The sequence below is a fragment of the Ruegeria sp. AM1 genome (assembly GCF_056540745.1).
This window is the reverse complement of the sequence record NZ_JBQFXH010000009.1, coordinates 1-108,889: the sequence shown is the minus strand read 5'-3', so window position 1 is coordinate 108,889 and position 108,889 is coordinate 1. Positions and strand designations below refer to the sequence as shown.

The window sequence follows — 108,889 nt, the reverse complement described above, 5'->3', positions numbered from 1 at the left end:
CGCGCGTGTCGCGCCTGGTTGCGGCAGGCGATTTTCCACAGGAAAATCTGCCGAGAGCAACTCGGTAAGGAAACTAAAGAAGGCCGTCCCAAAGGGGCGGCCTTTTGTCTTTGAGTCAGGCGTCTCCGAGGCGAGCCTAAAGTGTTTGAACCGAGATAACTTATGGAAAGCTCGCCGCTGCTCAGGGGCTAAATCGGATTGAGATTTCTTAACCCAACGTCCACCTCACCCAAAGAGAGGAAATCCACATGTGACCTGAAACAAAAAAAGCGGGGCGTACACGGTGCGAAATGCTGACGTAAGCGGGAGAGTATCATGTTTGGTTTCGAATTCTTGAACTATGGAGCGCAAATCCTTCACAGCAAGGACCTGGATGATATGCGTGCCGCCATACTTAGTGATGACGATCAGGAAATCGACTGTGATATCAGTGATTTTTGCCGCGAGCGTAAGGGCTTCGACGTCAGGCTTTCTGAGCAGCCCAACAGAACCTGAGGTGTTAGCGCGCGCGCAAAACTACGGTCGTAAGCCAGCTTAGTCCTCGTCGCGAAGTTGGTTCTCCAGATCGGTTCTTAGCGCTGGAGCGAGTCGCTCCTTAAGCTCGTGCATTGCCAACAAACCCCTTGCCAAACCCCACCAACCCAACTAATACGCGCGAGTTCTCGACAAGAACATCAAGGCGGGGTGATTCCCGCCTTTTGGGTTCGAAGAGGGTTGGCGATGCGCGTCCGTCCTCCTCTCAACCTCAACGCCTGATAAAAGGCTGTTACTATGCAAAGCCAAAATATCCGTATTCGGCTGAAGGCATTTGACTATCGCGTTCTGGATGCCAGCACGCAAGAGATCGTCAACACTGCCAAGCGGACCGGCGCGAACGTGCGCGGCCCGATCCCGCTGCCGAACAAGATTGAGAAGTTCACGGTTCTCCGTGGCCCTCACGTTGACAAGAAATCCCGCGACCAGTTCGAGATCCGTACGCACAAGCGTCTGCTCGACATCGTTGATCCGACCCCCCAGACCGTTGACGCGCTGATGAAGCTCGACCTCGCTGCTGGTGTGGACGTCGAGATCAAGCTGCAGTCGTAATCGGAGGGTATGAGAATGCGCTCTGGTATTATCGCAAAAAAAGTTGGCATGACCCGCCTGTTCATGGAAGACGGCAAGCAGATTCCTGTGACCGTTCTTCACCTGGACAACCTGCAGGTCGTTGCACAGCGTACCGCTGACAAAGACGGCTATACCGCCGTTCAGCTGGGCGCCGGTGCTGCCAAGGCAAAACGCACCTCGAAAGCCATGCGCGGTCACTACGCCGCTGCAAAGGTTGAGCCCAAGCGTAAGCTGGCCGAGTTCCGCGTCTCCGAAGATGGCCTGATTGATGTGGGTGCCGAGATTTCGGCAGAACACTTCCTGGAAGGTCAGAAAGTTGACGTTTCAGGCACCTCGATTGGTAAAGGCTTTGCCGGTGCGATGAAGCGCTGGAACTTTGGTGGTCTGCGCGCCTCGCACGGTGTTTCGATCAGCCATCGTTCGCACGGTTCGACCGGTCAGTGTCAGGATCCGGGCAAGGTGTTCAAAGGCAAGAAGATGGCCGGTCACATGGGTGCTGCCCGTGTAACCACCCAGAATCTGGAAGTTGTCAAAACCGACGCCGACCGGAACCTGGTCTTCATCAAAGGCGCCGTTCCCGGACCGAAATCGGGCTGGGTCACCGTCAAGGATGCCGTGAAGAAGAAAGCACCGGAAGGCCTGCCTTTCCCGGCTGCTGTGAAATCGGTTGCAACTGAAGCACCTGCGGAAGAAGCTCCCGCGGAAGGTGGTGAAGCATGAAACTTGATGTAATCAAACTGGACGGCGGCAAAGCCGGCAACATCGAGCTGAACGCCGATCTGTTCGGTCTCGAGCCGCGCGCGGACATCCTGCACCGTGTGGTTCGTTGGCAGCGCAACAACGCGCAGGCCGGTACCCACAAGGTCAAGACCCGCTCGGAAACCAGCTACTCGACCAAGAAGATCTATCGCCAGAAGGGCACCGGTGGCGCACGCCATGGTGACCGTAACGCGCCGATCTTCCGCAAGGGTGGTATCTACAAGGGCCCGACCCCGCGTTCGCACGGCCACGACCTGCCGAAAAAGTTCCGCAAGCTTGGCCTGCGCCACGCTCTGTCGGCCAAAGCCAAAGCAGGTGAACTGGTTGTGATCGAGAACGCCGAAGCCGAAGGCAAGACCGCTGCTCTGGCCAAACAGGTTGCAAACCTGGGCTGGAAACGCGCTCTGGTCATCGACGGCGCGACCGTGAACGAAGGGTTCCTGAAAGCGTCGAAGAACATCGAAGGTCTGGATATCCTGCCGTCGATGGGCGCAAACGTCTATGACATCCTCAAGCGTGACACCCTGGTGCTCACCAAAGCGGCTGTCGAAGCACTGGAGGCTCGTCTGAAATGAGCGCGAAGGCAGAACATTACGACGTGATCCGCAAGCCGATCATCACTGAAAAGTCGACCATGGCGTCCGAGAACGGCGCGGTTGTCTTCGAAGTGGCGATCGACAGCAACAAGCCGCAGATCAAAGAGGCCGTTGAGGCGCTGTTTGGTGTGAAGGTCAAAGCGGTGAACACCACCGTGACCAAAGGCAAGGTCAAGCGGTTCCGCGGCCAGCTGGGCCGTCGGAAAGACGTCAAAAAAGCATATGTGACCCTGGAAGAGGGCAACACCATCGACGTGTCCACCGGTCTCTGATCGAACCCGTCTTTGGAGAGAGATAAAGGCCCCCGCGAGAGCGGGGGTTTTTTTGTGGGCTGAGATCAATTGCAGTGGTAGCAATCTAAGGCGGAATTTATGAGGAATTAGATGAGAAGAATTTATTGGATCAATGCTTTTACTTCGGCGGTTGTGGCGGCGATAGTATCGTTTCTCGCCTTTCTCACGTACGATCAAGTGACGAAATACGACATGCCTATTCAAGAGGTGCCAAAAGTGGCCGCTCAAGAGGAAGCGAGCGGGGACAAAGGCGTCTCCGAGGCTACGGGCGCCCAATCGGCCAGTGGAAACGAGATCGAAGGTGCTCAGGGTTTGACTGCGATCGCGGAATCAGATCGTCTTTTTGTGTTTTTGAAAGCGCTGATCTGGCCGTGCACATTATTGATAGGGCTATTCTTTGTTGCCTATAACCATCGCTTGGGTAAGGCGCTCGGGCTTACTACCAGGCTAATTCGAAAAATTAGTGCTGGTGGGGTTCAGATCGAAATAAACTCCGAAACGGTTCAATTGGTTCAAAGGCAGTTGAATGGAACCTTCCAAGAATTGGTCAATGGTTCTGCCGAGGAATATGAACGACTAGCCTTGGTGCAGGATGTCTATGGACATATGAAAAGTGCGGTAATCAATAACCAGCTCAAAGATATCGACAACGTACGTGCAACGGTGCATGTCGACGACGTCATTTTCTCAGAATACCTTTACCAGCTAGTAGACTATTATCCCAGTGGTGAGGGGGCGCACAGAAGAAATTCCCACCGATACGGAATAATAGGACGGACATGGCGTTCGGGGGTTTCACATGGCACGGGCAATTCGTTGGCTGGAGAAGGTTCGAGAGACGCTCTGGTTGAGAACTGGGGGATGACAGAGGAAGAAGCGCAAGGCCAAGTAGGTGAACGCCCGTCGAGTTTGAGCATAGTTATTCGTGACGGCAACGTTCCGGTTGGTATTCTGTTCGTCGATTCGACCAAGAAAAATGCTTTTGGTGATGATCACGAGGCGACTGTGACGGCGGAGGAAATCTCTAATTCTGATTCCGTAAAGAAGCTTGGAGAGGTGCTTGGAGCGGTTCTTGCGCCGATGCGCGCCTCCGCGCCAACTATAAGAATTAATGGATGAAGTAATGTCAGAACATGCATGTTTGTCGCATGACACCTACGAAAGCGTTGCGAAAGAGTACTACGATTCGACACTGCACCCAACTTGTGCTGCCTTGCGCGAATTGAGCCTTTCTTTGATTGGACGAAACCTTACTGGGTTGCCTTCAGGTGGCTTGTATCTTGAGGTCGGAGTTGGGGATTCCATTCTGGCGCCAATAGCAGATCAACAAGGTCTATTGCGTAGCACGATTTTACTCGATAGCTCCAAGACCATGCTCGAGTACTCCATCGGTTGGCGCGATAGAGGGGCCAAGCTTGTCAATGAAGATGTCGCTCAGACATCGCTGCCAGATAGCTCGGTATCGTTGGCGTTGTCTTCTTTGGGTGACCCGTACAATACACATGTTTTTTGGCAGGAAATGGCAAGAATACTCAAGCCCGATGGATGTGTAGTGTTCACTACACCGGCTTACCAATGGAGCTCAAAGTTTCGAAAGGGTACAGATCCATCTTTGGCGGAGTTCATCGTGAAGGGCGGTAGGTCGCTAGCCTTGCCTTCATTCGTTTGCCCCTTCGATGACCAACTCTCGCTTCTAGAAAGGGTGGGCCTTCGCTGTTCGGGATATGATGAAATTGGGATCGGCGCCTTGGGCCTGAACGTTCCACCAAAGCTGTCGTTCATGGGGCTAGATAAAGCAGCGGTTTCCTTATATCGGGTCGAAAAAGCAGATACTTGATCGGTGTGCTGACCCAGTAGCCGCCATGGAAATTGTTGTTTCCTAGCTATAGACACCCACCCCCAACCCTGTTACACGCTCCCAATCTTGCGGCCTCGGATTCGTTCCGGGGCCTCTGATATTTGTAACCGGGGACCTTCGGGGCCCTATACCCTTGGCACCTACGGGGGCCTATCACATAGCGGGGCAACGCCTCGCACTTGCTAAACGGAAGACAGAAAGCATGGCACTCAAGTCGTACAAGCCGACGACGCCGGGCCAGCGCGGGCTGGTGCTGATCGACCGTTCGGAGCTTTGGAAAGGACGTCCGGTCAAGTCTCTCACAGAGGGTTTGACCAAATCGGGCGGCCGGAACAACACCGGACGGATCACTTCACGCCGCCGCGGCGGTGGCGCAAAGCGTCTCTACCGGATCGTTGACTTCAAACGTAATAAATTTGATGTCGCGGCAACCGTCGAGCGGATCGAATATGACCCGAACCGGACCGCATTCATCGCACTGGTAAAATACGAAGACGGCGAGCAGGCATATATCCTGGCTCCGCAGCGTCTGGCTGTTGGTGACAAAGTCGTGGCATCCGCCAAGGCCGACATCAAGCCGGGCAACGCAATGCCGTTCTCGGGCATGCCCATTGGTACCATCGTCCACAACATCGAGATGAAGCCTGGCAAAGGCGGTCAAATCGCACGTGCCGCCGGTACTTACGCTCAGTTCGTTGGTCGTGATGGCGGCTACGCTCAGATCCGTCTGAGCTCGGGCGAGCTGCGCATGGTCCGTCAGGAATGCATGGCCACCGTTGGTGCCGTGTCCAACCCCGACAACTCGAACCAGAACCTCGGTAAAGCCGGTCGTATGCGCCACAAAGGCGTTCGTCCGTCGGTTCGTGGTGTTGCAATGAACCCGATCGATCACCCGCACGGTGGTGGTGAAGGTCGTACCTCGGGTGGCCGTACGCCGGTTACACCGTGGGGTAAGGACACCAAGGGTAAGCGTACCCGCAACAAGAACAAAGCGTCCCAGAAGCTGATCATCCGCTCGCGGCACGCCAAGAAGAAGGGACGTTAATCTATGTCTCGCTCTGTTTGGAAGGGTCCTTTCGTCGATGCTTACGTGCTGAAAAAAGCCGAAGCAGCGCGCGAGTCGGGCCGCAACGAAGTCATCAAAATCTGGTCGCGTCGTTCCACCATTCTGCCCCAGTTCGTGGGTCTGACTTTTGGTGTGTATAATGGCCAGAAACACATCCCCGTAAACGTCTCGGAAGACATGATCGGTCAGAAGTTCGGTGAATACTCGCCGACCCGCACCTATTATGGCCACGCCGCAGACAAAAAAGCGAAGCGGAAGTAAGTCATGGGCAAGGAAAAGAACCCCCGCCGCGTGGCTGAAAACGAAGCAATGGCGAAAACCCGCATGCTTCGCACCAGCCCGCAGAAACTGAACCTGGTTGCGCAGATGATCCGCGGCAAGAAAGTTGAGAAGGCTCTGACCGACCTGACTTTCTCGAACAAGCGTATCGCTCAGGACGTGAAGAAGTGCCTGCAGTCTGCAATCGCCAACGCCGAGAACAACCACAACCTGGACGTTGACGAGCTGATCGTTGCAGAAGCCTGGGTTGGCAAGAACCTGGTCATGAAGCGCGGTCGTCCGCGGGCTCGTGGCCGTTTTGGTGCGCTGAAGAAGCCGTTCTCGGAGATCACCATCAAGGTGCGTCAAGTTGAGGAGCAAGCCTAATGGGTCATAAAGTCAATCCGATCGGCATGCGCCTGCAGGTCAACCGCACCTGGGACAGTCGCTGGTACGCCGATACCAAGGACTACGGTGATCTTCTGCTGGAAGACCTCAAGATCCGTGAGTTCATTAACAAAGAGTGCAAGCAGGCCGGTGTTGCCCGTGTGATCATCGAACGTCCGCACAAGAAGTGCCGCGTGACGATCCACACAGCACGTCCTGGTGTCATCATCGGCAAGAAAGGTGCAGACATCGAAGTTCTGCGCAAAAAGCTTGCTCACATGACCGACAGCGAACTGCACCTGAACATCGTCGAAGTGCGCAAGCCCGAGCTTGATGCGCAGCTGGTTGCCGAGTCCATCGCTCAGCAGCTGGAGCGCCGCGTCTCGTTCCGCCGCGCGATGAAGCGGTCGGTTCAGAACGCCATGCGCATGGGCGCCCTGGGTATCCGGGTGAACGTCGCTGGCCGTCTGGGCGGCGCCGAAATCGCACGGACTGAGTGGTACCGCGAAGGCCGCGTGCCTCTGCACACTCTGCGTGCCGACATCGATTACGCACATGCCGAAGCGATGACCCCCTACGGGATCATCGGGATCAAGGTCTGGATCTTCAAAGGTGAGATCATGGAGCACGATCCGCAGGCACGTGACCGTAAAGCACAGGAACTCCAGGACGGCCCTGCACCTCGTGGTGCTGGTGGCGGTCGTCGCTAAGGAGGGAAAGATATGCTTCAACCAAAGCGTACTAAATTCCGCAAGATGCACAAAGGCCGGATCAAGGGTCTCGCCAAGGGCGGCTCTGATCTGAACTTTGGCACCTACGGCCTGAAAGCTCTTGAGCCTGAGCGTGTGACCGCACGCCAGATCGAAGCTGCACGTCGTGCCATGACGCGTCACATGAAGCGTCAGGGTCGTGTCTGGATCCGCATCTTCCCCGACACTCCGGTCACGGCTAAGCCGATCGAAGTTCGTATGGGTAAAGGTAAAGGTTCGGTCGATCGTTGGGCCTGCAAGGTCAAGCCTGGCCGCGTGATGTTCGAGATCGACGGCGTCAATGACGACATCGCCCGCGAGGCCCTGCGCCTGGCCGCGATGAAGCTGCCAATCAAGACCCGCGTCGTGGTTCGCGAAGACTGGTAAGCGTTTGGGGCTTAGGCCCTATCCGTGACAAGCTTGAACCCCGTCGGGACACCGGCGGGGTTTTTGAATAGTTGCTTGCTTTTTCGGCAGGTAGGGAATTCTGGTATTGGCGAGATCGAGGTCGCAGATCACAGTGCCAATCATGGGTCTAGTTCTCTATTTTGCAAAATACACTCTCCTATTTGTAACCTTGCCCGCGTTGGTCATTGCCTATCTCGGAGGCGGTAAGTGGGTGTTTCGCGCCAACCTGCTGTTGTGCGCTGGAACCGCAGCTTGGCTCATATGGTTCTTCAATTTCAGTGTCCAATGTTGCCCTACAGGAATGGAGGGTCTTGTTATTCCTATCGCGATTGGCTTTTTGTTTTGTGCGGCTGTGTGGAGTTATTGCTGCTACGCAAGCGTCGCCCTGCTAGCGCTTTTACCTCACCAAAGAAAACGCTAAGACGGCCTCATGCCACAGATTGAATCACTCTTCGTTACCCGCCTTTACCGCGCAGCCTTGTCCGAGTTTGATCCCAAGATCGACGCGGAGGAACTGGAAAGCTCCTGCTTCGTCATCGCCGAGGATGATGAGGCTGGGCAGGAATGGTGCGAAGAGAACGGCTATCCCGGCTATACCAGCTATGCCTCGCTTACCGATTTGCCCTGGCGGTTTCCGATCTTTGCTGATCTGGTCGCGGCGCTGGACCAGCACGTGGCGGCTTTTGCCAAAGATCTGGAGTTCGATCTGGGAGAGGGTGCGCTAAAGCTCGAAGACCTGTGGATCAACATCCTGCCCGAGGGTGGCATGCATTCCAGCCACCTGCACCCGCACAGCGTGATCTCGGGCACGACCTATGTGGCGATGCCGGAAGGGGCGAGTGCCTTGAAACTGGAAGACCCTCGCTCTGGTCGCATGATGGCCGCACCGACGCGGCTGAAAGGCGGGCGGCGGGATTTGCAGCCGTTCATCTATATGAAGCCGCAGGTGGGGGACGTTCTGCTGTGGGAAAGCTGGCTCCGCCACGAAGTGCCGATGAACATGGCCGAAGAAGAGCGGATCAGTGTCAGCTTTAACTACAAGTGGGATTAATCCCTGCATCAGAGACGCTGTTGACGCATTTGCCCCAGTATTTTGGGGAGGGATGCTGCTTGTCTTCCTTCTAATTCTTCGACGAAATGGCTGGAACTTCCGTGAGATCGTCTTAGTGGTTATCGGCCTACGAAGCTTGCGAGACCTTACGTCCACTGAAAAAGCTGTTTCGTTCACAACTGTCGGTGCAACCTTTTATGTAATGTTGAGAACGATTTACGCGTGCTTGGACTAGCTGGCTGTGCCAGCTTCATCAGTCAATTGATTGTCGACTGTCTCACTCGGATTGTATCTCGCTTTGCTGCGCCTTTGCATTCCGCCGCTTCTCGTCTTGCCAATCTTCGTACAGATCGGCACCCTCGCCAATCACATTAAAGAATGCGATGACTGCGATCGTCAGGCCCAGAGCGCCCAAATCACCCTTGTTTGCTATGAATAAGTGCCAAAAATACCAGACTAAGTAGACAATACTTATCACGTTTATGGCGACAAGAATTTCAAGCGTTGTCGGGAGTCCCATGATTTCAAGTATCGATGACAAACTCATAATCAAGCCTTCAAATCAAAATGCAGTTGCCGACGCTTATGGAATAATTGAGTGAAGGTGCCAGAGAGCAACCACAAGCTGAAGAATTCTTTTTTAGTCCTGCGTCAGGTTTGCAATAAAGTGGCGCAAAGCGCTGTGCCAAACTTTCCCTTGCCACCCACCCCCCAAACCCTTATACGGCGGCATCCTGCGGTCTCCCGGCGTTGTCGGGCGATTCGTATGTCTATCATTCATCCACCAGGTCAAAGGTGACCCGAGTACGGGGCCTTCTGGTGTTTTGAGCAAAGGAAAAAGGCGATGAACGCCCAAGAACTGCGTGACAAGACCCCGGACCAGCTCCGCGAGGAACTGGCCAACCTGAAGAAAGAAAGCTTTAACCTGCGCTTTCAACAGGCAACCGGTCAGCTGGAAAACACTGCCGGCATCAAAGCGGCCCGCCGCAATGCTGCCCGTGTCAAAACCATTCTGAACGAAAAGGCCGCTGCTGCGGCATCCGAGGAGTAATCAGATGCCCAAGCGTATCCTTTCCGGCACCGTAACCAGCGATGCAAATGAACAGACTGTAACCGTATCCGTCGAGCGCCGCTTTACGCATCCGGTTCTGAAGAAAACCATCCGTAAGTCCAAGAAGTACCGGGCTCACGATGAAAAGAACGCCTTCAAGGTCGGTGACACAGTCCGCATCATCGAATGCGCGCCGAAATCGAAGACGAAACGTTGGGAGGTTCTGGAGGCGTAAGCCCCCAGGACGTTTCATTTGTCGAAACCCTGGGGGATTTAACGAGACCAGCCCCCACAGGTCGGGAGAAACCACATGATCCAGATGCAGACCAATCTGGATGTCGCTGACAACTCCGGCGCACGCCGAGTTCAGTGCATCAAGGTCCTGGGTGGTTCCAAGCGTAAATACGCCTCCGTCGGCGACATCATTGTCGTCTCGGTGAAGGAAGCCATCCCGCGCGGCCGCGTAAAGAAAGGTGACGTCCGTAAGGCCGTCGTCGTACGCACCGCCAAAGAAGTCCGTCGCGAAGACGGCACCGCGATCCGTTTTGATCGCAACGCCGCCGTCATCCTGAACAACAACAACGAGCCTGTAGGTACACGTATCTTTGGCCCCGTTGTTCGTGAACTGCGCGGCAAGAACTTCATGAAAATCATCTCGCTGGCTCCGGAGGTGCTGTAATCATGGCTGCTAAACTCCGCAAAGGCGACAAGGTCGTCGTGCTGGCCGGCAAGGACAAGGGCAAAGAGGGGACTATCACCTCGGTTGACCCCAAAGCCGGTAAAGCTGTTGTCGATGGCATCAACATCGCCATCCGCCACACCCGTCAGTCGCAAACCTCGCAAGGGGGTCGCCTGCCTCAGGCAAACCCGATCGAGCTGTCGAACCTGGCGCTGCTGGACAAAAACGGCAAAGCAACCCGCGTTGGCTTCCGCATGGAAGGCGACAAGAAGGTGCGTTTCGCCAAGACCACGGGGGACGTGATCGATGCTTGATACCGCAACCTACACCCCGCGTCTGAAAGCTCAGTACGCTGAAACCATCCGCGCCGCTCTTAAAGAAGAGTTTGGCTATAAGAACGACATGCAGCTGCCCAAGCTGGAAAAAATCGTTCTGAACATCGGGTGTGGTGCTGAGGCCGTCAAAGACTCGAAGAAAGCAAAAGCTGCCGTCGAGGATCTGACCGCGATTGCCGGTCAACAGGCCGTTGCAACCAAGGCGAAGAAGTCGATCGCGGGTTTCCGCGTCCGTGAAGACATGCCGCTGGGTGCGAAAGTGACCCTGCGCGGTGACCGGATGTACGAATTCCTGGATCGCCTGATCACCATCGCGATGCCGCGTATTCGTGACTTCCGCGGTGTGAAACCGTCTTTTGATGGTCGTGGTAACTTTGCCATGGGCATGAAAGAGCACATCGTGTTCCCGGAGATCGACTTCGACAAGGTCGACGAGGTCTGGGGCCTGGATATCGTAATCACCACCACAGCGAAAACCGACGCTGAAGGTAAGGCACTGTTGAAAGCGTTCAACATGCCCTTCAACGCCTAAGCGCCGGGAGGATTGAGACATGGCTAAAAAAGCAATGATCGAACGCGAGAAGAAGCGCGAACGCCTGGTGGCCAAATATGCCGCAAAGCGTGCCGAGCTGAAAGAAATCGCGAATGACGAGAGCAAGCCGATGGAAGAGCGTTTCAAAGCGCGTCTGAAACTGGCGAAACTGCCGCGCAACAGCTCGGCTACCCGTCTGCACAACCGTTGTCAGCTGACCGGTCGTCCCCACGCTTACTACCGTAAGCTGAAGGTCAGCCGTATCGCGCTGCGCGAGCTGGGTTCTGCTGGTCAGATCCCCGGCATGGTGAAATCGAGCTGGTAAGGGAGACATAGATATGAATGATCCTATCGGCGATATGCTCACCCGTATCCGCAACGCGCAAATGCGCGGCAAGTCCACGGTTTCCACCCCAGCTTCCAAGCTGCGCGGTTGGGTGCTGGACGTGCTGGCGGACGAAGGTTACATCCGTGGCTACGAAGCGACGACCGGTGAAAACGGTCATCCGGCCATCGAAATCAGCCTGAAATACTACGAAGGCACCCCTGTTATTCGCGAACTGAAGCGGGTCTCGAAGCCCGGTCGTCGCGTGTACATGGGCGTCAATGACATCCCGCAGGTCCGTCAGGGGCTGGGCGTGTCGATTGTCAGCACTCCGAAAGGTGTGATGTCGGACGCAAACGCTCGCTCCAACAATGTTGGCGGCGAAGTGCTCTGCACCGTCTTCTAAGGAGGTCTGCAATGTCTCGTATTGGTAAAAAACCGGTCGAGCTGCCCAGCGGCGTTTCCGCCTCTGTGTCGGGTCAGACCATCGAAGTGAAAGGTCCGAAAGGCACCCGCAGCTTCACCGCAACTGATGACGTAACGCTGTCGGTTGAAGACAACGTGGTCAAGATCGATCCCCGTGGCATGTCCAAGCGTGCGCGCCAGCAGTGGGGCATGAGCCGCACCATGGTCGCCAATCTTGTTGAAGGCGTAACAAACGGCTTCAAAAAAGAGCTGGAGATCCAGGGTGTTGGTTACCGGGCTCAGATGCAGGGCAACACCCTGAAGTTGAACCTGGGCTACAGCCACGATGTTGATTTCACTGCTCCGGAAGGTGTTACTATCACCGCGCCGAAGCAAACCGAGATCGTTGTGGAAGGTATCGACCAGCAGCAGGTGGGCGAAGTCGCGGCCAAAATCCGCGAATGGCGCCGTCCCGAGCCGTACAAAGGCAAGGGCATCCGCTATAAGGGCGAGTTCATCTTCCGCAAGGAAGGCAAGAAGAAGTAAGGACGCAAACAATGGCAAACAGCAAAAGAACCCTGTTTCTGAAGCGCCGCCTGCGCGTTCGGAACAAACTTCGCAAAGTCAACGCGGGCCGTGTACGCCTGTCGGTTCATCGTTCGAACAAGAACATCAGCGTTCAGCTGATCGACGACGTTCGTGGCGTGACCCTGGCTGCAGCCTCGACCCTGGAAAAAGATCTGGGTGTTGTTGGCAAGAACAACGTCGAAGCGGCCACAAAAGTGGGCGCGGCCATCGCCGAGCGTGCCAAGAAGGCAGGCGTCGAAGAGGCCTATTTCGATCGTGGTGGCTTCCTGTTCCACGGCAAGGTGAAGGCAGTTGCCGACGCCGCGCGTGAAGGTGGTCTGAAGATCTAAGACTTGCGGGCGGGTTTCGATCCGCCCCGATGATCCGGGGGCCTCGGCAGCAGTCGGGGCTCACTTGGATTGAACAAACGGCGCTGTTGGCGCCACATGAGAAAAGGGATGCCAAATGGCAGAACGTGAAAATCGCCGGGGCCGTGGTCGCGACCGCGACGAAGCTCCGGAATTCGCAGATCGTCTGGTTGCGATCAACCGTGTGTCGAAAACCGTAAAAGGTGGTAAGCGCTTTGGCTTCGCCGCTCTGGTGGTTGTCGGCGATCAGAAAGGCCGCGTCGGCTTTGGCAAAGGTAAAGCGAAAGAAGTACCTGAAGCCATCCGTAAGGCGACTGAACAAGCCAAGCGTCAGATGATCCGCGTGCAATTGCGCGAAGGTCGTACCCTGCACCACGACATCGAGGGCCGTCACGGCGCCGGTAAAGTGGTTATGCGCACCGCACCTGAAGGTACTGGTATCATCGCCGGTGGTCCGATGCGTGCTGTGTTCGAAATGCTGGGCGTTAAGGACGTTGTGTCCAAGTCGTTGGGCTCGCAGAACCCGTACAACATGATCCGTGCCACCATCGACGGCCTGCAGAAAGAGCAGAGCCCGCGTTCGGTTGCACAGCGTCGTGGCAAGAAGGTTGCCGACATCCTGCCCAAGCGGGACGAAGCGCCAGCTGCTGCTGAAGCATAAGGAGAGCGACCCATGGCAAAAACCATCGTCGTCAAGCAGATCGGTTCGCCGATCCGCCGCCCCGCCGAACAACGCGCAACCCTGATCGGTCTGGGCCTGAACAAGATGCATAAAACCCGTGAGCTGGAAGATACGCCTTCGGTTCGCGGCATGGTCAACAAGATCCCGCATCTTGTTGAGATCATCGAAGAGCGCGGCTAAGCATAGCTTTGCTAAAGAATTTAGAAACGCCCCCGACAGTCTCGGGGGCGTTTTTCTTATTGCGGGTTAGATGTTGCTCTGCGATGAGCTCAAAGCGCCAGATGCTGCACTTTGGGCGAATGGTTAAGATCCCCCTCAAAGCCGACATCGACCATGCTAAGACTGGCTACAAAGCGGCGAGAAACCCCTGACCCTTCTCAATGGGTGCCTGGGTCCTTCATACCAATCTTTATGTTCAGCGACGACCGTGCCCAAGGGGACTGAAGGCCTTCCGTTTCGCTGATCACATCCGTGCGTACCTGATCGAACATCTGGTCCAGAGACAAACCAGAAGTCCCGATTGCACGCGCAATCGCTGCCGTGTAGGGGCTGTTCGTTCCGGTCCCATCCAGGGCAACTTCGCCCGGACCTGTGGCATAAGCGATCAGGTTGTTCGTGCGTGCTGTCATACGCGCAAGCCCGTCACCTACATCCACGACCACGTCTGATTGGCTGCCGAATGGATTGTCGCGACAAGCATCCAAAATCATGACGCTAACAGCCTGTGGCGTGTGAATGCGATCCAGAATCCATTCCGCCGGGACGGCTTCTCCTGCAATGTCAGCTTCGGACTGAATGTTCACACTCAGCGGAAGAAGATAGTTAAAATCGTCACTGCGCACACCATGCCCAGCGAAATAAAAAACTGCCAGCGCCTCAGACCCCGCCGCACGTACCTTGCTGGCAAAGGTCTCAACTTCCTGCATCATCTCTACACGGTTCGCATCTGTAAGAGTCGTTACTGAAAAGCCGGCGACACGGAGTTCATCGCTCATCAAACGTGCGTCGTTCACAGGGTTGTCGAGCGATGGGACATTTGTGTATCCGGCATTCCCGATCACTAAGGCAAACCGTTCATGCGCCACTGCTGGTCCGACTAACAGTGCGGTGACGATGTAAAGTGTTGCAAAAATACGCGTCAATTGTATCTCCAAATATTCTTTAGCCAGCGATGCCGCCCGACCGCTCCGTTTAACCCCTTAACCGCTATCTGCCTTGGGTCTCTTGATTACAACGAGCAGAAAATCAAGGCTGGATGTTCAATGTCAATATGCAAGCGGCAGTTAAATCCTGCAAAGCTGTTGTCCCAGCTTGCGATCACGTCTGAGGCTCTCTGTGTTATTCATCAAACGCATACCCGCTAGACCAAAACGCGCGTTGTTAGCGATATCAAATGCGCCTATCTCACCCTTGTCCAAGACATGAACAAAGTAAGTGACATCGGGGAATACGCCCCGACATTCGAAAGGAATAGAGATATGGCACATACAGCAACACTGACACATGGCGGCTTTTCCCTGAGCGTGCGTATTGCAAAGCTGATCGAGCGCGTCAAAGAGAACCGGGCCCGGTCTGCCGAATACAATCGCACCTATCGCGAACTGCAAAGCCTGACTAATCGCGAGTTGGACGATATCGGCGTCCGTCGCTGCGACATCGCGGATATCGCGCGCGCGCACGCTTACTGCGCATAATCAGATCTGCAGACGACTGAACTGACCGAGAGGCGCCATCACGGCGCCTCTTTTGTGTTTTGGATGTCCTGCACGCCACAGCTGCCCTGAAATCACCGCAACGCCGTTGCGATGATGCCCAATTTGGGTGAAGTGCTTGGGTTAGATACGAGTGCAGTGCGGGAAGGATAAAAATGGCGCGGGAATATCAGATCGGCATGTTGTGGGTCGATGGACCGCTGAGCTTTCTGGAACAGCTTTGCATCAAGTCCTATTTGGACGCAGGTCAGCATGTCCGGCTTTATACCTATGGCACCGTGACGGGCATTCCAGATGGCGTGGAACAGCGCGACGCCCGAGAGGTCCTGCCGGATTCTGAGTTCGTTGTACATGAGCGCACCGGTAGCCCGGCGCCGCAATCGGATAAATTCCGCTATCGTATGCTGGCGCAGGAATCTGATCTGATCTGGGCAGATACCGATGCCTATTGTATCCGACCGTTCACCACTCCGACGGGCCACTATTATGCGTATCTGGAAGGCGAGGTGGCCATTGGTGTTTTGGGGCTGCCTCAGGACAGCGAGACCCTGGGAAAGCTGATTGAGTTCACCAACGATCCTTATAGGATCCCGCCATGGTTGCCACCCCGTCATCGTGAGCCACTTGAGGCTGCGATAGAGGCTGGCAATCCGATCAACGTTCCCGAGAAGCTGTGGGGGGTTTGGGGCCCAAAGGCGTTTGCCTGGGCGTTGAAACAAACTGGAGAGATCAAGCATACGCTGCCTGAGCACGTGTTTTATCCGCTGAACTACAGCCAGCGCCGCGCGTTAGCCCGCCCCCGCGCTGATCTTGATCGGTTTGTCAAAGAGGATACGGTTTCGATCCATCTGTATGGCCGCCGTATGCGCTCACTGATGCGCTATAAGTATGGAGGCGCCCCGGCGCCAGACAGCCTGATCGGGCTGTTGGTCGCCAAGCACGGTATCGTTCCAGAGGACGCGCCAATCGTTGATCCTTCGGCTGAGGGCTAGGGTGGGTGGTCCCGATCACATCAGTCTCTGACCGTCTCCTCAAGCAGGCTGATCAGTAAATCTGCCCCCGCCTGTTCACTCCTAGGGCCGTGATAAGCGGCCAGGGCCACGGGCGACAGCGATGGAAGATTCAGAGCGTCAGGGGCCACACAAAGCGGCGGCACAACGGTGACGCGCGGCATGACGGTCAGCGCCAGCCCAGCCTGAACAAAAGACCGGACACCGATTGGATGCGGGCTCAGATGCGTGACGTGACCGCGTCGGCCGGCCTCGTCCAGCGCGCTGAGCGCATAACGCCGCAGATCGCGCCCGTCGGTGAGAAATGCAAGCGGCACTGTAGCGTCATCCGCAATTCGGAACTGTTTTGAACAGACCCACACAAGCTGCTGCGAATGCACAAACCCGCGTGTGGCATGGCGCCCCTGATCCAGCATGAACGCGACATCAATCTCGCCAACGTCGAGACGCGTCAACAGGCGGTCGCTGCGGTCACATTGAATCTGTATTTGTACATCAGACCGTTGTGCCGAAAATGCGTGCAACACCTCGCTGACGACGGACACGGCCAGCGTCACCGTGGTTCCCAGCCGCAGTATCTGACGTGAATGGGCGGTGCGCACCGTCTCGAAGGCTTCTTCCGACAGGGCAAGAATGCGCCGTGCGTAGACCAGGAACGCTTCCCCCTCGGGTGTCAGGCGCATGACCTGACCGCGTCCGCGCGACAGAAGCGGCTGACCCAGTGCGTCCTCCAGTTTGTTCATTTGGGCACTGATCGCGGACTGAACGGTATTGCGCTTGTGCGCGACGGTTGTGAAGTTCAGTTCTTCGGCAACCAGCACAAAGGTGTTGAGCGTGTTGAAATCCATATGAAGCATAATTTCAGATTTATAAGGCCAAATAAAAGCATTTCAAAGATTTATGGTCAGCGCCTAGGAAGTTCCAAAACTATCATGGGCGCAGTTATGGACCTTACACTTTCCTTCTATCTTGTTGCTGCACTGTCGATTGTGATCACCGGGCTGTCCAAAAGCGCCTTTGGTGGCGGGTTGGGCGTGATGTCTGTTCCGTTGATGTCCCTGTTTGCGGCACCTCAATTTGCGGCGGCGGTGATGATGCCGATCCTGCTGGCGATGGATGTCCTGATCGTCTGGCGCTATCGCAAAAGCTGGAGCCTGCGAATTGTGCTGTGTCTGCTGCCTGCCGCTCTGGTTGGATTGAGTATCGGGATGGCGACGTTCCATCGGATGAATGCCGATGTTGTCCGTCTGATTGTCGGGTGCCTCGCCTTGTTCTTTGTCGCGCAGTTCCTCTGTCAGAGAAGACGACAGTCAGACACGCATACGACACCCAGACCGGTTGTCTGGGTGCTGGGTCTTGTCTCGGGTTTCGCCAGCTTTGTTGCTCATGCGGGCGGGCCACCGGTCAAGGGATACCTGTTGCAGCAGCGGCTTGAGAAAAGCTGGTTTGTGGGCACCAATACCATCTTCTTTTTCTTGCTGAACGCGGTGAAAACCGTTGCCTACGGTGCCGGTGGGACCCTTTCGGGCAAAAGTTTGATGACCAGCCTGTACCTGTCTCCGCTGCTGTTCGTCGGCGTGCTGGTTGGGGGCTGGCTGCACGGCTACGTGCGTCAGGAGGTGTTTTCGGGGGTCGTATATGGCTTCCTGTCGCTAACTGCGATCAAGCTGCTTATGGACAGCCTTCCAAAGGTGCTTTGACGTGTTGGGCAGTAGCGTATCCCGTGATAGAAGGATGGCCCGGCCCGAAAGCACTGGGAAACAAACCTTGCAACCGGTCACGCGACGCTGTATCGGGCTCCGGTGGCATTGCGCCCACGAGAATCAAAACCAAGAAATGCCGTGGTTGGCCCATCACGCTTCGGGGGTCACATCCGGCTAAGGAGAAGCGATATGAAACTGCACGAATTGCGCGACAATCCTGGCGCCGCACCGAAACGCACCCGCGTTGGCCGTGGCCCGGGTTCCGGCAAAGGTAAGACCGGTGGCCGTGGTATCAAAGGTCAGAAATCCCGTTCGGGTGTGGCCATCAATGGCTATGAAGGCGGTCAGATGCCGCTGTACCAGCGCCTGCCCAAGCGTGGCTTTAACAAGCCGAACCGCAAGGAATTCGCCGTTATCAACCTGGGCCTGATCCAGAAATTCGTCGACGCCGGCAAGCTGGACGCCAAGGCCGCGATCACTGAAGACACACTGGTTGCGTCCGGTCTGGTCCGCCGCAAGCTGGATGGTATCCGCGTTCTGGCCAAGGGCGAAATCAGCGCAAAAGTGAACTTGGAAGTAACCGGTGCTTCGAAAGCTGCTGTTGAGGCAGTCGAAAAAGCGGGCGGTTCACTGAAAGTCACAAAAGCTGCTGCGGCAGAGTAAGCGCTTGTGAGCGGGCCAAGACCCGCTTACATAGACTTCAGAGTTTTCCTAGACGCCGCCCGAGCCGGAAAACGGTTCTGGGCGGTGTTTTCATAAGAGAGACCGATTTATGGTATCAGCAGCAGAACAAATGGCAGCCAACACAAGCTGGGCTGCTTTGGGCAAAGCCACCGATCTGCGCAACCGCATCCTGTTCACGCTGGCTTTGCTGATCGTCTATCGTCTGGGCACCTTTATTCCGGTTCCGGGCATCGACGGGCAGGCCCTGCGTGAGTTCATGGAACAGGCGGGGCAGGGCATCGGCGGCATGGTTTCGATGTTCACCGGCGGGGCGCTGGGGCGGATGGGTATCTTTGCCCTCGGCATCATGCCTTACATCTCGGCCTCGATCATCGTGCAGCTGCTGACATCTATGGTTCCCGCACTTGAGCAACTCAAGAAAGAGGGTGAGCAAGGGCGCAAGAAGATCAACCAATACACCCGTTTCGGTACCGTGGCCTTGGCCACCGTTCAGGCGTATGGTCTGGCGGTTTCACTGGAATCGGGGGATTTGGCCACCGATCCCGGTCTCTATTTCCGCATGTCCACCATGATCACACTGGTTGGCGGCACCATGTTCCTGATGTGGCTGGGTGAGCAGATCACTGCGCGCGGCATCGGCAACGGTATCTCTTTGATCATTTTTGTGGGCATCATCGCTGAAGTTCCGGCCGCTCTGGCGCAGTTCTTCGCCTCAGGTCGTTCGGGTGCAATCAGCCCTGCGGTGATTATCGGTGTCATTCTTATGGTCATCGCCGTGATCACATTTGTGGTCTTCATGGAACGTGCGCTGCGCAAGATCCACATCCAGTACCCGCGCCGTAATGTGGGTATGAAGGTTTACGAAGGCGGCTCCAGCCACCTGCCGGTGAAGGTCAACCCCGCGGGGGTTATTCCGGCGATCTTTGCTAGCTCGCTTCTGCTGCTGCCGGTTACGATCTCGACCTTCTCGTCAGGGGCCACCAACGGTCCGGTGATGTCGTGGCTGCTGGCCAACTTTGGCCCCGGTCAGCCGCTGTACCTGCTTTTCTTTGCCTCGATGATCGTGTTCTTCGCGTATTTCTACACGTTTAATGTGTCGTTCAAGCCGGACGACGTGGCGGACAACCTGAAAAAACAGAACGGTTTTGTGCCCGGCATCCGTCCCGGCAAGAAAACCGCCGAATATCTGGAATACGTGGTCAACCGCGTGCTGGTTCTGGGCTCGGCTTATCTGGCGGCTGTCTGTCTGTTGCCTGAAATCCTGCGTGGTCAGTTTGCCATTCCGTTCTATTTCGGCGGCACCTCGGTCCTGATTATCGTCTCGGTCACCATGGATACGATCCAGCAGGTCCAGAGCCATCTGCTGGCGCATCAGTACGAAGGGTTGATTGAAAAGTCCCAACTGCGCGGCAAAGGTAAGAAACGCGGCAGAAAGGGAGCTGCTCGTCGATGAATATTATTCTGCTTGGCCCCCCGGGGGCTGGTAAGGGGACGCAGGCGCGCCACCTAGTAGAGACGCGCGGCATGGTTCAGCTGAGCACCGGCGATATGTTGCGTGAGGCCAAGGACAGCGGCACCGAAATGGGCAACCGCGTGGCCGAAGTGATGGCGAAGGGTGAGTTGGTGACCGATGAGATCGTCATCGGCCTAATCCGCGAAAAGCTGGAACAGGGCGCCAAGGGCGGCTTTATATTTGACGGTTTCCCGCGCACGCTGGCACAGGCGGATGCTTTGGGCGAATTGCTGAACAGCACCGGCGAAAAGCTGGATGCGGTCATCGCGATGGAAGTCAATGACGAGGCTCTGGTCGCGCGGATCACGGCGCGGTCGACCTGTGGTGGCTGCGGCGAGGTGTATAACGACATCACCAAGCCGATCCCTGCAGACGGTAAATGCACCAACTGTGGCAAAGAGAATGACTTCAAACGCCGCGCGGACGATAATGAGGAAAGCCTCAAAACCCGTCTGATGGAGTATTACAAAAAGACCTCGATGCTGATCGGGTATTACCACGCCAAGGGCAACCTGTCCTGGGTCGATGGTCTGGGCGAAATCGCTCAGGTTCAGGGTGAGATTGCGGCCGTGCTGGACGGAGGCGACATCATCGGAAACGGCTGATCGCGTTAAAGGGTTGACCCGGGCGAAAAAAGCCCATATCGACCCCCATCCCTATGGGAATCGCAAATGCGCGCAGGATTCGTTTTGGGCGCATTAACCACCTCAGACAAATGCTGGACCCTCTGGCCTCACTGCCACGGTCAAGCGTTGTGAAAAAAGGTTCTGGAGCTACGGAACCGCAACGAAAAGGAAAGTGACACGTGGCACGTATTGCCGGCGTAAACATCCCCACTGCAAAGCGGGTACCTATCGCCCTTACATATATCACCGGAATCGGAAACACCTCGGCCAAAGCGATCTGCGAAGCCGTAGGCATCGAAGCGACCCGTCGCGTCAACGAACTGTCCGACGCCGAAGTTCTGAAAATCCGCGAATATATCGACGAAAACTTCACCGTTGAAGGTGACCTGCGTCGTGAAGTTCAGATGAACGTCAAGCGCCTGATGGACCTGGGCTGCTACCGCGGTCTGCGTCACCGCCGCAACCTGCCGGTTCGCGGTCAGCGTACCCACACCAATGCTCGTACCCGCAAAGGCCCCGCAAAGGCCATTGCCGGTAAGAAGAAATAAGGGAGGGTCTGACTGATGGCACGTGACAAGACTCGCGTTAAGCGCAAAGAGCGTAAGAACATCGCATCGGGCGTTGCCCATGTGAACTCGACCTTCAACAACACGAAGATCCTGATCTCGGACGTACAAGGCAACGCCATCTCGTGGTCGTCTGCCGGTACTATGGGCTTTAAAGGGTCGCGGAAATCTACACCCTACGCCGCTCAGATGGCTGCAGAAGATGCAGGCAAGAAGGCGCAGGAACATGGCGTCAAGACGCTGGAAGTCGAAGTTCAGGGCCCCGGTTCGGGTCGTGAATCGGCTCTGCGCGCGTTGGCTGCCGTGGGCTTCAACATCACGTCGATCCGCGACGTGACTCCGATCGCTCACAACGGCTGTCGCCCGCCGAAGCGTCGCCGCGTCTAAGCGATTTTGAATTTGGCTGGGGCTGTGTTTTTTGCACGGCCCCAGCACGTCATTTTGAACCTCGGGCGTCTGCACCTTGTTGGTCATGGGGCGCGGACAGGAATGGAGGGATTACATGATCCATAAGAATTGGGCAGAATTGATCAAGCCGACCCAACTGGAAGGTAAGCCGGGCAACGATCCCGCGCGTCAGGCGACCTTGGTTGCCGAGCCGCTGGAGCGTGGTTTTGGTCTGACCCTGGGCAACGCGCTGCGCCGCGTTCTGATGAGCAGCCTGCAAGGCGCGGCCATCACCAGCGTTCAGATCGACAACGTGCTGCACGAGTTCTCGAGCGTCGCAGGCGTTCGCGAGGACGTCACCGACATCATCCTGAACCTCAAGGGCGTGTCGCTGCGCATGGAAGTCGAAGGCCCCAAGCGCCTGTCGATCAATGCCAAAGGCCCTGCCGTTGTCACCGCGGGTGACATCAGCGAAAGCGCGGGCATCGAGGTTCTGAACCGCGATCACGTCATCTGCCACCTGGATGATGGCGCGGACCTGTTCATGGAACTGACCGTCAACACCGGCAAGGGTTATGTCTCGGCTGAGAAGAACAAGCCTGAAGATGCACCCATCGGCCTGATCCCGATCGACGCGATCTATTCGCCGGTCAAAAAGGTCGCCTATGACGTTCAGCCAACCCGTGAAGGTCAGGTTCTGGATTATGACAAATTGACTCTGAAGATCGAAACCGACGGTTCGATCACGCCGGAAGACGCGCTGGCCTTTGCCGCACGCATCTTGCAGGATCAGCTGTCGATCTTCGTCAACTTCGACGAGCCCGAAGCGGCTGGCCGTCAGGACGAAGACGATGGTCTGGAGTTCAACCCGCTGCTGCTGAAGAAAGTGGACGAACTGGAACTGTCGGTCCGTTCGGCCAACTGCCTGAAGAACGACAACATCGTTTACATTGGCGATCTGATCCAGAAGACCGAAGCCGAGATGCTGCGCACCCCGAACTTTGGCCGCAAGTCGCTGAACGAGATCAAGGAAGTGCTGTCCGGCATGGGGCTGCACCTTGGCATGGATGTCGAGGACTGGCCGCCCGACAACATCGAAGATCTGGCGAAGAAATTCGAAGACGCGTTCTAAGCGTTTAATATGATCAAAGATCACAAGAGAAGAGCCGGGCATGTCCCGGCTCTTTTTCGTTTCGGTTGAGATTTCTTTATTTCACGAAATCATGAAATAATCTTGCGCCTCCCCTGAACTCTGGGGTAACCGCTGCATTGAAAATCCAAAACAGACGAGCGATCTGATGACAGATTCCGAGACCCTGCCAAACCTGAACGAAGCGCGGTTCCGTTTGCCGGATCGTGAGGCGCTGTCCGCGCCGCTGCGTTCAACCCGTGCGCCGCGCATTCTGCTGTTGCACGGGTCGCTCAGAAAACGGTCGTTCTCGCGCCTTGCCAACGAAGAAGCGGCCCGTATCCTGCGCCGTCTGGGCTGTGAAACGCGGGTGTTTGATCCGTCGGGCCTGCCGCTGCCGGATGGCGCCGAGCCCGATCATCCCAAAGTGCAGGAACTGCGCGAGCTGGTGACCTGGTCCGAGGGGATGGTTTGGTGTTCGCCCGAACGGCACGGTTCGATGACCGGGATCATGAAGGCACAGATTGACTGGATCCCCTTGTCCATTGGGGCAATCCGGCCCACGCAAGGCAAGACGCTTGCTGTGATGCAGGTCAGCGGCGGATCGCAAAGCTTTAATGCGGTCAACCAGATGCGCATTCTTGGCCGATGGATGCGATGTCTGACGATCCCGAACCAAAGCTCTATCGCACGGGCCTTTACAGAGTTTGACGAAGATGACCGGATGAAGCCGTCGGCTTTTTACAACCGGATGGTGGATGTCATGGAGGAACTGGTCAAATTCACCCTGTTAACGCGGGATCTGAAAGACTATATGACTGATCGCTATAGCGAACGGGTGGAAAGCCCTGAACAGCAGTCTGCACGAGTCAACCAGCGCGCGATCTGAGCGCGTATAAGACCTGAATTTCAGGCTTGCCGAACTGAAAAGATTCGCGTAATGGACGGCATCCGGTCGCGGGCTTCCGTGATCGACCCAGACGGGGCCTTCGGGCCCTTTCGCATTTCGGGCAAACCCGCCCCAAGGAGAGCTTCTGACGCGCATCGGAGGCCGGACAAAGCAAAACGTGAAAGAAGGAATTGAAATATGCGTCACGCACGTGGTTATCGCCGCCTGAACCGTACTCATGAGCACCGCAAGGCTCTGTTTGCAAACATGGCTGGCTCGCTCATTGAACATGAGCAAATCAAGACAACTCTGCCCAAGGCAAAAGAACTGCGCCCGATCGTTGAAAAACTGATTACTCTGGGCAAGCGCGGCGACCTGCACGCCCGCCGTCAGGCCGCATCGCAGCTGAAAGAAGACAAAGACGTTGCCAAGCTGTTCGAAGTTCTGGGTCCCCGCTATGCCGAGCGTCAGGGCGGTTACGTCCGCATCCTGAAAGCTGGTTTCCGCTATGGCGACATGGCCCCGATGGCGATCATCGAATTCGTTGATCGTGACGTCGACGCCAAAGGCGCGTCCGACAAGGCGCGCGTTGCTGCCGAAGAAGTTGCGGCAGACGAAGAATAACATCGCTTTCGATCTGATTGCGGACCTCCGTACGGGAAACCGTGCGGAGGTTTTCTTTTTTCCGCCCGCTGCACAGTGCCGATCTCGCATCTGCAGGTCGCAAGGCGCGGGCTGCTGGGGCGGTGTGGCATCCATGATCCCCTCTTGCATTCGCAGTTCTGGCTTCGCATACCTTCGGCTAGGTCAGAAAAGGGTGCCACATGATCCGTCCCATACTTGCCGCATGTCTCTTGATGTCGATGTCGGCCACATCGGCCTTGGCTGAAACAAGAACACCGCGAACCCAATCCGAGATCAGCCTCGGCTTCGCACCGGTGGTCAAGCAAGCTTCTCCGGCGGTAGTCAATATCTATGCCAAGATTGTCCGGCAGGGACGGGTCAATCCGTTGTTCTCTGATCCCTTCTTTCGGGATTTCTTTGGCAACAGCTTTGATGCACCCCAGCCGCGTGTGCAGAATTCATTGGGCTCGGGCGTCATTCTCACCCATGACGGGTATGTCGTGTCCAATTACCACGTGGTGGGCATGGCAACCGAGATACGCGTTGTCACAACCGATCGCCGCGAGTTTTCGGCTGAAGTGGTGCTGGGCGACGAGGAAAGCGACATCGCAATCCTGCGATTGGACGAGGCAGAAGGCCTGCCGTCGCTGCAACTGCGGAACTCGGATCATGTCGAGGTCGGGGAACTGGCGCTGGCCATCGGCAACCCGTTTGGGGTGGGGCAGACGGTCTCGTCGGGCATCATTTCGGGGCTTGCGCGTACCGGCACGGCGACTGGCAATGCGCGCGGCTATTTCATTCAGACAGATGCGCCGATCAACCCCGGCAACTCGGGCGGGGCATTGATCGATGTGAATGGCGACCTGATCGGGATCAACACCTCGATCCTGACGCGGTCTGGCGGATCGAACGGCATTGGTTTTGCGATCCCGGCCAATCTGGTGGCCGAGTTCCTGCGTCAGGCGCAGGCCGGGAACGACAGTTTCGTCAGCCCGTGGGCAGGGATGGCCGGGCAGCATATGAGCGCCGATATTGCCGAGTCTCTGGGGCTGGTGTTGCCCCTGGGGGTGGTGGTGTCGGATCTGCATCCGCTTAGCCCCCTTGCCGCTGCGGGGCTCAGGGTTGGGGACGTCGTTACCCATGTTGATGGGCAAGAGGTGAACTCGCCGGCTGAGATGAAATTCCGGATGTCAATTGCAGGTGTCGGCGGGCAGTCTCGCCTTTCGCTTTTACGCGGAGAGGACCGGCCGGAAATCGAAGTCGCGTTGATCGCAGCGCCGGAAACCCCGGCGGCTGAGGAAACGACCTTGGACGACACCACCGTCATGCCCGGGTTGACAGTTGCCCGGGTCAATCCGGCTCTGATCGCGCGGATGGGGTTGGTGCTGTCACAGACCGGCGTTGTGGTGCTTGATCCTGGCCCCTATAGCGGCCGTGCCGGGTTGCGGGCCGGAGATGTTCTGCGGACGATTAATGACACCGTGCTGGAACACCCGAACGACGTCGTAGACGCGTTGACCGATCCGGGACGTCGCTTGCAAATTGAAGTGTTGCGGGGCGGCAGATCCGTCTCGCTGCGTTTCAGGCTGTGATGGTATGAGCGATCTGTTCGATACAGGCGCCGCCGAGCCTGCGAGTGAGGCCCGCCGCCCTTTGGCGGATCGGTTGCGCCCGCAAACACTGGCGGATGTCATCGGGCAAGAACAGGTTCTCGGGGCCGAGGCTCCACTGGGTGTTATGCTGGCGTCGGGCAGCCTGTCGAGCCTGATATTCTGGGGGCCGCCGGGCGTTGGCAAGACAACGATTGCACGCCTTCTAGCTAGTGAAACCGATCTGCATTTTGTTCAGATCAGCGCCATTTTTACGGGCGTGCCCGATTTGAAGAAAGTGTTCGAGGCGGCAAAACTGCGTCGACAGAACGGTAAGGGCACGTTGCTTTTTGTAGACGAAATTCATCGTTTCAACAAAGCACAGCAGGATGGGTTCCTGCCTCATATGGAAGACGGTACCATCCTGTTGGTCGGTGCGACCACCGAGAACCCGTCGTTTGAACTAAACGCAGCGGTTCTGAGCCGTTCGCAGGTTCTGGTTCTGGAACGCTTGAGCCTCGGTGATCTTGAGCGGCTGACCCAGCGCGCGGAAAAAGAGTTGGCGCGCGCCCTGCCGTTGGCGCCGGCCGCACGTGATGCGTTGCATGAGATGGCTGACGGGGACGGGCGCGCATTGCTGAACCTGATCGAACAGGTTGCTGCCTGGAAGACGGACGCGCCCCTTGATCCCGATGCGCTGTCGACCCGTTTGATGCGGCGTGCCGCGAAATACGATAAATCCGGCGAAGAGCATTATAATTTGATTTCCGCGCTGCATAAATCTGTGCGGGGATCAGACCCGGACGCGGCGCTCTACTGGTTCGCGCGCATGCTGACCGGCGGAGAAGATCCGCGTTTTCTTGCGCGCCGTATCACCCGCATGGCAGTTGAAGACATCGGGCTTGCGGATCCACAAGCGCAGGCCGTTTGTCTGCAGTCCTGGGAGACATATGAGCGGCTGGGATCACCCGAGGGAGAGCTGGCCCTCGCGCAGGCCCTTGTCTATCTTGCGCTGGCCCCAAAATCGAACGGTGCTTATGTCGGTTACAAGGCTGCAATGAAACTGGCAAAGCAATCCGGCAGCGAACCGCCACCCAAGCATATTCTGAATGCGCCAACCTCCTTGATGAAAGATCAGGGTTATGGCGCGGGTTATGCCTATGATCATGATGCCGAGGATGGGTTTTCCGGGCAGAACTATTTTCCGGAAACCATGAAGCGCCCAGTTTTGTATCAGCCTGTCGAGCGCGGGTTTGAGCGTGAGCTGAAGAAACGGCTGGACTATTTTGCCAAGTTGAGAACACAGCGAAACGCTTAGCCCGGGTTGCTGCACCCGGCATGTCTTGACTCTTGTGATCTGGCACGCGACAGACGCGCATGTTTTCAAACGTGCAATCGGATATGAAAGCCCGGCGGGATCGCCGTGCGGGGCGAGGGATAGTGGCATGAGCGGTGTCCAGATGATCACTGTTGCTGATGGGGACGGCGACCAGCGGCTGGACCGTTGGCTGCGCCGCCTGTTTCCGCATGTCGCACAGGGCCGCATCGAAAAGATGTGCCGCAAAGGTGAGCTGAGAGTGGACGGCGGCCGTGTCAAAGCATCCACCCGGCTGGAGGTCGGACAAACGGTGCGCGTTCCGCCTTTGCCGGATGTCGATCACAAACCGGCTGAAGTCACGCATCGGATTTCGGACAACGACGCGAAGATGATCCAGTCTTGTGTGATCTATCGCGACGATCACATTCTGGCGCTGAACAAGCCCAGCGGTCTTCCGGTTCAGGGCGGCAGCGGCCAGACCCGCCATGTTGACAGCTTGTCGGCGGCCCTGCGTTTTGGAAATGAGGAAAATCCGCGCCTGGTCCATCGGTTGGACAAAGATACATCGGGCGTTCTGCTCATGGCCCGCACCCGCGAGGCTGCCAAAGGGCTGACCGCAGCGTTCCGCCATCGCAACACGCGCAAAATCTACTGGGCGCTCGTCGCCGGTGTTCCGACGCCATATCTCGGGGAGATCAAGACCGGTCTGGTCAAGGCGCCGGGCCACGGCAGGCAGGGTGAGGGCGAAAAGATGATCGCCGTTCATCTGGATGAGGTTGACGCCACCGCAGGTGCAAAGCGCGCGCATACCCTTTATGCCACGCTCTATCGGGTTGCCGGTCGCGCGTCCTGGGTGGCGATGGAGCCGATTACCGGGCGGACGCATCAGTTGCGCGCGCATATGGCGGCGATTGGTCATCCCATCATCGGTGATGGCAAATATGGCGGTTCAGGTCAGGAGAACCTGGGCGACGGCTGGGGTGCGCAGCTGGGCGGTATCATTAGTAAGAAACTGCATCTGCACGCACGGCAGATTTCGTTTGAGCACCCGGTGACGCGAAAGCCCGTGACCATTGCTGCGCCTCTGCCGGATCATATGAAACAAAGCTGGGACACCTTCGGCTGGACTGAGGACCTTGCCGCCGATGATCCGTTCGAGGAATTGCGATGAACGGACCGCTTCGTCTGGTTCTGTTTGATGTGGATGGCACGCTTGTCGACAGTCAGGGCAGTATTGTTCAGGCGATGACCTGCAGCTTCGAGGCCCAGTCGCTGCCTGTGCCCGACCGGGATGCAATCCTTTCGATCATCGGACTGTCGCTGCCCGTCGCTTTTGCCCGTTTGGCACCAACGCAATCCGCAGTAAAACAGGCCCAACTGGTCGAGGACTACAAGCAAGCCTACCATGCCCATCGTTTGCAGCAGGGCGCGGCAAGCTCTCCGTTGTTTCCAGGCGCAAGGGAGGTCATTGAGACTCTGCACGCTATACCTGAGGTTTTGTTGGGTGTCGCGACGGGTAAATCGCAACGCGGGCTGGAGGCATTGCTCGACGCGCATGAGTTGGAACGCTACTTCGTCACGCGGCAGGTGGCGGATCATCATCCATCCAAGCCGCACCCTTCGATGATCAATACGGCGCTGTCAGAGACCGGTGTCTCGGCCGAAAATGCGGCGATGATCGGCGATACGAGCTTTGATATTGAGATGGCGATGGCAGCCAATGTGGACGGCGTCGGGGTCACCTGGGGGTATCATCCGCCGTCTGCGCTTGGCGACGCGGTCTGCACTATTCAAACCTTTGAACAGCTGCCGTCGGCATTGGCGAAAATCTGGGACTGAAGATATGAGCGAGTGGAAACCGAAACGATTTTGGAAAACCAGCGCAGTGGTCGATGTTGAGGACGGATATTCCGTGGAACTGGACGGGCGCAGCGTCAAAACCCCGGCAAAAGCGGCGTTGATCCTGCCAACTGCGGCTATGGCTAAGGCTGTGGCGCAAGAGTGGGACGCGCAAGAGACAGAGGTTGATCCCACCACCATGCCGTTCACGCGTTCGGCGAATGCGGCCATCGACAAGGTCCGGCACCAAGGGGCCGAAGTTGCGGATATGCTTGCGGATTATGGTGATACGGACTTGCTGTGCTATCGCGCAGCGCATCCCGAAGAGCTTAACAAAAGGCAGGCAATGGAATGGGATCCGGCCCTGGAATGGGCGGCGGAAACCTTGAACGCCCGTCTCATTCCTGTCGCCGGGGTTGTTCATCAGCCGCAATCGGTGGCGGCGCTTGATATCCTGCGCCAACAGGTCCACGCGCTGGATGAATATCGGCTTGCCGCCTTTCACGATCTGGTGAGCTTGTCGGGGTCTCTGATTCTGGGTTTTGCGGCAGCTCAAAGTTGGCGTGACCCGCAAGAGATATGGCGCATGTCGCGGTTGGATGAGAATTGGCAGATCGAGCAATGGGGCGAGGACGAAGAAGCCCAAGCTGCTGCTGAGATCAAGAGACAGGCCTTTTTGCATGCCAAAAGGTTCTACGATCTCTCGATTTGAGCCTTATTTTTAAGAGATATACATCTTAGCAGCCTTCCGTTGCGGTCAACCCATCGAATTCCCTGAACGGCCTCTTGACGTTTGTTTATGAATGAGCCCAAACTCAAGCCCACTAAAGGGGAGACACCTTTGGGGTAAATTTTCCGGCGAAACAAAGCCGGATAGATCGTTCCACTGGGGATGAAATCAGGAAGAGGTAAAAATGAAAAAATCCGTATTCTTGGGCGCGGCGACGATCGCCGGTCTGGCTGCAGGCGTTGCTGCTGCAGGTACTGTAGATGACGTTAAGGCGCGCGGTAAGCTGAACTGCGGTGTTACTACCGGCCTGGTCGGCTTTGCGGCACCTGACGCAAATGGCGAATGGAAAGGCTTTGACGTCTCGCTGTGCCGTGCTGTTGCAGCGGCCGTTCTGGGCGACGCGAACGCTGTAGAATTTGTCCCGACCACTGGTAAAACGCGCTTTACTGCGCTGGCTTCGGGCGAAATCGACATGTTGGCCCGCAACACCACATGGACGTTCAGCCGCGACGTCGACCTCAAATTCGAATTCGTTGGCGTCAACTACTATGACGGCCAGGGCTTTATGGTTCCCAAGGCGCTGGGCGTGAGCTCTGCCAAAGAACTGGACGGCGCAACTGTCTGCATCCAGACCGGTACGACGACCGAGCTGAACCTGGCGGATTTCTTCCGCTCGAACAACATTAGCTACGAGCCGGTTCCGATCGAGACCAACGCCGAAGCGCAGCAGCAGTATCTGGCTGGCGCATGTGACGTTTACACCACCGACGCATCGGGCTTGGCCGCTACCCGCGCCACGTTCGAAAACCCAGGTGATCACGTCCTGCTGCCCGAAATCATCTCGAAAGAGCCGCTGGGCCCGCTGGTCCGTCATGGTGATCACGAGTGGGGCGACGTTGTTCGCTGGACCCTGAACGCTCTGGTTTCGGCTGAAGAGCTGGGTGTGACCTCGGCCAATATCGATGAGCTAAGCGCTGGCGCAGGCGACAACCCCGAAGTGAATCGTCTGCTGGGCACCGAAGGTACTCTGGGCGAAATGCTGGGTCTGGACGCCGACTGGGCTGCAAAAGCAATCAAAGCCGGTGGTAACTACGGTGAAGTGTTCGCCAAGAATATCGGTGAAGAAACTCCAATCGGTTTGGCACGTGGCCTAAACGCACAGTGGACTGAAGGCGGCCTGCTGTACTCGCCGCCATTCCGCTAAAATCCACGAAAAAGGGCGCAGGGCAACCTGCGCCCTTTTTTCAAAACAAATGCTAAGAGCTGCTCGAGAGCGAAGAAAACTTCGCCGTACATGAAGCACTCATCAGCACGGGGATTCCAAAATATGTCGACTATGACCGACCCACCGAAAGCTGACTTTCGGTTGTCTATGCTCATAAACGATACCCGCTATCGCTCTCTTACATTTCAGGTGATCGCGGCCATCGTTATTGCGCTTAGCATCTGGTATCTTGGTAACAACCTGATCCAGAACCTTCGAGCCGCGGGGCTCAACATTTCATATACGTTCCTCGGCGACTCTGCCGGATACGACATTAACCAGCGTTTGGTTGAGTATGACAGTCAATCTTCGCATGGGCGTGCGGCGATTGTCGGCATTCTCAATACTCTGCTTGTCGCGTTTCTTGCCTGTATTACAGCGACGATCTTTGGCGTAATTGCCGGGGTGCTGCGCTTGTCGAACAACTGGCTCGTCTCAAAACTGATGGCGGTGTATGTTGAAATCTTCCGGAATATTCCGGTTCTGATCTGGATCATCATCATATTCACCATCATGACAGCGGTCCTTCCGGGGCCACGTGCTTTTAGAGGGGATAACCCCACCTCGAGCATGCTGTTTGACTTGTTCGCCTTCACGAACCGTGGGGTTTATGTTCCTCGCCCCGAATTTGCGAACGGTCTCTTCGGAGTAACCATCCTGAATTGGCTGTTGGTCATAGCTGTCCTCGCTACGTCCTGGTTTGCATCGCGTGAGATCGAAAAACGCGCATCTCTTAAGCAAGAACAGACAGGTGAACGTCCAAAGACACTGTTGGTAAAGCTCGCGGTTTGGTTAGTACCGTTTGCATTATTAATGGCTCTGATGGGGCTGACCTGGGATGTTCCTGCTCTGAAAGGGTTCAATTTCAGCGGTGGTATCAAAGTCGGTGGCCCGCTGATTGCCCTGTGGTTCGCCCTGTCGATCTACACCGGCGCTTTCATCGCTGAAAACGTACGTGCGGGTATTCAGGCGATATCAAAGGGTCAAACCGAGGCTGCCGCTGCGCTGGGGCTGCGGCAGGGTCGGATCATGAACCTTGTGATTCTGCCGCAAGCGTTGCGGGTGATCATTCCGCCGCTGATTTCGCAATATCTGAACATCACCAAGAACTCGTCATTGGCAATTGCGGTGGGTTATGCCGATATCACCGCGACCTTGGGTGGCATCACTCTGAACCAGACCGGTCGCGCTATTGAATGCGTGTTGCTGCTGATGCTGTTCTATCTGACAGCTTCGCTGCTGATTTCGATGGTGATGAACATCTACAACGCATCCGTCAAGTTGAAGGAGCGCTGAGCCATGGCTGATCAAACAACAAACCCGATCGCCTTTGTGGCCGAAGGCACCATTCCGCCATCTCCTCCGCCGGCAAATCAGACGGGCATTGTCAAATGGCTGCGCGAGAATCTGTTCTCGGGCGTGGCGAACACCGTGCTTACGGTTCTGTCACTGCTGCTGATCTATGTGCTGCTCAAGAACACGTTGCCATGGATTCTGAACGGTGTGTGGAATGCAGATTCTCTGGCACAATGTCGCGAGATTCTGGACGGAAAGACGGGGGCCTGTTTCGCGGTTCTGACCGAACGTTGGCACCAGTTGATCTATGGCTTCAAATATCCTGACGAAGCTTATTGGCGTCCGAATCTGGCCTTCGTGCTGATGCTGGTAGCAATAGCGCCGGTCCTGTTCTTCGATCTGCCGCGCAAATTGTTGCTCTTCACTGCCCTCTATCCGTTTGTCGCCTTCTGGTTGATTTGGGGCGGTACCATCTTAGTGCCCATCGTTGCCTTGCTGGGTTGCGTAGCGGCTGCCGCCGTATTTCAGAAGTTTGGACGCAATAGCTTTGCGACCGGGTTCTTCGGGGCCATCGTTGTCGCGTTGGTTGTCTGGAATGTCGGCGGGGCCTTGATCCCGGAAGATGCCAATGAGGGCGCGTTGCTCTCGGCTGTTCCCAGCCGTGATCTGGGTGGCTTCATGCTGAACTTGATGCTGGGTGTGACTTGCGTATCCCTGTCAGTGCCTCTGGGTATTGCCTTGGCGCTTGGACGTCAGTCGGACATGCCGCTGATCAAGTGGGTCTGTGTCATTTTCATCGAATTCATTCGTGGCGTGCCTCTGATCACGCTGCTGTTTGTGGCTTCGGTGATGCTGTCCTATTTCTTCCCGCCTGACAGCACGGTCGACCTGTTCTTGCGCGTTGTGATAATGATCACCATGTTCTCGGCCGCCTATATCGCCGAGGTTATCCGCGGCGGTCTAGCGGCGCTTCCACGTGGACAGTATGAAGCCGCAGACAGTCTCGGTCTCGACTATCCGCAAGCGATGCGTCTGATCATCCTACCGCAGGCTCTGAAGATCTCGATCCCTGGTATCGTGAACGTGGCCGTTGGACTGTTCAAGGATACCACACTGGTTTCGGTCATCTCGATGTTCGATCTGGTGGGCATGATCCGGGGCCCCATCCTGGCGTCGACCGAATGGAACGGCGTCTACTGGGAGCTTCTAGGCTTTGCCGCGCTTCTGTTCTTCGTCGTCTGCTACGGCATCTCTCAATATTCCCAGTGGCTCGAGCGTCGCCTTGCCACGGATCATCGTTAAGGAGTTCAACACATGTCTGAACTTGCAATTGAACGCGAAATCGACCGCTCCAAGATGCAGGTGAGCGACGAGGTCGCCATCGAAATCAACGGCATGAACAAGTGGTACGGATCTTTCCACGTGCTGCGCGATATCAATCTGACCGTCAATCAGGGCGAGCGGATCGTGATCGCGGGGCCGTCAGGGTCGGGCAAGTCCACTCTGATCCGCTGCCTGAACGCGCTTGAGGAACATCAGCAGGGCACGATTGTCGTGGACGGAACCGAGCTGTCGAATGACCTGAAAAACATCGACAAAATCCGGTCTGAGGTTGGCATGGTTTTCCAGCACTTCAACCTGTTCCCGCATCTGACCATTCTGGAAAACTGCACGCTGGCTCCGATCTGGGTGCGCAAGACGCCCAAGAAAGAGGCCGAAGAGCGTGCGATGCATTTCCTGGAAAAGGTGAAAATCCCGGATCAGGCGCTGAAGTATCCTGGCCAGCTTTCGGGTGGTCAGCAGCAGCGTGTGGCGATTGCGCGGAGCTTGTGCATGATGCCGCGGATCATGTTGTTCGATGAACCGACATCGGCGCTGGACCCCGAGATGATCAAAGAGGTGCTCGACACCATGATCGAGCTGGCCGAGGAAGGCATGACCATGCTGTGCGTGACCCACGAGATGGGCTTTGCCCGTCAGGTCGCGAACCGCGTGATCTTTATGGATGCGGGCCAGATCGTGGAACAGAACGAACCCGAAGAGTTCTTTAACAACCCTCAAAGTGAGCGGACCAAGCTATTCCTCAGCCAGATTCTGGGCCACTGAGCACTGTGAGACGAACGAAAGGCGGGGATTATGCCCCGCCTTTTTCTATTCCGGCAACTCTCGTGGGATAGCAAAGCCCAGCACTTCACCGCTGTGCCAACCGACATCTGACCAGTCATTGATATCGAAGCGGATCACGGTTGTGGCGCAGGTTGGATAATCCAGAAACCGGGGATGGTCCGGGGGACGTTTTACAAGGCGCTCGGCCAGCTCGGCCGTGCCGGGATTATGCGCCAGCATCAGGACGGTGCGCCCCGACGCCTCTCTAAGCCGGGCAAGCATTGTCTCAGGTTCCGCCAGATAGAGCGTGGGATGGAAGCTGACCTTTTCGGCCTGCAGCTGCATCCTGTCCCACGTCTCGCGCGTGCGGGTGGCGGTCGAGCTGATGACTTCATCCGGCAGCCAGCCGCCTTTGCGCAGCCAGTTTGCGACGGCTGGCGCAGATTTCCGTCCGCGCTTGTTCAGAGGGCGGTCGTGATCATCCAGCATCGGGCTGTCCCAGCTGGATTTTGCATGGCGTGTCAGGATCAGGGTACGCGTCATGAGGGGTGAAAGGCCTTCATATGATGGGCGGATTGCTCAGGCGTCCGTTCTGCGCCGCTGCTGAGCGGGCAGGCAAGCCGTGCGAGGCAGCCACCGGACATGCAGGATTGCCCCGCCTTGGTGTTCAGATGGGAATGGCAGGCGTCGACGTCGTAAAAGCTGTGCGTATTCAACGCGCCCACCGGGCAGGCCGTGGCGCAAGGGGCGGGGCATGAGGTGCAGGGTGATACACCTGTGGCTGCGGGAATTGCAAACTCGGTCGCAAAATGCAACGCGCCGCGGAATGAGATCAGCATTCCGACGGTATCATGCACCAGGGCACCAACCGGGCTGCTGAAGGTCCGACCTGACTTGAGCGCCCAGTCGATGAACGGGGCGTAGGGCGGGCCTCCGAACGGAAAATAGACCTCGGCCCCCAGGTCCTGCGCCATCTGTCCGATAACGCGCGTCGACCAGCGGTCTACCGGATCAGGTTCTTGCCATTCCGGCGCCGCCTTGAGCGCAGACCAGAACGCGCCGCCCGCGCCCAGCAGAACAAGCGTACCGGTTTCCAGCTGGTTGGCCTCAGTCACGCGAGGATGTAGCGCCCCCATGACGATCAGACCCGCCGCGTGGGCCGATTGTTCGATGTGAGTGAACTCTGGGCAGGATGCATCCGACGAGGGTGGTGACTGATCCATCATACCCTCGCGCGCGCTCAATCCGGCCGGATCAGCGAACCTGCACCATGCTCGGTGAACAGTTCAAGCAGGACTGCATTCGGCGCACGCCCATCCAGGATCACAACCGCGCGGACGCCACTGTGCAATGCGTCCAGCGCCGTTTCGGTTTTGGGGATCATCCCGCCCGCAATGGTGCCTTCGCGGGTCATTTCGCGTATCTGGCCGGCCTTGAGCTCGGTCACGACCTCTCCGGCGGCATTCTTCACACCCGAGACATCGGTCAGCAGCAGCAAACGGTCAGCCTTGAGCGCCGAAGCAATCGCACCTGCCGCGGTATCTCCGTTCACGTTGAACGTCTCACCATCCCGGCCTGCGCCCAGTGGGGCAATGACGGGGATCACATCATGGGAAAACAGATCGTGCAGGACTTTGGGGTCCATCTTGGCTGGCGTTCCGACAAAGCCAAGCGATGCGTCGGTTTGTTCGCAAGTCATCAGATTGGCGTCTTTCCCCGACAGACCAACCGCCGTGCCGCCCTGTCCGTTGATGGCCTGCACAATGCGCTTGTTCACCAGCCCCGCCAGCACCATTTCAACGACCTCGACGGTGGCTTTGTCGGTGACGCGCTTGCCGCCGACAAATTCAGACTGGATATCCAGTTTCTCCAGCATTGCATTGATCATCGGCCCGCCGCCATGCACGATCACCGGGTTGATGCCGACTTGCCGCATCAGCACGACATCGCGGGCAAAGCTTTCCATGGCTTCGTCGCTGCCCATGGCGTGGCCGCCCAGCTTGATGACCACGATTGCACCGTCGTATCGCTGCAGATAAGGCAGTGCGCTGTTCAATGTGGCGGCGGTCGCGATCCAGTCCCTATTCATGTCTCTTGTCTTCATGGCTGTCGTCCCTTTGATCAATCTGTTAGGGCCTTTGGCTGTCAGTGCCAAGTCCGGATGCTCAAAAAGCGTCATTTGCTGCGTGGCACGCCTTGGGGACGCATCGTGCCACGCAGCAGGCTGCGCCCGAGGGCGCAGCCCGGACCGCTTAGTTCAGCACACGCTTTATGGCCGGTATGTTGCTGACAATCAGCAGATCAAAAACCAGCAGAGCCAGCAGCGTCAGCCCGACCAGAGGGAAGGCCATCGACGTGAACAGTCCAATCAGAACGGCGCCCTTCCAGACCGGCATTTCCACCGGCAACGGCGGGGCGGCCAGACGTCCGGCCCCTTCGGGGCGCCGCTTGAGCCACATCACGACGCCCGAGATGCAGGTGAAGATGACCGACAGGCAGAACACAATGTTCAGCACAAAGCTCCATGTCCCCATCAGCCCCATGTGCAGCGGGATGCTGACGGCCATGGTTTTACCCATCAGCGAATAGTCATCGTATCGGACATCAGCCAGTATTTTGCCGGAATACTGATCGACATGGACCGTCCGGTCATTGACCGGATCGGTTGAGTCATTGCTCATGCTGTCGCGGTTCAGCGTCCAGACACCAGCCTCGCCGCTGGGATAGGCAACGCGGAAACGACCCTGCATGCCCAGCGATGTGCCCAACTGAACCAGCGCGTCGATATCGACGGCTGTGCCCACAGGGATACCCCCGACGCCGACACCCGAGCCCGAAGCGGGCATTGGTGTCTGTTCTAGCGCCCATGGAACATCATTCTGATGCCCGTGGTTCATGCTTGCATGGGTGTCATCCGATAGCGGGACGTTGTCCCATTTTTCGGCGGGGAAACTGCTCCAGGCTTGCACCAGCATGCCACCCCAGATACCGGTCCATGACAGGCCCGAGAGCAGGAAGCCGACCATCAAGAACGACATCCAGAACCCGACCACGGCGTGCAGCGACTTCCACAAGGCACGCCCGCGTGCGCGCAGGTTAGGGACGAAGGCTGCCAGTGCATTTCCTCGCGGCCACCAGAGGTACAGCCCTGTGAACACCAGAACCAGGCTCAGCCCGGCTGCTATTTCAAGAATCCGGTCCCCGGTGTCGCCAATCATCAGGGTTGAGTGAATGTTGTCCGCCAGATCATACCAGCCGGTCCGGCGATCCCAGATCTCGATCACGTCGCCCGAATAGGGATCGAGTGCGACCAAGCGCTGCCCGTCTTCCGTTTTGATGCGAAAAACTGTGGCAAGATCGGCGGCCTTGGGGCCGATCCATTCGACCACCTGACCGGGGACCTTGGTCGAGGCCAATTCAGCCTGACGTGAGACGGGCAGGGCGGTCCCTTGAACGGCGACGGATATCTTTTCCCCGTCGCGGCCATCGACCTGTGTGATGAACATCATCATCAGACCGGTCACCGCCAGAGTGATCAGAAACGGGATCACAAAAATCCCGGCGTAGAAATGCCACCGCCAGGCAGCGAAATAGAACTTTTGCGCAGCATCGCGCGGGGCCTGCTGGGTGGCCCTGTCTTGGAATGTCATTGTCATGTTACCCTCGAATTTCGAAACGGCCCGCATAGTCGATATGCGAGCTTATTTTTGTTTCACGAAATCAAGAGAATACGGGCGGAGCCCTTGCATCATAGCGCGCCGCGCTGCCTGTGCCATCGCGGCTGAAATCCCGGCGCGGCCAAAGAAGTTGAACCGACAGGGCGGACGGTCGGGAGATGCCAAATTCAGGCAGGTTTGCATCTGCGGTCAGGCCCCCAAACGGGCACATAACCCGTTCGTCCCCATCGTCGTGGAGAGGATCTTCGGGATTCAGGTCGACCCATTGCTCAACGGTGCCTTCGCCCGTGCAGAGGACCAACAGAACCTTGCCGTCATTCCCCTGTGCGGGCATCCACCCTTGCGGGATCGCGCTGGACACCGCCAGCGCAAAAAGCGTCAGAAGACCAAAGAGGCGGAGGACCCCCTTCATTCCAGATCTGCGATCACAGAGCGCAGAGTGGCGATACCGTCCGCTTTTTCGGACGATGTCATAATGATTTCAGGGAATGCGGCGGGATGGCGGGACAAGGCGGCGCGCACCTGCTGCAGTATTTTCTCACGATCCTTGGCCTTGACCTTGTCGGTCTTGGTCATGACGCACTGAAAGGTCACCGCGCTGGTGTCCAGCAGCTTCATGATTTCATCATCCACCGGCTTTACGCCATGACGCGAGTCGATCAGGACAAAGGCGCGGCGCAAAGTCTGCCGGCCGCTCAGATATCGCTTCAGCAGCCGCTGCCACTTTTCCACAATCTTTACGGGCGCGTTGGCATAGCCATAGCCGGGCAGGTCGACCAGATACAGGTCCGGGCCTTGGGTGAAATAGTTGATCTCTTGCGTGCGGCCGGGTGTGTTCGAGGCGCGCGCCAGACCCTTGGTCCCCGTCAGCGCGTTGATAAGGCTTGATTTTCCGACGTTCGAACGTCCCGCAAAGCAGACCTCCAACCGATCAGGCGCTGGCAGGCCGTCCATCGCAACGACGCCTTTGACGAATTCGGACGCGCCGGCAAACAGCTTTCGCCCCCGCTCCAAAGCGATGGCATCGGGGTCTTCGGCCAAAGGGAAGGGGAGTGTGCTCATAACACCTGCACCTTATCACCTGTACGGATTTTGCCACCCTGCTTCACCTCGGCATAGATGCCGAAATCCTGATGACCCCAGCTGCTCAACGCGCCCAGCGTATCGGCATCACGTTCTCCGGTCTCGGTGCTTGCTGCGGTAGCCTTGCACCGTGTGATACGTTCGCGAACGTGCAGAACCGTCTCACCAACTTTGATCTGACGGTCCAGAAGGTCGAACTCTTCCCAGGGCTGCAACCCGTCCAGCCATATATTGCCGCGCCAGCGACAGACGGACAGGGTTTGCCCCAGCTTCTGTTCGACCGCACGATGCGATGCCATGTTCTGCAGGCTGATCGATGGAAAGGCGCTGTCAGTCATACCGCGCTCCGGCACGCGGACAATGCGCGCTGGCGCGGCCCGGTCAGCGGGCATCAGCGGTGCAACCCAGTCCAGAAACCTGTCTTGCTGCGTGTCTGGCTCAAAACGCAGGTCAGGGCGCTGCGGATGACTGAGCGTGACCGTGTCACCCTCCAGCCGGGCCGAGATGGCCGCAAGGCGCGGCGATCCGGCCACACGGGTGAAATTGGCGCATCGAACCCACTTTGTGCCATCCGCGTCCGAACCCGAATGCGCGACAGCCCAAACACGATCCCCGGGCATGGTCTGCCCGGGGGGCAGTGTGACGTCATTCAGGCTTTCCCATCCGTGACTTTTGATCGGATGTCGCCAGAGGCTGGTGACTTCAGCGGTCATTTGTCATCCGTCTTGGGGGCACGTTTAAAGCTGGATCTGATATTGCCGAAAACGTCCGGCGTATAGCCTTGGCTGCGCATGATCAGATATTGCTGCGTGAACGTGATCGTGTTGTTGGCAATCCAGTAGACGACCAGGCCGCTGGCAAAGCCACCCAGCATGAACATGAACACCCACGGCATCCAGGCAAAGATCATCGCCTGTGTCGGATCGGTTGGTGCAGGGTTCAGTTTTTGCTGGATCCACATCGAGATACCCAGCAACAGTGGCAGAATACCGATGAAAACCAGTGCCATGAAGCTTTCAGGTGCTGGGGCGGCCCAGGGCAGCCAGCCAAAGAAGTTGAAGATGGATGTTGGATCGGGCGCACTCAGGTCGCGGAACGGCCCAAACCAGGGGGCCTGACGCAGTTCGATTGTGACAAAGATCACCTTGTACAGCGAGAAGAAGATCGGGATCTGCATCAGGATCGGCAAACAGCCCGCGGCGGGGTTTACCTTTTCCTTCTTGTAGAGCTCCATCATGCCTTGCTGCATCTTCTGACGGTCATCGCCTGCGGCCTCTTTCAGGGCCTCCATCTGAGGCTGCAATTCCTTCATCTTCGCCATCGAGACGTAGGACTTGTATGCCAGCGGGAACAGGATGGCCTTGATGATCAGGGTCAGACCGATGATCGACCAGCCCATATTGCCGATCAAAACGTTGATGTTGTGCAGCAACCAGAAGATCGGCTTGGTCAGGAAGAAGAACCAACCCCAGTCAATGCTGTCGATGAATTTCTGAACGCCTTCCGACTGGTATTCACGGATCGCTTCCCATTCCTTCGCACCAGCAAACAGGCGCGTGGTCACGTCAGCGCTTTCGCCGGGTGCAACTGTCAGCGTCGGCAGTACCGTCTCGGTTTGATAGATTTTGCGGCGCGAGTCGTATTTGGCGGCGGCTTTGAATGCAGAGCCCGGTTCGGGGATCAGCGTGGTCATCCAGTAGTGGTCTGTGAAGCCGATCCAACCGTTTTCCTTGACCTGATAGACCTCGGCCTGCGCGCGCTCATTGGGGTCGACGTCGAAATCACGCACGTCGCCATAATCGACCTCGGCCAATGTGCCATCCGCCATGCCAATTACGCCTTCATGCAGGATGAAGAAGTTCTTCAGTTCTGGTAGGTCACCATCTTCGCCAATGCCGTGGCGGGCCAGAATGCCATAGGGGGCCATGGCCACCTCGGCATCGGTTGCGTTTTCCACCGATTGCGTGACCGAGAACATGTAGTTTTCGTCAACCGAGATGGTCCGGCGGAAGGTCAGACCGTTGCCATTGTCCCAGGCCAGCGTAATCGGGTTGTCGACGCCCAGTGTTTCACCCTGATCCAGAGACCAGAGCGTGTTTGGCCCCGGCACATCGGTTCCGGACAGGCCAGCCCCGGGGGCCCAGCCATACAGCGCATAGTAGGCAGAGTCTGAGCCAACAGGAGACAGCAATTCGACAATCGGAGCGTCTTCGGCGATAGAAACCTTGTAGTCTTTCAGGTACAGTTCATCGATCCGGCCGCCAGCCAACGAAAGGCTGCCTGACAGGCGCGGCGTGTCGATCTCGACGCGTGGCGCTTCGGGGTCTGGTGCAGTTTCTTCGGCGGCCGTGGTGGCGTCGCCGACGCTCTCTGCGCTGCTGGCGCTCGGTGTCTGAACCTCGTTGACGTCGGTAGCGCCGATCTCTGCTTGATCGATGGCCGGTGTCTGTTCCGGCGGCGGGAACAGCACGAACCATACAAGGATCACGAGAAAGCTAAGCGCGGTTGCAAGGATGAGATTCTTGTTCTGATCGTCCATAGGGGACAGCCACCTTCAGCAGTGAAAGACACCGGTGGGTTCAACAGAGTGCAGGCCCAAAGGTCAAGCGGAATCGCCCGCAAAGTGATCGCCCTGGGGCGATCTGTGGGGTGAAACCTCGATTTTAGCCCGTTTGGCGTCCGATTGTCGGGGTGTCTTTCAGCTTACGGCGATAGGCGTCGATCCAGCCCGTAGTTTTTTCGAATGGCATGGGCTTGCTGATCCCAAAGCCCTGGACATGATCGCTGCCAAGTTGCGCCATCAACGCGTGTTCCCCTGGGGTTTCGACACCTTCTGCCAGTGTCTCGACATTCAGGCGTTCAGCCATTGTCAGAATGGCGCTGACCAGTTGTTGCTGACTGGCATCACGGTCCGCACGGGTCACAAAAGAGCGGTCGATCTTGATGCGGGTTACCTCGAACCGTTTGATCGACGCAATTGAGGCATGACCGGTGCCAAAATCATCCAGATCGATGCAGCAGCCAAGCTTAGCCAGACCTGTGACGTTTCGCGTGATGACGTCGTCTGGGCGTCGTGAGAACACGGTTTCGAGAATTTCAACCGCAAGACGATCGGGGGTCAGGTCGAGCTGGTCCAGCTCCCATTTCAGGCGATCGAGCAGGCCCGGGTTGCGTAATTCGTCTGAGGAAAAGTTCACGCCAATCCTTGGTACGATCAAACCCGCGCGATCCCAGGCCTGCATCGCGGCGAAAGCGTGGTGGCGTATGGTCTGCCCGAATTTCTCCATCAGCCGGGCCTGTTCTGCAAAGGGCAGGAATACCTGCGGGTTGAGAACACCCTTGGTCGGATGCTCCCATCGTGCGAGCGCCTCGAATCCGGTGATCTGGCCGGTGTCAGTGGAAACCTGGGGCTGAAACCAGGGGCAGATTTCTCCGTTTTCCAACGCTGCTTCGAATTCCTTCCGCAGATTTGCCTGCACCAGCGACCTGCGACGGGTTTCCGCCGAGAATGCCCGTATGGTCGACGGCCCGTTTTTTTGCGCTTCAGACAATGCGGCTGTCGCGGCTTCTATCCAGCTTTGAGCGTTGTCTTCGGGGACGTTTGAGTGAAGGCAAAACCCAATGGAACATGACAGGTAGATGCTTGCTCCGTTCAGCAGAACGGGTTCTTCAACCGTGCTTTGTATCCGGCCAGAAGTTTGAATGCATGCTTCGAGATTCAGGTACTTTGACGGGCGCAAGCCGATGATAAACTTGTTCTGCGCCACTTGGGTCGCAATGTCGTTGGTTCGGATGACCGACATAACCCGACCGTTGAACTGGCTGACGATATATTCGGTGGTGGCCTGCCCATGCAGATCATAGATTTCGGTGTAGTCATCCAGCGCAACGATGATACAGGCGGAATTCTCACCCCGTGCCCGGGCTGATTTGTAGAGAACTTCCATCTCGGCGTTAAATTGATCATTCGCCATCAGCCCACGCACATTGTGCTTGGTGTCCGCGTTTGGTGCAGGCCAAGCTGTCAGGGCACCCGTCGCCGCAGCCAAGATCGGTAGGCCTAGTGCAACGACCAGCAAGGCGGGCTCTCCCCCTAACCAAAAGGCGGCTAGGCATAGGGCTGGGATAAAGGCCAGAATTTGGGGGCCATCTGCAATCGCGAGGATACAGGCCCGAATTCGTTCGACAGAGAGTTTAGTCTGCATTGGCTCTTACGACCTTCAGCTTGGCATGAAACGCGCAAGCCAACCGTAGGAAACCAGTCTGAGTCAGTTGTTAACGCAGATGCGGAATTTCGTTCGAATCCACATCATCTTTGCTCATATCCAGAGAAAGATTGCTAAAATCGAACAGTTTCGGGTCCAGAAGGTGAGAAGGCCGCGCATTGGTCAAAGCCCTGAACATCACCTGCCGCCGTCCCGGCGCGTTCTTTTCCCACTGATCGAGAATCTGTTTGACCTGCTGGCGCTGCAAGCCATCCTGACTACCGCACAGATCGCAGGGAATAATGGGATAACTCATCGCGTTGGCAAATTTCTCACAATCCGCTTCGGCCACATGAGCGAGCGGGCGGAACACGAACAGGTCGCCTTCTTCGTTCACCAGTTTAGGTGGCATCGTTGCAAGACGGCCGCCGTGAAACAGGTTCATAAAGAACGTCTCTAGAATGTCGTCACGATGGTGGCCCAGTACAACGGCACTGCAGCCTTCCTCGCGTGCAATGCGGTACAGGTTTCCCCGTCGCAGGCGCGAACATAGCGCGCAATAGGTGCGGCCCTGCGGAACCTTGTCCATGACAATTGAATAGGTGTCCTGATATTCGATTCGATGCGGAACGCCCATCCGCTCCAGAAATTCGGGAAGGACGGTCGCGGGGAACCCGGGCTGCCCCTGATCCAGATTGCAAGCAAGCAGATCAACCGGCAGCAGGCCGCGCCATTTCAGCTCATGAAGGACTGCCAGCAGAGTATAGCTGTCCTTGCCGCCCGACAGGCAGACCAGCCATTTGGGCGGCTTGGTGTCTTTGTCATGGGCTGCACTGCCCACCATCCCATACTGCTCGATCGCCTCGCGGGTTTGGCGCACGATGCGTTTGCGCAGCTTCTTGAACTCGGTGGTCGAGGGCGCGCCGGCAAATAGCGGATGGATATCGTCAGCTTCGTCAAACATGCGCTGCCCCTACAGCAGTTGGTTCAACCGGGCAAGTGGCGCAACGGCGGGTGGGGTCCGACCGTGGGTCAGTCGTCCTTGGGCTCAGGCACCGGGTCATAGCCGTCCCGACCCCATGGATGGCACCGGCCGATCCGTCGTGCCGCCAGCCACGCGCCCTTAATCGCGCCGTGTTTTTCCAGTGCTTCCAGCGCATAGGCTGAGCAGGTCGGCTGGTAGCGGCAATTGAACCCGACCCAGGGGCTGAACACCAATCGATAGGCCCGAATGGGGAGCGCAAGAAGATGCGACAGCAGGGTCATTTCCGCCCGCCATGGATTTTGCGCAGAGCATAGCGCAGATCGTCCAGCAATGCCTCGTATGGTCGTGCAGCGGTGACTTCGAACCTGCCGACGAGGACATAATCCCACCCGGCGCGACCCTGTGTAGGCAATACGCTGCGGGCCGCCTCGCGCAAGCGCCGCTTGGCGCGGTTGCGGGCTATGGCGTTGCCGACCTTCTTTGAACAGGTAAAGCCGACCCGGATTCCGTCACCTTCACCCTCGGCCCGTTGGCGGGCTTGCAGCAGCATCGACGAGGTGCCCTGCCTGCGTGCGCGGGCGGCTTTCAGAAAATCGGATCGTTTTGTGAGAATGGTCAGTGTTTCAGGCACGCAAACGGACGCCGCCGGGGGCATGTTCCCGGGCTGGTTGGTACCATCCACAGGGGCCTCCGGCGGCGTCATGTTCATAACCTGATCGGTGAGCGGTTTATGCGCTCAGCGATTTGCGGCCGCGTGCGCGGCGTGCATTCAGGATCTTGCGGCCGGCCTTGGTGGCCATGCGCGCGCGGAAACCGTGGCGGCGTTTGCGAACCAGGTTCGAAGGCTGATAGGTGCGTTTCATCGCTCCGTCTCCAATCTATGCGGTCGGGTGCGGCGCGGATTCGCCTGCCCGTGGTGTTCGAAGCCCGTCCTCTACTGCTAAGCGGGGGGTAAGTCAAACCCTCTGACGGGCGTTTTCACTGCTTTTGCAACAATTCTGTCTCTGGCTCTGCCAAAAGATTTCAAAAACCGGTTTTCTGCAACAATACACTCACATTCACCGCCAAACTCTTCAACGCAGCGTGAGGTCCCTGTTGCTGATCGCTGATGCAGCGCATGTTGTAGTCACAATGAACCAAGCAAAACCGGAACGTCAGATGACTGAAACAACTCAAGCCCCGCGCAGCAGGCTGATACGGCATGTTCCCTTGCTGGTGATTCTTACCGTTGCCGCCATCGGGTTCTTTGCGCTGGGCGACTATCTGACATTCGAGACGCTGCGCGACAATCGCGAGGCGCTTTTGGGCTGGCGCGACGCGAACTATTGGTCGATGGCCGCAGCTTTTATGATCATCTACATCTTGATTGTTGCGTTCTCGCTGCCGGGGGCTGCGGTGGCCTCGATGACCGGTGGGTTCCTGTTCGGGTTGTTTGCCGGAACCGTCTTTAACGTATTCGCCGCAACTATCGGGGCTTCGGCCATTTTTCTGGCGGCTCGCTGGGGATTGGGCGAAAGCCTGACCGCACGGCTGGAATCGTCAGAAGGGGCGATCAAAAAACTCAAGGACGGGCTGCGCGAGAATGAGATCTCGGTCCTGTTTCTGCTGCGGCTGGTGCCGGTTGTTCCCTTCTTCGTCGCCAATCTGGTGCCTGCGCTTGTGGGTGTGAAGTTCCGCAACTTCCTGCTGACAACCGCGCTGGGCATCATACCGGGCGGCATAGTCTATACATGGATCGGTGTCGGTCTGGGCGGCGTGTTCGACCGAGGTGAGACACCGGATGTGTCGCTGCTGTGGGAACCCTTTGTTATCGGGCCGATCGTGGGTCTGTGTGTCCTTGCGGCGTTGCCGATTGTCATCAAATCTCTGCGCAGCCAAAAGGACGCTTGACCGATGCAGGATATTAGGACCGACCTCCTGGTTATCGGGGCCGGGTCTGGCGGGTTGTCTGTGGCCGCGGGCGCCAGCCAGATGGGCGCGGATGTTGTGCTCCTTGAAGGGCACAAAATGGGCGGAGACTGCCTGAACTTTGGCTGTGTTCCCTCCAAGGCGCTGATTGCAAGCGGCAAGGCTGCGCATACCCAATCTCACGCGGCGGCGTTTGGGGTGGCAGATGTCCGGCCACAGGTCGACTATGGGGCGGCCAAGGACCATGTGCGCAACGTTATCTCTCAGATCGAACCTATGGACAGTCAGGAAAGGTTCGAGGGGTTCGGCGTCCGGGTGATCCGGGAATTCGGGTCCTTTGTCTCTCCGACGCAGGTACAGGCGGGTGATCATATGATCACCGCGCGGCGGGTTGTGATTGCGACCGGCTCTTCGCCGATGGTACCCCCGATTCCTGGGTTGGATCAGGTAACCTACTATACAAACGAAACGATCTTTGACCTGCGGGACAAGCCGGATCATCTGCTGATCATCGGCGGCGGCCCCATAGGTATGGAGATGGCGCAGGCGCATATCCGCCTTGGGTCCAAAGTGACCGTGATCGAGGGGATGCAGGCGCTGGGCAAGGATGATCCTGAAGCCGCCGCCGTGGTTCTGGACAGCCTGCGCGACGAAGGCGTTGTGATCCAGGAACACGCCATGGTGGCGCAAATCAGGGATCGGGACGGTCAGATCGAAGTTGTAACCGAAAGTGGCGACATCTATGCGGGCTCGCACCTTTTGCTGGCGGCAGGTCGCGTCGCCAATGTCAGCCGCCTGAACCTTGAAGCCGCCGGGATCGACCGGACGCGCTCGGGTATCCGGGTGGATGCCTCTTTGCGCACCTCGAACCGGCGGGTTTACGCCATCGGGGATGTGGCTGGCGGGCTGCAGTTCACGCATGTCGCAGGCTATCACGCCGGGGTCATCATCAAAGCTGCACTGTTTGGGCTGCCCTCAAAATCCAAAACGGCCCATATCCCATGGGCGACCTATACCGACCCGGAACTGGCGCAGGTTGGCCTGACCGAGGCGCAGGCGCGCGAAAAATTCGGCGCGCGCGTGGAAATCGCGCGGTTCAACTATCACCACAATGATCGGGCATTGGCCGAACGTAAAACGAAAGGTTTTATCAAGGTCATGGTCGTAAAAGGGCGTCCGATCGGGGCCACAATCGTGGGACATCAGGCCGGGGAACTGATCAACTTGTGGTCGCTGGCCCTGGCCAATAACCTCAAGATGGGTCAGATCGCCGCAATGGTTTCGCCCTATCCGACGGTCGGAGAACTTAACAAACGCGTGGCGGGCGCTTATTTCTCGCCAAGGCTGTTTGAGAATCAGACGGTTAAACGAGTGGTCAGGTTCGTCCAGCGCTGGATCCCCTGACCGGGAAAGGAGCGCCAATTGAACTCGCTGTCAGGCCGTTTCCTGATCCTGACGACGGTCTTCGTCATGTTGGCCGAAGTACTGATCTTTGTGCCATCGATTGCACGCTTTCGCGAAGATTTTCTGCTGAACCGGCTTGAGCGCGCGCAAATCGCATCGCTGGCGCTGCTGGCCGATGATATGCTGGCCGATGATCTTGAGGCCGAATTGTTGGCCAACGCGGGCGTCTACAACGTTGTGCTGCGGCGGGATGAAGTCCGTCAGTTGATGTTATCGTCGCCCATCCCGGAACAGATCAACCGAACCTACGATCTCAGGAACGCAGGGCCGTGGATCCTGATCCGCGATGCCATGATCCGTTTTTTTACGTTCGAGGATGAAGTCATTCGTGTGATTGGCGAGCCCGTGAAGGATGCAGGACTGCTGATCGAGGTAACGATGGACAGCACCCCGTTGCGCATGGCCATGACGGATTACGGGCTGCGCATCCTTGGTTTGTCTTTTGTCATCTCCATTATCACCGCATTTTTTCTGTTTCTGGCCGTGCGTGTGGTGCTGGTTCGTCCGATCAAGGGTGTCGTCGGGTATATGCAGAGATATGCTAGGGCTCCTGAGGATGCGCGGGGTATCATCTCACCCAACTCAAAAGTGTCCGAACTTCGCGAGGCGGAGGAGGCGCTGCAACTGCTCCAGACCGAACTGACGCAGGCCCTGAAACAGCGCGAGCGGCTTGCGCAGCTCGGGGGTGCCGTTGCAAAGGTCAACCACGATTTGCGGAACATCCTGACGTCGGCGCAGTTGTTTACTGACCGGATCGAAACCAGCGACGACCCGCTTGTCCGGCGGATGGCACCAAAGCTGGTCAATTCGATCACCCGCGCCGTCTCGCTTTGCGAAAGCACACTGACCTTCGGGCGCGCCGAAGAGCCTGCTCCGAAGTTGACCGATGTATGTCTGCACGATGTTGCAGGGGATGTCGCCGCCAGCGAGCAGCTTGCGGTCGCAGACGCCTGTGTTGAGATCATCAACGCGGTGCCCGAAGATCTGGTCGCGCAAGCCGACCCCGAACAGATCTATCGCGTCATTCTCAATCTGGTTCGAAACGGGCGTCAGGCACTGGTGGCCTCGGGCAAACCCGGACGCATTACCATCGCAGGCTGTGCGCACCCGACAGACTGGTGTATCGAAATTCGCGATACCGGCCCCGGATTGCCGCCCAAGGCAAAGGAAAACCTGTTCACGCCATTTCAGGGTGGGGTGAGAAAAGGCGGCTCGGGTCTTGGCCTTGCGATCTCACAGGAGCTGATACGCGGTCACGGTGGCGAACTTGTGTTGAAGGAAACCGGTCCAGAGGGAACGACCTTTGAAATAACGCTTCCGCGCGGCGACAAGGCTTTTTGAAAGTTTTTTATAGAATCGGGTTGCGTGTACCGAACACCGGGTCTAAATAGCGCCTCACCAACGCGGACCGATAGCTCAGCTGGATAGAGTACTTGACTACGAATCAAGGGGTCGGGGGTTCGAATCCTCCTCGGTCCGCCACTGGTTTCCTGTTGGACGTCAGACGAATTTGACCTTTGCGTCATAAACTGACCCAACACCCCCTTTTTCGTACTCCCACAGACTGTTTCGTTTGATCTGACTTCTCCTCTGGAAAATCAGGGCTGATTTGCAGATCAGACGGCGAAGCCGCCTGTTCCTGCTGATCTGCCACGTGGCGAACGCGGGAGGGGGCGAGGCAATGCTATTCGACAGGGGTGGTGCGGCCCGCAGGCAAAGCCGAGGACACGGCCCTGTCTAATAGGGTTGCCCGAGGGGGAGGGCAGCGCCCTCACCCTGACGGCCAGGGGCGTTTGGCTTGTCCAAATCCCACTGGCCAACAAAGAGGTCGACGGCCGGCCCAAAGCTGCCGTTCATTGCGTCGCCCGCCGCCGTAGTGCAGCTCTCGCATTGCAGCCATTCATGCTTTGCCTGACCTCAACAGGTCAGGCTGAAGCGCAAGAACAGGTGGGTCGTGAACGTGTTGCGTAGATAGCAATCAGAGGTGTGTTGGAGCTTGCGATTGCTAAGAAACTAGCCAGGTCAGCGTTGTTCCCAAAAGCTTGATTGGGACATCCAATTCCCCGTCTTCCTCTTCTGAGTAAATGCGAAATGCAGGCCCCGAGATAGCGACGCGTTCATTGTGCGGAACGCTTTCGACGCAATGTATCACGCTGTCTAGTATCTTTTGGCCATGAGGGGTTTGTACCTCTGCAGCGTATTCCATCTTAGCGCGTTTAGAGATGCACTCTCGAAGTGTCACTTCATTTGCAGTAGGTATAGCGCGGACTGTGTCAACGGTAGCAGAAACAAGCGCGATGCCGACTGATATCAGGTTATTCCGGCGCGCCAAAAACGGAATTACCGCTTCTTCTAGGCTCTCGTCATTGTGCGCAGAAAGTAGTTCCAACAATTCTCTCACATCCCCCTCCCAAACACCTGCATCAAGAAAGTCCCCCTCATCGGAAAATGACTTCCAAAGTGTCGAGCCTAATGCTTCCTCACCCCTCGAATAACGCGGATGATCAGTTAGAGCAGGTTTTAGGTGATCCCAACTCGACCAATGTAAATGAAAGGTGCTGATGGGCGTCGTTCCCATCCAATGGTTGCTAGGCAAAAACAAACCGACTTCTGTTTCTCCGTCGACGTAGTGGTCCCACAAGCCAACATAAACGACCGTGTTAAAGCTGGGCTCTTGAGGTGCATCAATCGAAGTTATGCCAAGTGTTGTGATCGCGCGAAGAGCAACGACAGCAGCTTCAAACGAACGGATACACTCTTGAGATTTTAGATCAACATCAGGGTCGTGTTTTGACTTGTTGTATAGCTGCCGCAGTGTGTGCAGGGACGTCACTTGAGGAGCCGCCAAGCCTAATGATGAAAGATTATCAATCAGATCATTGAGACCCGTTCTGCGACTAATTGTCGGATAAACGACGGATTTTAGGTAGTATTCAAGACGTGATGTGAAAGGCTCGATCAGTGCCGATAGATCTGCTCGAGAAAAAGATTGATGGGTGAGTACCGTAAGTTTGTGAAGTGTATGCTCTGCATCTTCCGTGATGGCTTCGCCGCGTGTTTTCATTGATAGGCCTGCTTTGAATGTTGGTAGGTGTCGCCTAGTTGATCGGGAGGAAATTAGCCTTGCTGCTCGTCCTCCGCTTTTCTCACCCAATTCGTCGCAGGGTGCTTGGGGCGTTGGCAGAGTTGATTATTCAAGGCGCAAAAGGAGCTGAATTTAGTCGCCCGTTTCCAAGAACGATAATTGTGCAATGACTCTTCGCGCGAGTCATGGCGTTGTATAGCAAGCGCCGCTTATGCTCGTCGCTGCCAGTTGCTGATTGCGGCCACAGGACGATTACTCTGTCGAACTCTCTGTTTTTGGCTCCATGGATGGACATAGCGTTGATTTTCGCACTTTTCTTGAAGCCAAGGCGTGTGTTGGTTCTCACTGCATCGGAGACAAAGGAAACCAGTTGATCTTTTTCGAATTCGCTTTGGCCTGTCACCCTTTGAAGCCTGCGGATACGTTGGTCCACTGTTTTGACGATTGGTTGCGCCGAGTGTTCTTTCAACAATGCACAAATCTCGTTGAATGAAGCCAAAGCTGGAAATCCGATTGTCTCAGCCAGTTCATACTCAATTGCGCTGTCGCCACCTTCCCACGTAATCGAGAAGGGGCCAAAAGTCCCGCCTTTAGGCCATTTCCACTTTTTTGTTCTCGCGGTCTCGATCGCTTTCTGGATAATGGCGCTCTTAGAGTCCGGCGTGAGGATTGCAACGTCGTCGCAGCCTTGTGTCAGTTGAAATGCTAAACTCCATGCGAGCAACCCAGGGTTTTGGGCCGTGGCCGGAGCTTCCACAAGCTCGATACCTTCGCCAACCCAATGAACCCTGCCAGTCTTACCAATACCTTCCTCCTTCAGCACGTCCAGAATGCTTTCACCGCTCCTGACGGCCAAAGCAGCGGCAAGCAAACCACTTTTGTTCGTTCGGTGACTTTGAGTAAGGGAATGAGTGGTTCCGGCGCCTAGCAATTGGTCGATGAAGCCCGCTGTTTCTTGGCCGTCGCTCAAACACTGGAAACTGTCTGCGGCAACTACTGTCGTGCAGCATTGCTTCAAGCCAAGAACTATTCCCTGCCGATGGACATCGAGGTCTTGAGCCTCATCGACTAGCAATACGGGGTAAGATCGGGCCACCCAACGTCGAACCTCTGCATCTTTCAAGAGTTCACCGGCCATGAGACAAGGCCCCTGAAATTGGCCCAACTCCTCTGCCTGCTGTCGAATTTCTTCGGTCAACTTGGCGCTTCTTCGTCGGACCAGTGTCTGAGCAAAAGAGTCAAAGGTGAGACAATCAAATTTTTGTCTAAATGATGCTTCGGCGTTCAGGCTTGAAGTCAGCCGCCGTCGCGCACCATTCATAAAGGTTAATGCGAGCATACGTTGACCCTCACCCAACGCATCGTTCTCAATCAATTGCCGGGCATGAGCCACCATGTTGAAGGTCTTGCCCGACCCAGCGGGCCCTTCGAAGAAGTCAAACGTCATCGGGAGGCTCGAACCGGAAGGTCGGCATAGCAGCACCGTCTTCGGTCTCCCGGACGAAAAGTGGAGAACTCTGGACTGATGGGTCAAGCAGAGTGTCACAAAGTGCATTGAGCAGCTGGGCCGCCCGCTTGCGGCATGCGGCTTCACCCATCAGAATTGCCGATGTGATTTCTTGTGTGGGGGCGTATGACTTCCTACTTTCCAAGAAAGCAGAAAGCTCCTCCGCGTGACCGATTGCCGTGTCATTGGCCTCAGCTAACTGGGGCAAAACTTCTGCAAGGTTTGCTTCCGCGATCCAAGTGACCACGTGTTCAATTTTCCAGTCAGTTGGCCATATGATTGCCGAGCTCGGCGTTGGATCAGCCTCATTCAATTCCGTTAAGTATGCCCTTCCTGCTTGATCTCCATCAACAAGGATCGCGCAATGATGATGGACACGTCTGACCACTTCATGTGTCTCAGCGATCTTTGCGTCGTCTGTAGGCACGACCCCAACAAACGTCCCAAACTTCGACTGTTCATTTTCAGGTGAATTCCAAGTTTGCCTAAGCTCCAAAGCCGTTTGGAGCGTTTCTAGCCATGCGACATCGCTGATGCCCTCTGGGATCAAAACACGTTTATGCATCAACGCTGCAATCAGCTTTTGCCGCCAAGCAAAAAAGAGGTGTTGCTTGTGATTGGACGGACCAGCGGGTGCTGTCTTTGACAATGGCGAAACAGACATTTGCCCATCTTTGTTATCGACAAAGTAAGTTGTTTCGACAGGGAACATTGCCGCGACAAGTGGCGAGTGTGTAGTGACAATAGTCTGATCGCAGAGCGCGTTTAGCCGGTTGACGAGCCGTTTTTGTTGAGAAGGTTGAATATGTAGTTCAGGCTCCTCAACCGCGAGGACAAATGACTTGTTCGCATCTGCTCTGGCCTTGCCGAACTGCATCAGTAGCAGAAGACTTTGCAAGGAAGTCAAACCAGTTCCTTGCCGGGCGGAAGGGAGGGTTGGACCGTCCTCGTGAGCAAAATGAGGTACAACGCTTTCGAGGACTGAATTGCTGTCCGTCTCTGTTATACGAAGCTGAAGCCTTGGTGATGATGGCATGAGCTTTCCAAGTTCATCATTGGCCTGCTCGACAATCGTTGTAAGGCCGTCTTGTTCTTCTAGTTTCTGACCAGCTTCCGGTTCCCAAAGACGTGCTCTTGCATCGCGTATAGCAGTTGCAGGGAGGCCACCTAACGTTGCAACGAGACGCCGAAAAAGCTCTGAAGTAAACGAAATCCATTTGTCCCATGTCCGGGAGGCGGGGACCATGAAGAAGCCAAGTTCTTGAAGTGTCTTCGAGGAAATCGGCGTGACAACGGTGTCTTCGTGGAATGGATCACCAAGAGTTGCTTCATTATCCACAAAGAACCTAACGGTCTCGGCCTCGAGTTCCTGGAGATCAAATCGGGCCGAAAATGCGATCTGAACACTTAGTTCAGTGTGCTGACCGTCTGCTGATGCGGCAAGGCTGCCTGTATTTGGGTTGAGCCACTTCTCAACGCCTCCGCGACCAATCGCAAACCAAGATGGGCTATGCTGCGGATCATTCTCCGGGAAGCCTGTGACGGTGGCAATGATTAGGATCCGAGATGTTTCGATGGGTCTGCTCTTATGAAAGTCATGTTCAGTCAAGCGCCGAACCAATCGGTCTCTTCCCAGCAGTAGGGCAAGAGCCTCGATAATCGTTGTCTTGCCGTTGTTGTTCGGCCCCACAAGAACGGAATGTTTGCCAAAAGTAATGTCTGCGTTCTGCACCCCACGCAGGCCTGAAATCTTTAGACGCTGAATATACAATTAGAATTCCTGTTTCGGCCAAATTGATGAGACAGATACAAGCTTAGGGCGAGGCTACAGGGATTAGTGCCAGTTGAAAATGCCACTTGTGTTGATTCGATCGCCAAGCAAAAACCTACTTTGTCGAAGCATAGCCCATAAGGATGTCTGCTTTCCCGAACCAAGTGAATTTTCCTGCGCGCCCGCAGCGAACTTCCGCTTCCCGACCCCTAGGCTTCACCAAAGTCACCGTCATCATTGACTTTTAGGCCCCATGGAAGGCTTTGGAAAACTGGGATCAAAAGTACGCTCATCGCTACAAAGGCTGTCACGAAGACAATGTCTCGATAAACGCTAGGATCCTCGCGGACGACGGGGAATGCTCGGAAAGCCTGTTCGGCTAAGAAAACAAGCGTGGCTGCTAAGAAAACCGTGTGCACTGCACCTTCGACAAACCGCCTTTCCGGAGTATAAATCTGGTGCCTGATGAGTTTGTACTTCGTGCGCAGGCGAGCAAGCTTCCAAGGCACAGTTCGGGGCGTATCGCCTTCCTCCTTGAGCCTGGCCACCTCTGGCACCTGTAAAAGTCGCTCTGGGCTTTCTTCGGGGTTTAGGGGAGTTGGATTCAGACCGTATCTCTCATTGACCGCGCGCCAGAAGCTGGGTGGCATTTCGGTAAGTCCACGTTCGTAGTTGCCGATGGTGCCGACCGAAACCTGGAACTCAGCTGCAAACTCAGCCTGAGTCTTCCGGTTTTTTCGCCTGATCAGAGAGAGCCGCTTTCCATCATTTGGATGCGCTTTCGATTCGGCGATCTTCATATTCTTGGGTTTCATTCTTCAACTTTTCCCAAAATCGGGTGCGCGATGGCCATCAATCTCACGCAGCACAAAAAAATACCTAGCCTTTGTCTCTCCGGATGCTGCAGTTGAAATCAAACGGTGATTTTCAACATTCTGCAAAATATTGTGGATCGTTTCTACTTGCGATCAAGATGATGTGGAACCTTGGTGCTGACCAGCCTCTTGCCTGCTGGAGGTTTACACGCAAACTTGTCGGCAATTGGCGGGGTCAAAGCAGGACAAACAGCGTGAGTAACAGGCGATGACCAAGGTCGATCGGGACGTATTTGCAGCTCATGAAGCGTTGAAAATGGAGCTGCGCCTGAGGGGCTCATCGCTGGCCGCCATCGCTCGCCAGGTCGGTGTCTCACGCACGACTGTATCGCTGGTTGGATTGCGCAAGATGAGCGTGCCGCGAGTGGAACGCGCCTTGGCGGCAGCCGTCGGTAAACCCGTCGAAGAGTTGTTCGGAGCTATTGAAGCGGAGGAGGGCAAACAATGAGTCCATAAAACACAAAGACCTCGAAGGAAGCTTGCGACTCCCTACAAGGTCTTGGTGCAAAAGTTTGAAGCCCTTTGCACCTCCTTCATGACCCAAATTTCGAAACCCGTCAACCGCGCAGAGCGTTTCTGCGGGCGGGTTTCGTTCATCCCAACATAAAGGAGAGCCACCCGGCGCTGGTGTGAACCTGTGGCTGTGGCAAACACCATGACAAAAGATGATGATGACGACTTCTATCGTCCCCCCTCGCCGACTGTAGCGGGGCTGATGTTCCCCGCGCGGTCTAAACTAACTGTGCGAGGATTCACGCTAGCGATGACGCCTGCGGAACAATACTGGCGTCAGATTATCAGTGCCAGCCAGGGAGAACGGGAAACCTGCCTGTTGTCGCTGGCAATGCCTGATCTCTGGAACCTCACCGATCAGCCAAAGCCAGTGAGCTTTGTAGACGTGGATGGCAGACAAAGAACCCACAGGTTCGACTATCTCGCAGTGTTCAAAAATGGTCGCCGCGTCGCCATTGCGGTGAAACCTGCGGAGCGCGTTGAGCGACTGAACTTCAAAGCCACGCTGCAAGCTATCAAGCGTGACTTGCCCATTGGCTTTGCCGATCGGGTGGCCTTGGTCACGGAGCGAGAGCGGCACAAGGTCGAGGTTCGCAATGCTGAGCTGCTGAACTTCTTCCGGCGGTGTGCCGACGAAGAGGCAGACAACACCGTTGCCGATCTCATCAACGGGCTCCTTGGCGAAGTTTCGATTAACGATCTCATCGAAAAGTCTGGTCTTGGTGCTCGGGCGTTTCGCGCGGCGTTCCGTGCGATCTACGCGGGCAGGCTCATCGCGAATACGCGAGAGAACATTTCTATCAATTCAATCGTGGCACCAACAGGGGCAGGGCATGAGACATGAACCTATCCGTCTTGGCGTGACCACGTGTGACGCGATCGTTGCCAACGGGAAAACACACGTCATCACCAAAGTGACTGACCTGTTTGTCGAAATGAAGCCGATGCGCGGGGATACTGAGCCGATTTCGTTGACACACGCAGAGCTATCAGAGCTTATCAACTCCGGTCAGTTCTCCATTCAGTATGGCTATTTTGAAAGCCGTCAGGTTGCACGTCGAGCAATAGCTGGCCGGTCTTTGATGTCGCGTGTGTCGACGAAATCTCAGCTTGATGCCTTCTGGAAAGAGTGCTGGAGCACAACGTTCTTGGAGATGGAGGGTGAAGATAAGCTCAACCGCTCAGCGGAACGATGGGAAGAGTTCCTGCCGGAGCTAGAACGCCGTGTCACAGAAAAGCTGAAGAAGGGTCTGAAAGCGGCAACAGCGGGGGCCAGCTTTGACAGCATTGAGCTGTGAAGAACGCCCTGCAGAACATCAGTAATGTCGTGGGTGCGGGATTGGGAGACGTCCAAAGACCCAATGGTTTTTGTGAAAAAGTCGATCTTTAATGGCAGCAACGCGAGGCGCATCGATGCTGAACGCGAAGCCATCATTCAAGCCGCGCTTGAAGGTTATCTGCATCCAAATCAGCTTCTCCCAGGTCACATCCACGATGACGTAAATGCCGAAATCCGACGGCGCAACGCAATCCGTGTTGCGAATGGTGGTTTGCCTCTGGCCGAGGTGTCTAAGAGCACCATCGAACGAAGGATCAGGGAACTTGATAAGTTCGAGGTGCTTGCTGCCAGAAAAGGTCTGGCGGTCGCAAAGAACAAGCTCGGTGCACATGGTGGTGGATTGAAGCTGGCTGTGCCCCTGAACCGGATCGAGATGGACGAATGGGAAATCGATCTGATTGCGATCTTGAAAAAGAGCGGTTTCGACTTCTCTCAGTGCAGCGTCCGCGATATTGAAACAGTACGATATTGGGTTTGCGTGGCGTTTGATACAGCCAGCCGCAGTATCGTTGGCCTGAAGCTTTCCCGAAGCCCTACCGCCGAAGACGCCAAAGCTGTCCTTTGGATGGCCATGCGCGACAAGACGGAGCTGTCACGCCAGTTGGGCTGCGAAACCGCATGGAAGCAACATGGTCACATTTGTCATGTTGCGGTGGACAACGGGCCGGCGTTCGTGAACGCGGAGTTCAAGGCGGCGCTTTCTGATCTATGCATAGACTACTCCGTCCTGCCTGCTGGTGTCGCCAAACTGCGCGGGCATGTGGAACGGGTGTTCAGGTCGGTCGCGACGCTTCTGATGCCATACCTGACAGGTCGGACGTTTTCCAATCCCCAGGAACGTGGAGATTATCCGTCACAAAAATTTGCTGTCCACACCGCTGAAAGCATCGTCGAGCTTTTGGTTCGGTTCACAGTCGATGTGTACCACAATCGGAAGCACCGAAAGCTCGAATATGCGACTCCAAACATTGTTTGGGACCGCCTTGTAAAAGATTTCGGCTGGTCGCCCCCAATGAGTAATCACATCCTGCGGCACATTCTTGGGGTTGCCTTGTCGCGTGACACCGGTCGCCACGGTGTTCTGGTCAATGGCGTGAACTACCATTCTGACCGTCTCGCAAAGCATTTCCAAAAATTTGGCAAGCAACACGTTGATGTGCGCGTCGACCCTGAGAACATGGGGCATATTTCAGTCTGGCTGGAGAATGGCACCGAAATCGGTTGGTCGACACTGAAGGCCCAGATTGTCGGGCTTGAGGGTTTATCTTTTGCCGCTTGGGAACGATCCGTGTTTGAGCTTCGGCAGAACAATCGCAATGCGGCATCGCTGACGCAGGGCGTGGTGGATCGCGCCATCAAGCGGATCAAGGACATCGATGCCGAGCAATGTTCTCTGCGACAGCTTGGTCCGATTGGCGACACTTACGATCAGATCAAACAGGCTCAGAAAGAAACATTCTGGGGGCTCTCATTGGGGATCGATCCAGAACTTAACGCAGCTCCGCCTGAGGATGGAGACAGCGAGCCTAAAGGTCTTTTGTCTAATGAAATCACACATGATCCAACGCCAAGCCGCACCGATCACCCCGTACTGCGAGAGGAGCAGAACGCACCAATCGAATTCTGGTCTTTCGGCGACGACGCCGATGGCCGGCATGAATTCTCCGACAAGGATGAAGACGATGAATAAAGACGACAATGAAATCCGCAAAACTGTCCAAGATCTGCGCTCGGCATTTGTACCGACGCCGTCTTATCGCAAACTCGAAACCCACTTCCGCGCTTTGCTTGAACAGCGGCGCGCCGACGTGAGAGACGAAACCATCAACATCGCGCGCGGCATAGTTCTTGTCGGGCAATCCGGCAGTGGGAAAACCACTGCCATTCGGGAGTTGATCCGCAAGAACAGATCGTTGCTTCAGACGGACCCCACGCTGGATATCTGCGAGTTCTTCAGCCTTCAGGTTCCAAGCCCGGCCACGATGAAATTTGTTGGCGCAGCGACGCTTCGCGCTCTTGGCTATCCCTATTCCGGGGACAAGCAGGGTCCGGCCATATGGGATCAGGTCAAGGTTCAGCTCAAGCTAAGGCAGACCTGTTTTCTGCATCTCGATGAAGCACAGGATTTAGCTCGATATCAGACGGACAAGGAGCGCCAGTCTGTCGTGAACACCCTCAAGTCCGTGATGGAAAACTCCCTCTGGCCAACCGGGCTCATCCTGTCAGGCATGCCGGATCTCAAGAAGATCGTGAACCAGGACCCCCAATTGGCGCGCCGCCTTTATCCTGTCGAGATCGGCAGGTTGCATGCGCTCCGGGATGTGGAGCCTGTACTCGACATTGTCCAGAAATATGCCGCCCGAGCCCGGATTGGAACGCAGCCTTGTGTGCGTGGTGAGCAGTTTGCGCAGCGGCTGATGCATGCTGCGGATTACGAGTTTGGTTTGATGGCAGAGATTACAGTTCAGGCCCTCTCAAAGGCCCTGTTCAGTGATGGGTTTGAGGCCCGATTACAGATTCGTCACTTTGCGGATGTGTTCTTTGACCGAAGCGCCGCTATCGATGCTCTCAATCCGTTTGCCGCAGAAGACTTTGCGCGGATTGATCCCCGGCAGATCTTCGAATTTGACGGGGCAGATGCATGATGGCGCCTCTAAAACCTGCTCTCCCCTTCATCGAAGGGGAGACGCTTTCCGGATATGTCAGCCGCCATGCGGTGTTATTTGAGACTACACCACGGGACTTTTGTTCAGATCTCGGGATGCGTTGGCCGTTTCTGTGTAGCGGGTATGATACGCAAGTCGAACGGCTCTGCTGGCTGACAGGTGAGCCAGTGGAGGCGTTGCGCGCCTGGCGGACCCAGAAAATCGGAATTGGCTACTACAAGGTGGGGAAGGCGCAGGCCAACACAGCCGTACTGCGGCGCACCGCCGTTCGACTCTGTCCGCAATGTGTGACAACCGCATTGTCTGAAACTGGTCCACCGGGTGTGTTTCAGATGCTTGAATGGTCCATTCTCAGCATCCACAGGTGTTCACGACATAGCTGCCCGTTAATCACTTTGCCTTCTTCGAACCATTCCCACACAACCTACGACTTTGCTGCCCGGGTCCTTGAGCACCGAGAAAAAATCCATCGGGCAAGTGAATCTCAGGAAATGCTCAAAGAAATCAGCTTTGAAAACTACATTCGAAAACGCATCTGGCATGGTCCACAGGGTGACTGGCTGAGCGATTGGGACCTCCATCACATTCACCGCGCGAGCCTGACCCTGGGGGCTGCACTAAGTGGTATCAAGGGCGAGATGCCTGGAAATCTGCCGATGCTGGAAGTGCGCTCCTTATGTGAGCTAGGCTTTTACAACCTGGCCAGTGGCAATGCGAAATTCAAATCAGCCCTTCATGAACTGCACGAAGCCAGCACAACCGAACGTCCTTACTACAGCGCAGACTTGGGGCCATTCTATCACTGGCTTCGAGAGGCTTATGCTGAGCCGCCCTTGGCTGAACTGGTTCAGATCATACAGAAGCATGTCTTTGACACATACCCAACACCAACAGGCAAAGGCGTATTCGGCAAGAGGCCAAAAGTTCAGAAATGGCTTACAATTAACGATGCGCGAAAACGCTCAGGTTTCGGAGCCGTGTTCTTGAAGCAGCTCCTCGGTCATCTGGACGGAATCTCCGAGGAAGACGCTCTAAAACGAACCGATGTGCACGTCGATGAAATCAAAAAAGCGAAATCCTACTGGAGAACTCTCATCAACCTTAAGCGCGCGGCTTCTGACTTGGGTATTCATGCCCAACAAGTTAAGGCGCTTCAAAACCGATGCGTCCTCTCTACGGTCAAAATTACCTCGTCCAAACGCTACTTGAAACGCGAGGAAATTGACGACCTTTTGAAACGCGTTTCAGAACTGCCCCGATCTCTATCTGAAAAGTCAGTTCTTCCCATTAAGGAATTCTGTCGCGCCAAGGGTGTTCAATTAACCCGAGTGATTGATCTCTGGATAAGGGGCGATTTGGATGGGAAGGTCTGTCGAGGTGAAGGTATTGGCCTGCAAGCGATAGAGGTGGATTGGGATGCACTATGTGAAAAGCCAGGGATCCAACTTGATCGCGATCTAAAGCTTCCGGAAGCAGCCAGTTATCTTCAGATCAGTGTTATTTCTATCAGGCATTTGAGGGATCATGGCTATTTGGTCCAGATACAGCATCGCAATCCTGATACCAACCATCTGAGAAGCTACATTTCAAAGAGCAGCATCCAAGCGTTCGAGCGAACCTATATCACCCTCGGCCAGATGGCATCACGACAGAAGGTGGCCTCTATCCATTTGGCGCGGCAATTGGATCGCGATTCCGTCCAACCAATTTCCTGCGGGAATGAGTTTGTCCGTGTCTACGACAGAAATGCTGTGGGCTGGGGAAGGGACTGCAAAGCGACAAAAAAATGGAGGAATGGCCAGCCATGAGCACGGAAATGACTGATCAGGAACTCGCGGATGACGATGAGGCGCAGCTTCGCATGATTGTTGAAGCCTACGCGAACTGCGAAGACCCCTATGACGTGGATGCGGTGCTGTCTCATGTAAGCTGGGTGCGCCGCATGAAACGCAAAGGCATTCTGGATTTGATTGCCGCCTATTCCGACGATGAGGAGCCGGACTGACACAAGCTTGGGGGTTCATCTAGCGCCCCGCTGCTACGTTCGCTTTTCCCAGCACCGGCCCAACGCATCCAAGTGCTACAGAAATCCGGGCGTTGTCTTGATCGACATACGCCCGGAAAGTGTTGTGATCTTAGACCTCTTTGTCTTCGCCATTCTCCGCGAGCGAATTGCTCACAGCTTCAAGTAAGAGTTGTTCCATGCGATAGGGCATCTCATCGACACCCCAAGCCCGTCTCCGGTCCGGCCAAAGCTCGTCAAAGAGCTCTTCGGTCATAACAACATAAGACACACGACCGCCGTGACGGAGAAATGTCGGGCCAGCATCTACTTGTTTCATAAGGCTGACGGCATTGTATTGCAGCGTTTCGATATCGAACCGCCGACGTTGGATTGGTGGAAAGTCAGTATGGTTCATGTGTTTTCCTTTCAAATGCGCACGTCGTTGGCCACGGAGAATTCCGTGTGGAATGCGGCTCGAAGGAAAATGATCAGGTCATGGTATCAGCTAGCATATCAAACTCCCGCTGTCAGCAGAGGTGCAGAAACAGTTCAGCGCTGACGTTCGATTGGATCTTCGTCAATTGCTGCTCTGCGGGCTTGTTGCCGTTCGCTGAACGTCTGCGCCCCGTTTAGGCTGAGTCTCAGACGATCCACCCAAAGACATACCCCGCCCCGAGCGAGCCAAGAACTGCGAGTAGCAGATAGAGCATGAACGGTTTCAGTTTGAGAACCGGTGCGATGGCCATCGCACCCCAAATGCTGACCACGCCGCCCGAGACAAGGAAGGACATCGCCGCGCCTTTGGACATGCCATTGTCAATCAACCCGCGCGTCAGTGGGAGCGCAGCATAGCCATCGATATAGGCCGGAGCGCCTATGAAGACAGCGGCGGGTATGGCCCACCATTTGTCTTCACCAACATATACTGCCAGTGCGCCCGGCGTCAGTACCGCGTTCAGGGCATACTCGGCGGTGAATGCCGGGATCAAACAAATCAGGATCAGCCGTGTGGTCGCCCAGAACTGTCTACTGAACGACCTCCGCCGCGGTTCGGACCGCCACACCCATGGATCGAACGGCTGATCCTCGCCGCATCGTGCAGCGCTGAGTTGGCGCGCAAGAGCGTTCTCTCGCAAAGCATTCTTGGCCCATGGTTTTTTGGCAAAAAACCCTGTGATCGCGCCCCCGAATGCCCCCAATCCGAAGGCTGCAATCGTTTTGCCGATTGCAAAGCTCAGACCCAATGTCGCGGCTGTTGTCGCGAGCATCGCCGGATCTGTTATCGGAGAGGACAGCCAGAATGCCATGATCGGAGCGAGTGGCACGCCCGCTGCCAACAATCCAACCATCAAAGGTAGCACGGTCACACCGCATACTGGCGTGATGGCTCCAATGAGCGAGGCCGCCAGAACCGTCCTCAGTGTCCTGCCCTCGAAGGCACCAGCGATGTGGGTATCCGCGCCGCTTGCGATGATCCAGGCTGCAAGCACGATGCCCGGAATGACGATAGGGGCCACGACAATCAGGCCCCATAGGACAAACTTTGCTGCGTTCGCGGCGTGTTCCGGCCAGGCAAGACAGACGCCTGCCAGCAGCAGCAAAGACACGCCCCATAACAGGGATTTCCGGTTAGATGGGTGGTGGGCAGCTGTCTGATCTGACATGGGGTACTCCTCTGGCCTTGAAAAATAGTGCGGCAAAAGGCATCTGTGAAACGCATAGTTTCAATTTCCGATATTGGAAAAACAGATGGAAAATCTGGATAGCGATCTTCTGCGAACCTTCGTCGCCGTGGCTGATGCCGGAAGCGTCACGGACGGTGCTGCCCGCATCCACCGGTCGCAATCTGCGACAAGTCTTCAGATCAAGCGCCTCGAAGCGATCCTGGGTCAACCGGTCTTTGACAGGCATGGTCGCGGGGTGGTCCTGAGCGACACGGGACGAAGGCTATTTCCAGTCGCGCAGGAGGTGACGGCACGTCTCGACGCGGCACTACGAGAGATTTCACAGAACGCAGTAAGCGGCAAACTGCGCTTGGGCATACCCGACGATCACGGGCGCGCCAGACTTGCGGCGATCATTGCGACCTTTGCCCGTCAACATCCGAAAGTCGAACTGGATGTCACCTGCGCCTTGAGCACAAGTTTTCCAGAAGCCCTCGATAAGGGGGCGCTGGACCTTGCGGTCTATGAGGTCGAAAGCCCGTCCAGTCACGAGGAGGTTGTTTATGAAGACCCGACATGTTGGGTGTCGTCGGCGCACCGGTACTTTCGGGCCGATGAAAGCCTTCCAGTAGCCTTGTTCGATCATGCGTGCTGGTGGCGCGACGCGGCGGTCATTTCATTGCAAGCCCGTGGAAAGCCATATCGCGTTGTCTACTCCAGCCAAAGCGTCTCTGGTGTCATTGCAGCAGTAGAAGCCGGGATCGCGGTGGGTCTGCTCGGTCGCTCCTCGCTGCACGGCGGTCTATCGGTGGTGAACGATGCATTGGGCCTCGGAAACACGCCTGCCTCCAAGCTGGTGATGGCATCAAGCAAGCCGAAAGAACAAGGGCCTCAGGACGCTATGAAGGCCGCGATCCGAGCCGCATTTATGGCCAACCCACGAAAACTTAAGTGACGGTGCGTTGGCTCTGCAGGGGACTGACCACTCAACCAGAGATCGCTTCACATAACCCCCCTTCAGCGATGCCCTCACTTTGTTATGGCGTTGCCAATCATACAAAGGCTTCACTAACGTGCCGTTCGAGAACCCGTTAGGCGACAACCGCCAGGCGGGTCAAAGCGCAAATTTGCTGCGGCTGCGCCAATGTCAGTTATTGGGGTGCCAGTCCGGTGGTATGGCTACACCTGCCCAGATTGCGTCAAAGGTAGCTTCAACTTCTTGCTCAGTCAAAATTCGATCAGAAAAGTTCCGACGCGAGAGATAGATCGCAGGGCCTATAAGGATGGAGAGCAAGCAATCTAGTGGAAGCTGTTTTAGCGTTCCATCATCAACAGCCCGTTCGATTGCCTCGATAATGTCGTTTGCCATGTCTGATGCAGCATCGCTTTGCCGCTTGTTCAAAATTTGCTCCATATCTATCGACTCGTGGAAGGCAAACATCTTCGGTTGTTCGACAATGAAGTCGAACATGGCAAACCACATCGCTCTGATACGCTCGGTGCTGGTGTGGCTGTCAGATTGCGCGTTCATCACTGCCGCATGCAGGAGAGACTTCACCTCCAGATAGATAGATTGCAGCATCTCGTCCTTGCCTGAGTAGTAGATGTAGAGCGTGCCTGCGGAGACGCTGGCTCTCTTGGCGACCCTCGGCATGGAGAGCTTGCCCAGTCCGTTTTCAATAACGTCAGCAATCACAGCATCTCGGATCGCACAGCGTTTCGTTTCATCTTTCTTTTGGGCCATCGGCGTCACCTGCTCGTTCGCGGAACATCTTTTTTTCTCACACTATGGGTTGAATAATGAAAGTTCATTCATTATTCAACAGCCAACACAGGAGAGAATCATGTCCCACGTCTTGTCTCGGATCACAGCCCCAGCGCTGGTCACCGCAATGATGTCTACAGCTGCCATTGGAGCAGAAGATATGAGCGTAGACGAGATCAAAAACGGATTTCGTGTGAATGCGGCGCTCGCCCAGTTTCATCGTTGGTATCTGCTGTACGAAGAGCCTGCTTATGGTCTTGAGAACCAACTGGATATTCTCGCTGAAGACGTAAGCGTTGTCTCGGGTTTGGGGGAAGCCACCGGGCACTCCGAATATGCCGAACGGGTGTCACAACTTCCAACAAGTTGGCATAACGCTCATGACGTCAAATCGACAGCGGTCACGGTCAACGACGATGGTTCGATCAGCTTGTCGGCGGACATCACTTACTTGAACAGGGGCATGCTGGAAAACGATGCTATCCGTTCCGCAGAGGTCTCGTATACGACCACACTGACTCCAAGCAGCACGGTCCTGCCCAAATTCTCGTCCATCAGCATCGTCGGGAGCAACGCGGGAGAGGCGGATACATTCGTGTCAGCCTACGGCGATAACCGGATGCTTAGTCTCGTGCACTACTGGTTGGCGCTCATCGAAGACCCAGCCCGTAATCCAGACCCCGTGCAAGAGATCTTGGCTGATGGTTTCAGTCTGAACTTCTCAAGTGGAGCAATTACCGACTTTGAGGGTTTCAAAGCTTGGCTGGCAGGGCCTGGGTCTTCGGTCACCGCGAGCACCCATAGGATTGGGGACTTCTCACAAGAGCTTGTGGGCGACAATCAATACGCCGTCTCAATGACCTTTGATTGGAACGGCATTCTGCCTGATGGCACCGAGTTGGCAGCCAGGACGAAACATACCTGGAGCGTCATTGATGACCCAACGAAGCGCTTCGCTCAGATCAAAACTGTCGATGTCGAAATACTGGAACCTTTCGCTCCGAAGGAGTGAAGCACAATCTTGCCAAGGAAGCCAAAATGAAACGCATACTTCAAATCGTCGCAGGATTGGTCGCCGTCTTGGCGGTAGCCGCAGCCACCATCTTCTACGCCTTTCCACAGGTCATCGTTGATTTCGCGAACAATGGATATGCAAGTGCCGCCGGGTTGGAGAAGCGCTCGCTCGAACTCGATGGGTACACGGTGAACTACTTCGAAAGCGAGGAGCGGGGAAACAAAGAGACGCTCGTACTCGTGCACGGTATGGGTGATGACAAAAACAGCTTTCTGCAATCTGCGGAGTTGCTGTCAGAGCACTACCATCTGGTTCTCCCAGATCTCCAAGGTCACGGGGAAAACGCCCGCGACATGGATCGGGACTATTCGATTGATGGCCAGTCAACTTTCCTACGCGACTTTCTGCACACCATCGATGTGAAGGAGTTCCATCTGGTCGGGAATTCCATGGGCGGCCACACCGCTGGTGCCTACGCCATCAAGTATCCTGACGAGATAAAGTCCTTGGTGCTCCTCAATGCGGCTGGCCTGAAGATTGACGACCATGTCACCTATATCGGGTTCGGCGACGATGTGGAAACTGAAGCAGAATTCGATGTCCTGCTGGATCGAATGTTCAAAGAAATCCCAGACATCCCCGGTCCCTTCAAAAGGCTGATGATGGAACAGATCAACGAAACCAACGAGTTTGTTGACGACGTCCTCATCACATCGGTGCAGAACGGACCCTACTTCAATCTTAAAGATGACCTGTCCGGTATCTCGGCCCCAACGTTGGTCTACTACGGCGTCCACGACGAGGTCGTCTTACGTAATGCAGCCGACTACTATGCGGACAACATTCCAAATGCAGAACTTGTGACAATCGACAATGCAGGTCACGTTCCGCAGATGGAGCTTCCATTGGTTGTCGCAGAGGGCATTCACGGGTTCATATCTCGGCAATAAATCTGCTCGATGTGAACTAAGTTCCAAGACTGTTGGATCGCTCTGCGTTGACATCAACCCGAGCGATCCCGGCTTCTTTCATGCAAGAAAACGCTTCATCGAGCTTCCTTTGATCAGAGGAAGTGCTCAATTGGCTTAAGGTGTCATTTCGCTGCGACTGCGCGAATGTCAGCTAAACTCTGATTTCCAAATCTTGCGCCGCGCTTCGTCTCGGCTTTCGTAGGACGAGATAGCGTCAATCAAATCATCAGGTGATAGCTCGGCTTCTCCCTGGGCGTGCCGAGTGATCTGCATTGTATACCACGCTGTCACGCCGCCTTCAGGTGGGTTCTCAAAACGCGGGAATTGAGGGGCACCACCCTGACCTGATAGCCAAGATGACGGCAGTTCGGGGTCTACCACCAGCGCACGCGCTAACCCAACGAGGTCGGCCTTGCCCTGCGCGACTGCACTTTCGGCTTGGGTTAAAGTCTTGAATCCGCCTGTGACCATTAAGGGGATCGTCGTCTTTGCACGTGCTCGCTCTGCGAAGTCCAAGAAGTAAGGGCCGGTGCCAGCGCGGTCAGACGAGGAAGCAGCACCGGGAAAATACGTGCCGCCGCTGATGTCGATCAGGTCGATTGCCATTTTGTCCACTGCTGCAATTACCTCAAGGGACTCGTCCTCTGCGAAACCACCCACGAGCTGATCTGTGGCATTGAGTTTGATGCCGACAGGAAATTCCCGCCCAACAACATCACGCACTGCGCCAATTACTTCGAGCAACAGCCGCATTCGGTTTTGAAGTGGGCCGCCATAGGCATCCTCGCGTTTATTGAACAACGGCGAAAGAAACTGGTTCAAAAGGAAGCCGTGGGCAGCGTGTATTTCCACGCCGCCAAACCCCAGCTCTTTTGCGAGGTTGGCCGTTCGGGCAAAGTCGAATGGCAGTAGCTTTATTTCTTCCAGGGACAGCGCGCCACAGGTCAAACCAGGCAAGTCAAGCTCGCTCGGCCCCCTTGGTGTGCTGATTGGGGCATCCGCCATCGCGCCTGCATGGCCCAATTGCAGCCAAAGCTGAGCGCTATCGGTTGCGCCTGCGTTTGCCAGACGCATGAGTTGATCACGGTCCGATTGGTGGTTCACAATCAAGTTGCCGGGCTTCTCCGGAAAATGGGGCGTAGCTTGTACTTCGCCGATGATTGATAACGCCAAACCGCCTCTAGCCCACCGTTCATAAAGTCTGATTTGATCGTCGGTCGGGTTGCCAGCGCCATCACCTAACGAGTCCGACATTGCTGCTTTGGCAATGCGGTTCTTGAGCGTCATGCCACAGGGCAAGGCCAGTGGTTGTGCGAGAGGGGAAACAGAAGTTTGGGTCATCGGGTATTTGCGTATTCCAACCGTAACTTACGCCCAAAAAACGGCCACTGGTGCAAAGCGTAGCATTCGATGAGATGGGCTCCTAGTACAACTCTGATAGCGTTTTCCTGGCGGTCAGACATGCAACTCAACAAGTTGGATAAGGTTTCCGCAGGTGTCATCAAACACGGCCATTGTCGCGCCGCCAGCCTTCACAGGAGGTTGTGTGAACTCAACTCCCGCAGACTCTAGTTTGGCAACCTCGGCCTCAATGTCGTCAACGCTAAACGCCGAAATGGGGATGCCGTCAGCCATTAGTGCTTCCTGATAGGCGCGGCTCGCCGGATGCACGTTCGGCTCTAAACCTAACTCTACTCCCTCGGTTTCCTCTTTGGACACCAGTGTCAGCCAACGGTGTTCGCCCATCGGGATATCGTGCTTCACAACAAACCCAAGCTTGCTTGTGTAGAAATCGAGAGCTTTGGACTGATCATCAACAGCTATGCTCTTTATGTACATTTTCATTCTGTGTCTCCTTGAGAATATAGTTCCACCCAGGGGTTTATCACATGCAAAATCGATGTTGCCGCAAGGGTGTGAATCTTGGTGCGCCCCCGCCAAGCAGTGGTGATTAAACCAGCCTGCTCCAGCGTATTTAGATGCCTGGTGATGCCTTGTCGGGATATCGTGATAGAATGATCTTCGAGCAGTCGCGCGCAGAGCTCGAAGAGTGATTGGTCGTCACGTTTTCTCAGTTCATCAAGGATCAACAACCGCGTTGTGTCACCGAGGGCGCTGAAAATGATGCTTAGCTGCGGGTCGAATTGAACACTCATACCCTCTTATGCAACAATATTGTTGCATGTCAAACCTAACCTGCCGTTCATACAACTTGCAGCATCAATCAAAGTGGGCTCGAACCGGACTTGCGGCGGCGCAGCAGGACAAAATCGGCACTTTTCACGTGGTCTATGACCGCAACGCGGGACACAGCACCAATTGGCTGTGTTTGCTCGAATGTCGGCAATCTGGCCAACGCTTGGGTTGGAACCAAATCTTCAGCGCGGCCTTCGAATTTTGCCGGTCATTCGCAAGCCATCACGAATGTTCAATCCCATCATCGTGAGGTTGGCTGCACCAGCGATCAACTCAATCACCTGAACCGTGTAAAAGGTACTGTCGAATTCGCCAGCGGCGGCTTTGCCTGCAAGAAACCAGGCGGCCGGTACGAGGATCAACAAGCCGTTCAGCGCAATGATCGGCATACGGGTCTTCTTGGCTTTCGTAAGCGCATCTTTGCGTTTCCGGCCCATTGCCATGCCCGATCCGCCAGCAATGACCATTGCCGGGATAAGAATGAACATGCCTTTCAGGATCAATGCCTTGATGGTTGCGACCGCTTCATGGCTCGCAAAGAGTTCGCTGGTGACCGTTGATGTCCAGAAGAGGAGGATCATCACAAAGCCGATGCCGCCCGCGATGGCGTGAATCTTTGTTTTCATAGTGGTTCCCTCAAATTGGCTTTTGGAAAGGATTTCGTCAGGCCGTGCAGCAATTCGGCACCGCAACCTTCTCAAACAGATGGGGGGCGGTCACAGCGCTTGAGGGATAATGGCTGAGCTGCTGCTGAAACTCGGGGTTTGAAAACGCGGCGCGGAAGTCCGCAACAGACTCCCAGACCGCGTAGTTCAGGTACATGCTGCCGTCACCAATAGCCTTGTGCAACTGAGTGCTGATGTAACCCGTCTGCTTTTTCATCCATTGGGCATCGCTCTTCCAGGCTTGAACCAAGGCGTCTTGGTCATCGGGATCAACTGTGAAGAGGTTGACGAGAACGACGGGTCCAGCGTTGATGTCCAATTGCCGTTCAATGGGAAACTCCGGGTCGAGGGGTTTGAAACTAACCATTGCGGTGCTCCTTGAAAGTATCTTCATTTTGGTGTCATGTTGTCATATTTAGGAAGCATCAAACACAATGACAACACATTGTCAAATTGAATGAGGAATCGACATGCCTAACGAACAAAGGACTGAAGCAGGAGAAGCCGTGACAGCGTTGATATTGGATGTGTTTCGGCTGAACGGTCGATTGCAGCTTGCCGGTGATCGCCTCGTATCAAAACTCGGTCTGACAAGTGCCCGATGGCAGATCCTTGGCGCCATCGCCTATTCTAATCGACCGGAATCCGTTGCCTGGCATGCACGGACGATGGGCGTTCACCGGCAGGGCGTTCAACGGATCATCAATGAAATGAGCAAAGAAGGCATAGTGGAGTTTCAGCCGAACCCACACCACAAGCGGGCGCACTTGGTCGTCATGACTCGAAAGGGGCAGGAGTTGTACGAAGCCGCAATTGCGAGGCAAATCCCATGGGTGAACGAACTCTCGGAAGGCCTGTCGCCAGATGAGATTGCGACAGCGCAAAATGTTGTTGGTCGTCTCAAGACACGTCTCGAGGAAGCTTCAATGCAAGAGGTTCGGACTCCAAACTAGAGCTGACGCTTGAAGTGCTGGTTCGTCTGGTCCGCAGAGGAGCTCACCACTCAACCAGAGATCGCTTCACATAACACCCGTTCAGCGACGTTCGCGGTTCGGTACGCAGCCTAAAGAACAGTCATTCTTGGCGCCAGCAGCAATCATCAGGGTTTGACTTCACACGTCGCGCAACAAAGCGGGCTTTTGTTACCCAAGCTCTTATATCGGCTTCCACAACACGGCGTCACTGATGCGGCGGATTCCGACCCGCTTGAATTTCCTGAACGCGCTCGGGCCAAGTCGACCGGATATAGGCAAGAATGTCCCAGATATCGTCGTCGGTGAGCGTATCCCCAAATCCGGGCATACCACTCGCAAAGCCGTCGACGCCGCGCGCGGCCAACGCGGCCTCGCCACCTAGTTGGGTGTATTCGAACAGAAGTTGGTTGTCGTGGTGCCATGTGTGCCCGGTCTCGTCATGGGGCGGCGCAGGCAGAATACCGTTGTCGTCAGGCGTCTGCCATTCCGGCTGTCCTTCGAGATTGACTCCATGACAAGACGCGCATTGTTCGGCATAAAGGGTCTGACCATTGGCCAAATCCCGGTCATCCATTTCGTGACCAGCACTTACACTCGTTGCGAAGCTGAATACTGTGACGATCAAAAAGTCCCGCCTGTTCATGGGGTACCTCAATTCGGTAGAGTCAAAACGCTGGTGAGCGTCGCGGTTGCTGCAAGGACCACCAGAATGATTACGGCTTCGATTTCAATGGAGCGAACCAAGTGGCGGGCAGCTTTACTGTCCCCAGATTGCATGGCTGGAACGAAGCGCAGTTTGTTTGCTGCGGCCAACATCAGGACCGCGCCCACGAGCGCGAGTTTGATTAACAGGGTTTGCCCATAGCCCGTTGTCATTAACGCCCACATATCGCCAAGCAACATCCAAGCCATCAGCAGTCCCGCCGAAATCAATGCAGGGATAATAACCGAAGCCGCCTGCCCAAACCGATGCCCCAACATGGCTGCGTTGTTCAGATATTCTGGCCGTTGAGACAGGGCGCGCAACGGTCCTAGTATGCCAATCCAAAACGCGACACCCAGAAGGTGCAAGAGCAATAACACACGGACGCCGGTTATCTCCAACTCAGGGACATGCCCGATCTGGGCGAATGACCACAGGGCGATCATTCCACTGGCAAGCGCGATCCATTGGCCGACTAGGGGCATGAATACCCCGACGATCATCAATACCGTCCCGACAACCCGATATACCAGAACGTCGCCAACCGGGGTCTGCCACAGCAGGCCGAGCATTTCTGGATCGGTCATACCATCAGCTCCGCCCGTCAGGGCTGCACCGCGCAGCATGAACCCAAGGACGGAGCCCGCAAGCGCAAGCCCCGCAAACAGTGCAATCTGACCACGCATTCTATCGCCCAGAGGCGACACCAAGTCGGCAAAAGCAGCCCGAATGATCAAAAGACCAGTCGCGCCACTAATGCCCACATACAGCATCAGCTTGGACAATATCGCGCCTATTCCCCAGATATCGGGCATGGTCAGTCCACTGTGAATGTGAACTCGCCCTGCATGGCGTGCCCGTCTGCACCCAAGCCCCGCCATTCAATGCGATAGGTGCCTTCGCCCATGCTTTGAAGCGGGAATGCAAATGCGCGGCCAAATTTTGTCTGATCTCCCAGGTCGAGCGTGACGGTATGAGCCTCCTGATGGATCATGTTAACCTTTGTCAGGCGAATATCATCCGCGAAATTGAAACTGATCTCAGAGGGCACTTCGGCAACTGTCGCGCCGTTTTCGGGTGTGGTGGTGTCCACGCTCGAATGGGCAAAGGCGCTCGTAGCAAGCGTGGAAATCAATGCAAATGTGGTGAGCTTCTTCATCGGGGGATTCCTCAGTTTATTCCATTGGCGCGCTGGATTTCACGGATGTAGTCGATGACCATAGCCACATCGCCACGGGTCAGGCCTTCAACCGGAGGCATATCGCCAAACTGCCAGTGGTGGCTTCTGACGCCCATTGCGACCGCGCGTTGAAATGACTCGTCTGCATGATGGCTGGGTTCATAGATAGTATGGATCAGCGGTGGCCCTGCGCCTTCTACGCCGACCGCGTTGCTGCCGTGGCACGCGGCGCATGCTTTTTCAAATATGCGCTGCCCGATGGCCGCATTCCCTTCGATAGGCGGCATCTGAATTGCCACCATCGCGTTGCCCTCAGTAGGTGCCGACTGCGCGGCCTCCTCAACTGGGGCGGGGCGTAGAGTGATGTAGGCAGCGACGGCTACCACGGCGCATGTGCCGATCAGGAGATATTTTCGGTTCATGTACTGGTCCTAACCTTGTGTGACAGAGTGGTGCCGCAAATAGTTCGCAGCACACTGGAACGTGTTCACTGCCGTGAACAGCGTCGGAAATCTGTTTCAAGTGTTAGGTGGCCTGTCCGGGTTGTCCGGTTCACTGATCGTTGAAAGGCTTGTAACCTGCAATACCAACACGACCACTGCTTGGTTAGGTTTGGTTTCGAATGCCTGTGTCATGAGCGCTAGAACGCTACACAGGAATGGATTGCATCCTTCATGTGCTGAGCTGTCAGGTTCATGCTGCCTGTCTTTGCCAGGAGCGACCAGCCCGTGGTTAGCGTGTTGAGCCTCAACACTTGTGGCCACGTGATCAATACAATGCCCACCAGCGCACTCACTAGCTAGCGCATACGCGACATTCCCAAGCCCCATAACAAGGATCAGAAAAACCGTAAGAACTGTCGTGGTTAGTGGGCGAATGTATGTCACGTGGCGAAGCTACCCCGGATTCTGACCGAATACAACGCGCCGGCCAAAGGGGGCGCAAAACCCAACGTCCCGCTACAGGGTACGCAGTTGAGAAAGCATTGGGCACGAAACATTCCCACTGTCGCAATTGGCTGTAAGTTCAGTCAACGCCGCTTCCAAACGCTCAAGTTCCTCTATCTTTTCGCGCACATTCAAGACGTGGTGCTCAGCCAAGTCCTTAACGGATTGGCAATCTTCGCTATCGCCTTCGGATAGTTCGAGGAGCGTCCTCGCATCGACAAGCGGAAAGCCCAGATCACGGCACTTCTTTAGGAAGCGAAGCCGTCCGATATCCTGCGTAGAGTAGATTCGCCGGTTATTTGAAGCTCGTTCCGGTTTAGGCACGATCCCTTCGCGTTCGTAGTAGCGGATCGTTTCAATGCCGACACCGCTTTGCCGGGACGCTTCTCCAATCGCAAACATGTCAGGTTCCCCATCTTGATCCTGTAGTGGCTACAGAAGTTATACGAACGGATGTCGCTTAGACAACTCCGCACAAAAAGGGCCGTCAGAAACGGAAATGCAGAAGTACCTTAGCCTCAGTTACATAGGATCGCTGTCCGCGCTTGGCGTTGCGACTTGCTGCGTGTTGCCCATGACGATGATGCTGCTGGGACTAGGCGGCAGTTGGCTGGCAATTTTCGGGAAGATAGCAGCGGCTAGTTTCTATGTCTTGGCGATTTCGACCGCGCTCGTCGCGGTATCTTGGCTTGTGTCTTATCGGCGCGGTTCATTGCCAAAGTTGAAGTGGTGGCTTTGTGGAACGACCGCCATGACCGGTTTAGCTTGGGTTGTCGTGTTCTATGAAGCTCGGATCAACGATTTTCTGATTATGCAGATGTGAGACTATGACGGATCAAATCGTAACGCTTGAAAGCACACTGACTTGTCCAAACTGTGGGCACAGCGAAACCGAAGAAATGCCGACGGATGCCTGCCAGTGGTTCTATGAGTGTAAGTCGTGCAGGACGGTTTTGAAGCCGTTGAAAGGCGATTGTTGCGTCTATTGCTCTTACGCCACTATTCCTTGCCCACCAATTCAGTTGGGCGATGGCTGCTGTGGATAGTGTGAAGGGTTGTCGTGTTGCTCGCTTGGTGAACTTGCCACCCGAGAATTTCGACAAATTGCCCAACTGTGGCCTCGGTCTATGACCGCGAGAAACCCGCCATTCAGCGTTTGCGCAGCATGAGGTATTTTGGGCTGTCCTGGCATCTTCGCCGCGATCTGCGCCAAGGGCGGGGCTGATATGGATCGACTTTCGCTGAACGCCGCATCAACAAGCAAGACGCGGACAAAACTGCCGATCAAGGTTGAACTATCAATGTCCGCTCAAAGATTCTGTATTCTGAATGGGGCACTAGCTCGCTAACCTGTTCGAGTGATGAGCTCGATGCTCATTCACTTTTTCTCGGAACAATCCCAGCAGTCTTCTGAAGCAGCTTTATCACCTGCTTGCGTTCATCTGCAGATAGGTCTGCGAGAACATCGTCATTCACTTGTTTCACGATCCGGGGTAGTTCTGACGCCTTCTTGCGACCGGCTTCCGTAAGATAGATCAGAAACGATCGTCGGCTGTTGGGGTCAGGGCGACGCTCTGCAAAACCGGCTTCAACTAGTGCGTCCACATTTCGGCTGGTAAAGTACTCAGGGAAATTCAGCTTCTGACCGAGTGATCGCTGATTGATGCCGTCTTCATCTGCCAACAACATCAGGTTGGCGAAGATTTTGATGTCAACGTCGACCTCCTGAAGCGCAAGCTTCATTTTCGTATCTATGTCGCGCGCAAGCGTTTGGATCAGGAAGCCGAAACTCCCTTCCCGAATGTGCTTTGTACTTTTGATCTGCGTCATCAGGAATGCACCCCTGATCATGGCAATAACCCCGAAGCTTGCAGCGTACAAGTGTTGCATATGTTTTGCATTTACAATTCTTGTATCTGCAAGTATTGCGATTACAAGTCAAGCATACCTTTGAGTCGAACTTTTCGAAAGGCTTTCGCCATGACCAGAAAACTGGCCGCCCTGTCACTTTGCATGTTCTTCGCCACTCCAATGACTGTCGCAGCAGGCGAGAATGAAGGCCGAAGGCTTGCGGAACTTGCCTTTGCCTCTGTCGACAGCGCAGATCGCGGGTTCATCGATATGGGCGAGTTCACCAATTTCGGGACGGATGTTTTCGTCTCCATGGACAGCGATGACAGCGGCAAGATCTCCCTCGAAGAGTATTTGGCCTGGGACTATGGCATGGCATCGGTTGCGGAAGACCGTGATCGGGTCGATGCCTATGAGACGGCTCTGAGGATCGTCTTTGCCTTTCGCGACCGGGACGGAAATGGCGAGATCAGCAAGACAGAGCATCGACAGTCGATGAATTTTGATTTCCAGCGCGCTGACCTGAACGGTGACGCCATCCTGACAGAGCGGGAGTTCCTTGACGGGTTTCCAGTAATGGTGGCCCTGCGCGCCGCCCTTGATCCCGATCTTTGATGAGTTGAACCGTTAGGGGAGTTGATGACATGCTCAAACGGCACGGTATTTTTGCGATCATTGGCCTGATTGCGCTGTTTGCGGTCCTGCATCTGGGCTTTGCGCCCGAGGACCACAGTTCAAGGACAACAGGGACGACACTGCTAGGTGGTATCGCCTTTCTGTTGATGACTTGCTCAATCGTCCTGTCTACACGCGCGCCCATGTTCGAGGATTGGTTTGGCGGGTTGGACCGGATGTATCAGGTGCATCGCATTGTGGGCGTTTTGGCCGCCTTGTTTGCGCTCGTGCATTTCTTCGGTGTCCCAAAAGCTCTGCCTGAGGGGGCGGACCCGGCTTTGAACGCACTGGTTCCTTCGGCCCCACTGGGTATGTTGAGCCTGATCTTTCTGGTGATTGGGCTCTTCATCGCGCTGAACCGCAAGATCCGCTATTCATTCTGGCGGCCCACGCACAAGATCATGGGGCTGGTCTATATTCTCGTCTTTGGTCACTTTTTCACAGCCCCGCCCGTCTTTGTCGCTCAATTCAGCCCCTCTGGCCTTATGCTTCTGGCGGCCGGGATCGTGGGTATCCTCTCCATGCTTTACTCGGTATTTGGCATGAATAAGCGCACGGCTGTTCCCTTCAACATCGAAGCGGTGAACCCGCTGGAACGGGCAACTGAGGTTGTGTTGAAGCCTACGGGCCAGTCTCTTGATTTCAAACCGGGCCAGTTCGCCTTTGTTGAAATCGCCGGCAAAGGCTGGAGCGAACCCCATCCCTTTACGATTTCCAGCGCGCCGGGCGAAGACCGCCTGCGCTTCACCATGAAAGTGCTGGGAGACTGGACCAGGAAGGTCCGCGAAGAGTTGCAGCCCGGTGTGGATGTAAAGGTACGCGGACCGTATGGCCGTTTCGATGCGGCAAATGCGGGAGACAAACAAATCTGGTTGGCAGGCGGCATCGGCCTGACACCGTTCCTGTCAAAAATCCGCGCAATGCAACCCGATGACAAACGTCAGATTCATCTCGTTTATGCGGCGCGCGAGGCACAAGATGCCATCTTTCTGGATGAGCTCAGGGACCACGCTGGCCGGTTGGGCAATGTCACTCTGGTGCCGTTGTTCTCTGATGAAGGCAATTTTGCCCGCGTCGATATGATGAAGCAGAAACTGCCCGATCCGCTGGACAGCTATGAATACTTCATGTGCGGCCCGAAACCCATGGTTGACGGGATCATGAAGGACCTCAAAGCGGCAGGTGTGCCACGCAACAAGATTCACACCGAGGCGTTTGAGTTCCGTTAACGCATAGTTTCAGGCAGACCTATCATGAAAAAGCTCCTCTCCTTCGTCGCCGAGATCGGCACCATCATGTATGTGGGCGGTATCCTGTCTCACATTGTCATCGGCGCGATCAACGCACACCCAACACCCGAAACGGCCGCGTTCATCTATGACTACAAACTGCAAAGCGCGTATATCCTGATCCTGCCTGGTCTGGGTCTCAAGATCCTAGTCGACCTGATCCTCTTCTTCGGGTTCAACGAACGCGCCTGGTGGATGCGGATCAAGCTGGCGATGACGGCCTTTCTGACCATCAACGCTTTTGTTTTCCTGGTGCCGATGATGCCTCAGCTTCTGGACCTGGCGCAGGCGTCAATCCCGGAAGGCACGCTCAGCGAGGCCTTCATCACGCTGGAGAACAGAGAAAAACTGGTTGGGATGTCCAACGTGATCCCGCTGATCACAGAAATGCTCATGGGGGCCTTCAAGCCACGGATCTCAAAAGCTGAACGCGCCCAATCCGCCGGGGTTGCCTGAAACCATAGCCGATCACCCTGCACCGACACGTCTGACATGAGGAATGGTCTGCCATGAATCTTCGTCCCTTGCTTTTCCTGCCTCCAATCGCGCTTGGCGTAGGTGGCTTCATGTGGATGACTCGTCCGGACGAAACAGCCCAGACACCTCCGGCGGAGACGGTGACCGTCGTGCGGGCTATGACACTGGCCCCTACCGAAGCCGTGCCTTTTGCGTCCGGGTATGGCCGGGTTGTGGCGGAGGACACCTGGCAGGCCATCTCTCAGGTACAGGGGCGCGCGGTTTTTGTTGACGACAATCTGACGGTTGGCAGCGTTTTGCCGGTGGGCACCGAGATCATTCGCATTGACCCGCGTGACTACGAGATCGATCTGTCCCGTGCGAGCGCTGCCCGAGACACCGCGCAGGCGGCATTGGATGAGTTGGAGGCGACGGAAGCCAACACCAGGGCCTCCATCGCGCTCGAAAGCCGGATCAAAGACGTGCGTCAGGCCGAACTGGAACGGCAGGAAACCTTGTTGGAACGGGGAAGCGCGTCGCAGGCCGTTGTGGACACAGCCATCCGGGATTTGCTGTCGCAGGAAAAGCTGGTTCTGAATCTTGAAAATGCTTTGCGGCTGCTGCCAGCACAACGCGCCTCTCTCGAAGCGACAATTAACACGCGCGTTGTGGAAATCGAAGAAGCACAGCGCGCGTTGGCGAACACGTCCGTCAAGACTCCCCTCGTAGGACGCGTGGTCGCCAAATCGGTGTCACCGGGGCAATTTATCCGCCTCGGTGACACACTTGCCACCATCGAAAGCACCGCAGCCTCAGAAGTCACGGCAGAGTTCCAGACCCGGGTGCTGGGCAACCTGTTTACCGTTCTGGATGGTATCCGCCCACTTGAGGCAAACCCCGACCTCGATCTGGCCGACGCCTTTGCCTTGCTCAAAAGGTTTGGGCTGCGCGCAGAGGTGGTGATGTCGACAGGTGGCGAAGATTATGTCTGGCCCGCTGAACTCGTCCGTTTTGACGGCAGCGCAGATCCAACCACCGGGACTGTTGGGCTGGTGGTCCGGATCGAGAACCCCGGTGGACCTGATCCGGACCGGCGCGGCCCGCCATTGACCAATGGCATGTTTGTAGAGGTGCGCTTATCAGCGCCGGAACCCGTCACCGCGTTGCGCCTGCCGCGATCCGCCATTCGTACCGACGGCGATGGTAGCTTTGTCTATACCATTGATGATCAGTCGCGGCTGGAGCGACGCTCAATTGAGACTGGCTCCGTACAGGATGGGTTTGTTGTCGTTGTTTCGGGGGTGATGCCGGGTGATCAGATCGTTCTGTCCGACCCAAGGCCCGCCGTTGTGGGAATGCTCCTTGAGCCACTGGACACTGGGACAGGTCAGGGCTAATGATCCGGTATTTTGCACATCACCCTATAGCCGCAAACCTAGTTTTGGTGGCGGTTTGCTTTGTAGGCATCTCATCCCTGCTGCAAATGGAGCGCGAGAGCTTTCCCGAGTTCACGGCGAGCGAAGTCGCTGTCTCCGTCGAATATCCCGGTGCCTCGGCCAGCGATGTGGATGAACAGGTTTGCCTTGTTCTTGATGATGCTCTCGGCGCAGTAAACGATCTGGAAGACTTTGAATGCCTGTCCGTGGAAAACTTGGCCACTGCAACGCTGACGATGGCAGAAAGCGGGGACATTGGTCAGTTCTACAACGACATTTCTTCTGAAGTCTCCAGCATCAATGACCTGCCCAATGAGGCGGAACTTCCCTCTGTTTCGATCCTTGGACAAACAGAGGTCATTGCGTCCATCGCCATCTCGGGAATCGACACGCAAGGCGCGCTGATCCAATATGCGGATGCCTTTGCGGACGATCTTGCCGCCCTGCCCATGATCGCGACCGCCGAAGTCACCGGTATTTCGGACGCGGAATATCTGATTTCCTTCGACCAGCTTGCCCTGCGCCGCTTCGGAATCAGCCCCAAAGACGTTGCGGATGCGGTTGAGGCCCGGAGCCTGCGCGCGCCGCTTGGCACCGTCTCCACCACCGGGCGCGATGTGACATTGCGCTATTTCGATGCGCGTCGCTCAATCGATGATCTGGAAAACCTCATCCTGCTGGAAAACCCGGATGGGGGCGTGGTGCGTTTGCTGGACGTGGCCCAGGTGCGCCTTACAGAGGTGACGCCTGAGCTCCAATCCTATATCGACGGTGATCGCGCCGCGATCATCCAGGTCAGCAAGACCAAAACCGACGATGCCATCAAAGCCTTTGCGCAGGTCGCAGGGCGGATCGCCAAAGAAGAAGCACGATTTCCAGACCCGCTTCGCATCACGGTCGTAAACAACCTGACTGAAACCGTGGAAACCCGGATCAACCTCGTTCTCAGTAACGCCATTCAAAGCCTCGTGCTGGTCGTACTGGTTATGTGCCTGTTCTTTTCTCTATCCGAGGCGATCTGGATTTCTTTCTCGCTGCCGTTTTCCTTCCTGGGCGGTATTTTTCTGATGAGCCTTGTTGGGGTCACCATTAACACCATCTCACTGATCGGATTGCTGATGGCGATTGGCCTGATCATGGATGATAGCATTGTCATTGCCGACAACATCGCAAAATGGCGGCGCAAGCTTGGGGCGAAGGAAGCCGCCGTCAAAGGCGCGACCGAGGTGATGCCCGGCGTCATATCATCGTTTCTGACAACCGCCTGTGTTTTTGGGCCCTTGATGTTTCTGTCCGGAGAGACCGGCAAGGTTCTTCAGGTCATCCCGATTGTGCTGCTGCTGACCATGATCACCAGCCTGGTTGAGGCCTTCCTCATCCTGCCCAATCATATGAGTCATACGCAAACTGATCCTGAGAAGAACGCCCAGCGGGCCGTGCCAAGATGGCTCGATGATATCAGGGACCGCGTCATCATCCCTACCGCGGCTGCTTTGCTGCGATGGCGTTATGCCACGTTGGGCTCGGTCTTTGCGATCCTGATCCTGAGCATCGGGATTCTGGCATCCGGTTTGGTCAAGGTTGTCGGGTTTCCCGAGACAGAGGGGGATACCGTTGAGGTCCGGTTTGCTTTGTCCTCCGGCCTGCCCATTGAGCGGACCCGCGACACCGTTGACCAGATTATGGCTGGCCTCGAAAAGGTCGACGCAGAGCTCACGCCCAACACCAAAGAGGGGCAGCCGTTAGTTGAGCGTGTGCTTGTGCAGTATTCGGTCAATCAGGACGTCAAGGATAACGGGCCCTACACTGCGACGGTCACTGCAGATCTGTTGGAAAGTGATCTCCGCAACATCAGCGCCAATGAAGTTCTGGACCATTGGAAACAGGCAACCGGCCCGATGCCGGATATCGTACAGATCAACTTTACCCAGATCGCAGCGGGGCCCGGTGGGGATGATCTGGATGTGGAACTCAGTTCACGGGATCTGGAGACCTTGGAAGCGGCCAGCAATACCCTGCTGGAAACGCTGATCCTCCGAGACGATGTCACCGAGGCGTATCAGGATTTCGCAAAAGGCCGTACGGAAATCCGGCTCTCACTAACCGAATTCGGTTATGTCAGCGGTCTGACACCACATGCGGTTGCAGGACAACTTCGCGCGGCCTTTTCCGGAACAGAGACCGACAGCTTCCGCCAGCAAAACTCAGAGATTAGCGTGCGCGTCGAGTTGGGGGACACGGTACCAACTCTGGCGGATCTGGAGCAATTCCCCATCACTGTCGCCGGAGGTCAGCAGGTCGCCCTGGCCTCCGTTGCTGAGATCGATCTGACAGGGGCTTACGCGCAGATCACCCGCAAGAACGGCCAGGCCGTGTCCCGCATCATCGGGAAGATTGACAGATCGGCCACCACCTCGACAGCCCTCTCGGCTTTGATCACTGACGAAATCGGTCCAAAGTTGCAGATGCAATACGCCAGCGTGAGCATTGGGATCGGCGGCGCGACAGAAGAGCAGCAAAAAACACAGTCTTCGATTTCCAGTGCTTTGCTCATGGGACTTGTGGGTGTTTATCTGATCCTTGCCTTCCAGTTCCACAGCTACACGCTGCCGTTCATGGTGATGCTGAGCATCCCCTTCGCGCTGATCGGCACGATCCTCGGCCACTATGCGATGGGCCTCGACATATCCATGCCCAGCTTCATCGGCTTTGCCTCACTCGCTGGGATTGTCGTGAACAACGCCATTCTGTTTTTGACGTTCTTTGAAGCCGAGATCGAAGGGGACGACTATTTGACCGCTGCGGTCGAAGCCGTGCGGCATCGCTTTCGACCGGTCATCCTGTCCTTCGCCACCACCTTTGCTGGTCTCTTGCCCATGCTGTTCGAGACCAGCCCACAGGCGCAGGTCCTCGTCCCGCTTGTAGCTGCGGTGGCCTTTGGCCTGTTGGCCTCAACGCTGCTGGTGATCTTTGTGTTCCCCAGCATTCTCGGTATCTACTTTGACTTCGCAGACATCCGAAAGTGGTTGAAAAGCAGGCAGGAGAAAGACGGGCAAGCGACCGAGTTTCCCTCACGCATCGACTTAGGTTGTTGGCGCAATGGGTAACTTTCTTCTCAACTACTTCAATCTGTTTCGGGCATTGGGGGCAGCAATCTTCGACGGCCGATCCCTCCATCTCCTGGCCATGTCCGCCTCGCTGGTGGTGGTAAGCAGCATGTTTTACGTCCTTGTTGAGGGTTGGAGCGTACTGGACGCTGCTTATTTCTCGGTCATCACAATGTCCACGGTTGGCTATGGAGACATCCACCCAACCACACCGGGCGGCAAGGTTTTTACGATGGTCTTCACCATTGCTGGCATCGGGATTTTCGTGGCCACGATCACAACCATTGCCACCATTTTTGTCGGAAACTTTAAGGTGCGAAAGTGACGAGTGGCAGGATGAACTCCAAAGCTGTCGTTCGTGCATTCTGCGGCATTCTAGGGAACGGGGTGTACCCGCGTACTGCCCGACGGCTCTCAAGCCCTGTTGATATGCCGCGTTGATCTAAAGGCTGCTGACAATGGGTCCAATCGAGTATTTTTCAGCCTTTGCCTTCGTTGGTTCAATCATTGTCTTAGCGCTTGTCAGCTATCTCTTGGCACGTTTGGCCTTTCGCAACAGGATTGTAGAGGAGGAAACACGTGAACTGGCAGTCTCTGTCCTGTTCCGGATTGGTGCCTTGCATGGGTTGGTTCTGGCGCTTGTATTTGCGCAGGACCTGGCGGGGGTCCGCAATGTTACGCAAGCGGCGGCGCGAGAAGCTTCGCTGGTCAGCGACATCTACCATGATGCCGAACGGTACGGTCATGCCGAAACACATGCGTTGCGGCAGAGCTTTGCCCGATATGCCTTGGTTGTCACGGAACAAGAATGGCCACAACTCGCCAGCGGAAAGGAGCTGTCGGATCTGGCATGGCAACACTGGGAGGAAGGATATGTCCTGTTATTGCAAATGACCCCTGAAACGTCCGAACAAACCCGTTTGCACCAATTCATGCTTGAAGATGTTCGAGAGATATCTGAACTGCGGGAACGGCGCGAGAATGCAGCGCGTGGAGCATCAAGAGCGTTGTTCAGTATGGCTGCTCTTGTGGGTATTGTTCTGATAGCAGCAGCCTTTTTTACATGGCCCGCGACAGCACTGAATTTAGCGCTGGTCTCCATGTTTGCAGCTTATTCCGGGCTGATCCTGTTCATGACCGTTTCATTCTCCAATCCGTTTGAAGCGCCTGGGCGGGCTCCAACATCCGGGTTCGAACGGTTTTTGACCACCGAAGTACGAGAGATTGCAGCTAGCAGCTTAGATCCGGCAAACAGCGATTGAGAGTGGCGGCTAGTGCTAACCCTTTGGTTGCCAACCGGCTTGTTCCATAGCTTCTCCGAGATCTTCCCCATATTCCGGTTCTACGAACAATCTTTGAAAGAGCACATCCACGCGACTCTCGGGCCAATCGCGCGAGAGCTTACCCACGAGGGCTTGTGCCTCTCTTTCGTTGCCCAGCATTTGATGAGCTGCCATCAGATAAGCAACGGACACAGGGCCGACGGGGCCGCCTTTTTCGGTCACCTTCTCAAAGGCGGATATAGCGCCTTCGAAATCCTTCAGATGGAATTTCGCAGCGCCCATCGCGTTCTGAAACACAGAACCTCGATCCAGATCTATTTTTGATAGCGCCTCTTCGCTGATCGCCACAACTTGTTCAAACGAACACGAATAGAGCAGGATTAGCGACACGAACTCCAACACATGGACGTCGTTTGGTGCCAAACGCTGTGCCCTGTTCGCAAGCTCGATAGCTTCTGGCCAATTTCCTTTCGCAAATTCAACCCAGGCTTTTGCGGACTGGCTCCACCCCGTTTCGGGTGCCAATTCAATCGCCCTGCTGGCCGCTGCGTCCGCGTAGCGCAGCATGTCCCCGGACGGGTCAGCGTCCGGTGTCACCAGCGCTATCGTCGCTGCAACCTGCGCGGCCCCTGCATGACCTCCGAAATAGCTGTCGTCGTTGTCAATTGCCCCTTTGAATATTGTCAGGGCTCCGTTCAGACGTGCGGGCTCCAACGCTGGAAAGATTAAGTCGCGGCCCGAGTGGGCTAGGTTCACGGCCTGAAGTCGCATGGGGGATGCATCAAATATGGCGTTGCGCTCATCTAGGCTTAGGCCATCAACCGACAAGTTGGCCGGAGTTTCACGCTTTATCGATATCAATGTGATGGCCGCAGCGCCGCAAAGGAGAACGAAAACTCCTGCAATCCCAATGACCGGGCGAGACCAGACGCGCGGCTTGGTTTTTGGTTCAGGCTGCTCGGGCGACCTGAATGATATCTCCGGCGCATAACCTCCCTTTGGCAGATCGAATACAGTGCCTTCGTCGCGCCCATCTTTGGCATAGTATTCATCCAGCTTGCGACGTAGACGACCAGCGTCCACCCGCACTACGTTTTCACGACGTTCCATCTCGGACAAAGTTCCGCCGTAGACATCCATGGCGATGGTTTTGGCGCGGATGTCATCGGCCCTGCCGTTGAGCGTTTCCTCAACCACATAGACAAGAAAGTCCTGCAATCGCTGTGAACCCGCGAAAGTCGAAGACTTGACAAGCCGCTGAAGGGCAGCCCGCACATCCTTCGCGGCGGGATCGCTGCCCTCATTTAAATGGGGTGATGTGCTTTTGGATAATTCCATATTTTCCGCAAGTTACGTCGATGATTATACCGTATTATGCCCCGGCAAACCTTTTGTGAGAAGTGAATTCGATGAACAATTCGGGGAATCTGTTGATCCATCGAACGAGCCATCGAATTTGGAAGGCTACAGTCTTGATACACTGTTTCCTGAGCATCAAGCCGCGATTGCGGACCTACGACGGGCGGACACTGTATTCGATGAGATCTGCCGGGACTATCAGCTTCTCAGCGACGAGTATCTCACCATGAACTCTGCTCCGGGAAGCCAATCATACCAGTTCGCCTGCGACATTCGCGAAACCCTTGATGGTCTTCGGGATGAAATCGCCCATTCGTTGCGACGCGCAGGAAAGATGTAGTTCAAAGATGGGGAAGGGATGCCAATGAGATCAATTTTGAAAACCGCCTCGGCCATGGTGCTGATGGCAGGCGCAAGCTATGCTCAGGACGCGCCTATCATTCATGATGGAGAATTCGAGTTTCTCCGCGCGCAGTTTGGCGAGCAATGGGGCGCTCAGGATACGGAAATCGAAGCGAAGCTTACAGAGATCCGTGATGCCAATGGCGGCAAGCCACCCAATATCCTCTATATCCTGATCGACGATGTGAGCTTCGGTCAGATGGGCAACCGCACGATGAACTACGTCACAGGTTTCGATACGCCCAACATCAACGACTTTGCCACGGAAGGCTTGTCTTTGATGAGAATGTATACTGAGCCGTCCTGCACACCGACACGAACAGCGATGCTCACCGGTCGTCATCCCGTGCGCGCGGGTGTCGAAGAGGTCAAGGTTGCGCTGGTTGGCGAAGGTCTTGCGTCTGAGGAGGTCACGATTGCCGAAATCCTGAAGGAAGAAGGGTACAACACCGCGCATGTCGGCAAATGGCATCAGGGCGATATTGAACAATCCTACCCTCACAATCAGGGGTTTGATTGGGCCGCCTTTCCCTTGCATCAGCAGGTTCAGCTCAGTCTCATGACACGGGATGCGATGGTTGCCAACAACATGCTTGGATACCATGCGTCGGGCCAATCCAACCAATTTCAGCTGGACCAGCGGTTCAAACCTTACGGTCTGGTAACCGGCGTTGAAGGTGAGGCAGGGGGACTTGCCCGCGAAGTCGACATGGCGCCGGGCGAAGAATGGACGCAGGCGAAATACGAAGAAATGAACCTGCGCTATCAGCGTCAAGCATTGGAACAGCTAGAGCAGCTGGCCTCGCAGGAGGACCCGTTCTTCATGCAATACTGGCCGCTTTATCCACTGAACTTTGCCTACCCCGATGAGGCCGTTTCCCGCAATGGTGGCTTCCATGCCGATAAGTTGCAGGTTCTGGACGGCTGGATCGGTGAAGTTCTGGCCAAGCTTGATCAAACCGGCAAGGCAGACAGCACCGTCGTCATGATCATGGCTGACAATGGCTTGATGTATCACTACGAGGGGACATCTGGCCTGAACCAGCTGATTTATCGCGGAGGCAAGACCCAGCACCTGGAAGGCGGCGTGCGTACGGATGCCTTTATCCGGTGGCCCGGAGTAATTGAGCCGGGAAGCGCGGCAGGTGATATCGTGCATGTCTCGGATCTGTTCACCACCTTTGCCCGGATTGCAGGCGCGACTGACCGTATTCCGCGCGACCGTGTGATTGACGGCATTGACCAGACTGCGCTGTTGCTTGAGGGCGAAGGCAATTCGCGCCGCGACTATGTCTATGTTTACGAAGGGCCCGTGTTACGCTCGGTGGTCAAGCAAGAGTTCAAGATGCACCTGCCAGCCCCCGGTCAGCCTGGCGCGGCGGCTCCAGTGTTCAATGTCTATCGCGATCCACGTGAAGAACATCCCCTTGTCGGGTATTCGCTGTGGTCTGGAGCTTCCTTCCAGGACATGGTCAAACGCCATCAGAAAACCATTGCCAATCACCCGCATCTGCCACTTGGAAAAGGTGTTCCCTATGAAGGGATCGACAACCTTCGCCCTGAAAGCGAATTGACCCGGGAAGTGTTTTCCAGCTGGCAATGACGAAACTGAGACGGCGATGGAAACGCCGCCGTCTCGCCAATCGCACGAAGTCTCATTGGGTGCTCGATGGCTCGACATTTTACCCTACATTCAATCCTGGCATCCGCGTTGCTGCTGGCGGGTGGTGCTGCCCGAGCAGACGAAAACGCCTCAAACCCATTGGCTGCGGTCAACAACACGGACATTCGCTACCAATATTTTGATCTAGAAGACGGGGCGGACCATCAGGATGCGTTCATCGATGGCGCATATATGCTGCGCCCTGATCTGAAGCTAAAGTACGAACTCCACTACAATTCGACAAACGCGACTGGCCAGCGGTTCAACGGGTTTGAAAAAACCAGCTTCAAACTGATCTATTTTCCGTCGCAGAAGCCTTTGAATAATACCTGGACCGTCAAATCCGCGCTCGGGCTGGAATGGATCCTGGACTTTGGCGACCCCGATGAAGGCATCGGTACCGGGTCCGATCAGATCGCCCCGTTTGGCGGTTTCGCCTTTGCAAACACTAACACCGGGCTGACGTTGATCCCTCTGGTTCAACATTTCGCGTCCTACAATGGCCCGACCGATGTCAGCCAAACCGCTATGCGCCTGATTGCGCTTCAACCGTTTGGCGATGGGTATTGGGCCAAAGCGGATATCAAAGCGCCCTATGATTGGGAAAACGATGCCTGGCCCGCGACCGCTGAGCTTCAGATTGGCAAAAATCTCAGCCCCGGTATCGCCCTCTATGCAGATGTGCTGATCGGGATTGGTGCTGATCGACCCTATGACCAAGGAGCCGGGATCGGTCTCAGATTCAATTACTAGGTCTTTTAACTAGAGGAAACCGCCATGCCCCACCTCTCATCTCTCAGCGCCATGGCGCTTGCGACAAGCCTTCTAACGCTGCCTTTGGTTGCATCTGCTCAATCGCTGCCTGCGCCGGATCAGGACGAAACCGGCTGGCGTCATGGTGTCGCGTTCTATCTGTTCACACCCTTGCGAACCACAGGCACATCCACCGTGGCCGGACAATCCGCCGACCTGGATCTGGACCTTGGCGACGTACTGGATGTGCTCGATTTCGCGGCAGCAGGTCGATATGAAGCATGGCGAGGGGATTTTGGCATAATTCTCGATGCCAATTACGTCGGTATAGAACAAGATACAACTTTGCCCGGCCCTCTGGGTGCCGGGGTTAACGTCGATGTTCGTCAAAAATGGTTTGGTCTTCTGGCGGCTTATCGGGTCGCGGATGGTGTGTATGGTGCGAAAAACTTGCGTTATGCAGTCGATATCCAAGGCGGCCTCAGATACAATTCGATCCGTCAGGAAATCGACATAACCACTCCAGGTCCGGGAAATCCACCTGTATTAGGCGGTGATCAGGATTGGATAGAACCTGTCCTTGGCGTGCGGGGAATGTGGCGGCTGAACCCCAAATGGACTGGGATTGCTTCTCTGGAACTTGGCGGGTTTGGAGCTGGCGGAAACGACTTGCAGATCGGTGCGAATGTAGGATTTGACTACCAGCCTTGGGAGAAAACGGCATTTACGTTTGGTTATCGCTATTTCAGCGTCGACTACAGCGACACATTGAATTCCGGCGACTTTGCTTACGATGTCGATCAGCATGGCCCGTACTTTGGCCTAAAGTACTTCTTCTAGTTGGAAGACACGAAATCGAACTGCCCTAGAGGCATTTCGATTTTAATGTGATGCTTGGACAACTAAACCGAGACAGACCCAACTCTGTTGCGATCGTTCCCGTCGGTAGGGCAAGCAGCAGGTTGGGAGGCACCCTGACTCACAAACAACTTCGCCAACAACTAAAAACGGAAACCCGCCATTCGCACAGAGTGCAGCATCGTTCAAAGTGGGCTCAATTGAGGCCTTAGCCGCAGCGTCGATGATTGGCCGCTCTTCGTGCTGGGTCAGAAATGCTTGACGTTTGGGTCAGAATTGAATGACGCGATTTGTTCGTTTCTTGATGTTTTGGCGGCCGATTGAGTCAAAGATCAGTGACGTTCCACATTTCCTGTGTCAGGCGACACATAGTTCTGCCACCAGCGACAGAACCTTGCCATTTTCGCCTCACGTCCTTCATCTAGCACCTAGACCGATTTCAATGATCCTGACTTCCCTTTTGGGAAATCAGGGCTGATTTGCATATCAGACGCCGAAGGCGCCTGTTCCTGCTGATCTGCCACGTGGCGAACGCGGATGGGGGCGAGGCAATGCTATTCGACAATAGTGGTGCGGCCCGCAGGCTCAGCCGAGGACACGGTGTTGTCTAATAGGGTTGCCCGAGGGGGAAGGCAGCGTCTTACCCCTGACGGCCAGAGGCGTTTGGCTTGTCCAAATCCTGCTGGCCCCAAAACAAGTGCGGCGGAGCTGGCTGCGCCGTTACTTTTTGTGCCAGAACACTTTGCTTTTCTAAAGAATGGGCGGAAAGCGGTCATTCGCTGCACCTGCTCGGACGGAGAGCCAAATTCAGAAAAGCGGCCATTCATGGCTTGGAAGACTCAGATTCCCACGCCGCAGCGATTATCAAAGCCGGCATTGCGCAAGAACCAGGGTTGCAAAATTTTAAATGGCTCGCTCTTTGCTAAAAGAGGATTTCCTATTCCGGATATTCTAAGTCATTGGATTTCAGAGAGTTAATCACACTCTACATTGATCCATATTTTTCGGTGATAGATGATGAAGATGAAGACCCTCAAGGCAAGCTGGAGGCGGCCTTCGGAGGGCGCGATGCAGCTCCTGGGACCTTTGAAGCCTACGGGACTGGAGAGAGTAAGCTTGATACCTCGCTGCCCCTGGATCGCGCGTTTCTGATTTATACGCCTTTTGATGTCGAACTGCCGGGATTGGCGCAGGTTGCGCACGATATGGTAACCTGTGTCTTCTTTGTCGAGAATGCGAAACAGCCAACAATCACCTCCGATGGGGAGGTAACCATCACAGATGTGGTTGACGTGACCTACGATTTTCTGAATTGAGCACGAACATTTTCACCTTGTCAGAAACCGCCCCTGAATTTCAAAGGGCGGCTTCGATCTTGGTTTGAAGCTCAGAGGCCGGAGATATCGACGTAAACCCGGTAGTCGGTGACCTTGCCCTCGTCGATTTTTAGACGGGTCGCAAACGGCACTTCATGCTCGGTGCCGTCCTTGCGTGTGTAACGCACGGTCCCGTCGCAAAACGCGGTGTGCCCGCTCTGCCAGATACCTGTGATCGTATGGCGCATGGCTTTGATGGTTTTGAAGAAGGAAGCGTTTGCCTCCGTAACGGGCTGGCGGCCTCTGAGCAGGTCAAAGTTCCCTAGCTTGAAAGTCACGTCTTCTGAGGCAAAGCTCACCACACCTTCCGCATCCATCTTGTCGACGGCCGTGTAGAGTTCGGCGATCAGGGGCGTAAAGTCTGTCGTGTTTTCTGCAACGATCTGCATGTCATTTTCCTTCTGGTTAGGGACTTAATTCGTGAAGCGTGGTTTAAGACGGGCAATCCAGTCAGATGGTTTGATCTGTCCGTTTGAGATGGCCAGCCCCAGAAACAGGACACATAGTGAAATCAGAAGCTCGGGCCTTAGTGTTTCCCCGAAGGCCAGCGCACCGACCCCTATCCCGGACAGCGTTGCGAAATAGCCCACCTGAGAAAACCCGACCCCATCCGTGCGTTTTTGAACCTCAAATGTGAGCACATAAGTGACCGCCGTGATCAGCCCGACGCCCATGATCGCAAGCTGCGGACCTGTCGCGATTGGCATCACGCTGATATCTCCTGTTACGAAGAACATGACAGGGAGTATCAACACGAGCTGGGATAGGAGTGCGCCTGCAGCCAAAACCATTGGATCACCGCCTATGGGATAGGCGCGGCTTCTGAAGACGTTGCCCATTGCCAGACTGAGCGGGCCCAATGCCGCAAGAAACACCCAGTAAGTTGCAGTGTCGGACAGATCGAATCCGGCGAATGTGACGAGGCTGACACCCGCCAGTCCGATCAAAATGCCGACCAGCCGGTACATCGGCAGCATTTGGCGCTCGACCGCGGACGAAATCGCGAAGGTAAACAGCGGGGAAAGCGTCACGAATGCAGAGAACAGCCCTGCCGAAACATGCCCAAGGACGATGTAGCCGATCAAGGCTGGCGCACTGATCCCAAAAATCCCCGCTCCGACGTAATAGAAGAGGTACTGGGGGGGCAGCTTCAGACGTCGCCTCGTCACGCCATTAACAATCAACAGAATGACGGTTGCCACAAGCAACTGCCAGAAGAGGGCCCCAAACGGGGCGGCTCCGGCATTGGCAGCCACTTTGGAGAGCGTAAAACTCACACCAACAAGGCCTCCGATCGCAATGATCAAAACCGTTGGTGCTCGAAGTTGTGCAAAGAGAGACATCAGACGGCTTCCCTGAATGCTTGTGCTGTTAAACCGGAAACGGGCCCGATGGAGATGATCCCGGTGGGGTTGATGTGCCGGTGGCTACGGAAGTAGTGCGCGCGGATGTGGTCCATATCGATGGTGTCCGCGACGCCTGGAATGGACAGGATCATGTTCATGAATCGGGTCAGATGCGGATAGTCGGCGATACGCTTCCGGTCTGTTTTGAAATGCGTGACATAGACCGGATCAAACCGGACCAGCGTTGGAAACAGCTTCAGATCAACTTCGGTCAGAAGATCGCCGGCCAGATAGGTCCTTTCGGCAAGCAGTTTTTCGATGTCTTCCAGTCCATCGAACAGCCGGTAAACTGCGTCACAATAGGCTTCCTGCGAGGTGGCAAATCCGGCGCGATAGACTCCGTTCCGAATGGGGGCCTGGATCATGTCGGTGATCCGGTCGATTTCGGCTGCCTGATCTGATGGGTAGAGATCCCAGTCATTCGCCCCCTGCTCAAAGAAGGCTGAATTCAGCAACCGCATGATATCCGCGGACTCGTTGCTGACAATTGCCCCGCTTTTCTTGTCCAAGAGGATTGGAACAGAGATGGAGCCGGTGTAGCGCGGATCCGCGCGCAGATAGACTTCATATAAGAACTCGTCTTGCGGCACGGTCTGAGATTGGCCGATGACCCAACCATCTTCCGATGAGATCGGGTCCATCCAGGTGTAGGTAAACGTATCTGTCAGGCCCTTCAGAGCCAACACCAGCTCGACGCCATGGCACCAAGGGCAGGCTTTTGACAAATACAGATGATAGCGGCCCCGCTCCGCGGGAAACTTTGCTGTCGGGTTCGCTTCGATCTGATCGCGAAACCGGCTCGGGATCCGTTTGAACTGACCATCCGATTGGGGCGGCTTGTCAGACAGAACACTATTGATAAGCATTTTGGGCATCGACCTCTCCTTTCGTTGAGATCAAAATAAATGCTTCCCGAAAATTGATAATGGGCTATTCTGGAACTTCATAAGATAGTTTCACTCACTAATGAAGATTGCCATGAATGAGATCTCCGCCATCCCTGTCTTTGTGAAAGTCGTGGAAACCGGAGGGTTTGCTGCGGCGGCGCGTCAGCTCGGCCTGACGAACTCGGCCGTCAGCAAACGCATCTCAAATCTTGAGGCACACCTTGGAACCCGGCTGTTTCACCGGTCTACCAGAACCATGTCGCTGACGGTGGCTGGCGAGATCTATCTTGTTTTTGCTCAGCAGGTGGTCGGCTCGGCCCAGGAGGCGGAAGACGCTGTTACCGCCCTTCAAGGCAAGCCATCCGGGCAGTTGCGCGTCTGTGCACCTGTATCTTTTGGCATCCTGCATGTGGCACCGCTGATCGCTGAGTTTTTGCAATCCTATCCGGACATCACGCTGGACCTTGTGATGGATGATCGGGTTGTCGACCTTGTCGATGCGGGGTTCGATATGGCCATCCGCGCAGGTCACTTGTCGGATTCGTCCCTCATCGCACGTCGGTTGGCAGATATCCGAAGCGTCATCGTGGCCTCACCGGGGTATCTCAAGGCTCACGGAACCCCTCAACAGCCGGACGATCTGCTTGATCATAACTGTCTTCACTACACCTATTCGCGCGATCCAAAGGAATGGACCTTCTCTGGCCCGAATGGGGAAATTGTAGTCAAAACCAAAGGCACGCTTGGGATCAACAACAGCGAAGCCCTATGCAGGGCCCTGATGGATGGTCTGGGTGTTGGCCGACTGCCGACCTTTGTCGCAAACCCCCATATTCGATCAAGACAGCTCGTCAGGCTGTTGCCCGACTATGCGCTTCCTGAACAGGCGCTCTATGCCATCTTCCCTGAACGCGCGCATGTGCCGGCCAAGGTGCGGGCGTTTACTGATCACCTTGTTCAGCGACTGGGCGGCCCTGTTGCCGCCTGGGATCAGGCCATAGCGCTGTAGGGGCCAGTCTCTGGGGCAGCCGCAGTTGGGATATACAGCGCGCGCTCAGTCGTTTTGGATTGATGCGTGGTGAGGGCATCTGGCTTCGTCACACAGTAAATCGCGTCAAATGTCTAAGCCAACGCAGGAATAGGCTCTCCCTCTGCGAACTGGGCAAACTGTTGAAGAAAAGCCATTACCGCTTCTCGGTTTAGGTCCTCATATAACCTTGCCGAGATCTCATCAGGCGTGCAGCCGATAAGGCTGAAGCGCAAAAACAGGTTTTCATTGAAGCGTTCGCTTACCGTTCCCATCACGAGCCGAAGCTGTGTCAGCATGTCTTCGCCCCGATGAGAGGCGTGCATGAGCACTATGGGTTTCCCAATCAGTTCGTCCCGTGAGACCAACCAGTCAATCGCATTCTTGACACCTCCTGGAATGGATCGAACATATTCCGGGCTCGCCACAATGAGACCGTCGCACGCTTGCACAAGATCTACAAACCGCTGAACTTGAACAGGCAGTGGGGTGTCCTCTTTGTCAGGTGAGAAAACCGGCAGGTCAGCCACCCCGGAAAACACCTCAACGTCATGTGCGGGATGTGCAATGTCTGAAACAGCACGAAGCATCGCCGTGTTGGTCGAAGCACGCCGACCGCTGCCGGATATGGCGAGAAACTGCATAACGGTGGCTTTCAATCTATCGAATTGGCTACTTACGGTGTCTATTTGACACGCTCAGGCCATAGGTTCTAGCAAATCCCAACCATACTGCAATTCAGCGCTTCTAAGCAACGGAGGTGACTGGATCTGTCAGGCTGAAGAGACAGTAGCATGCGGCCTGAAATGCCACACCGCACTGTTACCTGATCAATCAGCGGCGCGGAATTTCAATCCATTGGGTGACGATCTCTTGTGCAGATAACAAAGCAGATCCTGTGATGGATGAGCGGCACAAGGGTAATCCGAAAGACATCATACTTCGCGCACGAGCGGTTTTGCACTCTGGGCCGCAATCCTGCGCACATCCCATTTCTCGTCGCCATCAAAGCGCGGCGCATATTGTGTGAAGGCTTCGCCGATCTCATTCCAAACCGCGTGAACCCGTGCAGCACCTGCCGAGTGAGACACTACATAGAAATTGTTCTCCTTGAGCTGCGGCAACACCATGTTGGCATAGTCATCCGCAGGCATCCCGCCGGACATGGCTGACGACATTTCAGACGTCACAAAGCCAGGTAGCAACAGCGAGACATCCATAAAGTCCGGTGCTTCTTCACGCAGCGCTGTCATCAGACCGCACAGTGCATGTTTTGCGGAGACATAGGCATAGAGTTTCGGCACACCATTGAAGATGCTGTTTTCGGATCCGACCGTATAGATCGCACAGGGTTTGCCTTCTGCCCGGAACCGTTGTCCAAACACATGAATACCATTTACTACGCCGAAATAGTTGACGTTGAACACCTGGCGTGTCGTCTCCAAATCGGTGTCGATCACATCTGCCTGTGACTGTGAAACCCCGGCATTGTTGATCAGGACGTCAGCGCGTCCATACGTCTGCCATGCGAAATCCGCCAGTTTTTCCACATCCGCGTAGTTGGAGACATCGCAGGTTGTTCCGTGGACATCGTATCCCATGGTTTTCAGGTCATCGACCGCCTTTGCCACCTGAATATCACGCCTGGATGCGATCACCAGTTTGGCACCCTCTTTCCCAAAGGCTTTGGCGAGGGCAAACCCGATGCCCGTCGCGCCCCCGGTGATGACAACTGTTTTTCCGTTGAAGTCTTTCATATCTTTCTCCTCCTCATGTTTTTTGGACACGAGCGTCCCTGGCCCACGAAGTCGCAGGCGATTGGTGCCGATCCCGGCACGGCCGTTTTAGTTTGGGTTAAGCTGAGAGCTTTGTTTTGACTTCGGTCAGATAAGTGGTTGTTGAAGGACCATTCATCATGTGTTCGACGTCATTGAACATCGTCGTGGAATGACGCCATGCGAGGTATTTGTCCCAGGCCGCACGGGACTCCCACTGCTCCCAGACGATGAAGTTTGTCGGATCTTCCATGTCCTGATGATAGGATATGCTTTCAAAGCCTTCGAACTCGGCGGTCTCTCCGACCACTTCGTTGATTATCTGATGCAGGTCAGCAGCAAATTCCGGCTTCAGGTCCAGCGTGATCATCACGGTGATGGTCATGGTACGTCCTTTCAAAATGTTCGATCAGGCGTGCGCCGCGATCCGTGTCGGGGGCGCTCCAAACTTGCGGGAAAACTCCCTTGAGAACTGGCTGGCGCTTTCGTAGCCAACGTCAAACGCGATCGTTGAAACCGAGCGCGACGACTCGATCAAAAGACGTCTGGCTTCCAGCAGGCGAAGCTCTTTTTGATACTGCAGCGGCGTCTGTGCCGTTACGGATTTGAAGTGCATATGGAAGGATGACGGGCTCATGCCCACGTCGCGGGCCAGATCGGTGACGGAAATCTGTTCCCTGTATTGGTCCCTGATCCGGTTTACCGCTTCGGACACGCGGCTGGCGGAGCTGTCAAAGTTCAGTAACTCCCGCAACATGCCGCCGTGCCGTGCTCTCAACAGACGAAAGTGTATCTCCCGCTGGATGAGCGGTGCCATCACGGGAATGTCGTCCGGTTTCATAGTGAGATCGAATGCCCGCAGCATGGCATCCGCCAGATGTGCATCCGTTTCTGACACACTCATCGCTTGCGGATGATCATACGGGATGTTGCTGTCTCCTATCTCCTCAATCAGTCCGCGAATGACCTCCAGATCGATGGTCTGTGTGAGGGCGATATAGGGTTCATCAGGCGTTGCATCGATGACCTGAGACTTGATTGGCAGGCAATGGCTGACGATGAGCGATTGGCCGGGACCGGTGGAAGCGTATTGATCTCCGAGCCAGATCTCCTTGCGCCCTTGCAAGATCGGGCAAACCACGGGTTCATAGATATGGGTTTCGATCAGGGTTGAACCCCGATGCGCCGCAACCAGCATACCGGGCACGGGCGTTTCAAAGATACCATCCCGGAACCGACAATAGTCAACATATTCGAGTGTTTTTTGAACAAGAGCCGACATGCGCTGAACCTCGCTTTCTGAAAACCAAGTTAGCGGCACAACCGCTACTGTTAAGCCCCATGTGGGAAGTATTGGAGAAATGGGCAAGAGCTTTGCAGGAATGTGCAAGCGGCTCAGTTCGGCAGGCCCTACCTCTCAAAACAGACGGACGCCGTAACACGGTTGGATCCCTCAGATCATAGTCAACAGGAGGAATTGCTATGCTCAAACCATCCGACCTTTCCATTCTCATCACCGGCGGTGCGCGGGGCATTGGAGCCGCTGTCGCACGGTTGCTTGCCGCCGACGGTGCCAAGGTGATGATCACTGATATTTTGCAGGAAGAAGGCGAGGCCCTGGCGCAGGAGTTTGGAGCCAATGTGACATTCCGCCAACTCGATGTGACCTCTGAAACTGATTGGTCTGATGCGGTGGCAGAGGCCGAAGGCAGCTTTGGCAAGCTCAACGCACTCTTCAACAATGCCGGGATCGTCACCGCTGGCGGTGTGCAGGACACGACTCCGGAGAACTTCCGCAAAGTTATTGATGTAGATCTGACAAGCTGTTTCCTGGGAATTCACACAGCCGTTCCCGCCATGCGTCGTGCCGGGGAGGGGATCATAGTCAACACCTCCTCAACAGCTGGCCTCAAAGGATACACAGGCATTGCGCCCTATGTGACCGCCAAGTGGGGATTGCGGGGTCTCACCAAGGCTGCCGCCCTTGATCTTGCCCCCGACAACATTCGCGTTTTGTCCCTGCATCCCGGGCCCATTCGCACCCCTCTCACAGCTCAGGCCGGTAACGAGCTGGTCAATAATCTGCCTCTCCCGCGCTACGGCGAGCTGGATGAGGTTGCCCGCATGGTGCGCTTCATGCTGACCGAAGCCAGCTACTCCACCGGGTCCGAATTTGTGACGGATGGTGGCGCTGTCACCGGCTGACCGGCGCATGAAACAGCGATCACATGAGTTTTGAAAACATGGAGTGGACAATGAAACGTAGGGAGTTTTTGCTGGCTGGTGGCAGCCTGGCCCTTTCGGGGTTGCCTGCTGTGTCGTTGGCGCAATCGATTGGTCAGGTGGCAGGCGTGCAACGCCTGAAGGTTGGCGATTACACGCTCACCGCGCTGTCAGATGGCTATATCGATATCATTACGCCTGAGAACCAAATCCTTCAGGGGATTGATACCGAAACCTATGACGCCACGCTTGCTGCAAGCGGGCGGGGCGCAGGGGCTCGTCAGACAGATGTGAATGCTTACCTCGTGGATACCGGCGCGCGGAAGATCATGATCGACGCGGGAACCAACCAGGCCATGGGACCAACTCTTGGGCATACCCATGCAGCACTGATTGCGGCGGGATACAATCCTGATGAGATAACGGATATTCTGCTGACCCACCTGCATGCCGACCATGCTGCCGGACTGCTCGCAGAAGATGGATCAACCCTCTACCCCAATGCGCGCGTTTTGCTGCACCAGAACGAATATGACTTCTGGATCAAAGGGACAGCTCCCGTAGCTGAAATGCAATCCCAGTTCGATCTCGCTCAGGCCGTGGTTGCGGCAACGGGCGATCGGCTGGAACTGTTCACTGCGGAAGACCTGCCATTGCCGGGCATATCAGCGGTGCCTCTGTTCGGTCACACACCCGGGCATGTGGGATGCGTGATCGAAAGCACAGGCGCGCGTCTCTTTGTCGTCTCGGACATTATCCACCAGCCGGTGATCCAGCTCGCTTATCCGGATGTCTCGATCCTGTTTGATATCGATCGGGATCAGGCGCGGGAGACCCGTAAGATAGTTCTGGATCAGGTCGTCGCAGACCAGGAGCGGATCCTCGGCATGCATCTTCCATTCCCCGGAGCCGGAACCGTTGAGCGGTCTGGCGAGGGTTACCGCTGGGTCGCTGAGGAACGGGAATTTTTCTGAACACGGAAATGCCGGATGGCTTTGAAGTCGCCAAAGCCATCCCAGCCACGGCCCCAGATTCTGGTGGCCAGACAACCGGGTTTTGCGGTCACCGCGGGATCCATCATTCACCTCTTAAGCAAAGGAAAACATCATGACACAGGTATGGTTCATCACAGGCAGTTCGCGCGGTCTCGGTCGTGATCTTGTCGAAGTTGCGCTGGCCGCAGGGCATTCGGTTGTCGCGACGGCACGCAAGCCGGAACAGCTGAGCGATCTGAAACAGAAGCACGGCGAAAACCTTTTGGCGTTGGCTCTGGACGTAAACGACGCTGAGGCAGTGGAAGCTGCGGTCAACACGGCAGCTGATCATTTTGGACGGATCGACGTTGTTGTGAACAACGCAGGTTACGGCAACACCGCTTCCGTTGAAGACATCACACTCAAAGATTTTGAGGAGCAGATGCAGACCAACTTCTTTGGAACGGTCTATGTCACCAAAGCGGCGACACCCATCATGCGCAAGCAGGGTAACGGCGTTGTCTTCCAGATTGCGTCCGTTGGCGCGCGGATGGCTTCACCTGGCTTGACAGCCTATCAGGCCGCGAAGTTCGCGGTACGTGGTTTCTCCCTTGGGTATGCGCAGGAAGTGGCTCCTTTTGGGATCAAGGTCTGCACCATTGAACCGGGCGCGATGCGGACAGATTGGGCGGGCTCTTCCATGGAAATCCCGGCGGTCAGCGAACCCTATCAGCAGACAGTGGGCGCTTTTGCAAACATCCTCCGCCAGATGTCCGGCAACCAGCCCATTGATCCGGTCAAAGTCTCCAAGGTTCTTGTCGACCTTGCAGGGCGTGACGACATTCCGGCCGAGCTGCTGATTGGCGCGGATGCCGTTCAGTATGCAGGTGCCTTTGCGGACGCGCTTGCCAAGACGGATGAGGAATGGCGCTCGGTGTCAACGTCGGTGAACTACGACGAAGCCGCCGCCTGAGTGCTCATCCCGAATCCCATGGAACAAAGGAGGTCGTCATGACCAAACGTTTGACTTTGGGCAGCCGCATTGCGGTTGCCATCACCGCACTGGCCCTCTCCTGGTCCGTGCTGCCCGCCTATGCCGAAAACACTGTCAGCATGACCGGATGCCCTGAAGGCGCAACCGAGTGTGTCGAGCATGAGAACATCACGCTGATCCGCAACTTCGTCGCTGAGGTTGTCAACGGCGGCAACATCGATGCCATTCCCAACTATTGGCATGATGATATGGTTTGGCGCGGCGGCAGCCTGGGTGAGTACCATGGTATCGACGCTTACATGGATCTTGTCCGCGCAACAGCCGGCACCGCGTTCACCGAGATGCATCTGGAGATCGAGGAAATCCATGCCATCGGCGATGATCTGGTGATCGACCGTTTCACCAACAGCGGCACGAACTCCGCGGCTTTCATGGGATATGAGCCGACAGGTAAGCGGGCGAAATGGGACGGTATGGCGTTCTATCGCATCAGGGACGGCAAAATTGCTGAAGCCTGGTTCGCGGAAGACATCCTGAGCATCTTTTTCCAGCTGGGGTTGCTTGGACAGTAACACGCTCGGACTTGGCCTAGCGTGAACAAGCGGACCTTCGGCGCAAGCGTCCTTAGGCCCGCTTTGTCCCGCGATCTGTGAGTTCGCGATGGCTCGGTATTTGCAGTTGCAGCGAATGTCGGACCGCTCCGCGGTATCGTGAAGGCAGGCCAAAGGTCCGCTTAGGGCCGTTTGGCACGTTTGAGCGACTGGTTTGGGCTACTATGTTCATTTCTATCGCAATCAATGCGCGAAACTTGGTTAAAAGCCGGGATTGAGGTTGCCGCCATATTGAAGGTCTATTCTTGGCGAAAAAAATGAACTCCAACAAAGTATCGGCTGCACTTCAAGCTGCTTAAACACTGCGATTCTCACCAGTGGTTTTTGTGAGCAGCGGCCCTATGAACACCCAGCGGCAAAGCTCCGCCGTATTGGTCGATTGCACACAACTTTTTAACTAAACTCTCCAGCGTGAGCTACCTTGAGTTGTGTTGCGGCGAGGCTCACGCAGGCCGCTTCCTTTTTTCTTATCTATAAAGAGGGACTGACATGACGACCGTTTTAGCTGCTGGCGACATTGCGTTTACCGGGTTCAATTCTGACAACCCTGATGAGTTCACTTTCGTTGTCCTGACCGACATCGAAGCCGGGACTGAGATCAGATTTACTGACAATGGCTGGCTCACAATGGGCGGTTTCCGAGCTACTGAAGGTGTATTTGTCTGGACGGCACCCGCAAATATCGTGGCGGGAACTGTAATTAATCCCGCTTTCTCAGGGCCATCCTTCTCGGCAAGCGGGGATCAGATACATGCCTATCAGGGGAACGAAACCACGCCATCTTTTGTTGCGTCGGTTCATTTCAACGGCACTGGTTATGAAGCCGACGCAACTTCTTCAAACACTTCGGCCCTGCCGACGGGTCTGGCTGTGGGTACCAGCGCTGTGGCTATTCCCGAGACCGACAACGGAGTTTACAATGGCCCGCTTACAGGCACCAAGGTTGAGCTACAGGCAGCCATCAACAACTCGGCAAACTGGGTGACCGATAATTCACGAATCGATGATATCGAACCGGCGAGTTTCACTGTCACGGATGCCACGCCGTCGCCCTCAGTCATCATCAACGACTTGGATCTTGTCGCTGACGAAGGAGGTATGGCGGATACATACGAAGTCACATTGTCTGTTGCACCTACGCAGCCAGTAACAATTACCATCACGGTGGGCGCTGATCTGGATGTCGTACCAGCCGAACTTGTGTTCGATGCGACCAATTTCGATAAGCCGCAGCAGGTGGCCGTCACCGCAGTGGATGATGACCTTCCAGAGGCGGCAGAGATCGCGGATATCCAGCACACTGTCACATCCGATGATCCGGCATATGACGGCCTCCTGGCCCCTGTTGTCGAAGTGTCGATCTCGGCCAGCGACATCGAAATCGTGGCAATCTACGAGATTCAGGGCGCGGGTCATGTGTCAGAATTTGTTCTAGCCGAAGGGCAGACCGTTGCTGAGTTTTTCGAGACCCTCCCCGCAGGTACATCGAACGTTTTGGGCGACTTGGTTTCGACCAGCGGCATTGTCACGGCAGTGGATTCTAACGGGTTTTACTTACAGGACCCGGATGGCGACGGTGATAATGCCACTTCCGACGCGATATTCGTGTTCACTGGGTCCAGCCCAAATGTGACGGTCGGAGATGCTGTTTCGGTCGGCGGAACAGTTGCCGAGTTTTTCCCCGGCGGTACAGCCAGTGGGAACCTGTCAACGACTCAGTTGACGAACGTGTTCGATCTTGAGGTCCAGTCCTCGGGCAACGCCCTGCCAGATGCGATTCTCATCGGCAATGATCCGGGCGAACGGGCGGTTCCGAACAAGAGTATCGACGATGACGCCTTCGCTTCATTCGACCCGACTCAGGATGGTATCGACTTCTTCGAAAGCCTCGAAGGGATGCGTGTGACGGCGACCGATCTGCAAGCCGTCAGCGGAACCAGCCGGTTTGGCGAGATTTTTGCCGTTACCGATCAGGGCAGCGGTGCCACGGGTCTTTCCGAGCGCGGTACACTGAATATCTCTCCAGATGACTTTAACCCCGAAAAAATCCAGATCGACGAAGACAGTGGGATTTTCGACTTTGACTTCCCGACCGTAAACGTTGGTGATCTTCTCGGCGACGTCACGGGCGTGGTTGGATACAGTTTCGGAAACTTCGAAATCCTGCCGACAGAGGATTTTACCCCGAACATCCAATCCGCCGGATTGGAACCGGAATCGACCGACATTGCCGGGTCGGCCAATGAATTGACAATTGCTACATACAATGTGCTTAACCTCGATCCCAATGATGACGACGGTGATCAGGATGTGGCCGATGGTCGGTTCGGCGCCATTGCCACGCAGATCACCAACAACTTGGGCAGCCCCGACATCGTTGGTCTGCAAGAGGTGCAAGACAATTCCGGGTCAGCCAATGACGGAACCGTTTCGGCGGCCGAAACCCTGGCGGAACTGGCGGCTGCAATCGTTGCAGCGGGTGGTCCGGCCTATGAGGTGATCGACAACACGTTTATCGGCGATGGCACCTCGGGCGGTCAGCCTGGTGGTAATATCCGCACAGCTTTCCTCTATAACCCTGACCGCGTGACGCTGGTGGAAGATTCGGTGCAGACGATCAGTGGTCAAGGTCTGGGCGAAGCGTTTGAGGGCGCGCGCCTGCCGCTTGTCGCTGATTTTGTCTTCAACGGTGAGACTGTCACGGTGGTTAACAACCACTTCTCCTCGAAAGGCGGATCAGCGCCCATTCTGGGGGCCGAACAAGATTTCACCACGCGACAGGAAGATGTCACGGTGAATGGCAGCCTGGATGAACGTCAGGCTCAGAGTCAGGCGGTGCAGGACTTTGTCAACGGTCTTGGTGCTGGGGCCAATGCGGTCGTTTTGGGTGACTTCAACGAGTTCGAATTTGTTTCGCCTGTTGCAGACCTTGAAAGCAACACCAGCCTCGTCAACCTGACAAACGATATCCCGGAAGACGAGCGCTATACCTTCGAGTTTCAGGGAAACAGCCAGTCGTTGGACCATATTCTGGTCTCCGAGGGTTTGCATTCGGGCGCATTGGTGGACATTGTCCATGTCAATTCGGAATTTGCCGCAACCAGCGCGCGTGCGTCGGATCATGATCCGATGTTGACCAGCCTGTTTCTGCCCGACACACAGAATCTGGCGGTCGAGTTCGAGGCGGATCGGTGGTTCAGAACCACGGCATTTGAGAGCATTGATGGCGAAGTTGTTGATGTCGACCGGCTTGGTCCAGTGCGCAAAAGTCTTCAGTTTTCGGATGTTGGTATTAAGGTGGATGCGATTGATCCGACCAATTTCGAGTTTATCGCCATCAAGCATGGCGCGATTGGTGTCTTTTCCTTTGACGATCCGATCTTCGGACGCAAAGCTAGTTTAATTGACGGGGACGAAAGCTTGATGATCGCGTTGGAGGACGCGGATCTTGAGGCGGTGGAGTTCATCTTTAGCTTCGGCGAGAGTCATGGCAATGGCGAAGTGGAGGTTGCGTTCTACGATGACGGAGAGCTTGTGGGTATGCTGATTTCGGACGCCGCCGACGGTGATTTCCAAGGTTCATTGGGCCGCACGAGTTTTGACGCGGTGGAGCTGACCGCAAGCGGTGACACTATGTTTACGGTCGATGAATTTGCCTTTGAGGTGATTGATCACAACCTGATCGCGTAGCGTTAAGTCGCACAAGCTTCTTGTGCACTATGAAAACAGAAGCTTCGACGGCCGCATTGCTGTATCGCGATGCGGCCTAAAGGGTGTATAGCTGGCTCCTGCAGCGCAAGAGAATTATGTCACTGCGATGGACTTTTGGCCCAATGATGTGTTCGGCCGGTTAGCGTCCGAGTTTCGAAGGTCAGGATGGTACGCATTTTGTGAGTTCGCCTGTCTTGCGATTTCTCTACCGCATCGAATGGCAGGTTTGACGGGCCGCGCCGCAGCATCACCGGTAGCGGCTGAATGTCTCCTTTGGGCCGAATACCGCAGGGCAAGACGGTACATTACGAATGATGCAGCACAGGCTCCGAGGTCCGCAGTGAGCCCAAAGTAGACGATTTTTTGCATTGCGAAGACCTCAGCTTTCTAAAAAAGCGCGAGTTTTGGTAGTGGACCGGCCAAGGGACAGCCTTTTTTCAATTCCGCACCCGTCGGACAGACTTCGCCTTGCACAAACAACTGGCATGGGTATCTAGTGAGCCGCCTTAATTTCATAATGATGTAGATTTTAGCCGAGAGACGTTGGCCGACGTCCCACTATGAGGATATATAATCTCGCAAAACTGGGTGCCGATTGTTAGGCTTTGGTGCGTGGTCGAAGATATGTGAGTTGAATTTCTATGAAAGATCCCGCAGGTTCTATTGGTCCGAAAATTTCGGCACTTGTTCAGCAAATATATCCTGAATTTGACCGAGATATTCTCTCCAGTAAGGTCATAGACGCCTTTTGGCCGAAGGGTTCAGACCGACGTCGACGGGCACGCGTTCCCGGAAATACGCTGTGGTCGCAAAAAGATGCGTTGCTGATCACCTATGGCAACTCAATCGTCGATGGGGCGCATAAGCCGCTTGATCTTCTCTCGGATTTCTTAGGGACTTATCTGGATGGTACGCTGAACTCCGTACATATCTTGCCGTTTTTCCCCTACACGTCCGACGACGGTTTTGCCGTGTCGGACTTTCGCACTGTTAATCCACAGCTTGGCGACTGGGCTGACATCAATCGGATCGCTGATGATTTCAATTTGATGTCCGATCTTGTCCTGAACCACGTATCCAGTCAGGGGAGTTGGTTTAATGCCTACCGCCAAGGCCAAACTCCCTACGACAAGTTTTTCTTCGAAGCATCGCCAAAGGATGACCTTCGTGAAGTCGTTCGTCCGCGCACGACCCCATTGCTTCAAAAGGTCGAGACAAGCAATGGTGCGCGCCATGTCTGGTGTACCTTTAGCCATGACCAAATTGACTTAGACTTCCGCAATCCCGAAGTCTTGTTGGAATTTTTGCGGATCATCCGACTTCATGTTGACAACGGAGTGCAGATTATCCGGCTCGATGCGGTTGCGTTTTTGTGGAAAGAAATTGGTTCGCCGTCGATCCATCTGCCGCAGACTCATACCGTGATCAAACTAATGCGGTTGTTGTGTGATTTTGCGACCGAAAAGATCATTTTGCTGACGGAAACCAATGTGCCAAAGGCAGAGAACCTCAGCTATTTCGGCGATGGTGACGAAGCCCATGCGATCTATAACTTCCCGCTGCCACCTCTTATTCTGCATGCTATGATGTCAGGGAATGCCGAATACCTTCGGCGCTGGCAGCGCGCAATGCCGCCCGCACCTATGGGCTGTGCCTACCTGAACTTTACTGCAAGTCACGACGGCATTGGGATGCGCCCTGCCGAAGGACTGTTGCCCCAAGATGAAAAACAGCGAGTGATCGAAACCGTCAAAGAGATTGGCGGGTTGGTATCCATGCGCGCTCTTCCTGATGGTAGCGAAAGCCCATACGAGCTAAACACGACCTTCTACGACGCGATGTCACGGACTTTTGCCGGAGCAGACGATCGTCATCACGAGCGTTTTATCTGCTCGCAGACAATTGTCATGTCGCTAGAGGGAATACCGGCATTCTACATTCACGCGATGCTGGCCACACCCAACGATCATGACAGTGTCGCACATCGTGGGATGAGCCGCGCGATCAACCGCCACCGTTGGGACTACCCGAGCCTGCGTGAACTGCTGAATGATCCCGCTACACCTCAGGCAAGAGTGATGTCAGAGCTGTCTAAACGTTTGAGAATTCGCCAAAAACAAGCAGCATTTCATCCTAACGCGACACAGTTCACCGTAAACATGGGTGATGACCGAGTGTACGGCATCTGGCGCCAAAGCCTTGATCGCGGGCAATCTATTTTTGCGTTGCATAATGTCAGCGATGCATCCGTCACAATTTCTGCTGCATCCCTGAATTTGATCGAAGATCAGCTCTGGATTGACCTGCTAAGCGACACCAGTGTCGATACCAAGGCATCCGAGATCACAGTCGCCCCCTATCAGTGCATGTGGATCACCAATCGCAGCTAGGTATATTCAGCCTCATCGGCTGCAGCGGCTGCTCGCAGTTCTGCGAGGAAACCAGGATCCGCTGAGTGTACGCGGTTCCATGTTGGGATGAATGGCGTTTCATGTGGGTTATCTAAAAAAAATTGGCCAGCCCGCATAATGTTCTCGGCAAAAAGCTCAATTGCACGCTCTTCTTTGTGGCGATCAACCGAAAGGCCGTTCATCTTGGCGTCATTGTAGTAAGCATCAAGCACATCTAAAGCAGAGCGGTAATACGTGGCCTTTAGCGTGCGAAATGTATTGGGTGTAAAGACCGTGCCATCCGCGGCCAGTTTGCGGAAAATCGCCTTGCAAATGTCGGTCGACATACGGCTAAGGCCTGCATTGGCATCCGCCTCGCTGAGATCTTGATGTTTGTGGTCATACTGGTCGGCAATTTCGACCTGGCAGACTGCACGCGGGGCAAGGTTGCGCCAAGCTTCGGACAGGATACCAATTTCAAGCCCCCAGTCTGAGGGAATGCGCAAATCCGGTAACATTGATGTCCGCATGGCAAATTCACCGGACAGCGGATAGCGAAAACTGCGCAGATAATCGAGGTAATCACGATCTCCTACGACCTTTTTCAATGCAATAAGGAGAGGGCTGACAAGCAGACGGGACACGCGCCCGTTCAATCGATCCTGGCCAACGCGCGCATAGTAACCCTTCGCAAGTTGATACGGGAAGTTCACATTTGCTACCGGATAGATCAGGCGAGCAAGTAGCTCATTCGTGTAAGTAAGGATATCGCAATCGTGGATAGCCACTACCGCACTGTCTTCACAGGCGATCAGATACCCAATGGCGGACCAAACGTTTTTGCCTTTGCCCCGTTCAGACGGAGCCAGCCCCATTTCAACAAGCTTAGCGCCAAGGGCAAGCATCCTTGGGCTGTCGTTCCAAATGACGATATGGTTTTGGTTTAGATCTTTGAAGAATTCTTTGGCATGGCGATATTGCGCTTCATCTGCACCGTCCAATCCAATGATTATGCGGTGAAGGTAGGGCACATTTGCAAGCTCGCCCACTATGTTGGGTATCGCAGGGGTTTCCAATTCGGAATACAAGCACGGCAATACAAGCGACATGTTGCGGTTTGCTGCAAACGTTTCAAGTTCATAGGTCAGTTCATCAAGGGATCGCGTCCGCAGGTTATGCAGGGTGGTGATGTTTCCGTTCTGGTGGAAATCCGCCATATAGTTTTGTCCTCTTCACAAATTTAGTCGCTTCAAATGCGCCAAGATCGCGGTGTTCCAAGCCTGCGGACCGGATTGTGTGGTCCGCATAATCTTACCGATGTCTTCACCTTTCAAAACAGGTAAAGGTGGACGATGTGGGTTGGCAATGATGACGCCAAAATCAGCCGCCTCGAGTATTTCGATATCATTCGGAGCGTCGCCAAGCGCAATCGTATGAAGCGGGGCCAAATCTTTTGTGATTTGTGCAACCTGATCCGCCTTTGTACCACCAAATGACAAAGTCAAGAACCGCCCACCTTCGCGTGCGTATATCCCATGTGTCCTCAGTGCTTCTAGGAATTCAGCCTTTTCTTGATGCCCCCCTGACCAAATCCCGGGCTCTGAAAACGCGCGCTCTTTCGCAAGAGCGGCTGCATTGAGCGATAGGCCTGTTATATCAGCGACTTGTGCGGCATCCATATCACCAAACCCTTGGAATTGCGCTCTAAGGGGTGCCGAAATTTTGTTAAGGGTGGCGCGTAATTGAGTGTAACTAAAACCATCATCTACAGCCTGCGCATGAGGTTCGAGAAGACCTGCGCCATTTTCGACAATTGCCGGCCAACGTTGCAACCGCAAGTTTTCGCGCAATAAACATATCTCTGGTGCGGTCTTACTACTGGCCATCACGACCCCAGCGCCGATCGTTTCAAGACGTTTAAGCGCAGGATATGCCGCATCACATTGGTAGTTTGTGTGTGAGAGTAAAGTGCCGTCGAGGTCAGTAAATACGAGCAAAGGCATTGGAAGCTTCATGACACCAAGCTTGTGAACATTTGTCAAAAAGCGCAACCAATACCTCGAGAACAAAATACTGTACGTAGCATAGATATTGCAAAAGCGCTCGCCTTCGCAGCGAATGTCAGCAAAGCAGGCTGCGAATGCAGCATCGGCGGCCCGCATCCAAGGTCGGCTTAGGGCCGAACCAAGAGTTTTCTAGGTCTGCTAGGCCCAGGTCCTCGTTCCGCTGGTAGCTGCGATTGCCTTTGGCCTGCTGGCCTCAACGCTGCTGGTAATCTTTGTGTTCCCCAGCATTCTCGGCATCTACTTCGACTTCGCAGACATTCGAAAGTGGTTGAAAAGCAGACAAGAGAAGGAAGGGCAAGAAACCGAGTTCCTTCGTACATCGACTTAGGTCGTTGGTACAATGGGTAACTTTCTTCTCAACTACTTCAATCTGTTCCGGGCGTTGGGGGCGGCAATCTTCGACGGCCGATCCCTCCATCTCCTGGCAATGTCCGCCTCGCTGGTTGTTGTGAGCAGCACATTTTACGTACTTGTTGAGGGTTGGAGCGTACTTGACGCTGCTTATTTCTCGGTCATTACGATGTCCACTGTCGGCTACGGGGATATTTAACCAACCACACCGGGCGGCAAGGTCTTTACGATGTGACCCAGCCCCCTGAAATCAGGCCATTGAGGTGTTAGTAATCCGTCCAAGCAAAGGATGGACTATGAAACGCAGATTTAGCGACGAACAGATCATTGGAATGATCAAGG

The 108,889-nt window shown here is 55.5% G+C and carries 124 protein-coding genes and 1 tRNA gene; 81 read left to right on the top strand and 44 right to left on the bottom strand.

Annotation, left to right across the window (positions count from 1 at the left end; all coding sequences use genetic code 11):
- Nucleotides 1-315: 315 nt before the first annotated feature.
- From ACR0I7_RS16375 to ACR0I7_RS16315, 13 genes are all read left to right on the top strand, one after another.
- Nucleotides 316-495, top strand: coding sequence for a hypothetical protein (locus ACR0I7_RS16375; RefSeq protein ID WP_480512892.1), 180 nt, complete (start codon nt 316-318; stop codon nt 493-495).
- A 276-nt stretch (nt 496-771) separates the two neighbouring features.
- Nucleotides 772-1,086: a 30S ribosomal protein S10 gene (rpsJ, locus tag ACR0I7_RS16370; protein ID WP_008756422.1), complete on the top strand. Its 315-nt coding sequence runs from the start codon at nt 772-774 to the stop codon at nt 1,084-1,086.
- A 15-nt stretch (nt 1,087-1,101) separates the two neighbouring features.
- Nucleotides 1,102-1,827, top strand: coding sequence for a 50S ribosomal protein L3 (gene rplC / locus ACR0I7_RS16365; protein WP_480512890.1), 726 nt, complete (start codon nt 1,102-1,104; stop codon nt 1,825-1,827).
- Nucleotides 1,824-2,441: a 50S ribosomal protein L4 gene (rplD, locus tag ACR0I7_RS16360; protein WP_299644114.1), complete on the top strand. Its 618-nt coding sequence runs from the start codon at nt 1,824-1,826 to the stop codon at nt 2,439-2,441. Before rplC ends, rplD begins: the two co-directional genes overlap by 4 nt.
- The gene (locus tag ACR0I7_RS16355) at nt 2,438-2,734 is read left to right on the top strand and encodes a 50S ribosomal protein L23 (protein ID WP_008757532.1); all 297 of its coding nucleotides are present in this window, start codon (nt 2,438-2,440) and stop codon (nt 2,732-2,734) included. Before rplD ends, ACR0I7_RS16355 begins: the two co-directional genes overlap by 4 nt.
- 111 nt (nt 2,735-2,845) lie before the next feature.
- The gene (locus ACR0I7_RS16350; RefSeq protein WP_480512887.1) at nt 2,846-3,874 is read left to right on the top strand and encodes a hypothetical protein; all 1,029 of its coding nucleotides are present in this window, start codon (nt 2,846-2,848) and stop codon (nt 3,872-3,874) included.
- Between the two features lie 4 nt (nt 3,875-3,878).
- Nucleotides 3,879-4,592 carry a methyltransferase domain-containing protein gene (locus ACR0I7_RS16345; protein ID WP_480512885.1) on the top strand — a complete coding sequence of 238 codons (714 nt, stop codon included), beginning with the start codon at nt 3,879-3,881 and terminating at the stop codon, nt 4,590-4,592.
- A gap of 223 nt (nt 4,593-4,815) precedes the next feature.
- Nucleotides 4,816-5,658: a 50S ribosomal protein L2 gene (gene rplB, locus ACR0I7_RS16340; protein ID WP_008757664.1), complete on the top strand. Its 843-nt coding sequence runs from the start codon at nt 4,816-4,818 to the stop codon at nt 5,656-5,658.
- 3 nt (nt 5,659-5,661) lie between these two features.
- Entirely contained in the window at nt 5,662-5,940 is a 279-nt protein-coding gene (rpsS, locus tag ACR0I7_RS16335) for a 30S ribosomal protein S19 (RefSeq protein WP_005980699.1), read from the top strand.
- 3 nt (nt 5,941-5,943) lie between these two features.
- A complete protein-coding gene (rplV, locus tag ACR0I7_RS16330) occupies nt 5,944-6,324 on the top strand; it encodes a 50S ribosomal protein L22 (protein ID WP_171102866.1) in 381 nt (126 codons plus the stop codon).
- Complete coding sequence (rpsC, locus tag ACR0I7_RS16325) at nt 6,324-7,034, top strand: 30S ribosomal protein S3 (RefSeq protein WP_480512883.1); 711 nt, start codon at nt 6,324-6,326, stop codon at nt 7,032-7,034. Before rplV ends, rpsC begins: the two co-directional genes overlap by 1 nt.
- 12 nt (nt 7,035-7,046) lie before the next feature.
- Complete coding sequence (gene rplP / locus ACR0I7_RS16320; RefSeq protein WP_058283513.1) at nt 7,047-7,460, top strand: 50S ribosomal protein L16; 414 nt, start codon at nt 7,047-7,049, stop codon at nt 7,458-7,460.
- Nucleotides 7,461-7,911: 451 nt separating this feature from the next.
- A complete protein-coding gene (locus ACR0I7_RS16315) occupies nt 7,912-8,532 on the top strand; it encodes a 2OG-Fe(II) oxygenase family protein (protein ID WP_480512881.1) in 621 nt (206 codons plus the stop codon).
- A 277-nt stretch (nt 8,533-8,809) separates the two neighbouring features.
- On the opposite strand, the gene ACR0I7_RS16310 is transcribed toward ACR0I7_RS16315, so the two are convergent.
- On the bottom strand, nt 8,810-9,079 hold the full coding sequence (locus tag ACR0I7_RS16310; protein ID WP_480512879.1) for a hypothetical protein: 270 nt from the start codon (nt 9,077-9,079) through the stop codon (nt 8,810-8,812).
- Nucleotides 9,080-9,376: 297 nt separating this feature from the next.
- On the opposite strand from ACR0I7_RS16310, the gene rpmC reads away from it, so the two are divergent.
- From rpmC to rpmD, 11 genes are all read left to right on the top strand, one after another.
- Nucleotides 9,377-9,583: a 50S ribosomal protein L29 gene (gene rpmC, locus ACR0I7_RS16305; RefSeq protein ID WP_010437082.1), complete on the top strand. Its 207-nt coding sequence runs from the start codon at nt 9,377-9,379 to the stop codon at nt 9,581-9,583.
- Nucleotides 9,584-9,587: 4 nt separating this feature from the next.
- The gene (gene rpsQ, locus ACR0I7_RS16300) at nt 9,588-9,818 is read left to right on the top strand and encodes a 30S ribosomal protein S17 (RefSeq protein WP_008757253.1); all 231 of its coding nucleotides are present in this window, start codon (nt 9,588-9,590) and stop codon (nt 9,816-9,818) included.
- Nucleotides 9,819-9,893: 75 nt separating this feature from the next.
- Nucleotides 9,894-10,262: a 50S ribosomal protein L14 gene (rplN, locus tag ACR0I7_RS16295; RefSeq protein ID WP_008757934.1), complete on the top strand. Its 369-nt coding sequence runs from the start codon at nt 9,894-9,896 to the stop codon at nt 10,260-10,262.
- Between the two features lie 2 nt (nt 10,263-10,264).
- A complete protein-coding gene (gene rplX / locus ACR0I7_RS16290; protein WP_010437096.1) occupies nt 10,265-10,576 on the top strand; it encodes a 50S ribosomal protein L24 in 312 nt (103 codons plus the stop codon).
- Nucleotides 10,569-11,129 carry a 50S ribosomal protein L5 gene (gene rplE / locus ACR0I7_RS16285; RefSeq protein WP_480512877.1) on the top strand — a complete coding sequence of 187 codons (561 nt, stop codon included), beginning with the start codon at nt 10,569-10,571 and terminating at the stop codon, nt 11,127-11,129. Before rplX ends, rplE begins: the two co-directional genes overlap by 8 nt.
- Before the next feature lie 19 nt (nt 11,130-11,148).
- Nucleotides 11,149-11,454, top strand: coding sequence for a 30S ribosomal protein S14 (gene rpsN / locus ACR0I7_RS16280; RefSeq protein WP_010437098.1), 306 nt, complete (start codon nt 11,149-11,151; stop codon nt 11,452-11,454).
- Between the two features lie 13 nt (nt 11,455-11,467).
- Nucleotides 11,468-11,860: a 30S ribosomal protein S8 gene (gene rpsH, locus ACR0I7_RS16275; protein ID WP_010437099.1), complete on the top strand. Its 393-nt coding sequence runs from the start codon at nt 11,468-11,470 to the stop codon at nt 11,858-11,860.
- 11 nt (nt 11,861-11,871) lie between these two features.
- Nucleotides 11,872-12,405, top strand: coding sequence for a 50S ribosomal protein L6 (rplF, locus tag ACR0I7_RS16270; protein WP_039538290.1), 534 nt, complete (start codon nt 11,872-11,874; stop codon nt 12,403-12,405).
- 11 nt (nt 12,406-12,416) lie between these two features.
- Nucleotides 12,417-12,776, top strand: a complete 360-nt coding sequence (gene rplR / locus ACR0I7_RS16265; RefSeq protein ID WP_170356678.1) for a 50S ribosomal protein L18 — start codon at nt 12,417-12,419, stop codon at nt 12,774-12,776.
- 115 nt (nt 12,777-12,891) lie between these two features.
- Nucleotides 12,892-13,455 (top strand): 30S ribosomal protein S5, encoded by a 564-nt coding sequence (gene rpsE, locus ACR0I7_RS16260; RefSeq protein WP_480512874.1) that lies wholly within the window; start codon nt 12,892-12,894, stop codon nt 13,453-13,455.
- Between the two features lie 12 nt (nt 13,456-13,467).
- Entirely contained in the window at nt 13,468-13,656 is a 189-nt protein-coding gene (gene rpmD / locus ACR0I7_RS16255; RefSeq protein WP_008757946.1) for a 50S ribosomal protein L30, read from the top strand.
- A 197-nt stretch (nt 13,657-13,853) separates the two neighbouring features.
- Here rpmD and ACR0I7_RS16250 read toward each other — a convergent pair whose 3' ends face one another.
- Entirely contained in the window at nt 13,854-14,618 is a 765-nt protein-coding gene (locus ACR0I7_RS16250; RefSeq protein WP_480512872.1) for a caspase family protein, read from the bottom strand.
- Nucleotides 14,619-14,954: 336 nt separating this feature from the next.
- Between ACR0I7_RS16250 and ACR0I7_RS16245 the strand changes: the two genes are divergently transcribed.
- Both ACR0I7_RS16245 and ACR0I7_RS16240 read left to right on the top strand, forming a co-directional pair.
- The gene (locus ACR0I7_RS16245; protein ID WP_480512870.1) at nt 14,955-15,170 is read left to right on the top strand and encodes a DUF1127 domain-containing protein; all 216 of its coding nucleotides are present in this window, start codon (nt 14,955-14,957) and stop codon (nt 15,168-15,170) included.
- 173 nt (nt 15,171-15,343) lie between these two features.
- On the top strand, nt 15,344-16,180 hold the full coding sequence (locus tag ACR0I7_RS16240; RefSeq protein WP_480512868.1) for a hypothetical protein: 837 nt from the start codon (nt 15,344-15,346) through the stop codon (nt 16,178-16,180).
- A gap of 20 nt (nt 16,181-16,200) precedes the next feature.
- Here the strand turns inward: ACR0I7_RS16240 and ACR0I7_RS16235 are convergent, their stop codons facing one another.
- Nucleotides 16,201-17,046 (bottom strand): LysR family transcriptional regulator, encoded by an 846-nt coding sequence (locus ACR0I7_RS16235; RefSeq protein WP_480512866.1) that lies wholly within the window; start codon nt 17,044-17,046, stop codon nt 16,201-16,203.
- A 96-nt stretch (nt 17,047-17,142) separates the two neighbouring features.
- Here ACR0I7_RS16235 and ACR0I7_RS16230 point away from each other — a divergent pair, with 96 nt between their 5' ends.
- The 18 genes from ACR0I7_RS16230 to ACR0I7_RS16145 all read left to right on the top strand — a co-directional run bounded on the left by ACR0I7_RS16230 (nt 17,143) and on the right by ACR0I7_RS16145 (nt 34,461).
- On the top strand, nt 17,143-17,898 hold the full coding sequence (locus ACR0I7_RS16230; RefSeq protein WP_480512865.1) for a sulfite exporter TauE/SafE family protein: 756 nt from the start codon (nt 17,143-17,145) through the stop codon (nt 17,896-17,898).
- 192 nt (nt 17,899-18,090) lie between these two features.
- The gene (rplO, locus tag ACR0I7_RS16225) at nt 18,091-18,564 is read left to right on the top strand and encodes a 50S ribosomal protein L15 (protein ID WP_480512863.1); all 474 of its coding nucleotides are present in this window, start codon (nt 18,091-18,093) and stop codon (nt 18,562-18,564) included.
- A gap of 109 nt (nt 18,565-18,673) precedes the next feature.
- On the top strand, nt 18,674-20,038 hold the full coding sequence (secY, locus tag ACR0I7_RS16220) for a preprotein translocase subunit SecY (protein WP_480512861.1): 1,365 nt from the start codon (nt 18,674-18,676) through the stop codon (nt 20,036-20,038).
- Nucleotides 20,035-20,703, top strand: coding sequence for an adenylate kinase (locus tag ACR0I7_RS16215; RefSeq protein ID WP_480512859.1), 669 nt, complete (start codon nt 20,035-20,037; stop codon nt 20,701-20,703). Before secY ends, ACR0I7_RS16215 begins: the two co-directional genes overlap by 4 nt.
- A 200-nt stretch (nt 20,704-20,903) precedes the next feature.
- On the top strand, nt 20,904-21,272 hold the full coding sequence (gene rpsM, locus ACR0I7_RS16210; RefSeq protein ID WP_170332212.1) for a 30S ribosomal protein S13: 369 nt from the start codon (nt 20,904-20,906) through the stop codon (nt 21,270-21,272).
- Between the two features lie 15 nt (nt 21,273-21,287).
- Nucleotides 21,288-21,677: a 30S ribosomal protein S11 gene (rpsK, locus tag ACR0I7_RS16205; protein WP_008757289.1), complete on the top strand. Its 390-nt coding sequence runs from the start codon at nt 21,288-21,290 to the stop codon at nt 21,675-21,677.
- Nucleotides 21,678-21,792: 115 nt separating this feature from the next.
- Entirely contained in the window at nt 21,793-22,809 is a 1,017-nt protein-coding gene (locus tag ACR0I7_RS16200; protein ID WP_480512857.1) for a DNA-directed RNA polymerase subunit alpha, read from the top strand.
- A gap of 166 nt (nt 22,810-22,975) precedes the next feature.
- Nucleotides 22,976-23,695, top strand: a complete 720-nt coding sequence (gene arsH, locus ACR0I7_RS16195) for an arsenical resistance protein ArsH (RefSeq protein WP_480512855.1) — start codon at nt 22,976-22,978, stop codon at nt 23,693-23,695.
- Between the two features lie 198 nt (nt 23,696-23,893).
- Nucleotides 23,894-24,319 carry a 50S ribosomal protein L17 gene (gene rplQ, locus ACR0I7_RS16190; RefSeq protein WP_480512853.1) on the top strand — a complete coding sequence of 142 codons (426 nt, stop codon included), beginning with the start codon at nt 23,894-23,896 and terminating at the stop codon, nt 24,317-24,319.
- A gap of 200 nt (nt 24,320-24,519) precedes the next feature.
- Nucleotides 24,520-25,911 carry a trypsin-like peptidase domain-containing protein gene (locus tag ACR0I7_RS16185; protein WP_480512852.1) on the top strand — a complete coding sequence of 464 codons (1,392 nt, stop codon included), beginning with the start codon at nt 24,520-24,522 and terminating at the stop codon, nt 25,909-25,911.
- A 4-nt stretch (nt 25,912-25,915) separates the two neighbouring features.
- Nucleotides 25,916-27,226, top strand: a complete 1,311-nt coding sequence (locus ACR0I7_RS16180) for a replication-associated recombination protein A (RefSeq protein WP_480512850.1) — start codon at nt 25,916-25,918, stop codon at nt 27,224-27,226.
- A gap of 127 nt (nt 27,227-27,353) precedes the next feature.
- Nucleotides 27,354-28,397 (top strand): RluA family pseudouridine synthase, encoded by a 1,044-nt coding sequence (locus tag ACR0I7_RS16175; RefSeq protein WP_480512848.1) that lies wholly within the window; start codon nt 27,354-27,356, stop codon nt 28,395-28,397.
- Nucleotides 28,394-29,065, top strand: coding sequence for an HAD-IA family hydrolase (locus tag ACR0I7_RS16170; RefSeq protein ID WP_480512846.1), 672 nt, complete (start codon nt 28,394-28,396; stop codon nt 29,063-29,065). The genes ACR0I7_RS16175 and ACR0I7_RS16170 overlap by 4 nt, the downstream gene beginning before the upstream one ends.
- Nucleotides 29,066-29,069: 4 nt before the next feature.
- Nucleotides 29,070-29,777 (top strand): ATP12 family chaperone protein, encoded by a 708-nt coding sequence (locus ACR0I7_RS16165; protein ID WP_480512844.1) that lies wholly within the window; start codon nt 29,070-29,072, stop codon nt 29,775-29,777.
- Nucleotides 29,778-29,979: 202 nt separating this feature from the next.
- Complete coding sequence (locus ACR0I7_RS16160; RefSeq protein WP_480512842.1) at nt 29,980-30,999, top strand: amino acid ABC transporter substrate-binding protein; 1,020 nt, start codon at nt 29,980-29,982, stop codon at nt 30,997-30,999.
- 123 nt (nt 31,000-31,122) lie between these two features.
- Nucleotides 31,123-32,355 carry an amino acid ABC transporter permease gene (locus ACR0I7_RS16155; protein ID WP_480512896.1) on the top strand — a complete coding sequence of 411 codons (1,233 nt, stop codon included), beginning with the start codon at nt 31,123-31,125 and terminating at the stop codon, nt 32,353-32,355.
- Nucleotides 32,356-32,358: 3 nt separating this feature from the next.
- A complete protein-coding gene (locus ACR0I7_RS16150; RefSeq protein ID WP_480512840.1) occupies nt 32,359-33,657 on the top strand; it encodes an amino acid ABC transporter permease in 1,299 nt (432 codons plus the stop codon).
- A gap of 12 nt (nt 33,658-33,669) precedes the next feature.
- Complete coding sequence (locus tag ACR0I7_RS16145) at nt 33,670-34,461, top strand: amino acid ABC transporter ATP-binding protein (protein WP_269149621.1); 792 nt, start codon at nt 33,670-33,672, stop codon at nt 34,459-34,461.
- A gap of 45 nt (nt 34,462-34,506) precedes the next feature.
- Here the strand turns inward: ACR0I7_RS16145 and ACR0I7_RS16140 are convergent, their stop codons facing one another.
- The 13 genes from ACR0I7_RS16140 to rpmH form a co-directional block, all read right to left on the bottom strand.
- Nucleotides 34,507-35,004 carry a SixA phosphatase family protein gene (locus ACR0I7_RS16140; RefSeq protein ID WP_480512838.1) on the bottom strand — a complete coding sequence of 166 codons (498 nt, stop codon included), beginning with the start codon at nt 35,002-35,004 and terminating at the stop codon, nt 34,507-34,509.
- A complete protein-coding gene (locus ACR0I7_RS16135; protein ID WP_480512837.1) occupies nt 35,001-35,687 on the bottom strand; it encodes a ferredoxin in 687 nt (228 codons plus the stop codon). The genes ACR0I7_RS16140 and ACR0I7_RS16135 overlap by 4 nt, the downstream gene beginning before the upstream one ends.
- Nucleotides 35,688-35,701: 14 nt before the next feature.
- Nucleotides 35,702-36,565 carry an acetylglutamate kinase gene (argB, locus tag ACR0I7_RS16130; RefSeq protein ID WP_480512835.1) on the bottom strand — a complete coding sequence of 288 codons (864 nt, stop codon included), beginning with the start codon at nt 36,563-36,565 and terminating at the stop codon, nt 35,702-35,704.
- A gap of 148 nt (nt 36,566-36,713) precedes the next feature.
- Nucleotides 36,714-38,111, bottom strand: a complete 1,398-nt coding sequence (locus ACR0I7_RS16125; protein WP_480512833.1) for a PepSY-associated TM helix domain-containing protein — start codon at nt 38,109-38,111, stop codon at nt 36,714-36,716.
- 70 nt (nt 38,112-38,181) lie between these two features.
- Nucleotides 38,182-38,550: a DUF2946 domain-containing protein gene (locus tag ACR0I7_RS16120; protein ID WP_480512831.1), complete on the bottom strand. Its 369-nt coding sequence runs from the start codon at nt 38,548-38,550 to the stop codon at nt 38,182-38,184.
- Nucleotides 38,547-39,200, bottom strand: coding sequence for a ribosome biogenesis GTP-binding protein YihA/YsxC (gene yihA / locus ACR0I7_RS16115; RefSeq protein ID WP_480512829.1), 654 nt, complete (start codon nt 39,198-39,200; stop codon nt 38,547-38,549). Before yihA ends, ACR0I7_RS16120 begins: the two co-directional genes overlap by 4 nt.
- Nucleotides 39,197-39,934, bottom strand: a complete 738-nt coding sequence (locus tag ACR0I7_RS16110; RefSeq protein WP_480512827.1) for an MOSC domain-containing protein — start codon at nt 39,932-39,934, stop codon at nt 39,197-39,199. Before ACR0I7_RS16110 ends, yihA begins: the two co-directional genes overlap by 4 nt.
- Nucleotides 39,931-41,760, bottom strand: a complete 1,830-nt coding sequence (gene yidC, locus ACR0I7_RS16105) for a membrane protein insertase YidC (RefSeq protein WP_480512825.1) — start codon at nt 41,758-41,760, stop codon at nt 39,931-39,933. The genes ACR0I7_RS16110 and yidC overlap by 4 nt, the downstream gene beginning before the upstream one ends.
- Nucleotides 41,761-41,884: 124 nt before the next feature.
- Nucleotides 41,885-43,426 carry a bifunctional diguanylate cyclase/phosphodiesterase gene (locus tag ACR0I7_RS16100; RefSeq protein WP_480512823.1) on the bottom strand — a complete coding sequence of 514 codons (1,542 nt, stop codon included), beginning with the start codon at nt 43,424-43,426 and terminating at the stop codon, nt 41,885-41,887.
- Between the two features lie 70 nt (nt 43,427-43,496).
- Nucleotides 43,497-44,390 (bottom strand): tRNA 2-thiocytidine(32) synthetase TtcA, encoded by an 894-nt coding sequence (gene ttcA, locus ACR0I7_RS16095; protein ID WP_480512821.1) that lies wholly within the window; start codon nt 44,388-44,390, stop codon nt 43,497-43,499.
- A 68-nt stretch (nt 44,391-44,458) separates the two neighbouring features.
- Nucleotides 44,459-44,692, bottom strand: a complete 234-nt coding sequence (yidD, locus tag ACR0I7_RS16090) for a membrane protein insertion efficiency factor YidD (protein WP_480512819.1) — start codon at nt 44,690-44,692, stop codon at nt 44,459-44,461.
- Nucleotides 44,689-45,114, bottom strand: coding sequence for a ribonuclease P protein component (gene rnpA, locus ACR0I7_RS16085; RefSeq protein ID WP_480512818.1), 426 nt, complete (start codon nt 45,112-45,114; stop codon nt 44,689-44,691). The genes yidD and rnpA overlap by 4 nt, the downstream gene beginning before the upstream one ends.
- Before the next feature lie 25 nt (nt 45,115-45,139).
- Nucleotides 45,140-45,274 (bottom strand): 50S ribosomal protein L34, encoded by a 135-nt coding sequence (gene rpmH, locus ACR0I7_RS16080; protein ID WP_005980833.1) that lies wholly within the window; start codon nt 45,272-45,274, stop codon nt 45,140-45,142.
- A gap of 295 nt (nt 45,275-45,569) precedes the next feature.
- On the opposite strand from rpmH, the gene ACR0I7_RS16075 reads away from it, so the two are divergent.
- From ACR0I7_RS16075 to ACR0I7_RS16060, 4 genes are all read left to right on the top strand, one after another.
- Nucleotides 45,570-46,301, top strand: a complete 732-nt coding sequence (locus tag ACR0I7_RS16075) for a TVP38/TMEM64 family protein (RefSeq protein ID WP_480512816.1) — start codon at nt 45,570-45,572, stop codon at nt 46,299-46,301.
- 3 nt (nt 46,302-46,304) lie between these two features.
- A complete protein-coding gene (locus ACR0I7_RS16070; RefSeq protein ID WP_480512814.1) occupies nt 46,305-47,723 on the top strand; it encodes a dihydrolipoyl dehydrogenase family protein in 1,419 nt (472 codons plus the stop codon).
- An 18-nt stretch (nt 47,724-47,741) separates the two neighbouring features.
- A complete protein-coding gene (locus ACR0I7_RS16065) occupies nt 47,742-49,124 on the top strand; it encodes an ATP-binding protein (protein WP_480512812.1) in 1,383 nt (460 codons plus the stop codon).
- 64 nt (nt 49,125-49,188) lie between these two features.
- Nucleotides 49,189-49,265: transfer RNA gene (locus ACR0I7_RS16060), tRNA-Arg, on the top strand.
- 523 nt (nt 49,266-49,788) lie between these two features.
- On the opposite strand, the gene ACR0I7_RS16055 is transcribed toward ACR0I7_RS16060, so the two are convergent.
- The 4 genes from ACR0I7_RS16055 to ACR0I7_RS16040 all read right to left on the bottom strand — a co-directional run bounded on the left by ACR0I7_RS16055 (nt 49,789) and on the right by ACR0I7_RS16040 (nt 54,961).
- Nucleotides 49,789-50,847: a hypothetical protein gene (locus tag ACR0I7_RS16055; RefSeq protein ID WP_480512810.1), complete on the bottom strand. Its 1,059-nt coding sequence runs from the start codon at nt 50,845-50,847 to the stop codon at nt 49,789-49,791.
- A gap of 130 nt (nt 50,848-50,977) precedes the next feature.
- Complete coding sequence (locus ACR0I7_RS16050) at nt 50,978-52,315, bottom strand: ATP-binding domain-containing protein (protein WP_480512809.1); 1,338 nt, start codon at nt 52,313-52,315, stop codon at nt 50,978-50,980.
- Nucleotides 52,305-54,146, bottom strand: a complete 1,842-nt coding sequence (locus ACR0I7_RS16045; RefSeq protein ID WP_480512807.1) for an ATP-dependent nuclease — start codon at nt 54,144-54,146, stop codon at nt 52,305-52,307. Before ACR0I7_RS16045 ends, ACR0I7_RS16050 begins: the two co-directional genes overlap by 11 nt.
- A gap of 209 nt (nt 54,147-54,355) precedes the next feature.
- On the bottom strand, nt 54,356-54,961 hold the full coding sequence (locus ACR0I7_RS16040) for a helix-turn-helix domain-containing protein (protein ID WP_480512805.1): 606 nt from the start codon (nt 54,959-54,961) through the stop codon (nt 54,356-54,358).
- Between the two features lie 268 nt (nt 54,962-55,229).
- On the opposite strand from ACR0I7_RS16040, the gene ACR0I7_RS16035 reads away from it, so the two are divergent.
- The 7 genes from ACR0I7_RS16035 to ACR0I7_RS16005 all read left to right on the top strand — a co-directional run bounded on the left by ACR0I7_RS16035 (nt 55,230) and on the right by ACR0I7_RS16005 (nt 61,544).
- The gene (locus tag ACR0I7_RS16035; protein ID WP_480512803.1) at nt 55,230-55,469 is read left to right on the top strand and encodes a helix-turn-helix domain-containing protein; all 240 of its coding nucleotides are present in this window, start codon (nt 55,230-55,232) and stop codon (nt 55,467-55,469) included.
- A 207-nt stretch (nt 55,470-55,676) separates the two neighbouring features.
- Nucleotides 55,677-56,378, top strand: coding sequence for a hypothetical protein (locus ACR0I7_RS16030; RefSeq protein WP_480512801.1), 702 nt, complete (start codon nt 55,677-55,679; stop codon nt 56,376-56,378).
- A complete protein-coding gene (locus tag ACR0I7_RS16025) occupies nt 56,368-56,832 on the top strand; it encodes a hypothetical protein (RefSeq protein ID WP_480512799.1) in 465 nt (154 codons plus the stop codon). The genes ACR0I7_RS16030 and ACR0I7_RS16025 overlap by 11 nt, the downstream gene beginning before the upstream one ends.
- 24 nt (nt 56,833-56,856) lie before the next feature.
- Complete coding sequence (locus ACR0I7_RS16020; RefSeq protein ID WP_480512797.1) at nt 56,857-58,563, top strand: Mu transposase C-terminal domain-containing protein; 1,707 nt, start codon at nt 56,857-56,859, stop codon at nt 58,561-58,563.
- Complete coding sequence (locus tag ACR0I7_RS16015; protein WP_480512795.1) at nt 58,556-59,518, top strand: TniB family NTP-binding protein; 963 nt, start codon at nt 58,556-58,558, stop codon at nt 59,516-59,518. Before ACR0I7_RS16020 ends, ACR0I7_RS16015 begins: the two co-directional genes overlap by 8 nt.
- On the top strand, nt 59,515-61,347 hold the full coding sequence (locus ACR0I7_RS16010; protein ID WP_480512793.1) for a TniQ family protein: 1,833 nt from the start codon (nt 59,515-59,517) through the stop codon (nt 61,345-61,347). Before ACR0I7_RS16015 ends, ACR0I7_RS16010 begins: the two co-directional genes overlap by 4 nt.
- Complete coding sequence (locus ACR0I7_RS16005) at nt 61,344-61,544, top strand: hypothetical protein (protein ID WP_480512791.1); 201 nt, start codon at nt 61,344-61,346, stop codon at nt 61,542-61,544. Before ACR0I7_RS16010 ends, ACR0I7_RS16005 begins: the two co-directional genes overlap by 4 nt.
- Before the next feature lie 130 nt (nt 61,545-61,674).
- On the opposite strand, the gene ACR0I7_RS16000 is transcribed toward ACR0I7_RS16005, so the two are convergent.
- Together ACR0I7_RS16000 and ACR0I7_RS15995 are read right to left on the bottom strand one after the other, a co-directional pair.
- Nucleotides 61,675-61,959 carry a hypothetical protein gene (locus ACR0I7_RS16000; protein WP_480512789.1) on the bottom strand — a complete coding sequence of 95 codons (285 nt, stop codon included), beginning with the start codon at nt 61,957-61,959 and terminating at the stop codon, nt 61,675-61,677.
- Between the two features lie 226 nt (nt 61,960-62,185).
- Nucleotides 62,186-63,208, bottom strand: coding sequence for a permease (locus tag ACR0I7_RS15995; RefSeq protein ID WP_480512787.1), 1,023 nt, complete (start codon nt 63,206-63,208; stop codon nt 62,186-62,188).
- An 85-nt stretch (nt 63,209-63,293) separates the two neighbouring features.
- On the opposite strand from ACR0I7_RS15995, the gene ACR0I7_RS15990 reads away from it, so the two are divergent.
- On the top strand, nt 63,294-64,163 hold the full coding sequence (locus tag ACR0I7_RS15990; protein WP_480512785.1) for a LysR substrate-binding domain-containing protein: 870 nt from the start codon (nt 63,294-63,296) through the stop codon (nt 64,161-64,163).
- 192 nt (nt 64,164-64,355) lie between these two features.
- On the opposite strand, the gene ACR0I7_RS15985 is transcribed toward ACR0I7_RS15990, so the two are convergent.
- A complete protein-coding gene (locus ACR0I7_RS15985) occupies nt 64,356-64,952 on the bottom strand; it encodes a TetR/AcrR family transcriptional regulator (protein ID WP_480512783.1) in 597 nt (198 codons plus the stop codon).
- 100 nt (nt 64,953-65,052) lie between these two features.
- On the opposite strand from ACR0I7_RS15985, the gene ACR0I7_RS15980 reads away from it, so the two are divergent.
- On the top strand, nt 65,053-65,985 hold the full coding sequence (locus ACR0I7_RS15980; RefSeq protein ID WP_480512781.1) for a hypothetical protein: 933 nt from the start codon (nt 65,053-65,055) through the stop codon (nt 65,983-65,985).
- A 26-nt stretch (nt 65,986-66,011) separates the two neighbouring features.
- The gene (locus ACR0I7_RS15975; RefSeq protein ID WP_480512780.1) at nt 66,012-66,938 is read left to right on the top strand and encodes an alpha/beta fold hydrolase; all 927 of its coding nucleotides are present in this window, start codon (nt 66,012-66,014) and stop codon (nt 66,936-66,938) included.
- Nucleotides 66,939-67,106: 168 nt separating this feature from the next.
- Here ACR0I7_RS15975 and ACR0I7_RS15970 read toward each other — a convergent pair whose 3' ends face one another.
- The 5 genes from ACR0I7_RS15970 to ACR0I7_RS15950 form a co-directional block, all read right to left on the bottom strand.
- Nucleotides 67,107-68,300 (bottom strand): NADH:flavin oxidoreductase/NADH oxidase family protein, encoded by a 1,194-nt coding sequence (locus ACR0I7_RS15970; RefSeq protein ID WP_480512778.1) that lies wholly within the window; start codon nt 68,298-68,300, stop codon nt 67,107-67,109.
- A 114-nt stretch (nt 68,301-68,414) separates the two neighbouring features.
- A complete protein-coding gene (locus ACR0I7_RS15965) occupies nt 68,415-68,804 on the bottom strand; it encodes a VOC family protein (protein ID WP_480512776.1) in 390 nt (129 codons plus the stop codon).
- Nucleotides 68,801-69,115: an ArsR/SmtB family transcription factor gene (locus ACR0I7_RS15960; RefSeq protein WP_480512774.1), complete on the bottom strand. Its 315-nt coding sequence runs from the start codon at nt 69,113-69,115 to the stop codon at nt 68,801-68,803. Before ACR0I7_RS15960 ends, ACR0I7_RS15965 begins: the two co-directional genes overlap by 4 nt.
- 222 nt (nt 69,116-69,337) lie before the next feature.
- Complete coding sequence (locus ACR0I7_RS15955) at nt 69,338-69,781, bottom strand: hypothetical protein (protein ID WP_480512773.1); 444 nt, start codon at nt 69,779-69,781, stop codon at nt 69,338-69,340.
- A gap of 37 nt (nt 69,782-69,818) precedes the next feature.
- Nucleotides 69,819-70,187 carry an antibiotic biosynthesis monooxygenase family protein gene (locus tag ACR0I7_RS15950; protein ID WP_480512771.1) on the bottom strand — a complete coding sequence of 123 codons (369 nt, stop codon included), beginning with the start codon at nt 70,185-70,187 and terminating at the stop codon, nt 69,819-69,821.
- 103 nt (nt 70,188-70,290) lie between these two features.
- Here ACR0I7_RS15950 and ACR0I7_RS15945 point away from each other — a divergent pair, with 103 nt between their 5' ends.
- Nucleotides 70,291-70,773, top strand: coding sequence for a MarR family winged helix-turn-helix transcriptional regulator (locus ACR0I7_RS15945; protein ID WP_480512769.1), 483 nt, complete (start codon nt 70,291-70,293; stop codon nt 70,771-70,773).
- A 226-nt stretch (nt 70,774-70,999) separates the two neighbouring features.
- Here ACR0I7_RS15945 and ACR0I7_RS15940 read toward each other — a convergent pair whose 3' ends face one another.
- From ACR0I7_RS15940 to ACR0I7_RS15920, 5 genes are all read right to left on the bottom strand, one after another.
- Nucleotides 71,000-71,368 carry a c-type cytochrome gene (locus ACR0I7_RS15940; protein WP_480512894.1) on the bottom strand — a complete coding sequence of 123 codons (369 nt, stop codon included), beginning with the start codon at nt 71,366-71,368 and terminating at the stop codon, nt 71,000-71,002.
- 77 nt (nt 71,369-71,445) lie between these two features.
- On the bottom strand, nt 71,446-72,084 hold the full coding sequence (locus tag ACR0I7_RS15935; protein WP_480512767.1) for a copper resistance D family protein: 639 nt from the start codon (nt 72,082-72,084) through the stop codon (nt 71,446-71,448).
- Between the two features lie 230 nt (nt 72,085-72,314).
- Nucleotides 72,315-72,656: a copper resistance CopC family protein gene (locus ACR0I7_RS15930; RefSeq protein WP_480512765.1), complete on the bottom strand. Its 342-nt coding sequence runs from the start codon at nt 72,654-72,656 to the stop codon at nt 72,315-72,317.
- An 11-nt stretch (nt 72,657-72,667) separates the two neighbouring features.
- Complete coding sequence (locus ACR0I7_RS15925; RefSeq protein WP_480512763.1) at nt 72,668-73,099, bottom strand: c-type cytochrome; 432 nt, start codon at nt 73,097-73,099, stop codon at nt 72,668-72,670.
- A gap of 537 nt (nt 73,100-73,636) precedes the next feature.
- Nucleotides 73,637-74,026 carry a MerR family transcriptional regulator gene (locus ACR0I7_RS15920; RefSeq protein WP_480512761.1) on the bottom strand — a complete coding sequence of 130 codons (390 nt, stop codon included), beginning with the start codon at nt 74,024-74,026 and terminating at the stop codon, nt 73,637-73,639.
- 172 nt (nt 74,027-74,198) lie between these two features.
- Here ACR0I7_RS15920 and ACR0I7_RS15915 point away from each other — a divergent pair, with 172 nt between their 5' ends.
- Entirely contained in the window at nt 74,199-74,447 is a 249-nt protein-coding gene (locus ACR0I7_RS15915) for a hypothetical protein (protein ID WP_480512759.1), read from the top strand.
- A 4-nt stretch (nt 74,448-74,451) separates the two neighbouring features.
- Nucleotides 74,452-74,670 (top strand): GDCCVxC domain-containing (seleno)protein, encoded by a 219-nt coding sequence (locus ACR0I7_RS15910; RefSeq protein WP_480512757.1) that lies wholly within the window; start codon nt 74,452-74,454, stop codon nt 74,668-74,670.
- A 328-nt stretch (nt 74,671-74,998) separates the two neighbouring features.
- Here ACR0I7_RS15910 and ACR0I7_RS15905 read toward each other — a convergent pair whose 3' ends face one another.
- Complete coding sequence (locus ACR0I7_RS15905) at nt 74,999-75,454, bottom strand: MarR family winged helix-turn-helix transcriptional regulator (RefSeq protein WP_480512755.1); 456 nt, start codon at nt 75,452-75,454, stop codon at nt 74,999-75,001.
- Nucleotides 75,455-75,604: 150 nt separating this feature from the next.
- On the opposite strand from ACR0I7_RS15905, the gene ACR0I7_RS15900 reads away from it, so the two are divergent.
- From ACR0I7_RS15900 to ACR0I7_RS15870, 7 genes are all read left to right on the top strand, one after another.
- Nucleotides 75,605-76,090 carry an EF-hand domain-containing protein gene (locus ACR0I7_RS15900; RefSeq protein ID WP_480512753.1) on the top strand — a complete coding sequence of 162 codons (486 nt, stop codon included), beginning with the start codon at nt 75,605-75,607 and terminating at the stop codon, nt 76,088-76,090.
- A 29-nt stretch (nt 76,091-76,119) separates the two neighbouring features.
- On the top strand, nt 76,120-77,379 hold the full coding sequence (locus ACR0I7_RS15895) for a ferredoxin reductase family protein (RefSeq protein ID WP_480512752.1): 1,260 nt from the start codon (nt 76,120-76,122) through the stop codon (nt 77,377-77,379).
- A 24-nt stretch (nt 77,380-77,403) separates the two neighbouring features.
- Complete coding sequence (locus ACR0I7_RS15890; protein WP_480512750.1) at nt 77,404-77,895, top strand: enoyl-CoA hydratase; 492 nt, start codon at nt 77,404-77,406, stop codon at nt 77,893-77,895.
- A 53-nt stretch (nt 77,896-77,948) separates the two neighbouring features.
- Entirely contained in the window at nt 77,949-79,292 is a 1,344-nt protein-coding gene (locus ACR0I7_RS15885) for an efflux RND transporter periplasmic adaptor subunit (RefSeq protein ID WP_480512748.1), read from the top strand.
- Nucleotides 79,292-82,438: an efflux RND transporter permease subunit gene (locus tag ACR0I7_RS15880; protein WP_480512746.1), complete on the top strand. Its 3,147-nt coding sequence runs from the start codon at nt 79,292-79,294 to the stop codon at nt 82,436-82,438. The genes ACR0I7_RS15885 and ACR0I7_RS15880 overlap by 1 nt, the downstream gene beginning before the upstream one ends.
- Nucleotides 82,431-82,763, top strand: a complete 333-nt coding sequence (locus tag ACR0I7_RS15875; protein ID WP_480512744.1) for an ion channel — start codon at nt 82,431-82,433, stop codon at nt 82,761-82,763. The genes ACR0I7_RS15880 and ACR0I7_RS15875 overlap by 8 nt, the downstream gene beginning before the upstream one ends.
- Nucleotides 82,764-82,896: 133 nt before the next feature.
- A complete protein-coding gene (locus ACR0I7_RS15870; RefSeq protein ID WP_480512742.1) occupies nt 82,897-83,700 on the top strand; it encodes a bestrophin-like domain in 804 nt (267 codons plus the stop codon).
- A gap of 15 nt (nt 83,701-83,715) precedes the next feature.
- Here ACR0I7_RS15870 and ACR0I7_RS15865 read toward each other — a convergent pair whose 3' ends face one another.
- Nucleotides 83,716-84,939: a tetratricopeptide repeat protein gene (locus ACR0I7_RS15865; protein WP_480512740.1), complete on the bottom strand. Its 1,224-nt coding sequence runs from the start codon at nt 84,937-84,939 to the stop codon at nt 83,716-83,718.
- Nucleotides 84,940-85,045: 106 nt separating this feature from the next.
- Here ACR0I7_RS15865 and ACR0I7_RS15860 point away from each other — a divergent pair, with 106 nt between their 5' ends.
- The 5 genes from ACR0I7_RS15860 to ACR0I7_RS15840 all read left to right on the top strand — a co-directional run bounded on the left by ACR0I7_RS15860 (nt 85,046) and on the right by ACR0I7_RS15840 (nt 90,072).
- Complete coding sequence (locus ACR0I7_RS15860; RefSeq protein ID WP_480512738.1) at nt 85,046-85,420, top strand: hypothetical protein; 375 nt, start codon at nt 85,046-85,048, stop codon at nt 85,418-85,420.
- 24 nt (nt 85,421-85,444) lie between these two features.
- Nucleotides 85,445-87,085: a sulfatase-like hydrolase/transferase gene (locus tag ACR0I7_RS15855; RefSeq protein WP_480512736.1), complete on the top strand. Its 1,641-nt coding sequence runs from the start codon at nt 85,445-85,447 to the stop codon at nt 87,083-87,085.
- A gap of 66 nt (nt 87,086-87,151) precedes the next feature.
- Nucleotides 87,152-87,898, top strand: a complete 747-nt coding sequence (locus ACR0I7_RS15850; RefSeq protein WP_480512734.1) for a hypothetical protein — start codon at nt 87,152-87,154, stop codon at nt 87,896-87,898.
- 24 nt (nt 87,899-87,922) lie between these two features.
- Complete coding sequence (locus ACR0I7_RS15845; protein ID WP_480512733.1) at nt 87,923-88,738, top strand: hypothetical protein; 816 nt, start codon at nt 87,923-87,925, stop codon at nt 88,736-88,738.
- Nucleotides 88,739-89,715: 977 nt separating this feature from the next.
- A complete protein-coding gene (locus ACR0I7_RS15840) occupies nt 89,716-90,072 on the top strand; it encodes a hypothetical protein (protein ID WP_480512731.1) in 357 nt (118 codons plus the stop codon).
- Between the two features lie 71 nt (nt 90,073-90,143).
- Here the strand turns inward: ACR0I7_RS15840 and ACR0I7_RS15835 are convergent, their stop codons facing one another.
- Genes ACR0I7_RS15835 through ACR0I7_RS15825 form a run of 3 tightly spaced genes read right to left on the bottom strand, consistent with a single transcriptional unit; the run spans nt 90,144 to nt 92,413 of the window.
- A complete protein-coding gene (locus tag ACR0I7_RS15835) occupies nt 90,144-90,521 on the bottom strand; it encodes a nuclear transport factor 2 family protein (protein WP_480512729.1) in 378 nt (125 codons plus the stop codon).
- A 24-nt stretch (nt 90,522-90,545) separates the two neighbouring features.
- Nucleotides 90,546-91,439 (bottom strand): DMT family transporter, encoded by an 894-nt coding sequence (locus tag ACR0I7_RS15830; protein WP_480512727.1) that lies wholly within the window; start codon nt 91,437-91,439, stop codon nt 90,546-90,548.
- Nucleotides 91,440-91,474: 35 nt separating this feature from the next.
- Nucleotides 91,475-92,413 carry a glutathione S-transferase family protein gene (locus ACR0I7_RS15825; protein ID WP_480512725.1) on the bottom strand — a complete coding sequence of 313 codons (939 nt, stop codon included), beginning with the start codon at nt 92,411-92,413 and terminating at the stop codon, nt 91,475-91,477.
- 103 nt (nt 92,414-92,516) lie between these two features.
- Between ACR0I7_RS15825 and ACR0I7_RS15820 the strand changes: the two genes are divergently transcribed.
- A complete protein-coding gene (locus ACR0I7_RS15820; protein WP_480512723.1) occupies nt 92,517-93,434 on the top strand; it encodes a LysR family transcriptional regulator in 918 nt (305 codons plus the stop codon).
- A 113-nt stretch (nt 93,435-93,547) separates the two neighbouring features.
- Here ACR0I7_RS15820 and ACR0I7_RS15815 read toward each other — a convergent pair whose 3' ends face one another.
- From ACR0I7_RS15815 to ACR0I7_RS15800, 4 genes are all read right to left on the bottom strand, one after another.
- Nucleotides 93,548-94,096 carry an NADPH-dependent FMN reductase gene (locus tag ACR0I7_RS15815; RefSeq protein ID WP_480512722.1) on the bottom strand — a complete coding sequence of 183 codons (549 nt, stop codon included), beginning with the start codon at nt 94,094-94,096 and terminating at the stop codon, nt 93,548-93,550.
- A 291-nt stretch (nt 94,097-94,387) separates the two neighbouring features.
- On the bottom strand, nt 94,388-95,209 hold the full coding sequence (locus ACR0I7_RS15810; protein ID WP_480512720.1) for an SDR family NAD(P)-dependent oxidoreductase: 822 nt from the start codon (nt 95,207-95,209) through the stop codon (nt 94,388-94,390).
- A gap of 97 nt (nt 95,210-95,306) precedes the next feature.
- A complete protein-coding gene (locus ACR0I7_RS15805) occupies nt 95,307-95,612 on the bottom strand; it encodes a putative quinol monooxygenase (RefSeq protein WP_480512719.1) in 306 nt (101 codons plus the stop codon).
- 24 nt (nt 95,613-95,636) lie between these two features.
- Nucleotides 95,637-96,617, bottom strand: coding sequence for an AraC family transcriptional regulator (locus ACR0I7_RS15800; protein WP_480512717.1), 981 nt, complete (start codon nt 96,615-96,617; stop codon nt 95,637-95,639).
- Between the two features lie 92 nt (nt 96,618-96,709).
- Here ACR0I7_RS15800 and ACR0I7_RS15795 point away from each other — a divergent pair, with 92 nt between their 5' ends.
- The 6 genes from ACR0I7_RS15795 to ACR0I7_RS15770 all read left to right on the top strand — a co-directional run bounded on the left by ACR0I7_RS15795 (nt 96,710) and on the right by ACR0I7_RS15770 (nt 106,130).
- The gene (locus tag ACR0I7_RS15795) at nt 96,710-97,432 is read left to right on the top strand and encodes an SDR family oxidoreductase (protein ID WP_480512715.1); all 723 of its coding nucleotides are present in this window, start codon (nt 96,710-96,712) and stop codon (nt 97,430-97,432) included.
- A gap of 50 nt (nt 97,433-97,482) precedes the next feature.
- The gene (locus ACR0I7_RS15790; protein ID WP_480512713.1) at nt 97,483-98,424 is read left to right on the top strand and encodes an MBL fold metallo-hydrolase; all 942 of its coding nucleotides are present in this window, start codon (nt 97,483-97,485) and stop codon (nt 98,422-98,424) included.
- A gap of 133 nt (nt 98,425-98,557) precedes the next feature.
- A complete protein-coding gene (locus ACR0I7_RS15785; protein ID WP_480512711.1) occupies nt 98,558-99,397 on the top strand; it encodes an SDR family NAD(P)-dependent oxidoreductase in 840 nt (279 codons plus the stop codon).
- 38 nt (nt 99,398-99,435) lie between these two features.
- Entirely contained in the window at nt 99,436-99,990 is a 555-nt protein-coding gene (locus tag ACR0I7_RS15780) for an ester cyclase (RefSeq protein ID WP_480512710.1), read from the top strand.
- A gap of 528 nt (nt 99,991-100,518) precedes the next feature.
- Nucleotides 100,519-103,719 carry an endonuclease/exonuclease/phosphatase family protein gene (locus ACR0I7_RS15775; protein ID WP_480512708.1) on the top strand — a complete coding sequence of 1,067 codons (3,201 nt, stop codon included), beginning with the start codon at nt 100,519-100,521 and terminating at the stop codon, nt 103,717-103,719.
- A gap of 662 nt (nt 103,720-104,381) precedes the next feature.
- Entirely contained in the window at nt 104,382-106,130 is a 1,749-nt protein-coding gene (locus tag ACR0I7_RS15770) for a sugar phosphorylase (protein ID WP_480512706.1), read from the top strand.
- Here ACR0I7_RS15770 and ACR0I7_RS15765 read toward each other — a convergent pair.
- Nucleotides 106,127-107,347, bottom strand: coding sequence for a glycosyltransferase family protein (locus tag ACR0I7_RS15765; RefSeq protein ID WP_480512704.1), 1,221 nt, complete (start codon nt 107,345-107,347; stop codon nt 106,127-106,129). The two genes, ACR0I7_RS15770 and ACR0I7_RS15765, sit on opposite strands and share 4 nt — an antisense overlap.
- Nucleotides 107,348-107,362: 15 nt before the next feature.
- On the bottom strand, nt 107,363-108,292 hold the full coding sequence (locus ACR0I7_RS15760) for an HAD-IIB family hydrolase (RefSeq protein WP_480512702.1): 930 nt from the start codon (nt 108,290-108,292) through the stop codon (nt 107,363-107,365).
- Nucleotides 108,293-108,536: 244 nt separating this feature from the next.
- On the opposite strand from ACR0I7_RS15760, the gene ACR0I7_RS15755 reads away from it, so the two are divergent.
- A complete protein-coding gene (locus ACR0I7_RS15755; RefSeq protein ID WP_480512700.1) occupies nt 108,537-108,746 on the top strand; it encodes an ion channel in 210 nt (69 codons plus the stop codon).
- The last annotated feature ends 143 nt before the right edge of the window (nt 108,747-108,889 follow it).

What these genes read in the sequence shown, in the direction of transcription:
- ACR0I7_RS16355 (WP_008757532.1), top strand. Translation starts at nt 2,438, where the DNA reads ATGAGCGCGAAGGCAGAACATTACGACGTGATCCGCAAGCCGATCATC.
- ACR0I7_RS15805 (WP_480512719.1), bottom strand. Translation starts at nt 95,612, where the DNA reads ATGACCATCACCGTGATGATCACGCTGGACCTGAAGCCGGAATTTGCT.
- rplO (WP_480512863.1), top strand. Translation starts at nt 18,091, where the DNA reads ATGAAACTGCACGAATTGCGCGACAATCCTGGCGCCGCACCGAAACGC.
- ACR0I7_RS15955 (WP_480512773.1), bottom strand. Translation starts at nt 69,781, where the DNA reads ATGAAAACAAAGATTCACGCCATCGCGGGCGGCATCGGCTTTGTGATG.
- ACR0I7_RS15925 (WP_480512763.1), bottom strand. Translation starts at nt 73,099, where the DNA reads ATGAACCGAAAATATCTCCTGATCGGCACATGCGCCGTGGTAGCCGTC.
- arsH (WP_480512855.1), top strand. Translation starts at nt 22,976, where the DNA reads ATGACAGATTCCGAGACCCTGCCAAACCTGAACGAAGCGCGGTTCCGT.
- ACR0I7_RS15790 (WP_480512713.1), top strand. Translation starts at nt 97,483, where the DNA reads ATGAAACGTAGGGAGTTTTTGCTGGCTGGTGGCAGCCTGGCCCTTTCG.
- rplP (WP_058283513.1), top strand. Translation starts at nt 7,047, where the DNA reads ATGCTTCAACCAAAGCGTACTAAATTCCGCAAGATGCACAAAGGCCGG.
- secY (WP_480512861.1), top strand. Translation starts at nt 18,674, where the DNA reads ATGGTATCAGCAGCAGAACAAATGGCAGCCAACACAAGCTGGGCTGCT.
- ACR0I7_RS16155 (WP_480512896.1), top strand. Translation starts at nt 31,123, where the DNA reads ATGTCGACTATGACCGACCCACCGAAAGCTGACTTTCGGTTGTCTATG.
- yidD (WP_480512819.1), bottom strand. Translation starts at nt 44,692, where the DNA reads ATGACCCTGCTGTCGCATCTTCTTGCGCTCCCCATTCGGGCCTATCGA.
- rpsH (WP_010437099.1), top strand. Translation starts at nt 11,468, where the DNA reads ATGAATGATCCTATCGGCGATATGCTCACCCGTATCCGCAACGCGCAA.
- ACR0I7_RS16185 (WP_480512852.1), top strand. Translation starts at nt 24,520, where the DNA reads ATGATCCGTCCCATACTTGCCGCATGTCTCTTGATGTCGATGTCGGCC.
- ACR0I7_RS16055 (WP_480512810.1), bottom strand. Translation starts at nt 50,847, where the DNA reads ATGAAAACACGCGGCGAAGCCATCACGGAAGATGCAGAGCATACACTT.
- ACR0I7_RS15990 (WP_480512785.1), top strand. Translation starts at nt 63,294, where the DNA reads ATGGAAAATCTGGATAGCGATCTTCTGCGAACCTTCGTCGCCGTGGCT.
- ACR0I7_RS15920 (WP_480512761.1), bottom strand. Translation starts at nt 74,026, where the DNA reads ATGTTTGCGATTGGAGAAGCGTCCCGGCAAAGCGGTGTCGGCATTGAA.
- ACR0I7_RS16350 (WP_480512887.1), top strand. Translation starts at nt 2,846, where the DNA reads ATGAGAAGAATTTATTGGATCAATGCTTTTACTTCGGCGGTTGTGGCG.
- ACR0I7_RS15780 (WP_480512710.1), top strand. Translation starts at nt 99,436, where the DNA reads ATGACCAAACGTTTGACTTTGGGCAGCCGCATTGCGGTTGCCATCACC.
- ACR0I7_RS15775 (WP_480512708.1), top strand. Translation starts at nt 100,519, where the DNA reads ATGACGACCGTTTTAGCTGCTGGCGACATTGCGTTTACCGGGTTCAAT.
- ACR0I7_RS15895 (WP_480512752.1), top strand. Translation starts at nt 76,120, where the DNA reads ATGCTCAAACGGCACGGTATTTTTGCGATCATTGGCCTGATTGCGCTG.
- ACR0I7_RS15760 (WP_480512702.1), bottom strand. Translation starts at nt 108,292, where the DNA reads ATGCGGGCCGCCGATGCTGCATTCGCAGCCTGCTTTGCTGACATTCGC.
- ACR0I7_RS15995 (WP_480512787.1), bottom strand. Translation starts at nt 63,208, where the DNA reads ATGTCAGATCAGACAGCTGCCCACCACCCATCTAACCGGAAATCCCTG.
- ACR0I7_RS15960 (WP_480512774.1), bottom strand. Translation starts at nt 69,115, where the DNA reads ATGAGTGTTCAATTCGACCCGCAGCTAAGCATCATTTTCAGCGCCCTC.
- ACR0I7_RS16135 (WP_480512837.1), bottom strand. Translation starts at nt 35,687, where the DNA reads ATGATGGATCAGTCACCACCCTCGTCGGATGCATCCTGCCCAGAGTTC.
- ACR0I7_RS16125 (WP_480512833.1), bottom strand. Translation starts at nt 38,111, where the DNA reads ATGACATTCCAAGACAGGGCCACCCAGCAGGCCCCGCGCGATGCTGCG.
- ACR0I7_RS16145 (WP_269149621.1), top strand. Translation starts at nt 33,670, where the DNA reads ATGTCTGAACTTGCAATTGAACGCGAAATCGACCGCTCCAAGATGCAG.
- ACR0I7_RS15950 (WP_480512771.1), bottom strand. Translation starts at nt 70,187, where the DNA reads ATGGTTAGTTTCAAACCCCTCGACCCGGAGTTTCCCATTGAACGGCAA.
- ACR0I7_RS15930 (WP_480512765.1), bottom strand. Translation starts at nt 72,656, where the DNA reads ATGAAGAAGCTCACCACATTTGCATTGATTTCCACGCTTGCTACGAGC.
- rpsE (WP_480512874.1), top strand. Translation starts at nt 12,892, where the DNA reads ATGGCAGAACGTGAAAATCGCCGGGGCCGTGGTCGCGACCGCGACGAA.
- ACR0I7_RS16245 (WP_480512870.1), top strand. Translation starts at nt 14,955, where the DNA reads ATGGCACATACAGCAACACTGACACATGGCGGCTTTTCCCTGAGCGTG.
- ACR0I7_RS15815 (WP_480512722.1), bottom strand. Translation starts at nt 94,096, where the DNA reads ATGCAGTTTCTCGCCATATCCGGCAGCGGTCGGCGTGCTTCGACCAAC.
- ACR0I7_RS15980 (WP_480512781.1), top strand. Translation starts at nt 65,053, where the DNA reads ATGTCCCACGTCTTGTCTCGGATCACAGCCCCAGCGCTGGTCACCGCA.
- rpsN (WP_010437098.1), top strand. Translation starts at nt 11,149, where the DNA reads ATGGCTAAAAAAGCAATGATCGAACGCGAGAAGAAGCGCGAACGCCTG.
- ACR0I7_RS15765 (WP_480512704.1), bottom strand. Translation starts at nt 107,347, where the DNA reads ATGGCGGATTTCCACCAGAACGGAAACATCACCACCCTGCATAACCTG.
- ACR0I7_RS16000 (WP_480512789.1), bottom strand. Translation starts at nt 61,959, where the DNA reads ATGAACCATACTGACTTTCCACCAATCCAACGTCGGCGGTTCGATATC.
- ACR0I7_RS15795 (WP_480512715.1), top strand. Translation starts at nt 96,710, where the DNA reads ATGCTCAAACCATCCGACCTTTCCATTCTCATCACCGGCGGTGCGCGG.
- ACR0I7_RS15905 (WP_480512755.1), bottom strand. Translation starts at nt 75,454, where the DNA reads ATGACGCAGATCAAAAGTACAAAGCACATTCGGGAAGGGAGTTTCGGC.
- ACR0I7_RS16070 (WP_480512814.1), top strand. Translation starts at nt 46,305, where the DNA reads ATGCAGGATATTAGGACCGACCTCCTGGTTATCGGGGCCGGGTCTGGC.
- ACR0I7_RS15770 (WP_480512706.1), top strand. Translation starts at nt 104,382, where the DNA reads ATGAAAGATCCCGCAGGTTCTATTGGTCCGAAAATTTCGGCACTTGTT.
- ACR0I7_RS16020 (WP_480512797.1), top strand. Translation starts at nt 56,857, where the DNA reads ATGTCGTGGGTGCGGGATTGGGAGACGTCCAAAGACCCAATGGTTTTT.
- ACR0I7_RS15975 (WP_480512780.1), top strand. Translation starts at nt 66,012, where the DNA reads ATGAAACGCATACTTCAAATCGTCGCAGGATTGGTCGCCGTCTTGGCG.
- rplX (WP_010437096.1), top strand. Translation starts at nt 10,265, where the DNA reads ATGGCTGCTAAACTCCGCAAAGGCGACAAGGTCGTCGTGCTGGCCGGC.
- ACR0I7_RS15965 (WP_480512776.1), bottom strand. Translation starts at nt 68,804, where the DNA reads ATGAAAATGTACATAAAGAGCATAGCTGTTGATGATCAGTCCAAAGCT.
- argB (WP_480512835.1), bottom strand. Translation starts at nt 36,565, where the DNA reads ATGAAGACAAGAGACATGAATAGGGACTGGATCGCGACCGCCGCCACA.
- ACR0I7_RS16120 (WP_480512831.1), bottom strand. Translation starts at nt 38,550, where the DNA reads ATGAAGGGGGTCCTCCGCCTCTTTGGTCTTCTGACGCTTTTTGCGCTG.
- ACR0I7_RS15755 (WP_480512700.1), top strand. Translation starts at nt 108,537, where the DNA reads ATGGGTAACTTTCTTCTCAACTACTTCAATCTGTTCCGGGCGTTGGGG.
- rplQ (WP_480512853.1), top strand. Translation starts at nt 23,894, where the DNA reads ATGCGTCACGCACGTGGTTATCGCCGCCTGAACCGTACTCATGAGCAC.
- ACR0I7_RS16030 (WP_480512801.1), top strand. Translation starts at nt 55,677, where the DNA reads ATGACAAAAGATGATGATGACGACTTCTATCGTCCCCCCTCGCCGACT.
- rplV (WP_171102866.1), top strand. Translation starts at nt 5,944, where the DNA reads ATGGGCAAGGAAAAGAACCCCCGCCGCGTGGCTGAAAACGAAGCAATG.
- ACR0I7_RS15935 (WP_480512767.1), bottom strand. Translation starts at nt 72,084, where the DNA reads ATGACCGATCCAGAAATGCTCGGCCTGCTGTGGCAGACCCCGGTTGGC.
- rpmC (WP_010437082.1), top strand. Translation starts at nt 9,377, where the DNA reads ATGAACGCCCAAGAACTGCGTGACAAGACCCCGGACCAGCTCCGCGAG.
- ACR0I7_RS15945 (WP_480512769.1), top strand. Translation starts at nt 70,291, where the DNA reads ATGCCTAACGAACAAAGGACTGAAGCAGGAGAAGCCGTGACAGCGTTG.
- ACR0I7_RS16200 (WP_480512857.1), top strand. Translation starts at nt 21,793, where the DNA reads ATGATCCATAAGAATTGGGCAGAATTGATCAAGCCGACCCAACTGGAA.
- ACR0I7_RS15940 (WP_480512894.1), bottom strand. Translation starts at nt 71,368, where the DNA reads ATGGATGACCGGGATTTGGCCAATGGTCAGACCCTTTATGCCGAACAA.
- yidC (WP_480512825.1), bottom strand. Translation starts at nt 41,760, where the DNA reads ATGGACGATCAGAACAAGAATCTCATCCTTGCAACCGCGCTTAGCTTT.
- rplC (WP_480512890.1), top strand. Translation starts at nt 1,102, where the DNA reads ATGCGCTCTGGTATTATCGCAAAAAAAGTTGGCATGACCCGCCTGTTC.
- rpmH (WP_005980833.1), bottom strand. Translation starts at nt 45,274, where the DNA reads ATGAAACGCACCTATCAGCCTTCGAACCTGGTTCGCAAACGCCGCCAC.
- ACR0I7_RS15825 (WP_480512725.1), bottom strand. Translation starts at nt 92,413, where the DNA reads ATGCCCAAAATGCTTATCAATAGTGTTCTGTCTGACAAGCCGCCCCAA.
- yihA (WP_480512829.1), bottom strand. Translation starts at nt 39,200, where the DNA reads ATGAGCACACTCCCCTTCCCTTTGGCCGAAGACCCCGATGCCATCGCT.
- rnpA (WP_480512818.1), bottom strand. Translation starts at nt 45,114, where the DNA reads ATGACGCCGCCGGAGGCCCCTGTGGATGGTACCAACCAGCCCGGGAAC.
- ACR0I7_RS16100 (WP_480512823.1), bottom strand. Translation starts at nt 43,426, where the DNA reads ATGCAGACTAAACTCTCTGTCGAACGAATTCGGGCCTGTATCCTCGCG.
- ACR0I7_RS16375 (WP_480512892.1), top strand. Translation starts at nt 316, where the DNA reads ATGTTTGGTTTCGAATTCTTGAACTATGGAGCGCAAATCCTTCACAGC.
- ACR0I7_RS16170 (WP_480512846.1), top strand. Translation starts at nt 28,394, where the DNA reads ATGAACGGACCGCTTCGTCTGGTTCTGTTTGATGTGGATGGCACGCTT.
- rpmD (WP_008757946.1), top strand. Translation starts at nt 13,468, where the DNA reads ATGGCAAAAACCATCGTCGTCAAGCAGATCGGTTCGCCGATCCGCCGC.
- ACR0I7_RS16160 (WP_480512842.1), top strand. Translation starts at nt 29,980, where the DNA reads ATGAAAAAATCCGTATTCTTGGGCGCGGCGACGATCGCCGGTCTGGCT.
- ACR0I7_RS15875 (WP_480512744.1), top strand. Translation starts at nt 82,431, where the DNA reads ATGGGTAACTTTCTTCTCAACTACTTCAATCTGTTTCGGGCATTGGGG.
- ttcA (WP_480512821.1), bottom strand. Translation starts at nt 44,390, where the DNA reads ATGTTTGACGAAGCTGACGATATCCATCCGCTATTTGCCGGCGCGCCC.
- ACR0I7_RS16230 (WP_480512865.1), top strand. Translation starts at nt 17,143, where the DNA reads ATGGACCTTACACTTTCCTTCTATCTTGTTGCTGCACTGTCGATTGTG.
- ACR0I7_RS15785 (WP_480512711.1), top strand. Translation starts at nt 98,558, where the DNA reads ATGACACAGGTATGGTTCATCACAGGCAGTTCGCGCGGTCTCGGTCGT.
- rpsS (WP_005980699.1), top strand. Translation starts at nt 5,662, where the DNA reads ATGTCTCGCTCTGTTTGGAAGGGTCCTTTCGTCGATGCTTACGTGCTG.
- ACR0I7_RS15880 (WP_480512746.1), top strand. Translation starts at nt 79,292, where the DNA reads ATGATCCGGTATTTTGCACATCACCCTATAGCCGCAAACCTAGTTTTG.
- rplF (WP_039538290.1), top strand. Translation starts at nt 11,872, where the DNA reads ATGTCTCGTATTGGTAAAAAACCGGTCGAGCTGCCCAGCGGCGTTTCC.
- ACR0I7_RS16040 (WP_480512805.1), bottom strand. Translation starts at nt 54,961, where the DNA reads ATGAAACCCAAGAATATGAAGATCGCCGAATCGAAAGCGCATCCAAAT.
- rpsJ (WP_008756422.1), top strand. Translation starts at nt 772, where the DNA reads ATGCAAAGCCAAAATATCCGTATTCGGCTGAAGGCATTTGACTATCGC.
- ACR0I7_RS16235 (WP_480512866.1), bottom strand. Translation starts at nt 17,046, where the DNA reads ATGGATTTCAACACGCTCAACACCTTTGTGCTGGTTGCCGAAGAACTG.
- ACR0I7_RS15910 (WP_480512757.1), top strand. Translation starts at nt 74,452, where the DNA reads ATGACGGATCAAATCGTAACGCTTGAAAGCACACTGACTTGTCCAAAC.
- ACR0I7_RS15835 (WP_480512729.1), bottom strand. Translation starts at nt 90,521, where the DNA reads ATGCAGATCGTTGCAGAAAACACGACAGACTTTACGCCCCTGATCGCC.
- ACR0I7_RS16110 (WP_480512827.1), bottom strand. Translation starts at nt 39,934, where the DNA reads ATGACCGCTGAAGTCACCAGCCTCTGGCGACATCCGATCAAAAGTCAC.
- rpsC (WP_480512883.1), top strand. Translation starts at nt 6,324, where the DNA reads ATGGGTCATAAAGTCAATCCGATCGGCATGCGCCTGCAGGTCAACCGC.
- ACR0I7_RS16015 (WP_480512795.1), top strand. Translation starts at nt 58,556, where the DNA reads ATGAATAAAGACGACAATGAAATCCGCAAAACTGTCCAAGATCTGCGC.
- ACR0I7_RS16010 (WP_480512793.1), top strand. Translation starts at nt 59,515, where the DNA reads ATGATGGCGCCTCTAAAACCTGCTCTCCCCTTCATCGAAGGGGAGACG.
- ACR0I7_RS16165 (WP_480512844.1), top strand. Translation starts at nt 29,070, where the DNA reads ATGAGCGAGTGGAAACCGAAACGATTTTGGAAAACCAGCGCAGTGGTC.
- rpsQ (WP_008757253.1), top strand. Translation starts at nt 9,588, where the DNA reads ATGCCCAAGCGTATCCTTTCCGGCACCGTAACCAGCGATGCAAATGAA.
- ACR0I7_RS16150 (WP_480512840.1), top strand. Translation starts at nt 32,359, where the DNA reads ATGGCTGATCAAACAACAAACCCGATCGCCTTTGTGGCCGAAGGCACC.
- ACR0I7_RS15915 (WP_480512759.1), top strand. Translation starts at nt 74,199, where the DNA reads ATGACGATGATGCTGCTGGGACTAGGCGGCAGTTGGCTGGCAATTTTC.
- rplR (WP_170356678.1), top strand. Translation starts at nt 12,417, where the DNA reads ATGGCAAACAGCAAAAGAACCCTGTTTCTGAAGCGCCGCCTGCGCGTT.
- rpsK (WP_008757289.1), top strand. Translation starts at nt 21,288, where the DNA reads ATGGCACGTGACAAGACTCGCGTTAAGCGCAAAGAGCGTAAGAACATC.
- ACR0I7_RS16240 (WP_480512868.1), top strand. Translation starts at nt 15,344, where the DNA reads ATGGCGCGGGAATATCAGATCGGCATGTTGTGGGTCGATGGACCGCTG.
- ACR0I7_RS16075 (WP_480512816.1), top strand. Translation starts at nt 45,570, where the DNA reads ATGACTGAAACAACTCAAGCCCCGCGCAGCAGGCTGATACGGCATGTT.
- ACR0I7_RS15970 (WP_480512778.1), bottom strand. Translation starts at nt 68,300, where the DNA reads ATGACCCAAACTTCTGTTTCCCCTCTCGCACAACCACTGGCCTTGCCC.
- rplN (WP_008757934.1), top strand. Translation starts at nt 9,894, where the DNA reads ATGATCCAGATGCAGACCAATCTGGATGTCGCTGACAACTCCGGCGCA.
- ACR0I7_RS16050 (WP_480512809.1), bottom strand. Translation starts at nt 52,315, where the DNA reads ATGACGTTTGACTTCTTCGAAGGGCCCGCTGGGTCGGGCAAGACCTTC.
- ACR0I7_RS15845 (WP_480512733.1), top strand. Translation starts at nt 87,923, where the DNA reads ATGCCCCACCTCTCATCTCTCAGCGCCATGGCGCTTGCGACAAGCCTT.
- ACR0I7_RS16310 (WP_480512879.1), bottom strand. Translation starts at nt 9,079, where the DNA reads ATGAGTTTGTCATCGATACTTGAAATCATGGGACTCCCGACAACGCTT.
- ACR0I7_RS15870 (WP_480512742.1), top strand. Translation starts at nt 82,897, where the DNA reads ATGGGTCCAATCGAGTATTTTTCAGCCTTTGCCTTCGTTGGTTCAATC.
- ACR0I7_RS16005 (WP_480512791.1), top strand. Translation starts at nt 61,344, where the DNA reads ATGAGCACGGAAATGACTGATCAGGAACTCGCGGATGACGATGAGGCG.
- ACR0I7_RS15850 (WP_480512734.1), top strand. Translation starts at nt 87,152, where the DNA reads ATGGCTCGACATTTTACCCTACATTCAATCCTGGCATCCGCGTTGCTG.
- ACR0I7_RS16175 (WP_480512848.1), top strand. Translation starts at nt 27,354, where the DNA reads ATGAGCGGTGTCCAGATGATCACTGTTGCTGATGGGGACGGCGACCAG.
- ACR0I7_RS15890 (WP_480512750.1), top strand. Translation starts at nt 77,404, where the DNA reads ATGAAAAAGCTCCTCTCCTTCGTCGCCGAGATCGGCACCATCATGTAT.
- rplD (WP_299644114.1), top strand. Translation starts at nt 1,824, where the DNA reads ATGAAACTTGATGTAATCAAACTGGACGGCGGCAAAGCCGGCAACATC.
- ACR0I7_RS15810 (WP_480512720.1), bottom strand. Translation starts at nt 95,209, where the DNA reads ATGAAAGACTTCAACGGAAAAACAGTTGTCATCACCGGGGGCGCGACG.
- ACR0I7_RS15820 (WP_480512723.1), top strand. Translation starts at nt 92,517, where the DNA reads ATGAATGAGATCTCCGCCATCCCTGTCTTTGTGAAAGTCGTGGAAACC.
- ACR0I7_RS16035 (WP_480512803.1), top strand. Translation starts at nt 55,230, where the DNA reads ATGACCAAGGTCGATCGGGACGTATTTGCAGCTCATGAAGCGTTGAAA.
- ACR0I7_RS16180 (WP_480512850.1), top strand. Translation starts at nt 25,916, where the DNA reads ATGAGCGATCTGTTCGATACAGGCGCCGCCGAGCCTGCGAGTGAGGCC.
- ACR0I7_RS16345 (WP_480512885.1), top strand. Translation starts at nt 3,879, where the DNA reads ATGTCAGAACATGCATGTTTGTCGCATGACACCTACGAAAGCGTTGCG.
- ACR0I7_RS15985 (WP_480512783.1), bottom strand. Translation starts at nt 64,952, where the DNA reads ATGGCCCAAAAGAAAGATGAAACGAAACGCTGTGCGATCCGAGATGCT.
- ACR0I7_RS15900 (WP_480512753.1), top strand. Translation starts at nt 75,605, where the DNA reads ATGACCAGAAAACTGGCCGCCCTGTCACTTTGCATGTTCTTCGCCACT.
- ACR0I7_RS15885 (WP_480512748.1), top strand. Translation starts at nt 77,949, where the DNA reads ATGAATCTTCGTCCCTTGCTTTTCCTGCCTCCAATCGCGCTTGGCGTA.
- rplE (WP_480512877.1), top strand. Translation starts at nt 10,569, where the DNA reads ATGCTTGATACCGCAACCTACACCCCGCGTCTGAAAGCTCAGTACGCT.
- ACR0I7_RS16140 (WP_480512838.1), bottom strand. Translation starts at nt 35,004, where the DNA reads ATGACGCGTACCCTGATCCTGACACGCCATGCAAAATCCAGCTGGGAC.
- ACR0I7_RS16025 (WP_480512799.1), top strand. Translation starts at nt 56,368, where the DNA reads ATGAGACATGAACCTATCCGTCTTGGCGTGACCACGTGTGACGCGATC.
- rplB (WP_008757664.1), top strand. Translation starts at nt 4,816, where the DNA reads ATGGCACTCAAGTCGTACAAGCCGACGACGCCGGGCCAGCGCGGGCTG.
- ACR0I7_RS16215 (WP_480512859.1), top strand. Translation starts at nt 20,035, where the DNA reads ATGAATATTATTCTGCTTGGCCCCCCGGGGGCTGGTAAGGGGACGCAG.
- ACR0I7_RS16315 (WP_480512881.1), top strand. Translation starts at nt 7,912, where the DNA reads ATGCCACAGATTGAATCACTCTTCGTTACCCGCCTTTACCGCGCAGCC.
- ACR0I7_RS15855 (WP_480512736.1), top strand. Translation starts at nt 85,445, where the DNA reads ATGAGATCAATTTTGAAAACCGCCTCGGCCATGGTGCTGATGGCAGGC.